General features: G+C 63.4%; 114 protein-coding genes and 1 tRNA gene (2 of these 115 running past the window's edge). 62 read left to right on the plus strand and 53 right to left on the minus strand.

Features of this window, described 5'->3' with window-relative positions:
- From ACM62G_RS16625 to ACM62G_RS16685, 13 genes are all read left to right on the plus strand, one after another.
- Positions 1–368 carry the 3' portion of an ABC transporter ATP-binding protein gene (locus ACM62G_RS16625; protein ID WP_054060617.1) on the plus strand. The gene continues 955 nt to the left of window position 1, outside the view, so the window shows 368 of its 1,323 coding nt (coding positions 956–1,323); its start codon lies off the left edge, out of view; its stop codon occupies positions 366–368.
- Complete coding sequence (locus ACM62G_RS16630) at positions 365–694, plus strand: hypothetical protein (RefSeq protein WP_419735184.1); 330 nt, start codon at positions 365–367, stop codon at positions 692–694. Before ACM62G_RS16625 ends, ACM62G_RS16630 begins: the two co-directional genes overlap by 4 nt.
- Complete coding sequence (locus tag ACM62G_RS16635) at positions 616–1,917, plus strand: hypothetical protein (protein WP_419735185.1); 1,302 nt, start codon at positions 616–618, stop codon at positions 1,915–1,917. Before ACM62G_RS16630 ends, ACM62G_RS16635 begins: the two co-directional genes overlap by 79 nt.
- On the plus strand, positions 1,914–3,668 hold the full coding sequence (locus tag ACM62G_RS16640; protein WP_419735186.1) for a hypothetical protein: 1,755 nt from the start codon (positions 1,914–1,916) through the stop codon (positions 3,666–3,668). The genes ACM62G_RS16635 and ACM62G_RS16640 overlap by 4 nt, the downstream gene beginning before the upstream one ends.
- Entirely contained in the window at positions 3,665–5,602 is a 1,938-nt protein-coding gene (locus ACM62G_RS16645) for a glycosyltransferase (protein ID WP_419735187.1), read from the plus strand. The genes ACM62G_RS16640 and ACM62G_RS16645 overlap by 4 nt, the downstream gene beginning before the upstream one ends.
- Before the next feature lie 2 nt (positions 5,603–5,604).
- Entirely contained in the window at positions 5,605–6,612 is a 1,008-nt protein-coding gene (locus ACM62G_RS16650) for a hypothetical protein (protein ID WP_054060621.1), read from the plus strand.
- Positions 6,613–6,623: 11 nt separating this feature from the next.
- A complete protein-coding gene (locus ACM62G_RS16655) occupies positions 6,624–7,550 on the plus strand; it encodes a glycosyltransferase family 2 protein (protein ID WP_419735188.1) in 927 nt (308 codons plus the stop codon).
- A gap of 67 nt (positions 7,551–7,617) precedes the next feature.
- Positions 7,618–8,268, plus strand: a complete 651-nt coding sequence (gene cysC / locus ACM62G_RS16660) for an adenylyl-sulfate kinase (protein ID WP_273824003.1) — start codon at positions 7,618–7,620, stop codon at positions 8,266–8,268.
- 251 nt (positions 8,269–8,519) lie between these two features.
- Complete coding sequence (locus ACM62G_RS16665) at positions 8,520–9,515, plus strand: 2-dehydro-3-deoxygalactonokinase (RefSeq protein WP_419735189.1); 996 nt, start codon at positions 8,520–8,522, stop codon at positions 9,513–9,515.
- A 14-nt stretch (positions 9,516–9,529) separates the two neighbouring features.
- Positions 9,530–10,150 (plus strand): 2-dehydro-3-deoxy-6-phosphogalactonate aldolase, encoded by a 621-nt coding sequence (locus ACM62G_RS16670; protein WP_054060625.1) that lies wholly within the window; start codon positions 9,530–9,532, stop codon positions 10,148–10,150.
- Between the two features lie 48 nt (positions 10,151–10,198).
- Positions 10,199–11,347, plus strand: coding sequence for a galactonate dehydratase (dgoD, locus tag ACM62G_RS16675; RefSeq protein ID WP_054060626.1), 1,149 nt, complete (start codon positions 10,199–10,201; stop codon positions 11,345–11,347).
- 91 nt (positions 11,348–11,438) lie between these two features.
- Complete coding sequence (locus ACM62G_RS16680; RefSeq protein WP_054060627.1) at positions 11,439–12,749, plus strand: MFS transporter; 1,311 nt, start codon at positions 11,439–11,441, stop codon at positions 12,747–12,749.
- Between the two features lie 63 nt (positions 12,750–12,812).
- On the plus strand, positions 12,813–13,616 hold the full coding sequence (locus ACM62G_RS16685; RefSeq protein ID WP_273823997.1) for an IclR family transcriptional regulator: 804 nt from the start codon (positions 12,813–12,815) through the stop codon (positions 13,614–13,616).
- 3 nt (positions 13,617–13,619) lie between these two features.
- Here the strand turns inward: ACM62G_RS16685 and ACM62G_RS16690 are convergent, their stop codons facing one another.
- The gene (locus ACM62G_RS16690; RefSeq protein ID WP_054060629.1) at positions 13,620–14,357 is read right to left on the minus strand and encodes a FadR/GntR family transcriptional regulator; all 738 of its coding nucleotides are present in this window, start codon (positions 14,355–14,357) and stop codon (positions 13,620–13,622) included.
- 109 nt (positions 14,358–14,466) lie between these two features.
- On the minus strand, positions 14,467–16,203 hold the full coding sequence (locus ACM62G_RS16695) for an IlvD/Edd family dehydratase (RefSeq protein WP_419735190.1): 1,737 nt from the start codon (positions 16,201–16,203) through the stop codon (positions 14,467–14,469).
- Positions 16,204–16,394: 191 nt separating this feature from the next.
- Between ACM62G_RS16695 and araD1 the strand changes: the two genes are divergently transcribed.
- The 5 genes from araD1 (at position 16,395) to araH (ending at position 22,036) form a co-directional block, all read left to right on the plus strand.
- Positions 16,395–17,387, plus strand: a complete 993-nt coding sequence (gene araD1, locus ACM62G_RS16700) for an AraD1 family protein (protein ID WP_419735191.1) — start codon at positions 16,395–16,397, stop codon at positions 17,385–17,387.
- A 110-nt stretch (positions 17,388–17,497) separates the two neighbouring features.
- On the plus strand, positions 17,498–18,373 hold the full coding sequence (locus tag ACM62G_RS16705) for an SMP-30/gluconolactonase/LRE family protein (RefSeq protein WP_419735192.1): 876 nt from the start codon (positions 17,498–17,500) through the stop codon (positions 18,371–18,373).
- A 74-nt stretch (positions 18,374–18,447) separates the two neighbouring features.
- Positions 18,448–19,452, plus strand: coding sequence for a substrate-binding domain-containing protein (locus ACM62G_RS16710; RefSeq protein WP_054060633.1), 1,005 nt, complete (start codon positions 18,448–18,450; stop codon positions 19,450–19,452).
- Positions 19,453–19,513: 61 nt separating this feature from the next.
- Complete coding sequence (gene araG / locus ACM62G_RS16715; RefSeq protein WP_419735193.1) at positions 19,514–21,058, plus strand: L-arabinose ABC transporter ATP-binding protein AraG; 1,545 nt, start codon at positions 19,514–19,516, stop codon at positions 21,056–21,058.
- A gap of 9 nt (positions 21,059–21,067) precedes the next feature.
- Positions 21,068–22,036 carry an L-arabinose ABC transporter permease AraH gene (gene araH / locus ACM62G_RS16720; protein ID WP_054063361.1) on the plus strand — a complete coding sequence of 323 codons (969 nt, stop codon included), beginning with the start codon at positions 21,068–21,070 and terminating at the stop codon, positions 22,034–22,036.
- An 82-nt stretch (positions 22,037–22,118) separates the two neighbouring features.
- Here araH and ACM62G_RS16725 read toward each other — a convergent pair whose 3' ends face one another.
- On the minus strand, positions 22,119–23,267 hold the full coding sequence (locus ACM62G_RS16725) for an aldose epimerase family protein (protein WP_419735194.1): 1,149 nt from the start codon (positions 23,265–23,267) through the stop codon (positions 22,119–22,121).
- A gap of 204 nt (positions 23,268–23,471) precedes the next feature.
- Between ACM62G_RS16725 and ACM62G_RS16730 the strand changes: the two genes are divergently transcribed.
- Positions 23,472–24,242 carry an SDR family NAD(P)-dependent oxidoreductase gene (locus ACM62G_RS16730; protein WP_273823985.1) on the plus strand — a complete coding sequence of 257 codons (771 nt, stop codon included), beginning with the start codon at positions 23,472–23,474 and terminating at the stop codon, positions 24,240–24,242.
- Positions 24,243–24,365: 123 nt separating this feature from the next.
- Here the strand turns inward: ACM62G_RS16730 and ychF are convergent, their stop codons facing one another.
- The 8 genes from ychF to ACM62G_RS16770 all read right to left on the minus strand — a co-directional run bounded on the left by ychF (position 24,366) and on the right by ACM62G_RS16770 (position 31,270).
- Complete coding sequence (ychF, locus tag ACM62G_RS16735; protein WP_054060638.1) at positions 24,366–25,466, minus strand: redox-regulated ATPase YchF; 1,101 nt, start codon at positions 25,464–25,466, stop codon at positions 24,366–24,368.
- A 23-nt stretch (positions 25,467–25,489) separates the two neighbouring features.
- The gene (gene pth / locus ACM62G_RS16740; protein ID WP_054060639.1) at positions 25,490–26,074 is read right to left on the minus strand and encodes an aminoacyl-tRNA hydrolase; all 585 of its coding nucleotides are present in this window, start codon (positions 26,072–26,074) and stop codon (positions 25,490–25,492) included.
- 165 nt (positions 26,075–26,239) lie between these two features.
- Positions 26,240–26,836 (minus strand): 50S ribosomal protein L25/general stress protein Ctc, encoded by a 597-nt coding sequence (locus ACM62G_RS16745; RefSeq protein WP_054060640.1) that lies wholly within the window; start codon positions 26,834–26,836, stop codon positions 26,240–26,242.
- Between the two features lie 136 nt (positions 26,837–26,972).
- On the minus strand, positions 26,973–27,914 hold the full coding sequence (locus ACM62G_RS16750) for a ribose-phosphate pyrophosphokinase (protein WP_003171603.1): 942 nt from the start codon (positions 27,912–27,914) through the stop codon (positions 26,973–26,975).
- A gap of 46 nt (positions 27,915–27,960) precedes the next feature.
- Positions 27,961–28,035: transfer RNA gene (locus ACM62G_RS16755), tRNA-Gln, on the minus strand.
- A 23-nt stretch (positions 28,036–28,058) separates the two neighbouring features.
- Entirely contained in the window at positions 28,059–28,922 is an 864-nt protein-coding gene (gene ispE / locus ACM62G_RS16760; protein ID WP_273823983.1) for a 4-(cytidine 5'-diphospho)-2-C-methyl-D-erythritol kinase, read from the minus strand.
- Position 28,923: 1 nt separating this feature from the next.
- A complete protein-coding gene (gene lolB, locus ACM62G_RS16765; protein WP_054060642.1) occupies positions 28,924–29,541 on the minus strand; it encodes a lipoprotein insertase outer membrane protein LolB in 618 nt (205 codons plus the stop codon).
- A gap of 4 nt (positions 29,542–29,545) precedes the next feature.
- The gene (locus tag ACM62G_RS16770) at positions 29,546–31,270 is read right to left on the minus strand and encodes a tetratricopeptide repeat protein (protein WP_054060643.1); all 1,725 of its coding nucleotides are present in this window, start codon (positions 31,268–31,270) and stop codon (positions 29,546–29,548) included.
- Positions 31,271–31,456: 186 nt separating this feature from the next.
- Between ACM62G_RS16770 and hemA the strand changes: the two genes are divergently transcribed.
- The 6 genes from hemA (at position 31,457) to ACM62G_RS16800 (ending at position 36,816) form a co-directional block, all read left to right on the plus strand.
- Positions 31,457–32,746 (plus strand): glutamyl-tRNA reductase, encoded by a 1,290-nt coding sequence (gene hemA, locus ACM62G_RS16775; RefSeq protein ID WP_054060644.1) that lies wholly within the window; start codon positions 31,457–31,459, stop codon positions 32,744–32,746.
- Entirely contained in the window at positions 32,743–33,825 is a 1,083-nt protein-coding gene (gene prfA / locus ACM62G_RS16780; protein WP_054060645.1) for a peptide chain release factor 1, read from the plus strand. Before hemA ends, prfA begins: the two co-directional genes overlap by 4 nt.
- Complete coding sequence (prmC, locus tag ACM62G_RS16785; RefSeq protein WP_419735195.1) at positions 33,826–34,656, plus strand: peptide chain release factor N(5)-glutamine methyltransferase; 831 nt, start codon at positions 33,826–33,828, stop codon at positions 34,654–34,656.
- Complete coding sequence (locus ACM62G_RS16790) at positions 34,650–35,405, plus strand: molybdopterin-synthase adenylyltransferase MoeB (protein ID WP_419735196.1); 756 nt, start codon at positions 34,650–34,652, stop codon at positions 35,403–35,405. The genes prmC and ACM62G_RS16790 overlap by 7 nt, the downstream gene beginning before the upstream one ends.
- The gene (gene murI / locus ACM62G_RS16795) at positions 35,398–36,189 is read left to right on the plus strand and encodes a glutamate racemase (protein WP_419735197.1); all 792 of its coding nucleotides are present in this window, start codon (positions 35,398–35,400) and stop codon (positions 36,187–36,189) included. Before ACM62G_RS16790 ends, murI begins: the two co-directional genes overlap by 8 nt.
- Positions 36,190–36,297: 108 nt before the next feature.
- The gene (locus tag ACM62G_RS16800) at positions 36,298–36,816 is read left to right on the plus strand and encodes an acyloxyacyl hydrolase (RefSeq protein ID WP_054060979.1); all 519 of its coding nucleotides are present in this window, start codon (positions 36,298–36,300) and stop codon (positions 36,814–36,816) included.
- A gap of 11 nt (positions 36,817–36,827) precedes the next feature.
- Here ACM62G_RS16800 and ACM62G_RS16805 read toward each other — a convergent pair whose 3' ends face one another.
- The 10 genes from ACM62G_RS16805 to ACM62G_RS16850 form a co-directional block, all read right to left on the minus strand.
- The gene (locus ACM62G_RS16805; RefSeq protein ID WP_419735198.1) at positions 36,828–38,099 is read right to left on the minus strand and encodes a class I SAM-dependent methyltransferase; all 1,272 of its coding nucleotides are present in this window, start codon (positions 38,097–38,099) and stop codon (positions 36,828–36,830) included.
- The gene (locus ACM62G_RS16810; protein ID WP_419735199.1) at positions 38,086–38,886 is read right to left on the minus strand and encodes a DUF1365 domain-containing protein; all 801 of its coding nucleotides are present in this window, start codon (positions 38,884–38,886) and stop codon (positions 38,086–38,088) included. The genes ACM62G_RS16805 and ACM62G_RS16810 overlap by 14 nt, the downstream gene beginning before the upstream one ends.
- The gene (locus ACM62G_RS16815; protein WP_054060982.1) at positions 38,883–40,124 is read right to left on the minus strand and encodes an NAD(P)/FAD-dependent oxidoreductase; all 1,242 of its coding nucleotides are present in this window, start codon (positions 40,122–40,124) and stop codon (positions 38,883–38,885) included. The genes ACM62G_RS16810 and ACM62G_RS16815 overlap by 4 nt, the downstream gene beginning before the upstream one ends.
- Complete coding sequence (locus ACM62G_RS16820; protein WP_273823971.1) at positions 40,121–40,903, minus strand: SDR family NAD(P)-dependent oxidoreductase; 783 nt, start codon at positions 40,901–40,903, stop codon at positions 40,121–40,123. Before ACM62G_RS16820 ends, ACM62G_RS16815 begins: the two co-directional genes overlap by 4 nt.
- On the minus strand, positions 40,900–41,322 hold the full coding sequence (locus ACM62G_RS16825) for a nuclear transport factor 2 family protein (protein WP_054060984.1): 423 nt from the start codon (positions 41,320–41,322) through the stop codon (positions 40,900–40,902). Before ACM62G_RS16825 ends, ACM62G_RS16820 begins: the two co-directional genes overlap by 4 nt.
- Complete coding sequence (gene phrB, locus ACM62G_RS16830) at positions 41,315–42,760, minus strand: deoxyribodipyrimidine photo-lyase (RefSeq protein ID WP_419735200.1); 1,446 nt, start codon at positions 42,758–42,760, stop codon at positions 41,315–41,317. The genes ACM62G_RS16825 and phrB overlap by 8 nt, the downstream gene beginning before the upstream one ends.
- Positions 42,761–42,785: 25 nt before the next feature.
- Positions 42,786–43,721 carry a MerR family transcriptional regulator gene (locus tag ACM62G_RS16835; RefSeq protein ID WP_419735201.1) on the minus strand — a complete coding sequence of 312 codons (936 nt, stop codon included), beginning with the start codon at positions 43,719–43,721 and terminating at the stop codon, positions 42,786–42,788.
- 2 nt (positions 43,722–43,723) lie between these two features.
- The gene (locus ACM62G_RS16840) at positions 43,724–44,692 is read right to left on the minus strand and encodes a YbgA family protein (RefSeq protein ID WP_419735202.1); all 969 of its coding nucleotides are present in this window, start codon (positions 44,690–44,692) and stop codon (positions 43,724–43,726) included.
- 113 nt (positions 44,693–44,805) lie between these two features.
- On the minus strand, positions 44,806–45,024 hold the full coding sequence (locus ACM62G_RS16845) for a TIGR02450 family Trp-rich protein (RefSeq protein ID WP_054060988.1): 219 nt from the start codon (positions 45,022–45,024) through the stop codon (positions 44,806–44,808).
- Complete coding sequence (locus tag ACM62G_RS16850; RefSeq protein ID WP_273823964.1) at positions 45,021–46,007, minus strand: NAD(P)/FAD-dependent oxidoreductase; 987 nt, start codon at positions 46,005–46,007, stop codon at positions 45,021–45,023. Before ACM62G_RS16850 ends, ACM62G_RS16845 begins: the two co-directional genes overlap by 4 nt.
- Positions 46,008–46,195: 188 nt before the next feature.
- On the opposite strand from ACM62G_RS16850, the gene ACM62G_RS16855 reads away from it, so the two are divergent.
- On the plus strand, positions 46,196–47,098 hold the full coding sequence (locus tag ACM62G_RS16855) for a TIGR01777 family oxidoreductase (RefSeq protein WP_419735203.1): 903 nt from the start codon (positions 46,196–46,198) through the stop codon (positions 47,096–47,098).
- A 13-nt stretch (positions 47,099–47,111) separates the two neighbouring features.
- A complete protein-coding gene (gene hemH, locus ACM62G_RS16860) occupies positions 47,112–48,137 on the plus strand; it encodes a ferrochelatase (protein ID WP_273823962.1) in 1,026 nt (341 codons plus the stop codon).
- A 68-nt stretch (positions 48,138–48,205) separates the two neighbouring features.
- Here hemH and ACM62G_RS16865 read toward each other — a convergent pair whose 3' ends face one another.
- Together ACM62G_RS16865 and upp are read right to left on the minus strand one after the other, a co-directional pair.
- Positions 48,206–49,480: a uracil-xanthine permease family protein gene (locus ACM62G_RS16865; RefSeq protein ID WP_054060693.1), complete on the minus strand. Its 1,275-nt coding sequence runs from the start codon at positions 49,478–49,480 to the stop codon at positions 48,206–48,208.
- Between the two features lie 2 nt (positions 49,481–49,482).
- The gene (upp, locus tag ACM62G_RS16870) at positions 49,483–50,121 is read right to left on the minus strand and encodes a uracil phosphoribosyltransferase (protein ID WP_054060694.1); all 639 of its coding nucleotides are present in this window, start codon (positions 50,119–50,121) and stop codon (positions 49,483–49,485) included.
- 187 nt (positions 50,122–50,308) lie between these two features.
- Here upp and ACM62G_RS16875 point away from each other — a divergent pair, with 187 nt between their 5' ends.
- The 3 genes from ACM62G_RS16875 to ACM62G_RS16885 all read left to right on the plus strand — a co-directional run bounded on the left by ACM62G_RS16875 (position 50,309) and on the right by ACM62G_RS16885 (position 52,357).
- Positions 50,309–50,866 (plus strand): hypoxanthine-guanine phosphoribosyltransferase, encoded by a 558-nt coding sequence (locus ACM62G_RS16875; protein ID WP_054060695.1) that lies wholly within the window; start codon positions 50,309–50,311, stop codon positions 50,864–50,866.
- A 3-nt stretch (positions 50,867–50,869) separates the two neighbouring features.
- A complete protein-coding gene (locus tag ACM62G_RS16880) occupies positions 50,870–51,343 on the plus strand; it encodes a WbuC family cupin fold metalloprotein (RefSeq protein WP_054060696.1) in 474 nt (157 codons plus the stop codon).
- A 72-nt stretch (positions 51,344–51,415) separates the two neighbouring features.
- Positions 51,416–52,357 carry an AEC family transporter gene (locus ACM62G_RS16885; RefSeq protein WP_273823960.1) on the plus strand — a complete coding sequence of 314 codons (942 nt, stop codon included), beginning with the start codon at positions 51,416–51,418 and terminating at the stop codon, positions 52,355–52,357.
- 16 nt (positions 52,358–52,373) lie between these two features.
- On the opposite strand, the gene ACM62G_RS16890 is transcribed toward ACM62G_RS16885, so the two are convergent.
- The 6 genes from ACM62G_RS16890 to gatC form a co-directional block, all read right to left on the minus strand.
- Positions 52,374–52,754, minus strand: coding sequence for a carboxymuconolactone decarboxylase family protein (locus tag ACM62G_RS16890; RefSeq protein WP_054060698.1), 381 nt, complete (start codon positions 52,752–52,754; stop codon positions 52,374–52,376).
- 11 nt (positions 52,755–52,765) lie between these two features.
- A complete protein-coding gene (locus ACM62G_RS16895) occupies positions 52,766–53,818 on the minus strand; it encodes a calcium/sodium antiporter (protein WP_054061771.1) in 1,053 nt (350 codons plus the stop codon).
- Positions 53,819–53,868: 50 nt separating this feature from the next.
- The gene (locus tag ACM62G_RS16900) at positions 53,869–54,240 is read right to left on the minus strand and encodes a septal ring lytic transglycosylase RlpA family protein (protein ID WP_054060699.1); all 372 of its coding nucleotides are present in this window, start codon (positions 54,238–54,240) and stop codon (positions 53,869–53,871) included.
- Between the two features lie 144 nt (positions 54,241–54,384).
- Positions 54,385–55,830 (minus strand): Asp-tRNA(Asn)/Glu-tRNA(Gln) amidotransferase subunit GatB, encoded by a 1,446-nt coding sequence (gene gatB / locus ACM62G_RS16905; RefSeq protein WP_054060700.1) that lies wholly within the window; start codon positions 55,828–55,830, stop codon positions 54,385–54,387.
- Positions 55,831–55,841: 11 nt separating this feature from the next.
- A complete protein-coding gene (gene gatA, locus ACM62G_RS16910) occupies positions 55,842–57,293 on the minus strand; it encodes an Asp-tRNA(Asn)/Glu-tRNA(Gln) amidotransferase subunit GatA (protein ID WP_273823957.1) in 1,452 nt (483 codons plus the stop codon).
- A gap of 16 nt (positions 57,294–57,309) precedes the next feature.
- Entirely contained in the window at positions 57,310–57,597 is a 288-nt protein-coding gene (gene gatC / locus ACM62G_RS16915; protein ID WP_054061518.1) for an Asp-tRNA(Asn)/Glu-tRNA(Gln) amidotransferase subunit GatC, read from the minus strand.
- Between the two features lie 210 nt (positions 57,598–57,807).
- Between gatC and mreB the strand changes: the two genes are divergently transcribed.
- The 8 genes from mreB (at position 57,808) to tldD (ending at position 69,011) form a co-directional block, all read left to right on the plus strand.
- Entirely contained in the window at positions 57,808–58,845 is a 1,038-nt protein-coding gene (mreB, locus tag ACM62G_RS16920) for a rod shape-determining protein MreB (RefSeq protein WP_002555108.1), read from the plus strand.
- Positions 58,846–58,987: 142 nt separating this feature from the next.
- Entirely contained in the window at positions 58,988–60,091 is a 1,104-nt protein-coding gene (gene mreC / locus ACM62G_RS16925) for a rod shape-determining protein MreC (RefSeq protein WP_273824027.1), read from the plus strand.
- Entirely contained in the window at positions 60,091–60,582 is a 492-nt protein-coding gene (gene mreD / locus ACM62G_RS16930; RefSeq protein ID WP_019361976.1) for a rod shape-determining protein MreD, read from the plus strand. Before mreC ends, mreD begins: the two co-directional genes overlap by 1 nt.
- A gap of 67 nt (positions 60,583–60,649) precedes the next feature.
- On the plus strand, positions 60,650–61,246 hold the full coding sequence (locus ACM62G_RS16935; RefSeq protein WP_273823406.1) for a Maf family protein: 597 nt from the start codon (positions 60,650–60,652) through the stop codon (positions 61,244–61,246).
- A gap of 56 nt (positions 61,247–61,302) precedes the next feature.
- The gene (gene rng / locus ACM62G_RS16940; protein WP_054058956.1) at positions 61,303–62,760 is read left to right on the plus strand and encodes a ribonuclease G; all 1,458 of its coding nucleotides are present in this window, start codon (positions 61,303–61,305) and stop codon (positions 62,758–62,760) included.
- A gap of 78 nt (positions 62,761–62,838) precedes the next feature.
- A complete protein-coding gene (locus tag ACM62G_RS16945; protein WP_419735204.1) occupies positions 62,839–66,657 on the plus strand; it encodes a YhdP family protein in 3,819 nt (1,272 codons plus the stop codon).
- A gap of 45 nt (positions 66,658–66,702) precedes the next feature.
- Positions 66,703–67,548, plus strand: a complete 846-nt coding sequence (locus ACM62G_RS16950; protein WP_054058958.1) for a carbon-nitrogen hydrolase family protein — start codon at positions 66,703–66,705, stop codon at positions 67,546–67,548.
- A gap of 20 nt (positions 67,549–67,568) precedes the next feature.
- The gene (gene tldD / locus ACM62G_RS16955; RefSeq protein WP_273823404.1) at positions 67,569–69,011 is read left to right on the plus strand and encodes a metalloprotease TldD; all 1,443 of its coding nucleotides are present in this window, start codon (positions 67,569–67,571) and stop codon (positions 69,009–69,011) included.
- Between the two features lie 49 nt (positions 69,012–69,060).
- Here tldD and yjgA read toward each other — a convergent pair whose 3' ends face one another.
- Positions 69,061–69,582 (minus strand): ribosome biogenesis factor YjgA, encoded by a 522-nt coding sequence (gene yjgA / locus ACM62G_RS16960; RefSeq protein WP_054058960.1) that lies wholly within the window; start codon positions 69,580–69,582, stop codon positions 69,061–69,063.
- Between the two features lie 122 nt (positions 69,583–69,704).
- Here yjgA and pmbA point away from each other — a divergent pair, with 122 nt between their 5' ends.
- The 5 genes from pmbA to ACM62G_RS16985 all read left to right on the plus strand — a co-directional run bounded on the left by pmbA (position 69,705) and on the right by ACM62G_RS16985 (position 74,074).
- Positions 69,705–71,051, plus strand: a complete 1,347-nt coding sequence (gene pmbA, locus ACM62G_RS16965; protein ID WP_054061745.1) for a metalloprotease PmbA — start codon at positions 69,705–69,707, stop codon at positions 71,049–71,051.
- 178 nt (positions 71,052–71,229) lie between these two features.
- Entirely contained in the window at positions 71,230–71,625 is a 396-nt protein-coding gene (locus ACM62G_RS16970) for a FagA protein (protein WP_273823402.1), read from the plus strand.
- Complete coding sequence (locus ACM62G_RS16975) at positions 71,618–72,994, plus strand: class II fumarate hydratase (RefSeq protein WP_054058963.1); 1,377 nt, start codon at positions 71,618–71,620, stop codon at positions 72,992–72,994. The genes ACM62G_RS16970 and ACM62G_RS16975 overlap by 8 nt, the downstream gene beginning before the upstream one ends.
- A 26-nt stretch (positions 72,995–73,020) precedes the next feature.
- Complete coding sequence (locus tag ACM62G_RS16980) at positions 73,021–73,461, plus strand: hypothetical protein (protein WP_054061744.1); 441 nt, start codon at positions 73,021–73,023, stop codon at positions 73,459–73,461.
- Position 73,462: 1 nt separating this feature from the next.
- Positions 73,463–74,074 carry a superoxide dismutase gene (locus ACM62G_RS16985; RefSeq protein ID WP_054058965.1) on the plus strand — a complete coding sequence of 204 codons (612 nt, stop codon included), beginning with the start codon at positions 73,463–73,465 and terminating at the stop codon, positions 74,072–74,074.
- Positions 74,075–74,312: 238 nt separating this feature from the next.
- Here the strand turns inward: ACM62G_RS16985 and ACM62G_RS16990 are convergent, their stop codons facing one another.
- From ACM62G_RS16990 to ACM62G_RS17035, 10 genes are all read right to left on the minus strand, one after another.
- Positions 74,313–74,585: an HPr family phosphocarrier protein gene (locus ACM62G_RS16990; RefSeq protein ID WP_054058966.1), complete on the minus strand. Its 273-nt coding sequence runs from the start codon at positions 74,583–74,585 to the stop codon at positions 74,313–74,315.
- 16 nt (positions 74,586–74,601) lie between these two features.
- Positions 74,602–75,459 (minus strand): RNase adapter RapZ, encoded by an 858-nt coding sequence (gene rapZ / locus ACM62G_RS16995; RefSeq protein WP_017904305.1) that lies wholly within the window; start codon positions 75,457–75,459, stop codon positions 74,602–74,604.
- Positions 75,460–75,461: 2 nt separating this feature from the next.
- Positions 75,462–75,926, minus strand: coding sequence for a PTS IIA-like nitrogen regulatory protein PtsN (ptsN, locus tag ACM62G_RS17000; protein ID WP_029532608.1), 465 nt, complete (start codon positions 75,924–75,926; stop codon positions 75,462–75,464).
- A gap of 9 nt (positions 75,927–75,935) precedes the next feature.
- Positions 75,936–76,241: a ribosome hibernation-promoting factor, HPF/YfiA family gene (hpf, locus tag ACM62G_RS17005; protein WP_040064265.1), complete on the minus strand. Its 306-nt coding sequence runs from the start codon at positions 76,239–76,241 to the stop codon at positions 75,936–75,938.
- Between the two features lie 79 nt (positions 76,242–76,320).
- On the minus strand, positions 76,321–77,817 hold the full coding sequence (locus tag ACM62G_RS17010; RefSeq protein ID WP_054058967.1) for an RNA polymerase factor sigma-54: 1,497 nt from the start codon (positions 77,815–77,817) through the stop codon (positions 76,321–76,323).
- A gap of 194 nt (positions 77,818–78,011) precedes the next feature.
- Positions 78,012–78,737 carry an LPS export ABC transporter ATP-binding protein gene (gene lptB / locus ACM62G_RS17015; RefSeq protein WP_054058968.1) on the minus strand — a complete coding sequence of 242 codons (726 nt, stop codon included), beginning with the start codon at positions 78,735–78,737 and terminating at the stop codon, positions 78,012–78,014.
- Positions 78,737–79,282: a lipopolysaccharide transport periplasmic protein LptA gene (gene lptA, locus ACM62G_RS17020; protein WP_054058969.1), complete on the minus strand. Its 546-nt coding sequence runs from the start codon at positions 79,280–79,282 to the stop codon at positions 78,737–78,739. The genes lptB and lptA overlap by 1 nt, the downstream gene beginning before the upstream one ends.
- Entirely contained in the window at positions 79,269–79,841 is a 573-nt protein-coding gene (gene lptC, locus ACM62G_RS17025; protein ID WP_054058970.1) for an LPS export ABC transporter periplasmic protein LptC, read from the minus strand. The genes lptA and lptC overlap by 14 nt, the downstream gene beginning before the upstream one ends.
- An 8-nt stretch (positions 79,842–79,849) precedes the next feature.
- Positions 79,850–80,374, minus strand: coding sequence for a KdsC family phosphatase (locus tag ACM62G_RS17030; RefSeq protein ID WP_054058971.1), 525 nt, complete (start codon positions 80,372–80,374; stop codon positions 79,850–79,852).
- Positions 80,375–81,349, minus strand: coding sequence for a KpsF/GutQ family sugar-phosphate isomerase (locus ACM62G_RS17035; RefSeq protein ID WP_054058972.1), 975 nt, complete (start codon positions 81,347–81,349; stop codon positions 80,375–80,377).
- Between the two features lie 290 nt (positions 81,350–81,639).
- On the opposite strand from ACM62G_RS17035, the gene ACM62G_RS17040 reads away from it, so the two are divergent.
- From ACM62G_RS17040 to hisC, 10 genes are all read left to right on the plus strand, one after another.
- Positions 81,640–82,449 carry an ATP-binding cassette domain-containing protein gene (locus tag ACM62G_RS17040; protein WP_017904297.1) on the plus strand — a complete coding sequence of 270 codons (810 nt, stop codon included), beginning with the start codon at positions 81,640–81,642 and terminating at the stop codon, positions 82,447–82,449.
- Positions 82,449–83,246, plus strand: coding sequence for a lipid asymmetry maintenance ABC transporter permease subunit MlaE (mlaE, locus tag ACM62G_RS17045; protein WP_017904296.1), 798 nt, complete (start codon positions 82,449–82,451; stop codon positions 83,244–83,246). Before ACM62G_RS17040 ends, mlaE begins: the two co-directional genes overlap by 1 nt.
- On the plus strand, positions 83,246–83,713 hold the full coding sequence (gene mlaD / locus ACM62G_RS17050; RefSeq protein ID WP_017904295.1) for an outer membrane lipid asymmetry maintenance protein MlaD: 468 nt from the start codon (positions 83,246–83,248) through the stop codon (positions 83,711–83,713). Before mlaE ends, mlaD begins: the two co-directional genes overlap by 1 nt.
- 11 nt (positions 83,714–83,724) lie before the next feature.
- Positions 83,725–84,384, plus strand: coding sequence for an MlaC/ttg2D family ABC transporter substrate-binding protein (locus ACM62G_RS17055; protein WP_054058973.1), 660 nt, complete (start codon positions 83,725–83,727; stop codon positions 84,382–84,384).
- On the plus strand, positions 84,377–84,682 hold the full coding sequence (locus ACM62G_RS17060; protein ID WP_419735205.1) for an STAS domain-containing protein: 306 nt from the start codon (positions 84,377–84,379) through the stop codon (positions 84,680–84,682). The genes ACM62G_RS17055 and ACM62G_RS17060 overlap by 8 nt, the downstream gene beginning before the upstream one ends.
- Positions 84,683–84,797: 115 nt before the next feature.
- Positions 84,798–85,037: a BolA family protein gene (locus ACM62G_RS17065; protein ID WP_017904292.1), complete on the plus strand. Its 240-nt coding sequence runs from the start codon at positions 84,798–84,800 to the stop codon at positions 85,035–85,037.
- A 24-nt stretch (positions 85,038–85,061) separates the two neighbouring features.
- A complete protein-coding gene (murA, locus tag ACM62G_RS17070) occupies positions 85,062–86,327 on the plus strand; it encodes a UDP-N-acetylglucosamine 1-carboxyvinyltransferase (protein ID WP_054061742.1) in 1,266 nt (421 codons plus the stop codon).
- A 166-nt stretch (positions 86,328–86,493) separates the two neighbouring features.
- A complete protein-coding gene (gene hisG / locus ACM62G_RS17075; protein ID WP_054058976.1) occupies positions 86,494–87,129 on the plus strand; it encodes an ATP phosphoribosyltransferase in 636 nt (211 codons plus the stop codon).
- A gap of 175 nt (positions 87,130–87,304) precedes the next feature.
- Positions 87,305–88,627, plus strand: coding sequence for a histidinol dehydrogenase (gene hisD, locus ACM62G_RS17080; protein ID WP_054058977.1), 1,323 nt, complete (start codon positions 87,305–87,307; stop codon positions 88,625–88,627).
- A gap of 12 nt (positions 88,628–88,639) precedes the next feature.
- A complete protein-coding gene (gene hisC, locus ACM62G_RS17085; RefSeq protein ID WP_419735206.1) occupies positions 88,640–89,692 on the plus strand; it encodes a histidinol-phosphate transaminase in 1,053 nt (350 codons plus the stop codon).
- A 173-nt stretch (positions 89,693–89,865) separates the two neighbouring features.
- On the opposite strand, the gene algW is transcribed toward hisC, so the two are convergent.
- Positions 89,866–91,023 carry a Do family serine endopeptidase AlgW gene (gene algW / locus ACM62G_RS17090; RefSeq protein ID WP_054061740.1) on the minus strand — a complete coding sequence of 386 codons (1,158 nt, stop codon included), beginning with the start codon at positions 91,021–91,023 and terminating at the stop codon, positions 89,866–89,868.
- 101 nt (positions 91,024–91,124) lie between these two features.
- On the opposite strand from algW, the gene ACM62G_RS17095 reads away from it, so the two are divergent.
- From ACM62G_RS17095 to cysN, 3 genes are all read left to right on the plus strand, one after another.
- A complete protein-coding gene (locus ACM62G_RS17095; RefSeq protein WP_273823398.1) occupies positions 91,125–91,883 on the plus strand; it encodes a Nif3-like dinuclear metal center hexameric protein in 759 nt (252 codons plus the stop codon).
- A gap of 167 nt (positions 91,884–92,050) precedes the next feature.
- Complete coding sequence (gene cysD / locus ACM62G_RS17100; RefSeq protein WP_017904285.1) at positions 92,051–92,968, plus strand: sulfate adenylyltransferase subunit CysD; 918 nt, start codon at positions 92,051–92,053, stop codon at positions 92,966–92,968.
- A gap of 13 nt (positions 92,969–92,981) precedes the next feature.
- Entirely contained in the window at positions 92,982–94,880 is a 1,899-nt protein-coding gene (cysN, locus tag ACM62G_RS17105; protein WP_054058981.1) for a sulfate adenylyltransferase subunit CysN, read from the plus strand.
- Positions 94,881–95,216: 336 nt separating this feature from the next.
- On the opposite strand, the gene ACM62G_RS17110 is transcribed toward cysN, so the two are convergent.
- The 4 genes from ACM62G_RS17110 to ACM62G_RS17125 all read right to left on the minus strand — a co-directional run bounded on the left by ACM62G_RS17110 (position 95,217) and on the right by ACM62G_RS17125 (position 99,410).
- Complete coding sequence (locus tag ACM62G_RS17110) at positions 95,217–95,675, minus strand: REP-associated tyrosine transposase (protein WP_273825819.1); 459 nt, start codon at positions 95,673–95,675, stop codon at positions 95,217–95,219.
- A gap of 233 nt (positions 95,676–95,908) precedes the next feature.
- The gene (locus tag ACM62G_RS17115; protein WP_419735207.1) at positions 95,909–96,814 is read right to left on the minus strand and encodes an acyltransferase; all 906 of its coding nucleotides are present in this window, start codon (positions 96,812–96,814) and stop codon (positions 95,909–95,911) included.
- 101 nt (positions 96,815–96,915) lie between these two features.
- Positions 96,916–99,015, minus strand: coding sequence for a phosphate acetyltransferase (pta, locus tag ACM62G_RS17120; RefSeq protein ID WP_054061736.1), 2,100 nt, complete (start codon positions 99,013–99,015; stop codon positions 96,916–96,918).
- Positions 99,016–99,071: 56 nt separating this feature from the next.
- Positions 99,072–99,410: a DUF3565 domain-containing protein gene (locus ACM62G_RS17125; RefSeq protein WP_419735208.1), complete on the minus strand. Its 339-nt coding sequence runs from the start codon at positions 99,408–99,410 to the stop codon at positions 99,072–99,074.
- On the opposite strand from ACM62G_RS17125, the gene ACM62G_RS17130 reads away from it, so the two are divergent.
- The 3 genes from ACM62G_RS17130 (at position 99,379) to ACM62G_RS17140 (ending at position 101,841) form a co-directional block, all read left to right on the plus strand.
- Positions 99,379–99,864, plus strand: a complete 486-nt coding sequence (locus tag ACM62G_RS17130; RefSeq protein ID WP_054057319.1) for an FKBP-type peptidyl-prolyl cis-trans isomerase — start codon at positions 99,379–99,381, stop codon at positions 99,862–99,864. The genes ACM62G_RS17125 and ACM62G_RS17130 overlap by 32 nt on opposite strands.
- Before the next feature lie 136 nt (positions 99,865–100,000).
- Positions 100,001–100,483 carry a glutathione peroxidase gene (locus ACM62G_RS17135; RefSeq protein WP_054057318.1) on the plus strand — a complete coding sequence of 161 codons (483 nt, stop codon included), beginning with the start codon at positions 100,001–100,003 and terminating at the stop codon, positions 100,481–100,483.
- Between the two features lie 254 nt (positions 100,484–100,737).
- Positions 100,738–101,841 carry an NADH:flavin oxidoreductase gene (locus ACM62G_RS17140; protein ID WP_273825817.1) on the plus strand — a complete coding sequence of 368 codons (1,104 nt, stop codon included), beginning with the start codon at positions 100,738–100,740 and terminating at the stop codon, positions 101,839–101,841.
- A 3-nt stretch (positions 101,842–101,844) separates the two neighbouring features.
- Here the strand turns inward: ACM62G_RS17140 and ACM62G_RS17145 are convergent, their stop codons facing one another.
- On the minus strand, positions 101,845–103,023 hold the full coding sequence (locus ACM62G_RS17145) for a glycosyltransferase family 4 protein (RefSeq protein ID WP_419735209.1): 1,179 nt from the start codon (positions 103,021–103,023) through the stop codon (positions 101,845–101,847).
- A 147-nt stretch (positions 103,024–103,170) separates the two neighbouring features.
- Here ACM62G_RS17145 and ACM62G_RS17150 point away from each other — a divergent pair, with 147 nt between their 5' ends.
- Entirely contained in the window at positions 103,171–103,749 is a 579-nt protein-coding gene (locus ACM62G_RS17150) for a hypothetical protein (RefSeq protein WP_054061733.1), read from the plus strand.
- Positions 103,750–103,799: 50 nt separating this feature from the next.
- Here ACM62G_RS17150 and cysZ read toward each other — a convergent pair whose 3' ends face one another.
- Positions 103,800–104,555 (minus strand): sulfate transporter CysZ, encoded by a 756-nt coding sequence (cysZ, locus tag ACM62G_RS17155; RefSeq protein WP_419735210.1) that lies wholly within the window; start codon positions 104,553–104,555, stop codon positions 103,800–103,802.
- Positions 104,556–104,857: 302 nt separating this feature from the next.
- Between cysZ and trxB the strand changes: the two genes are divergently transcribed.
- Positions 104,858–105,820: a thioredoxin-disulfide reductase gene (gene trxB / locus ACM62G_RS17160; protein ID WP_054057313.1), complete on the plus strand. Its 963-nt coding sequence runs from the start codon at positions 104,858–104,860 to the stop codon at positions 105,818–105,820.
- 169 nt (positions 105,821–105,989) lie between these two features.
- Here the strand turns inward: trxB and ACM62G_RS17165 are convergent, their stop codons facing one another.
- The 6 genes from ACM62G_RS17165 to ACM62G_RS17190 form a co-directional block, all read right to left on the minus strand.
- Complete coding sequence (locus ACM62G_RS17165) at positions 105,990–106,328, minus strand: HopJ type III effector protein (protein WP_010445219.1); 339 nt, start codon at positions 106,326–106,328, stop codon at positions 105,990–105,992.
- Positions 106,321–106,617, minus strand: coding sequence for a DUF1244 domain-containing protein (locus ACM62G_RS17170; protein WP_054057312.1), 297 nt, complete (start codon positions 106,615–106,617; stop codon positions 106,321–106,323). The genes ACM62G_RS17165 and ACM62G_RS17170 overlap by 8 nt, the downstream gene beginning before the upstream one ends.
- Before the next feature lie 77 nt (positions 106,618–106,694).
- Positions 106,695–107,066, minus strand: coding sequence for a dihydroneopterin triphosphate 2'-epimerase (folX, locus tag ACM62G_RS17175; RefSeq protein ID WP_419735211.1), 372 nt, complete (start codon positions 107,064–107,066; stop codon positions 106,695–106,697).
- Entirely contained in the window at positions 107,067–107,627 is a 561-nt protein-coding gene (gene folE, locus ACM62G_RS17180) for a GTP cyclohydrolase I FolE (protein WP_054057310.1), read from the minus strand.
- Between the two features lie 23 nt (positions 107,628–107,650).
- Positions 107,651–108,361 (minus strand): dihydromonapterin reductase, encoded by a 711-nt coding sequence (folM, locus tag ACM62G_RS17185; protein ID WP_273825811.1) that lies wholly within the window; start codon positions 108,359–108,361, stop codon positions 107,651–107,653.
- Positions 108,362–108,453: 92 nt separating this feature from the next.
- On the minus strand, positions 108,454–109,023 hold the full coding sequence (locus ACM62G_RS17190; RefSeq protein ID WP_273825810.1) for an antibiotic biosynthesis monooxygenase: 570 nt from the start codon (positions 109,021–109,023) through the stop codon (positions 108,454–108,456).
- Positions 109,024–109,235: 212 nt separating this feature from the next.
- Between ACM62G_RS17190 and ACM62G_RS17195 the strand changes: the two genes are divergently transcribed.
- Positions 109,236–109,759, plus strand: the 5' portion of a protein-coding gene (locus ACM62G_RS17195) for a MerR family transcriptional regulator (protein ID WP_419735212.1). 436 nt of this gene lie beyond the right edge of the window; the window shows 524 of its 960 coding nt (coding positions 1–524); the start codon lies at positions 109,236–109,238; the stop codon falls past the right edge of the window.

A 109,759-nucleotide genomic window follows, 5' to 3' on the forward strand; every position in this document is an offset into this window, starting at 1 on the left:
AATTGCTGGTCAAGTTGCTGTTCCATGAAGCGCTGGAAGGGGTTTCGGTCGGCTTTGGCATCGTTTCGCTCGACGGTACCTATGTTTTTGGAACCAACCTGCACATGCAGGGCGCGCCGTTGCTGTCGGCGGGTGCCGGTGAGTGCCTGGTGATCAGGTTCGATTGGCAGGCCCGCCTGGTCGGCGGCGAGTATTTCCTGAATGTCGGCTGCTCGCAGATCACCGCCGAGTCCGACCGTTTCCTGGACGTGCGGCGTTCGGTGAGCCGGCTCACCTTTGCCGACACACCGGGCATTACCGGTTTTGTCGATTTGCAGGTCAAGCACGAAGTCTTGTCGTCGTCCGGCATGGAGGAGGCCCGCTCATGAGTTTGAAGCGACCTCTTGTTCTCGGTTATCCGAGAAGCGGTTTCACATTGTTGCTCAGTGTCATCGCGGAAATACGCCGCGTGACCGGGCTCAGCGATCCCGCACCGGGTGGCGCGTTCCTCCAGGCATTCTGTCAAACGGTGGGGGAGCAGGTCGCGCTGCGCATACAGGACGTTTTCGAGCGGCGGGGATTGGCCCGGGCGCTGATCTACAACAACAACTTCAGGTACCTGCCAGGAGGGCCGAAGTGGGTGAAGGGCGATGCCCCGCGGACCGCCTGTTTTCGCAAGTACATCGGCGTCAGGGGGCGGGGGATTTCACCCTGATCACTTCGCACCCGGTGGAGATCCTGTCCGTCTATGGAACGGCCCACTCCCATGTGGGGCCGGATATCTGGCCGACCCACCCGGCCTTCAGCGAGCACCAGCGCTTTGCATCCATGCGGCACCCTGCCGGAACTGTGTCGTCGGCCTGCTTTTCGTTCAATGCCCTGGCCAGCGAGTACATTCAGCGCTTCATTCCCCCTGAACAGGATAACGACGAGCTGCGCCAGCGCATCGCCCTGTACAAACTCTCCGACCTGAATTTCTTCGAAGCCCTGGCTGGCCCGCTGCAAGCCTATCTGCGGGTTTTCGAGGACTACGCCAGCGCGTATCACATCATGCGCTGGGAGGATCTCATCCAGGCGCCGGTGCCGACCATCCTGGGGCTGGCCGAAGCTCAAGGGGTTTTCCTGGATGCGCAGCAGGCGGCCGAGATCTGGCAACGTATCGACCATGTCAACCTGACCGGTGCGCATCGGCACAACCTGCGGCGAGGGCAGGGAATCGTCGGTGGTTGGCGGAACTGGCTGACCAATACCCACCTGGATATCCTGCGTGACCACGGTCTGGAGCGCATGGGGCAACGTTACGGTTACGGCGTTTTCGAGGCGCTCGACGAGAGCGCCTACACACCGTTCCAGCGCGAGCTGGCAGGGTTGCTGGAGCGGCGCGAGATCTTTCGTGACTATGGCGACGAGGACCTGTTCGGCTTTGCGTTCAACAAGTCGAACCTGGATCTCGAGCGTTTTGCATTCAAGCGTTATGCGTGGAAAAGACATACCCAGATCGAGCGCTCGACCTGTTCGGACGATGAGCTGGTGGCGCAGGTCTCCGCTTGTGCCGAGGAGACTTGCGAGGTCATTAACGCCGCGCTGGCCTGCTGGCTCGACAACGGCCTGCCGCAGGCCGGTGTCAGCGAGCGGGTGGAACGGGTGATCCGTGCGCTCGAGCCGCTGCATCTCGAGACGCAGGTGCTCGATGGCTATCGTGAGCAACTGTTGGCGGCGGGAGACGCTCAGTGCGCGGCCGGGCCCTCGGCCGCCGCGGGCACGCCGGTGTTGCTCGAAAGTTTCGGAACCACAAACATCGTCGCCTATGCCGGTCGCTACTACGGTGTACCGCAGGCATTGGGCGCACTGGATTTCAGCAGCGATATCGGGCATTTGCCGGGTATCCAGGTCGACGAGCGACTGGCGGACCTGCTTGTACGGATTAGACATTCATGAACAACCTGCAATTTTGCGCGCCGCGGCTTGATGCGTTCCTGGAGCTGCTGGAACCGTCATGGTCGAACCAGGACCTGGTCGTCCGGCTGATCGGAGACAATACCCTGGCCCGGGACCTGGCAGAGGCCGCGCAGGCCCGAGGGGTCGGGCTGTTGCGCGAGTTGCCCCGGGAGGATGAGGTATCCGCTGGTGCGCAGTGGATCATCTTCACGGAAGAGGACGGTGCGCGCCTGGCAGACCAACTGCTGGCCTGTGTCGGTTTGAACGACGTTTCACTACTGGCCCCGATCACCGATCATCATTTCAGCCGCCGGCCGCTGTTCCTGGTTTCCATTCCCAAGTCGGGGACTCACCTGCTCTATGAGCTGGCACGGGCCCTGGGTTATCAGGAAGGCGTGGTGCTGCCGGAGTTTCCCAAGCCGCAAACCTGGTACTGCGTCGAATACAGCAACTCGCATACGGTAGCGGCCGATTTCTTTGTCGACAGCGTGCGGCGTTCCAGTTTCGGAAATCGCCATCATGCGTTCCTGTCTTCACCGGCATTGTTCATGTACCGCCACCCGCTGGATATCCTGGTGTCCGAGGCCAACTACTATGAGCGTGAAGGCAAGACCACCTTTGCGGGCTGGCTGAGTGGTCTCGATGTGGCTGGGCGGATCAGCCGCCTGCTGAACGACAACTGGCTGCTGGGTTCCTTGCGGCAGCGCATTGGCGGTTTCCTGCCCTGGCTGGACTTTCCCAATGTCGCTTCGCTGTCCTTCGAGGAACTGATTGGTGCGGCCGGTGGCGGGCGGGAGGCGGATCAACTGCGCCTGATCTGGTCCATCCTGCTCAAGCTCCAGGCTCCGGGCTCGCCGGTGGCCATTGCCGCGAAGCTGTTCAACCGTGACTCCGCCACATTCCGTTCGGGGCAGATCGGTGGCTTCCGGCAGGCAATGGCCGCGGCGGATATCGCCCGTTTCGTCGAGCATAACCAGGACTTGCTGAGCACCCTGGGATACCCCCTCGACGGCAGCATCGATTTGCCGGCCAACCGGCGCGTGCGCCAGGCTTCGCCACTGCGTTATGCGACCGAGACATTCGATGAGACACCCATCCTGCTGGAGGGCGATTTTTTCAGCTGCAATCTGGTGCGTTTCAGGAGGCGCCTGTACGCACTGCCTCTGCAGGTCGGGGCTGTTGACCTGCGTGCCTGCTCCGAAGCGCAACTGGCAGCCTTGCCTTCGGCATCGTCGATCGGCGAACTCAAGGCCCTGCTGCTGCTGGGGAGGAGTGCGGTCGAGGAGCGCCAGGTCGTCCTCCAGGAGGTATCCCGTCTCCTGGTTGGGCGCTCTGCCGAACCGGAGGAGGGGCCTTCGCTGGTGACGACATATAACGGCTTCAATGTGTTCAGGATCCAGCAACGTTTCATAGGGCTACGCCAGGCGGCCGGTCCCATGGATCTTTCCGGCAGCTTGCAAACCCTGCTCAAGCGTTATCCGACCAGCGACCTGCTGATTGCGAGAACACTGGATGAGCTGGCCGAGCATATCGATGGCTTGTCCATGGTGATGCGTGGGTATGACACCCGGAATGAGGACGAATCTGACCTGGACGGACAATTACAGGATGCCAATCGCGAACTGGCGTACCAGTTGGAGCGGGCCAACGCACGTATAGACAGCATGGAACAGATGTTGCACCACTTGAGCCAGTCCTGGTGGCAGCGCCTGTGGAGTCGGATCACCAGCAAGCCAGGAGGGCAATCATGAATCAATTGGCAGTGGCCGTTCCCTGGAATCAGAGCCACTACATTCCCTGGCGTGGGTGCCACCCGTTGTATCGGGCGCTGTTCGAGTCGATGCCTGAGGGAGTGAGCATCAACGCCTGGGATAACGTTGCCTTGCGGCATCTGCTGGAGCGATCCGAGCCTTTGCGTCAGCGGCTGCTGGCGGCGCTGGCGAGTCAGTCCGGCAATCAGTGGCCGGAGCCCTGCTCGAGTTGTTTCGGACCTGAAAACCGCCTGCTGACGCAGGCGTTGCCGGGCGCTATCGAATTCTTTCACTCCATTGCGTTTCCCAGCCTGAGCCGGCCCTTTGTGCTGCATTGCGAGTCCTTGCGTGGCCTGTTTGCACCGTGGACAACAGCGCAAGCCAGCATCGGCGAGCAGTTGCCGCGCATTCGCGAGCATTACCGTGCATTGCTGGGAGGCCCCTGGTGTCTGGGGGTTTTCTCGGCACAGGCGGATACTCTCGTGGCGCTGAACGATTTCCTTGGGTTGCCGCAGTTGCAGTCCCGGTTGTTCACGTCCCGCCTCGGTTTACCGGTATCCGCGGTTCAGGCTCGTGGGCGGCTTCCTGATAAGCCGTCGCTTGCCCATCCACGGTTCCTGTTCGTATCGGTCCCTGACCATGAGAGCGACTTTTTCAGCTGTGGTGGGCATCGTGTCCTGCGCTTCTGGAAGGCATTCTGCGCCGCTGGCCACAATGGCCTGCTCAGCATGGCCTGTGAGCGCCCTGACGCCCAGGCCCTGGTCGCCGCGGGCGTGGACCTGGCCTTTGTCGAGCAGCAGACCGGTCGCAGCATTCTGTGGGCCAGCCCTGCCCAGGCCGATGTCGAAGCCTTGATGGCGGGGTCGCATGTGCTGCTGCAACCGGCCGATGTATTGTGTCCGTTCGAGATTCTCCAGGCCATGAGCCTGGGCTGCGTGCCCGTGGTTTCGGCGCTTCGCGGGGTTGGCACGTACTTGCAGGATGGCCAGGGCGGTCTGATCGTCGGTACCGAGCCCGAGATAACCGATCCCTGGCTGCTTCCGGTGCGCCAGGAGCATGAGCAAGTCTTGCTTGTCGATGAATTGCTGGCGCGTATTCCTGGCTTGCTGCAGCCGCAGACTTACCTGGCGTTGCAGGAGCAGGGCCATCGGAGAGCGGTGACGGAGTTCTCCGGGCAGGCGTTTGCCGGGACGTTCTGGGCACAGGTCCGTCAGCTTCACGTGGACAGTTCCACGCCTGCTCCCTCAGCGAACGGCCCGGGTGTGCCGCTCGTGGACGGGGGACTGCTGGACATGACCGGTTTACGGCGGGCGTTCAGCCAGGATGCCCGCCCGCGGATGCGGATCAATACCGGAGAGCGCAGTGTCTGGTCCGTGGGTGGCTGTTTCATGCTCGTGGAGGGCAACTCTTCCCTGCATGCCCACGATTGCTCGGTATTGGCTCAATACACCCGCACTCAGGCGCGGCCCGCGATATGGGCCAACAGCCTGCTCGAACTGGCGGGAGCCTATCTGCCGCAGGAAGGAAGGGTGGATCAGCCCGAACCGTCGGCGCTGGTGAAACTGTTGTCGAGATGGCTGATGCCTTTTCCCTGGCTGCACAGCCAATGCTCGCAATGGCTGCGTCGCTATCGTCGTGCGCGGCAGCCGCAAGCGAGCCGCACCCCGAGCCCGCCAGTGGGGGCGGCAGAGCAGCCACACCTGGTCGTGGAAGGTTTCCATGGCTACAACATCATCCGCTATGGAAAGCGTTTTTACGCCATCCTGCAAAGCGATGGGGCATTCGAGCCCAAGCATCTGGAGACTTCGCACTCCGGCCGCTACCACAGTGGCGTGGATTTGCAGGCTGTCGAGCAACTGGTCATTGCGAGCCTGGCGGGCGGCGTGGACAACGACACGCTTGCGAATCAATCGTCCGTGGCGCACAGGAGGTGAACATGACGCTATCTCATGCAAGGCCAGCGGTTCATCTCTGGGTCTATAACCATTCGTTCTACGGTATCAGCGACCAGGTCGATTTCCTGGTGATGGCGCTGCAGCAGCAGGGTTACCCGGTCAGTGTGGGCAAGCGTCCGAGTGACAGTCGCTTGAATATCGTCATCGAAAACTTCTCCGAGAGCACCCGGGACACGCTCATCGATTTCTGCGAGTCCCGTGGCAAGCGGGTGGCGGTCATCATGACCGAGCACCTCGACTTCGTGGACGACCAGATACTGATCCACGGCGACCCGCTCTGGAACAACAACGACTACATGCACCCGGCGGTGCAGGTGGCACGCATCCAGCACCTGTTCGAGTGCCTGCCTCATATCTGCGCGTTCCTGATGCTGGGAGACTTGCCGGAATTGATCAACATGGACAAGTTGCTGCCCGGCGTCCCCGTGCGGGCCATCGGTTTCCCCTCGCTGCCGAAAGTCGCTCCCGATCCCGGCGACTCTGCGCAAAGCGATCTGTTGTTCACGGGGGCCGTCACCGAATACCGCGGGCGCATGCTCGACAGATTGCGTGGTGAGGGTTTCTCGATCGCGTGCCCGGAGCGTTTCGTTTCCCGTGGGCAACGCGATGCCTTGAACCGTTCGGCACGGCTGGTGCTCAATATCCCCCAGCGCCTGGATTGGCGCTGGTTGTCGCTGATGCGCATCATTGCCGCCCTCCGGGTGGGGAAGGTGACCGTTTCGCTGGGCACGGCCGACACCTCGCAGATCGCCGCCTGCTGCCCTCAGATCAACCTGGAACACACCGATTGGCTCGACGTATTGCGCGGCCATGTCGAAGGCAAGGATGCCCTGTATGTGCGCATGCATGCGGAGTATGAAGCCATGGCGGCAAGGTTCATGCTGAAACACCCTTTTCCGCATGATCTTTTCGATTACTGGCAAATGATCGATCGCGTGCCTTATTCCGGAAATGGAGGTGAAAGATGGACGCAGAGCTATCCACAATGAGGCGTACCGTCATGCCTGCCAGCGCTAGGTCCTGCGTACCCGACACACAGGAGCAGGAGCCGCTGATTTCCCTGCTGCTGCCGACTCGTGGACGCCCGGAACTGGTCGAACGTTTTTTCGCCAGCGTGGTTGCCACGGCAGAATGCCTGTCCGCCGTGGAGGTGATCCTGTATGTGGACGACGATGACCCCGGTAGCCACGACCTGCATTGCGACGCGGTGCATACCGTGCGGCTCATCGGGCCCAACCAGTCCATGGGGGCCTATAACACCGCCTGCCTGCACGCCTCGCGGGGGCAGATCATCGTGTTGGTCAACGATGACATGGTCATGCGTACGCCCGGTTGGGACCGCGAGCTCAGGGCCCTGGATCGGCGTTTCGCCGACCGGGTGTATCTCGGCTACTGCAACGACCTGCTGAAGAAGGGCGGCCTGGCCACGTTCCCCATCCTGTCACGCAGCACCTGCGAATTGCTGGTCGACCCTTACCCGGCCGCCTATGCCGGCGCGTTCATCGATTTCCATCTGTTCGACATCTTCAAGCGTATCCAGCATGAGGGGTTCGATCGCATCATCTATCTGGACGACGTGGTCTTCGAGCATCTGCATTATCGGACGGGCAAGGCTGACTTCGACGAAACCTACAGCAAGCGTGGGCGTTTCAAGGATGACCCCATTTTCATCACCCTGGGTGACAATCGTCGTGATGCCGCCAGGCGCGTCGTCCGGGCGTTGCGCGGCGAGTCCGTGGGCGAGGCGGTACTCAGTGGCGCCTCGGGTGATGGGCCGGCGAAGGAGCGGGGTGCCTTGTTCTTTTACTTCAGGCGGATCTTTCTTGACCGGCAGCTACCCTTGCGTTGGCGCACCTACCTGTGGATCTGGTTCACCCTGCGCCACTCGGCAGCCCATGGCCTGTTGAAACCCTTTGTCAAAGGGTGAGTCTTTGGAATCCGCCACGAACAGGTGCTGTGTACACCTGTCGTTTTCAACGCTGGAGAAGCAACTGATGAGCAGTGATGAAACCAGGCACCTGCCCGAGCCGGTGGAGCGCGATCTGCACTGGCAGTCGATCGAGATCGACAAGAGCGCACATGCCGCCCTCATGGGGCAGAAACCCGTTGTCCTGTGGTTTACCGGGCTGTCGGCCGCCGGCAAGACCACCGTCGCCAATCTGGTGGAAAAGCGTCTTCACGCGTTGGGGCGCCACAGTTATCTGCTCGATGGCGACAACGTACGGCAGGGGCTGAATGCCGACCTGGGGTTCAGTGATGAGGACCGTGCGGAGAATATCCGCCGTGTTGCGCATGTCGCGAAGCTGATGGTGGATGCCGGGTTGATCACCCTGGTGTCGTTCATCTCGCCTTTTCGGGCCGAGCGGGCGATGGCACGGGGCTTGTTCGAGGAGCACGAGTTCTACGAGATATTCATCGACACACCGTTGGCGGTCGCCGAAGAGCGCGATCCCAAGGGGCTGTACAAGAAGGCGCGCAGTGGCCAGCTCAAGAACTTCACCGGCATCGACTCGGTCTACGAGGTCCCGCAAGCCCCGGACATTCATATTGAAACGGTGCGCATGAGCGCCCAGCAAGCCGCTACTCATGTGGTGGATCATCTGATTCGCCAGGGATGCCTTGCTTCCAGCCACGCTGTTGCCTAGCTGTTGTTTCATACGCCGAATACGAAAACGCCGCGATCAACGCGGCGTTTTCGTTCTGCATGACGTATGGCGGGTCCCACGTATCGGAGAAGGTCTGATATCAGCTCAAATCGATTGATTCAGGCTGTATTTAGATTTTCCCAATATATGGGATGTAAATTTATATATTGAGATTATTGGCGTCTCGGGTTTATAGTCGCCTCCATCAGCTCCACGCACTCACTGTCCAAAAACAACTTTCAGGTGAAGCGATGCAGGCGCAATTGATCGCGCTCGATTGGGGGACGACCTCACTTCGGGCCTACAAACTCGCCGCGGGTGGCCAGGTGCTCGAACAGCGTTCGCTGTCGTCGGGCATCATGCAGTTGCCCAGTGTGCCGCGGATGATCGCCGGCCAACGGTGCGCCGATGGTTTTGAACTGGCTTTCGACGAGGCCTGTGGCGACTGGCTCGATGCCCAACCCGGGCTGGCGGTGATCGCCTGCGGCATGGTCGGCAGCGCCCAGGGCTGGTCCGAGGCCACCTATCGCGACACCCCGGCGAATGTCGCCAGCCTGGGCACCGCTCTCAACACCGTGCGCAGCCTGCGTGGCGTCGATGTGCATATCGTGCCCGGCGTGATCGAGCGTTCCCGCCTGCCGAACGTGATGCGCGGCGAAGAGACACAGGTCCTCGGCGCGCTGCAAGGCCTGCCGGCGGATGCTGGCGGCCCTCTGCTGATCGGCTTGCCGGGCAGCCATTCGAAATGGGTCGAGGTGGCTGACGGCTGCATCGTCCATTTCGACACCTTCATGACCGGCGAGCTGTTCGCCGTACTCAGTGAACACAGCATCCTGGGGCGTACCCAGCAGCGCGGTGCGCCCTTCGACAGCGAGGCGTTCGATCGCGGCGTCCGGGTGGCGCTCTCCTGCGAGGGTGAAAACGGCCCTCTCTCGACCTTGTTCAGCGCACGCACGCTGGGGCTGACGGGCGAACTGAGCCCGGCCGGACAGACCGACTACCTGTCGGGCCTGTTGATTGGCCATGAGCTTGCCGCCCTTGCCAATGCCCAGCGCCGTCGACGCGACAGCGCCGACCTGCCGTCGATCATGCTGATCGGCAATGCCCAACTTTGTGCCCGCTACAGCCGGGCGCTCGAGCGTTGCGGTTTTGCCCGGGCAATCCTGGCCGAACACGCCACCGAGCGTGGTCTGTGGCACCTGGCCGAAGCCGCCGGGCTGCTGGGCCGGACGCCTGCGTTCAATTAGACAAGAGGTCTGACATGCTCAAGCAAGCACTGGCGAAAAACGGCCTGATCGCAATTCTTCGCGGTCTGCGTCCGCAAGAGGCGGCGGCCATCGGCGAGGTGTTGTACCAGGCCGGTTTCCGTGTCATCGAGGTGCCGCTCAACTCTCCCGAACCGTACGAAAGTATCCGCATTCTGCGCAGCCTGTTGCCCGCCGATTGCCTGATCGGTGCCGGCACGGTGCTGACCCCGGAACAGGTCGGGCAGGTGAAGGCCGCAGGGGGGCAGGTGATCGTCATGCCCCACAGTGATCCCCGGGTCCTGCGGGCGGCCAGGACGGCAGGGCTGTACCTGTCGCCAGGTGTCGCCACGCCGACCGAGGCCTTTGCCGCGCTGGCCGAAGGCGCCGATGTGCTGAAGATGTTCCCCGCCGAGCAGATGGGCCCGGCAGTGGTCAAGGCCTGGCTGGCGGTGCTGCCGGCGGGAACGTTGCTGATCCCGGTCGGCGGAATCACTCCGGACAACATGCCAGCGTTCGTCGAGGCGGGCGTCAGTGGTTTCGGCCTGGGCTCCGGGCTGTTCAAGCCGGGGCTGAGTGCCGACGAAACGGCGCTGCGGGCCAAGGCTTACGTGCAGGCCTGGAACGCATTGCGTTAAGACTTCCCGGCGCCGTGTGCGCTGCATCCCGACAAGAGAGACGACACGATGAAAATCACCAAGCTGACGACCTTTATCGTTCCGCCACGCTGGCTGTTCCTCAAGGTCGAAACCGATGAAGGCGTGACCGGTTGGGGCGAGCCGGTGGTCGAGGGCCGGGCCCACACGGTCGCGGCGGCGGTCGATGAGTTGTCGGATTACCTGGTCGGCAAGGACCCGCGCAATATCGAGGACATCTGGACCGTGCTCTATCGCGGCGGCTTCTATCGTGGCGGCGCCGTGCACATGAGCGCCCTGGCCGGGATCGACCAGGCGCTGTGGGACATCAAGGGCAAGGCCCTGGGGGTGTCGGTCAGCGATCTGCTGGGTGGTCAGGTGCGCGAGCGTATCCGCGTGTACTCGTGGATCGGCGGCGACCGTCCGGCCGACACCGCCCGGGCTGCCAGGGAAGCCGTCGGCCGGGGGTTCACCGCGGTGAAGATGAATGGCACCGAAGAGCTGCAATTCGTCGACAGTTTCGAAAAGGTCGACCTGGCCCTGGCCAACGTCGCCGCCGTGCGCGACGCGGTGGGGCCGAACGTCGGCATCGGCGTGGACTTCCATGGCCGGGTGCACAAGCCCATGGCCAAGGTGTTGATGAAGGAACTCGACGCCTACAAGCTGATGTTCATCGAGGAGCCGGTGCTCAGCGAAAACTACGAGGCCCTGAAGGAGCTGGCACCGCTGACCAGCACGCCGATCGCGCTGGGGGAGCGTCTGTTTTCGCGCTGGGATTTCAAGCGGGTGCTCAGCGAAGGTTACGTCGACATCATCCAGCCGGATGCCTCCCATGCCGGCGGAATCACCGAAACCCGCAAGATCGCCAACATGGCCGAAGCCTATGACGTGGCGCTGGCGTTGCATTGTCCGTTGGGCCCGATTGCCCTGGCGGCCTGCCTGCAACTGGATGCGGCTTGCTACAACGCCTTCATCCAGGAGCAGAGCCTGGGCATCCATTACAACGAAAGCAATGACCTGCTGGATTACGTCAGGGACCCTCGGGTGTTCGACTATGACCAGGGGTTCGTGAAGATCCCGAATGGCCCGGGGCTGGGCATCGAGATCAACGAGGCCTACGTGACGGAACGCGCCGCCATCGGTCATCGCTGGCGCAACCCGATCTGGCGCCATGCCGACGGCAGTTTTGCCGAGTGGTGATGGCGGGCTTATCCATCAGGGAGGGGCCGTGAGCGGACCCCGACATCGTTGTGAATGAACGCCCTCAATAACCATAAGAAGAGGCACACCCATGCAACCGGAAGTCCTGACCGGGCAGGCGTCTTTGCTGACGCCGAGCCGCAAGCGCTTTTTCATCATGGTCCTGCTGTTCATCACCGTGGTGATCAACTACCTGGACCGCAGCAACCTGTCGATCGCCGCCCCCGCGTTGACCAGTGAACTGGGGATCGACCCGATTCATGTCGGGCTGATTTTCTCGGCGTTCGGCTGGACCTACGCGGCGATGCAGATCCCCGGTGGCTGGCTGGTGGACCGGGTGCCACCACGCCTGCTCTACAGTCTGGCGCTGTTGTTGTGGTCGGCGGCCACGCTGCTGCTCGGTTTCGCTGCCAGCTTCATCGCGCTGTTCGTCCTGCGCATGGCCGTGGGGGCGCTGGAAGCTCCCGCCTATCCGATCAACAGCCGTGTGGTGACCACCTGGTTTCCCGAGCGCGAGCGCGCGACCGCCATCGGTTTCTACACCTCCGGGCAGTTCGTCGGGCTGGCCTTTCTGACGCCGCTGCTGGCTTGGCTGCAGCATCGATACGGTTGGCACATGGTGTTCATCAGCACTGGGGTGGTGGGCATTCTCTGGGCGTTCGTCTGGTACGCGGTGTATCGCGAGCCGCGGGAGTTCAAGGGGGTCAACCCGGCGGAAATCGACCTGATCCGCGAGGGCGGCGGGCTGGTGGATATCCAGGCCGAGACCGCCCGGCGCAAGGCGCCGTTCAGCTGGACCGACCTGGGTATCGTGTTGAGCCAGCGCAAGTTGTGGGGCATCTACCTCGGGCAGTTCTGCCTCAATTCGACGTTGTGGTTTTTCCTGACCTGGTTTCCGACCTATCTGGTGAAATACCGCGGCATGGATTTCATCAAGTCCGGCCTGCTGGCCTCGGTGCCGTTTCTCGCGGCTTTCGTCGGCGTGCTGTGCTCGGGGCTGTTCTCCGACTGGCTGATCCGCCGTGGCGCGACGCTCGGTCTGGCCCGCAAGTTGCCGATCATCGGCGGCCTGCTGATTTCCACCGTGATCATCGGGGCAAACTTCGTCGAATCGACACCCTGGGTGATCGCCTGCCTGGCGCTGGCGTTTTTCGGCAACGGGATGGCCTCGATCAGTTGGTCGCTGGTCTCGACCCTGGCGCCGGCGCGCCTGTTGGGGCTGACGGGCGGAGTATTCAACTGCATCGGCAACCTGGCGGCGATCGCCACGCCGATCGTGATCGGCTTTCTCGTCAGCGGCGACTCCTTCGCCCCCGGGATCACCTACATCGCCGCGCTGGCATTGATCGGCGCGCTGTCCTATGTGGTGCTGGTGGGCAAGGTGGCGCGGATCGAACTCTAGGCAAGGGCAAGAGCGGGCGACCATAATGCCGCCCGTTCTCTCGCTCATTGTTGAAGGCCGGATATGCAGGAAGACGCCGCGAAAAACGCCAAGGACGCCGCACCGACGGGGACTCAGACGCTGCTGCGCGGTCTGGCGGTGGTCCAGGCCGTTGCCAGCGGGGCCCGAGACCTCAAGGAAATTGCCCGGCTGATCGGCACCACCCGCAGCACCACCCATCGCCTGGCCAGTTGCCTGGTGGAGGAGCGCTATCTGCGGGTCGTGCCGCAAATCGGTTACCTGCTCGGCCCCAGGCTGATAGAGCTGGGTTTCCAGGCGCGCGAGGCCGTACCGCTGGTGACCCTGGCCGGGCCGTATCTGGATGAGTTGTCGGCGTTGACCGGCGATACCATCCACCTGGCGATCCGTGAAGACGATGACGTGCTGTACCTGCACAAGAATCCCGGCCGTAATGGCCCGGAAATGCGTTCGCGGGTCGGGCACCGCATGCCGTTGGCGCGCACCGGGATCGGCAAGGCGTTGCTGCTCGATGACTCGCCAGAAGAGTGGCAGCGCCTGTATCGGATCAGTTTGCCGGTGGGCGGCAGGACCCCGTCATGGCCGTTGCAGCCGGTGTCATCCTGGGAGCAGTTCGAGCAGCGCATGCTGGAATACGTGGCGGGGGGCTACGCCTTCGATCTGGAAGACAACGAGCCGTCGATCCGCTGTGTCGCGGCGCCGATACGCGATGCCAGCCAGCAGATCGTCGCCGGGATCAGCATCGCCAGTACCGTGCCCTATATGCCGTTGGAGAAAATGGCCGAGCTGGTGCCGTTGATCAAACAGGTCGCCGCTCGGCTCTCCGCGGAGTTGGGGGCGAGGGTCTGAGTGCTATAGCGGGGTGAGGATGTTCATCACGGTATCCAGGGCGACCCGGGTATCGTCGAGCTGCACCAGCGAGGCATGTCGCGCACCGAGGGCGTCGCGATTCTGGATGGCGGTGAGGATCGCCTTGTGCCGGGGCAGGCTGAGGCCTTGAATATCGGGGCGGCGGTTGGTGATGCTGATGGATTCGCGCAGGGGCAACGACAACATGTTGCACATGTAGGCGAGCAGATCGTTGCGGGTGGCGTCGGCGATCGCCCGGTGGAAATCCAGGTCCGCCTGCAGCAGCTGCTCGTGGGTCTGCGCCTTCTCCATGGCCAGGTAGGCTTTTTCGATCACCGCGATGTCTTCGTCGGTGGCCGTGGTGGCGGCCATCGCGGCGATTTCCGGTTCCAGGATCCGGCGCACGCCGGCCAGGGTGTTGAAAAACTCGCTGTGGGGCGTCGACTGCATCAGCCAGGTCAGAACGTCGGGATCGAGCAGGTGCCACTTCGGGCGCGGGCGCACCACTGCACCGACCCGCGGCTTGGAGTACACCAGGCCCTTGGCGCTGAGCACCCGGGTGGCTTCGCGCAGCACCGAGCGACTGACCTGGTACTCCTCGCACAGCGTCGACTCCATGGGCAGGCGCTCTTCCGGCTTGAAGCGTCCGGAGACAATCTGCATGCCCAGTTCCTGAACGATCCGGTTATGCATGCTCTTGCGCGGAGTGTTCTTGCGTGGCTTGGAGGGCTGCTGATCCATAGACGGGACGGTGCTCTGGTGAAAAGGGTTGCATCATAACATCGCTCCCGGCTTCATCAGGTGCTCTCGCGTGCCTGAGCCGCCGGGTGACGACGCCATGGCCTGCCGGTCAGTGGGAATGCTGCGGGATCTCGGCGCCACGGCAACCTACCAGGAAGTCGAAGTCGCAGCCCTGGTCGGCTTGCAGCACATGGTCGATGTACAACTGGCGATAGCCGCCCGCGATCGGTGGCTTCGGTGCCTGCAGGTCGGCCATGCGCGCTGCCAGTTCGGCGTCCGGAATGTCCAGGTGCAGGCGGCCATTGGCACAGTCGAGTTCGATCCAGTCGCCCTCCTGCACACAGGCCAGCGGGCCGCCGGCCGCCGCTTCCGGCGCGACGTGCAGCACCACCGTGCCGTAGGCCGTGCCGCTCATGCGTGCGTCGGAGATCCGCACCATGTCGGTGACACCCTGGGCCAGCAGCTTGGCCGGCAGCCCCATGTTGCCCACTTCCGCCATGCCGGGATAACCCTTGGGCCCACAGTTTTTCATCACCAGCACCGAGCTGGCGTCGACCTCCAGTTCCGGGTCGTTGATCCGCGCCTTGTACTGGTCGAAGTTCTCGAACACCACCGCCCGACCGCGATGCTGCATCAGTTCGGGGGTCGCGGCCGAGGGCTTGAGCACGGCCCCCAGAGGAGCCAGGTTGCCACGCAGGACGCAGATGCCGCCGTCCGCCCGCAACGGGTTGGAGAGCGGCCGAATCACTTCGTCCTTACCGTAGATCGGTGCGTCCCGGGTGTTCTCGCCGATCGACCTGCCATTCACGGTGAGGGCGTCGGGGTGGGGAATCAGGTTGGCTTCGCCGAGGCGGCGCAATACCGCCGGCAGGCCACCGGCATAGTAGAACTCTTCCATCAGGAAGCGCCCGGACGGTTGCAGGTCGACGATGGTCGGCATGCCGCGGCCGATGCGGGTCCAGTCGTCCAGATCGAGTTCGACGCCGATGCGCCCGGCGATCGCCTTCAGGTGAATCACCGCATTGGTCGAGCCGCCGATGGCGGCGTTGACGCGGATGGCGTTTTCGAAAGCCTGCCGGGTGAGGATCTTCGACAGTTTCAAGCCTTCCCGGACCATCTCCACCGCCCGCATGCCGGACATGTGCGCCAGCACGTAGCGCCGCGCGTCGACCGCCGGAATCGCCGCGTTGTGGGGCAGGGAGGTGCCCAGCGCCTCGGCCATGCAGGCCATCGTCGAGGCGGTGCCCATGGTGTTGCAGGTGCCGGCCGAACGCGACATGCCGCCCTCGGCCGCGAGGAAGTCGTCGAGGCTGATGGTGCCCGCCTTGACCTGTTCGCTGAGCTGCCAGACCACCGTGCCCGAGCCGATGTCCTGGCCCTTGTGCTTGCCGTTGAGCATCGGCCCGCCAGTGACGACGATGGCCGGCACGTCGCAACTGGCGGCGCCCATCAGCAGCGCCGGGGTGGTCTTGTCGCAACCGGTGAGCAGCACCACGCCGTCGATCGGGTTGCCGCGAATGGCTTCCTCGACGTCCATGCTGGCCAGGTTGCGGGTGAGCATGGCGGTCGGGCGCAGGTTCGATTCACCGTTGGAGAACACCGGGAACTCCACGGGAAAGCCGCCGGCCTCGATCACCCCGCGTTTGACATGCTCGGCGATCTGGCGGAAGTGCGCGTTGCACGGGGTCAGCTCCGACCAGGTGTTGCAGATGCCGATGATGGGCTTGCCATGGAACTGATGGTCGGCGATGCCCTGGTTCTTCATCCAGCTGCGGTACATGAAGCCGTTCTTGTCGGCGGTACCGAACCAGTGGGCGGAACGCAGGTCGAGTTTTTTATCAGACATGGTCAGCTCTCTTATCGTAAGACTATATTGTGCTTCCTGCGGGCTAAAATAAGCTCAAAATCTCATGTTTGGAAGTGTTGTTGAGTAAATAGTAATACTATATAGTCGGTTTCAACTGAGGTAGGGCGTTGCGCTCTGGCGCCGTTGCCCGCGTTACCACTCGTGCTTGGCAGGCAATCAGGAGAAGCTTCATGCGTTTGGTCCAGTTCGAATTGAGCAACGGCGAGCGTCGGGTGGGAGTGGTCGAGGAGGGCCAGGTACGCGAGGTGCGTCTGGCGCGCACGGTGCGCGAGCTGGCACTGGCCGCCATCGAGGCGGGCGTCGATCTGCGGCGTCAGGTGGAGAGCCTAGGCCTGGGTGCCGGCCACGACTACGCCACGTTGCTGGCCGAGCTGAGAGTGCTGCCGCCGCTGGATCACCCGGACCCGGCCCACATGCTGGTCAGCGGCACCGGCCTGACCCATCTGGGCAGTGCGGCGGCGCGGGACAAGATGCACCAGCAGGCCGGTGACGACAGCGCGATGACCGACAGCCTGCGGATCTTCAAATGGGGTGTGGAGGGCGGCAAACCCGCCTCCGGTCAGGCCGGCGTGCAACCTGAGTGGTTCTACAAGGGCGACGGCAGCATCGTCGTGCGCCCGGGCCAGCCCTTTGCATTGCCACCCTTTGCCGAAGACGCCGGCGAAGAGCCGGAAATCGGCGGCCTGTATGTCATCGGCCACGATGGCAAGCCTTATCGCCTGGGCTTCGCCGTGGGCAACGAATTCTCCGACCATGTGATGGAGCGCAAGAACTACCTGTACCTGGCCCACTCCAAGTTGCGCAATTGCAGCTATGGTCCAGAGCTGCGGGTGGGCGAGCTGCCCCGGCACCTGGTGGGCAGCAGCCGCATTTTGCGCAATGGCGAGGTCGTGTGGCAGAGCGAGTTCCTCAGTGGCGAAGCCAACATGTGCCACAGCCTGGAAAATCTCGAGTACCACCACTTCAAGTACAGCCAGTTCCTGCGTCCGGGTGACGTGCACATTCACTTCTTCGGCACCGCGACCCTGTCGTTCGCCGACGGTGTGCGTACGCAGCCGGGAGATGTGTTCGAGATCAGCCAGGCGGAGTTCGGTGCGCCGTTGATCAATGGTGTGGGCGTCGTCGACGCGGTGCTGGTGCCCGGAGCCATAGGGATGCTTTAGGGAAAGCGATACAAGCCCGGCTCCTACAGGGATCGTGTTGCGCCAATGCCCTTGTGCCAGGGCCCACAACCTCATCGGCGTCTGAAAACAAAAGCAAGCCAGGAGGCCTCATGTCGTGGACCGCTGTGACTGAACACCGTGCGCAACTGGGCGAAGGCCCGTTCTGGGACGCGCCCGGTCAGGCCCTGTATTGGGTCGATATCGCCGGCCGGCAGGCGCTGCGCCTGAGCGGCGCCGGCCTGCAGGCCTGGCAGTTGCCGGAGCCGGTGTCGGCCTTCATTCCCTGTGAGAGCGGCGATGCTCTGGTGACCCTGAGCAGTGGCGTGTATCGATTGGATCTCGCCAGTGCGCCACAGGCGCCGCGCCTGACGCTGCTGTGTATCGCCGATCCGCAACCGGGCAACCGGGCCAATGAGGCCCGCTGCGATGCCCAGGGTCGACTCTGGCTGGGCACCATGCAGAACAATATCGGCGAGCGGGGCGAGGATCTTCCTGTACGGCATCGCCGCGGTGGTCTGTTCCGGATCGATGCCGATGCGCGTGCGACGCCTCTGTTACGCGGACTGGGCATCCCCAATACCCTGCTTTGGAGCGAGGACGGCACCCAGCTGTATTTTGGCGACAGCCTGGACGGCACGTTGTATCGCTATCCGGTTGCCAGCAACGGCCAGCTCGGGCCGGCGCAGGAGTGGTTCGGGCCACATCCGCGTGGCGTACCGGACGGCTCGGCGATGGACGCCGAAGGCTATCTATGGAACGCCCGTTGGGACGGCGGTTGCCTGCTCAGGCTGGCGCCCAATGGCGAAGTCGACCGGTTGATCGAATTGCCCGTCAGCCGGCCCACCAGCTGCGTATTCGGTGGCCCGGACCTGCGCACCTTGTACATCACCAGCGCCGCCAGCCCGTTCGAGCACCCCCTGGATGGTGCGGTGCTGGCCATCGAGCTGGACATCCCGGGGACACGCTGTCATCGATTCGCTGGATAGTTTTACCCGCATCAGGTTGCACCGCTTCACAACTCGTTCTCATGAAAGACACAACAAAAACAAGGAGTCACCTCATGAATCGTCATCGCGGTATCCGTTCCCTGTGCTGTGCCGCCCTGGCGGTATCGGCGTTCGGCCTGGGCAGTCTGTTGCAGGCTGCCGAACCGGTGAAGATCGGCTTTCTGGTCAAGCAGGCGGAGGAGCCCTGGTTCCAGACCGAATGGGCTTTCGCCGAAAAGGCCAGCAAGGACAAGGGCTTTACCCTGATCAAGATCGCCGTGCCGGACGGCGAGAAAACCCTCTCGGCCATCGACAGCCTCGCCGCCAACGGTGCCAAGGGCTTCGTGATCTGCCCGCCGGACGTGTCCCTGGGCCCGGCGATCGTGGCGAAGGCCAAGGCCAACGACCTGAAAGTGATCGCCGTGGATGACCGCTTCGTCGACGCCAGCGGCAAGTTCATGGAGGACGTCCCCTACCTGGGCATGGCCGCGTACGAAGTGGGCCAGAAACAGGGCGCCGCGATGGCCGCCGAAGCGAAGAAGCGCGGTTGGGACTGGAAGGACACCTACGCGGTGATCAATACCTACAACGAGCTCGACACCGGCAAGAAGCGCACCGACGGTTCGGTCAAATCCCTCGAGGCCGCCGGCCTGCCGAAAGACCACATCCTGTTTACGCCGCTCAAGACCCTCGACGTGCCGGGCAGCATGGACTCCACCAGCTCGGCACTGGTGAAACTGCCGGCTTCGGCGAAGAACCTGATCATCGGCGGCATGAACGACAACACCGTGCTGGGTGGCGTGCGTGCCACCGAGAGCGCCGGTTTTGCCGCCGCCAATGTCATTGGTGTCGGGATCAATGGCACCGACGCCATCGGCGAACTGAAGAAACCCAGCAGCGGCTTTTTCGGCTCGATGCTGCCCAGCCCGCACCTGGAGGGCTACAACACCGCGAGCATGATGTTCGAATGGGTCACCACCGGCAAGGAACCACCGAAGTACACCGCGATGGATGAGGTGACGCTGATCACGCGCGACAACTTCAAGCAGGAACTGGAAAAGATCGGCCTGTGGAAGTGACGGTCGGTTTTGCTCGGCGGCCCTGGCGACGGGGCCGCCTGGTCGGGGTGACGAGGTGGTTATGCATGCGCAATTGAACAGACAGCAGCACAGTGTTGGCGCCAGTTTGTGTTTCAACGGGATCGGCAAGACCTTCCCCGGGGTCAAGGCGCTGGACGGTATCAGTTTCACTGCCCACCCGGGGCAGGTCCATGCCCTGATGGGGGAGAACGGCGCCGGCAAGTCGACCTTGCTCAAGGTTCTCGGCGGTGCCTACAGCCCCAGCAGCGGCCATCTGCAGATCGGCGGGCAGACGATGGCCTTCAAGTGCGCCGCCGACAGCATCGCCTGCGGCGTGGCCGTCATCCACCAGGAGTTGCACCTGGTGCCGGAAATGACCGTGGCGGAGAACCTGTTCCTCGGGCATTTGCCGAGCCGTTTCGGGGTGATCAACCGCAGCGCGTTGCGCCAGCATGCGCTGGACTGTCTCAAGGGCCTGGCCGACGAGATCGACCCGCAGCAGAAGCTGGGCCGCCTGTCCCTGGGCCAGCGGCAGTTGGTGGAAATCGCCAAGGCCCTGTCCCGTGGCGCCCATGTGATTGCCTTCGACGAACCCACCAGCAGCCTGTCGGCCCGGGAGATCGAACGCCTGATGGCGATCATCGGACGCCTGCGGGACGAGGGCAAGGTGGTGCTCTACGTGTCCCATCGCATGGAGGAAGTGTTCCGTATCTGCGATGCGGTGACCGTATTCAAGGACGGACGCTACGTGCGTACCTTCGAGGACATGAGCACGCTGACCCAAGATCAGCTGGTCACCTGCATGGTCGGTCGCGACATTCAGGACATCTACGATTACCGCCCTCGTCCACGCGGCGCGGTGGCGCTCAAGGTCGATGGCCTGCTGGGGCCGGGGTTGCGCGAGCCGGTGAGTTTCGAGGCGCACAAGGGCGAGATTCTTGGCCTGTTCGGCCTGGTCGGGGCGGGCCGTACCGAGCTGTTGCGCCTGCTGGGTGGCCTTGAGCGGATGACCGCCGGCAGCCTGCAACTGTGCGATGAGGCTCTGCAGTTGCGCTCGCCGCGCGACGCCATTGCCGCCGGTGTCCTGCTGTGCCCCGAGGACCGCAAGAAGGAGGGCATCATGCCGCTCTCCAGTGTGGCCGAGAACATCAACATCAGCGCCCGCCGCGCCCATTCCACCTTTGGCTGGCTGTTGCGTGACGGTTGGGAGAAGGGCAACGCCGACAAGCAGATCAAGGCGCTGAAAGTGAAAACGCCCAATCCGGCGCAGAAAATCCTGTATCTGTCCGGGGGCAATCAGCAGAAGGCCATTCTGGGGCGCTGGCTGTCGATGCCGATGAAAGTCCTGCTGCTCGACGAGCCGACGCGCGGCATCGATGTCGGCGCGAAGGCCGAGATCTACCAGATCATCCATGACCTGGCGGCCAGCGGGATTGCGGTCATCGTCGTGTCCAGCGACCTGATGGAAGTGATGGGCATTTCCGACCGCATCCTGGTGCTGTGCGAAGGCGCGATGCGGGGCGAAAAGAGCCGTGAACAGGCCAATGAATCCAACCTGCTGCAACTGGCCTTGCCGCGCCAACGCGCCGATGGCCTGGAGAACTGAGAGGTGACCATGACAAGCCAAAACAATACATTGCCAGTCGCGCGCAAACCCCTGGACCTGCGCAGCCTGCTGGACAATTGGGCGATGCTGCTGGCCGCGCTGGGGATCTTCGTCCTCTGCACCCTGCTGATCGACAACTTCCTGTCGCCGCTGAACATGCGGGGCCTGGGCCTGGCGATTTCCACCACCGGCATTGCCGCGTGCACCATGTTGTATTGCCTGGCGTCCGGGCATTTCGACCTGTCGGTGGGCTCGGTGATCGCCTGTGCCGGGGTGGTGGCCGCGGTGGTGATGCGCGACACCGACAGCGTGTTTCTCGGTATCGCCGCGGCGCTGCTGATGGGGCTGCTGGTCGGGCTGATCAATGGGATCGTGATTGCCAAGCTGCGGGTCAACGCCCTGATCACCACGCTGGCGACCATGCAGATCGTGCGGGGCCTGGCCTATATCTTTGCCAACGGCAAGGCGGTGGGCGTGTCCCAGGACTCGTTTTTCGTCTACGGCAATGGCCAGTTGTTCGGTGTGCCGGTGCCGATCCTGATCACCATCGCCTGCTTCCTGTTCTTTGGCTGGTTGCTCAACTACACCACCTACGGGCGCAATACCATGGCCATTGGTGGTAACCAGGAGGCGGCGTTGCTGGCCGGGGTCAATGTCGATCGGACCAAGATCGTCATCTTTGCCGTGCACGGAGTCGTGGGTGCCCTGGCCGGGGTGATCCTGGCATCGCGCATGACCTCGGGTCAGCCGATGATCGGCCAGGGCTTCGAGCTGACGGTGATTTCCGCCTGCGTGCTGGGCGGGGTGTCGTTGAGCGGTGGGGTGGGCATGATTCGGCACGTGATTGCCGGGGTGCTGATTCTGGCGATCATCGAGAACGCGATGAACCTGAAGAACATCGACACGTTCTACCAGTACGTGATTCGCGGTTCCATCCTGCTGCTGGCGGTGGTGATCGATCGCCTGAAGCAGCGCTGATCCTTCGGCGCAAGCTATCGCCGTCCCTCCAACCTGCTGGAGCTGCAGAGCCTCGACAAGGCCCGGCAGCTCCAGCAGGTTTTCAGTTGGCCGAGAACTTCAGGATGGTGTTCTGGGTATAGGTCTGGCCCGGATCCAGCCGCGTGGTCGGGAAGCCCGGCTGGTTCGGCGAGTCGGGGTAGTGCTGGGTTTCCAGGGTGAACGCTCCCCAATGTGCATAGACCTTGCCCGCCTTGCCCTTGACCGAGCCGTCGAGGAAGTTGCTGGTGTAGAACTGTACCCCGGGCTCGCTGGTGTAGAGCTGCAGGCGGCGACCGGATTGCGGGTCGTGCACCTCGGCGGCCAGTCGGCTGACGTCGCCCTTGGCATCCAGGACCCAGTTGAAGTCGAAGCCACCCTGCTTCGGCTCGGCGAACTTGAGCTGTGGATGATTATCCCTGATGTGCTGGCCGATGGCGGTCGGCTGACGAAAATCCATCGGCGTACCGGCCACCGGAGCCAGTTCACCGGTGGGAATCAGGCTGCGGGTGACGGGGGTGTAATGGCTGGCGTACAAGGTGGCGAGTTGCCTGAGCACATCACCGTTGCCGGCTCCGGCGAGATTGAAGTAGCTGTGGTTGGTGAGGTTCAATACCGTTGGCTGGTCCGTGGTTGCCTTGTAGTCGATGCGCAGCTCGTTATGGTCGTTGAGGCTGTAGGTGACCTCGACATTCAGGTTGCCGGGAAACCCCATTTCCCCCGCCTTCGACAGGTAGCTCAACTTCACCCCGACCGAGTCCTTGCCGCTGACCGGCTGCGCTTTCCAGACCCGCTTGTCAAAACCCTGTGGGCCGCCGTGCAGCGCGTTGGGGCCATCGTTGAGCGGTACCTGATAACGCTTGCCGTCCAGCTCGAACGCACCGTTGGCCAGGCGATTGCCGTAGCGGCCGATGGTGGCGCCGAAGAACGCGGTACCGCTCTGGTAGCCCTGGACATCGTCGAAGCCCAGTACCACGTCGTCGACCTTGCCGTTCTTATCCGGCACCTTCAATGACTGCAGGATGCCGCCGTAGGTGATGACCGTGGCCTGCAGGCCATGGCTGTTGCGCAACACATACTGCTCGATCGCGGCTCCATCATGGGTCTTGCCAAAGGCCTTGTGTTCGCTGGACAGGCCACTGGCCTGGAGGCCCTGGCTGGCAATCATCAGGGACAAGCCAAGGCCGCAAAGCGGGTGTCGGGAGTGCAACATGGTCGAACCTCCATTTATTGTTTTAAGTTGAATAGTTCTACTAATTTGCGATATTTTGTCGTTAAGGCAGTAGATTTATAGTCTGATCTGTCGATTTTTCAATATAAAATAAGACTAATTGAGTTGGCAGGTGAAAGTGGGGACTCCAGCACGCCCGGGGTCCAGCGGCCTGCATTCAAGTGCCTACCGTGGAGTAACCGTCATATGAGTCATGAAGCAGGCGCCGTGTACACGGATCTGAAAGGCAAGACCGTGCTGATTTCCGGGGGGGCTTCCGGGATCGGCGAGGCCATGGTCTGCGCTTTTGCGCGGCAGGGGGCCAAGGTCGCCTTCGTGGATATGGCCAAGACCCAGGGTGAGCGGCTGGTGGCCCGACTGTCGGCCGAAGGTCACAGGGTCGAGTTCGCTCACTGCGATATCACCGACGAGATCGCCTATAAGGTGGCGATCGAAGGCTTTGCGCAAACCCTGGGGCCAGTGACTGTCCTGGTGAACAATGCCGCCAACGATGTCCGTCACACCCTGGATGAAGTGGACTCGGAGACTTTCGAGAAGCTGATCTCGGTCAACTTGAAGCATGCCTTTTTCGCCAGCCGGGCGGTGGTGCCGATGATGAAGGCCGCCGGGGAGGGCGCGATCATCAATCTGGGCTCCATCGGCTGGATGATGGCCTCCAGCGGGTACCCGGTTTACGCCGCCAGCAAGGCGGCGACCCATGGCATGACCCGGGCCCTGGCACGGGAGCTGGGGCCATGGCGTATCAGGGTCAACACCCTGGTGCCAGGTTGGGTGATGACTGAAAAGCAGCTGGCGCTGTGGGTGGACGATGCCGCCAGGGAACTGATCAGCCGCAGCCAGTGCCTGCCGGGGAGCGTCGAGCCTGTCCATATCGCGAACATGGCGCTGTTCCTCGCTTCCGAGGTGTCGTCCATGTGCTCGGCGCAGAACTTTATTGTCGATGGTGGTTGGGTGTAGGGCTGGTCCCGTTGAAGGCAACGATTGTGGCCTGTGTCACCCTGGAATAAAAAATCCCCGTGTCAGCGAGTGAACACGGGGATTTTTTTGACTATCGAGGTCCGTGTAGACCCACGGTCACACTTACACGTTGAAGCGGAAGTGCATCACGTCACCGTCCTTGACGATGTAGTCCTTGCCTTCCAGGCGCCATTTGCCGGCTTCCTTGGTGCCCGCTTCGCCCTTGTACTGGATGAAGTCGTTGTAGGCGATCACTTCGGCGCGGATGAAGCCTTTTTCGAAGTCGGTGTGGATCACGCCGGCAGCCTGGGGGGCGGTGGCGCCGACACGCACGGTCCAGGCGCGGACTTCCTCGACACCGGCGGTGAAGTAGGTCTGCAGGTTGAGCATTTCGTAACCGGCGCGGATCACGCGGTTCAGGCCAGGCTCTTCGAGGCCCAGGGCTTCGAGGAACATGTCCTTCTCTTCACCGTCTTCCAGTTCGGCGATTTCCGCCTCGATCTTGTTGCACACCGGCACCACCACTGCGCCTTCCTCGTCGGCGATGGCCTTGACCACGTCCAGCAGCGGGTTGTTCTCGAAGCCGTCTTCGGCGACGTTGGCGATGTACATCACCGGCTTGGTGGTCAGCAGGTGGAAGCCGCGGATCACCGCCTTTTCTTCCGCGCTCATGTTCTTCATCAGGCTGCGTGCCGGCTTGCCTTCGGTGAAGTGGGCGATCAGTTGTTCCAGCAGGCCTTTCTGGACCACGGCATCCTTGTCACCGCCCTTGGCGTTGCGCGCGACCTTCTGCAGTTGCTTCTCGCAGCTTTCGAGGTCGGCGAAGATCAGTTCCAGGTCGATGATTTCGATATCGCGTTTCGGGTCGACGCTGTTGGCGACGTGAATCACGTTGTCGTCTTCGAAGCAGCGGACCACGTGGGCGATGGCGTCGGTTTCACGGATGTTGGCCAGGAACTTGTTGCCCAGGCCTTCGCCTTTCGACGCACCGGCCACCAGGCCTGCGATGTCGACGAATTCCATGGTGGTCGGCAGGATACGCTTGGGATTGACGATCTCGGCCAGGGCCGCCAGGCGCGAATCGGGCATCGGTACGATGCCGCTGTTCGGCTCGATGGTGCAGAAGGGGAAGTTCTCTGCCGCGATACCGGATTTGGTCAGGGCGTTGAACAGGGTGGATTTGCCGACGTTGGGCAAGCCGACGATGCCGCAGTTGAATCCCATGGTGTTTCCCCTCGGGTAAAGAGTCAGGCCTTCTGGGTGTGCAGGTTTTTCATCGCACGGTTCCATTCACCGGCGAGAATATCCGGCAGCACGCCGAGGGCAAAATCGATGCTGGCATCGAGTTTTTCCTGTTCGGCGCGTGGCGCACGACCCAGGACAAAGTTTGAAACCATGCTTGCAACGCCGGGGTGGCCAATGCCGAGCCGCAGGCGATGAAAGGTGTTCTGGTTGCCGAGCTGCGCGATGATGTCGCGCAGGCCGTTGTGACCGCCATGCCCGCCGCCCTGCTTGAGCTTGGCAACGCCGGGTGGCAGGTCGAGTTCGTCATGCGCCACGAGGATTTCTTCGGGCTTGATGCGGAAGAATCCAGCCAATGCCGAAACGGCCTGGCCGCTACGGTTCATGTAGGTGGTGGGAATCAGCAGACGAACATCCTGACCTTGGTGACTGAAGCGCCCGGTCAGGCCGAAATACTTGCGATCGGCCACGAGGCTGATGCCTTGTGCCGAGGCGATGCGCTCAACAAAAAGGGCCCCCGCGTTATGCCGGGTCTGTTCGTATTCGGTGCCTGGATTACCCAGGCCAACGATCAGTTTGATGGCAGTCACGACAGGGGCCCTTCTATGGAGTGGTGGATAACAACGCCGTTGGAGACGGCGGCGAAAGTGGACGAAAAGTGCTCATTTACCATGATGTAAACTCCGCATTCTCGCCCGCTTTCTCGCTACGTTCCAGTCCGCGATGTTTCCAATCACTCCGGCGTCAGAGTGAGATTACTCTGCAGCGCCTTCTGCTTCTGGAGCAACACGTGGAGCGTGAACGTTGGCTACTGCCTTGTCGTCGCCGTGTGCCAGAGCTACGAACTCAACGCCTTTTGGCGCCTTCAGGTCGGACAGGTGAATGATCGAACCGACTTCGGCGTTGGCCAGGTCGACTTCGATGAATTCAGGCAGGTCCTTGGCTTCGCAGGAAACTTCGATCTCGTTCACGACGTGGGAGATCTCGCCGCCTTTCTTCACTGGAGCAGCTTCGTTGATGAAGTGCACAGGAACGGTAGCGGTCAGTTTCTTGCCAGCGACAACGCGAACGAAGTCGGCGTGCAGGATGAACTGCTTGGCTGGGTGACGCTGCAGGGCCTTAACGATCACGTTCTGCTTGGTGCCACCCACGTTCAGCTCGATCACGTGGCTGAAGGCAGCCTCGTCTTCGAACAGCTTGGCAATTTCTTTTGCCAGGATGGTGATGGACTCAGGAGCCTTGTCGCCACCGTAGACAACGGCAGGAACCTGGCTGGCGAGACGACGCAGGCGGCGGCTCGCACCTTTCCCCAGGTCGTTACGCGCTTCGGCGTTCAGGATGAAATCAGTCATTTTGTATCTCCAAAATAGCCATCTTCCGAGCACGTCTGCGACCGACGTGAGCGGTATGGGCAAAAAAGCCCCGCCCCAACAGGGGTGTTGGGGCGGGGCGCTTTACGTCAACGGGTGGTCTGCCAGGGCCGGGCCCTTAGCGGAACATCGCGCTGATCGATTCTTCGTTGCTGATGCGGCGAACCGCTTCGGCGACTACCGGTGCGATATCCAGTTGACGGATACGTGCACAGGCTTGTGCTGCGGCGGACAGCGGGATGGTGTTGGTCACCACCAGCTCGTCCAGCACGGAATTTTCAATGTTCTCGATCGCCCGGCCCGACAGCACAGGGTGTGTGCAGTAGGCAAAGACCTTGGCAGCGCCATGTTCCTTGAGGGCTTTCGCCGCGTGGCACAGGGTGCCGGCGGTGTCGACCATGTCGTCGACGAGAATGCAGGTGCGGCCTTCGACGTCACCGATGATGTGCATCACTTCGGAGTGGTTGGCCTTCTCACGACGTTTGTCGATGATGCCCAGATCCACGCCCAGCGACTTGGCAACGGCACGTGCACGCACGACGCCGCCAATGTCCGGAGACACGATCATCAGGTTTTCGAAACGCTGGTCTTCGATGTCGTCCACCAGAACGGGGGAGCCGTAGATGTTATCTACCGGGATATCGAAGAAGCCCTGGATCTGGTCAGCGTGCAGGTCAACCGTGAGGACACGGTCGATGCCTACCACGGTGAGCATGTCAGCCACGACTTTCGCGCTGATAGCCACACGTGCGGAGCGCGGACGGCGATCCTGACGGGCGTAACCAAAGTAGGGGATCACCGCAGTGATTCGGGTGGCTGAGGAACGGCGGAAGGCATCAGCCATCACGACGAGTTCCATCAGGTTATCGTTGGTCGGAGCGCAAGTCGGCTGAATGATGAAGACGTCTTTACCGCGGACGTTTTCATTGATCTCAGCGGTAATTTCGCCGTCGGAGAATTTTCCGACAGAGATGTCACCGAGAGGGATATGCAGCTGACGTACGACACGCCGAGCCAGATCGGGGTTGGCATTCCCCGTAAAGACCATCATCTTGGACACGCGCAGTACCTGAAGGCTGAGGGTAACCTGGATGAGTATTAGAAAATGGCAGGGGCGGCTGGATTCGAACCAACGCATGGCAGGATCAAAACCTGCTGCCTTACCGCTTGGCGACGCCCCTGTATCTGTTGCTACGAGTAGCTGCTACTCGCATTCCTGGAGCAGACTTTGCAACTTTCGGTGCAACATCGAGATGTTGCTGCCTTTGGCTACAAACCCTGTATGGGTCTCTGCAAGAAGGGCCGAGACTTTATCAGCTTCAGCTTTGTTTGGGAAGGCCCCAAACACACAACTTCCAGTTCCGGTCAGTTTCGCTTCGGTAAATTTACCCAGCGAACTCAAGGCATTACGTACTTCCGGATAACGCCTTGAAACAACCGGCAAGCAGTCATTTCGACTGTTTCCCTCGGGAACGGGGCGCACTTTAATGGGCGCGGAGTCACGTGTCAACAGCGGATCCGAAAAAATTTCTGCTGTACTTACAGAGACTTGCGGGACAAGCACGACATACCACGGTTCCTCGGGGTCCACCGGGGTGAGCTTTTCCCCGACACCTTCGGCGAAAGCCGCATGGCCGCGGACGAAAACCGGTACGTCGGCACCCAGGCTCAGGCCCAGGGCCGCCAGGCGGTCCTCGTCCCAGTTCAGTTGCCACAGATGGTTCAGGCCGAGCAGTGTGGTCGCGGCATTCGAGCTGCCGCCGCCGATGCCGCCACCCATGGGCAGGATCTTGTCGATCCAGATGTCCGCGCCGAGCGTCGATCCGGATTGTTCCTGGAGTCTTTTCGCTGCGCGCACGATCAGGTTGCTGTCGTGGGGTACGCCGTCGAACTCGGTGTGCAGGTGGATTACCCCGTCGTCACGCAGGGCAAAGCGCAGCTCGTCACCGTGGTCGAGGAACTGGAACAGCGTCTGCAGCTCGTGATAACCATCGGCCCGGCGGCCGATGATGTGCAGCATCAGGTTCAGCTTGGCCGGCGAGGGCAGGATCAGTTGGCGGGTGCTCATGTCATTGCCCCAGCCGGCGTGGCTGCCAGTCCTTTACGACGAGCGTGACGTCGAGATCCTGGCCGTGCAGCTTCAGGCGCTCGGGCAGCCAGTAGCCGTTCTGTTCGGCATAGCTCTGGTATTCGACCTGCCAGCCGTCCTGCTCCAGGGTGGCGAGCCGGCTGTCGTTGTCCAGGCTCAGGCGGCTCTTGCTGTCGGGTGCGGGCAGGCCGCGGACCCACCAGACCAGATGGGAAACCGGCAGTTTCCAGCCCAGTTGCTCCTCCAGCAGGGCTTCGGGGCTTTGCGCCTCGTAGCGGCCCTGGTTGGCCACTTCCAGCGACACCTGGCCGGGACGCCCGGTCAGGCGCGCGGCACCGCGGCCCAGCGGACCGGACAGGCGAATGTCGTAGTAGTCCTGGCGCTGCAGCCAAAACAGTGTGCCGCTGCCGGAGTCCTTCGGCGCGCGGATGCCGACCTTGCCGTTGATCTGCCAGCCATCGAGGCTGCTCAACTGCTGCTTGTGGCTGGCCCAGCGGGCCGGGTCGCCGTGGCCCTCGACGGACTCACGGGCGCCGAAGCCCGCACAACCGGCGAGCAGGGCGATCAGGCTGAAGACAACGAGGTGGCGCAGGAACATAAGCTTAAAGAGTCTCGGAACCGGTCAGGCGTTTGATGGTGCCACGCAGGATGGGGCTGTCGGGCTGGTCCTTGAGGAACCTGCCCCAGATTTTTCTGGCTTCGCCCTGCTTGCCATTGGCCCACAGGACTTCGCCCAGGTGCGCCGCGACCTCCTGGTCGGGGAAGCGCTCCAGAGCCTGACGCAGCAGGCGCTCGGCCTCGTCAAGGTTGCCCAGGCGGAAATTGACCCAGCCGAGGCTGTCGAGCACGGCGGGATCTTCCGGGTTCAACTGGTGCGCCTTTTCGATCAGTTCCTTGGCTTCGGCATAGCGGGTGGTGCGATCGGACAGGGTGTAGCCGAGGGCATTGAGGGCCATGGCGTTGTCCGGTTCGCGCTTGAGAATCGCCCGCAGGTCCTTTTCCATCTGGGCCAGATCGTTGCGTTTCTCCGCCTGCATGGCGCGGGTGTAGAGCAGGTTGAGGTCGTCCGGATACTGCAGCAGCGCCTGTTGCAGGACTTTCCAGGCCTGCTCGCCCTGATTGTTGGCGGAGAAGATCTCGGCTTCGATCAGGTACAGCTGGATCGCGTAGTCCGGCTGCTCGTCACGGGCCGCGGCGAGCCGCTTCGAGGCCTCGGCGCCACGGCCGCTGGTGACCAGGATGTCGGCCTGGCGCAGTTGGGCCGGCAGGTAGTCGTTGCCCGCACCGACCTGCTCGTATTCTTCCAGGGCGCCCTGCGGGTCGTTTTTCTCCTCGGCGATGCGGCCGAGGTTCAAATGGGCGGAGTCGACGTGGCTGTCACGGGCGATCAGTTCCTCGAGATAGCCCTTGGCCTCGTCCCAGGCCTTGGCTTCCAGGCAGACCAGTGCCAGGGAGAAGCGCAGTTCGTCGTCTTCCGGATACTGCTGGACCAGGTTGGAGAACTGCACCTTGGCGTCGGCCATGCGGTCCTGTTCGACCAGCATGCGCGCATAGGTCAGGCGCAGGCGCTTGTCTTCCGGGTACTTCCTGATGCTTTTTTCCAGCAGCGGAATCGCTTCCTTGCCGCGATTGAGGTTCTGCAGCAGGCGCGCGCGCAACAGCAGCGGCGCGATCTCGCCATCTTCCGGCGGGTTGTTCTCCAGCAGCGTCAGGGCGCCCTGGTTGTCGCCGTCCTGTTGCAGCAGCAGGGCCTTGCCGAAAATCAGCTGGCCGTTCTTCGGATGCCTGACCAGCAGGCGGTCGAAGCTCTTCATCAGGCCGTTGCGGGTGTCCTGGTCGGTGTCGGCGGCCGACAGGGCGAGGAAGTCGAAGTGGGTATCGCCCTTGCCCTGCAGGACCTTCTCCATATAGACCATGGAATCGTCATAACGCCCGCCGCGGGCCAGCTGGATGGCGGCCGCACGCTGTGCTTCGAGATCGTCCGGGGCGTTTTTCGCCCAGATCAGCGAGGTGTCGAGGGCGGCCTGGTCGGCACCCAGGTACTCGGCGATGCGGAAGGCGCGCTCGGAGATGCCCGGGTCCTGGGTGTTGATCGCCTGGGTGACGTAGTTGTCCAGGGCAATATCGAAACGATTTCGCTGTCCGGCCAGTTCCGCGCTCAGCAGGCTGAAGACCGTGTCTTCACTGAAGGAGCCGTAGACCTTGGGCTTTTCCGGGGCCGCCGTGGTTTCCTCGGCCGGCGGTGTATGGACCGGCGACACGGGTGCCAGGGCCTGACAGCCGCTGAGGAAGGCAAAAGCGAGAAGCAACGCGGACGATCTATTCATATAGGAGAAGGGCAACTAACCTGCGGTCGGGCCATCATGACACAAGCGGTGGGCAGAACCATACCCGAGACCGCTCACCGGGGGCATTAATAGCAACGTTCGATTATGACAATAGTCGGCGGTGGTTGTTCTGAACCGGGTGAAGTAGGACAATTGTCGGCTTCTCGACATCATCAGCGACCTTGAATGGCCTTCCTCGCACTCGGCATCAACCACAAGACGGCCTCCGTAGACGTGCGCGAGCGCGTGGCGTTCACTCCCGAGCAGTTGGTGGAGGCGCTGCAGCAGCTCTGCCGTCTGACCGACAGCCGGGAAGCCGCTATCCTCTCCACCTGCAATCGCAGCGAACTGTATGTGGAACAGGATCACCTGGCGGCGGAGACGGTACTGCGCTGGCTGGCCGATTATCACCACCTGAGCCTGGAAGAGCTGCGTGCCAGCGCCTATGTGCACGAGGACGATGCGGCCGTTCGTCACATGATGCGTGTCGCCTCCGGGCTGGATTCGCTGGTGCTCGGCGAGCCGCAGATTCTCGGCCAGATGAAGTCGGCCTATGCCGTGGCACGCGAAGCCGGAACCGTCGGCCCGCTGCTCGGGCGGCTGTTCCAGGCCACCTTCAGCGCCGCCAAGCAGGTGCGCACCGATACCGCCATCGGCGAGAACCCGGTGTCGGTGGCGTTTGCCGCCGTCAGCCTGGCGAAACAGATTTTCAGCGACCTGCAGCGCAGCACCGCGCTGCTGATCGGTGCCGGCGAGACCATCACCCTGGTCGCCCGCCACCTGCACGAGCAGGGCGTCAAGCGTATCGTGGTGGCCAACCGGACCCTGGAGCGGGCCAAGACCCTTGCCGAGGAGTTCGGTGCCCATGCGGTGCTGCTGGCCGACATTCCCCAGGAGCTGGTGCACAGCGACATCGTCATCAGTTCCACCGCCAGCCAGTTGCCGATTCTCGGCAAGGGCGCGGTGGAAAGCGCACTGAAGCTGCGCAAGCACAAGCCGATCTTCATGGTGGACATCGCCGTCCCCCGGGATATCGAGCCGGAAGTCGGCGAGTTGGACGACGTTTACCTCTATACCGTCGACGATCTCCACGAAGTGGTCGCCGAGAACCTCAAGAGCCGCCAGGGCGCCGCGCAGGCGGCCGAGGAACTGGTGAGCAACGGCGTCGACGACTTCATGGCGCGCCTGCGCGAGCTGGCCGCGGTGGATGTGCTGCGTGCCTACCGCCAGCAGAGCGAGCGCCTGCGTGACGAAGAATTGCAAAAGGCCCAGCGTCTGCTGGCCAATGGCAACAGCGCCGAGGACGTGCTGATGCAACTGGCCCGCGGCCTGACCAACAAGTTGATGCATGCGCCCAGTGTGCAACTGAAGAAGTTGTCCGCCGAAGGCCGTCTCGATGCGCTGGCCATGGCGCAGGAACTCTTTGCCCTCCGTGAGGGCTCATCGGATAGCTTTTCGGATAAGAAACCGCAATGAAAGCGTCACTGCTCAAAAAGTTGGACGTCCTCCAGGACCGTTTCGAGGAACTGACCGCCTTGCTTGGCGATGGCGAGGTCATTTCCGACCAGGCCAGGTTCCGCACCTACTCCAAGGAGTACGCCGAGGTCGAGCCGATCGTCGCCGCCTACCAGCAGGTGCTGAAGGTGCAGGCGGACCTCGAGGGCGCCCAGGCGCTGCTCAAGGACAGCGACCCGGACCTGCGCGAAATGGCGGTCGAGGAAGTCCGCGAGGCCAAGGAGCAACTGGTCGAGCTGGAATCCACCCTGCAACGCATGCTGCTGCCCAAGGACCCCAACGACGGTCGCAACGTGTTCCTCGAGATTCGTGCCGGTACCGGCGGTGACGAGGCGGCGATCTTCTCGGGCGATCTGTTCCGCATGTACTCGCGTTACGCCGAAAAACGCGGCTGGCGGGTGGAGATTCTCTCGGAAAGCGAGGGCGAGCATGGCGGCTATAAAGAGGTCATCGCCCGGGTCGAGGGCGAGAATGTCTATGGCAAGCTGAAATTCGAATCGGGTGCCCATCGTGTGCAGCGCGTACCGGCCACCGAGTCCCAGGGGCGTATCCATACCTCGGCCTGCACCGTGGCCGTGTTGCCCGAGCCGGACGAACAGGAAGCCATCGAGATCAATCCGGCCGACCTGCGCATCGACACCTACCGCTCCTCGGGGGCGGGCGGCCAGCACGTGAACAAGACCGATTCGGCGATCCGCATCACCCACATTCCGTCCGGGATCGTGGTCGAGTGCCAGGAAGAGCGTTCCCAGCACAAGAACCGGGCACGGGCCATGGCCTGGCTGTCGGCCAAGCTCAATGACCAGCAGGCCAGCGCCGCCGCCAACGCGATTGCCAGCGAGCGCAAGTTGCTGGTGGGCTCCGGCGACCGCTCCGAGCGTATCCGTACCTACAACTTCCCCCAGGGCCGGGTCACCGATCACCGTGTCAACCTGACCCTGTACTCCCTGGACGAGATCATGGCCGGTGGGGTCGAGGCGGTGATCGAACCGCTGCTGGCCGAATACCAGGCCGACCAACTGGCGGCGCTGGGTGACTGAATGACTATTATTGCCAGCCTGCTGCGCGCCGCTGAACTGCCCGACTCGCCAACCGCGCGCCTGGACGCCGAGTTGCTGCTGGCGGCGGCCCTGGGCAAATCCCGCAGTTACCTGCACACCTGGCCGGAAAAGATCGTCAGCAGCGAGGACGCGCAGACCTTCGGCGATTTCCTCCAGCGCCGCCGCGAAGGTGAGCCGGTGGCCTACATCCTGGGCCAGCAGGGCTTCTGGAAGCTCGACCTGGAGGTCGCGCCGCACACCCTGATTCCGCGCCCGGATACCGAGTTGCTGGTGGAAGCCGCCCTGGAACTGCTGCCGGCCACCCCGGCCAGGGTGCTCGACCTCGGCACCGGCACCGGCGCGATTGCCCTGGCCCTGGCCAGCGAGCGCCCGGCCTGGCAGGTCACGGCGGTGGACCGCGTGCCGGAAGCGGTGGCCCTGGCCGAGCGCAATCGCCAGCGTCTGGGCCTGGATAACGCCACGGTGCTGCACAGTCACTGGTTCAGTGCCCTGCAAGGCCCGCGTTTTCAACTGATCATCAGCAACCCCCCCTACATCGCCGCGGCCGATCCGCACCTGGCCGAGGGTGACGTGCGCTTCGAGCCTGCCAGTGCCCTGGTGGCCGGTGCCGATGGCCTGGATGACCTGCGCACGATCATCGCCCAGGCACCCGCGTACCTGGAGGCCGGTGGCTGGTTGCTGCTCGAGCACGGTTACGACCAGGCCGACGCTGTGCGCGGGCTGCTGGCGGCGCAAGGTTTCAGCGAGGTGCACAGCCGCACCGACCTGGGCGGTCATCAGCGCATCAGCCTGGGACGGCTGCCGTGCTGAACGATCAGGAGCTGTTGCGCTATAGCCGGCAGATCCTGTTGCGACAGGTCGATATCGACGGCCAGTTGCGTCTGAAACACAGCCGGGTGCTGATCGTCGGTCTCGGTGGCCTCGGTGCGCCGGTGGCCCTGTACCTGGCTGCCGCCGGCGTGGGCGAGTTGCACCTGGCGGATTTCGACAGCGTCGACCTGACCAACTTGCAACGCCAGATCATCCACGACACCGACAGCGTCGGTTCGAGCAAGGTCGACTCGGCCGTGCGCCGGCTGACCGCGCTCAACCCCGAGGTGCGCCTGGTCGCCCATCGCCAGGCCCTGGGTGAAGACAGTCTGGGCGTGGCCATCGCCGCTGTCGACCTGGTGCTCGACTGCTGCGACAACTTTGCCACCCGCGAGGCGGTCAACGCCGCGTGCGTGGCGGCAGGCAAGCCGCTGGTCAGCGGGGCGGCTATCCGTCTCGAAGGCCAGTTGTCGGTGTTCGACCCGCGTCGCGCCGACAGCCCGTGCTACCACTGCCTGTACGGCCACGGCAGCGAGGCCGAGTTGACCTGCAGCGAGGCCGGAGTGGTTGGCCCGCTGGTGGGATTGATCGGCAGCCTGCAAGCCCTGGAGGCGCTGAAGCTGCTCGCCGACTTTGGCGACCCGCTGGTTGGCCGGTTGTTGCTGGTCGATGCCTTGAGTACGAAGTTCCGTGAGCTACGGGTCAAGCGCGACCCGCAGTGCAGCGTCTGCGGTAGCCGCCATGCGTGAGGCGCCGATCGGGGTGTTCGACTCGGGTGTCGGCGGCCTGTCGGTACTCAATGAAATCCACCGCCTGCTGCCCAACGAATCGCTGCTGTATATCGCCGACTGTGGGCACATTCCCTACGGTGAAAAAAGTCCGGAGTACATTCGCCAGCGTTGCGAGGTGATTGCCGGCTTCCTGCGCGAGCAGGGGGCCAAGGCACTGGTGATCGCCTGCAATACCGCCACTGTCGCCGGGGTCGCCGACCTGCGCCAGCGTTACTCGGACTGGCCGCTGGTGGGCATGGAGCCGGCGGTCAAGCCGGCCGCTGCTGCCACCCGCAGTGGCGTGGTTGGGGTGCTGGCGACCACCGGTACCTTGCAGAGCGCCAAGTTCGCCGCCTTGCTCGACCGCTTCGCCAACGATGTGCGGGTGGTCACCCAGCCCTGTCCCGGGCTGGTCGAGATGATCGAGGGCGGCGACCTGCACAGCCAGGCCCTGCGCCAGCTGTTGTCCAGCTATGTCGAGCCATTGCTGGCGGCCGGTTGCGACACCATCATTCTCGGCTGCACCCACTATCCGTTCCTCAAGCCGCTGCTGCTGGAGATGGTTCCCGCCTCCATCAGCCTGATCGACACCGGCGCCGCAGTGGCCCGGCAGCTCCAGCGCCTGTTGCAGGCCCGCGACCTGTTGTCCACGGGGCCAGCCCGCGAGGCGCGGTTCTGGACCAGTGCTGATCCGCATCACCTCGGAAAGATCCTGCCCATGCTATGGAATAAGCCAGGCAGCGTGGAAAGCTTCGAACGTTAGGAAAATTCTTGAAAAAGCCCTGGAATTTGCTGAACTTCTGCCTCGCGCCACGCTTCTATTGAAGGTCTTCCTCGCTGTAAAACATCCCTTTGAAATAGGATATTTCTGATGAAGAGATTGTTCTGTCTGGCTGCGTTGACGGCCGCAACCCTGATGTATGGCGTGACGGCACAAGCGGCCGGTGTCGAGTTTTCCCTTGGCCAGACCAGCGATTCGACCCAGACCTACCGCTTGGGCCTGCAATGGGATTGGGATAAAAGCTGGTTGCAAAGCGATGTCGGTCGCCTGACCGGCTACTGGAACGGCGCCTACACCTACTGGGACGGCGATAAGGTCTCCAGCAACCACAGCCTGTCGTTCTCGCCGGTGTTCGTGTACGAGTTTTCCGGGGCTTCGGTCAAACCCTATATCGAGGCGGGGATCGGCGTGGCGCTTTTCGCCCACACGGAAATCGAGGACAACAAGCTCGGCTCGGCCTTCCAGTTCGAGGACCGTCTCGGTTTCGGCCTGCGCTTTGCCGGTGGGCATGAAGTGGGGATTCGCGCCACCCACTATTCCAATGCCGGTATCCGCACGCCGAACGACGGTATCGAAAGCTACGCCCTGCACTACACGATGCCGCTGTAGCGTCCCGTCGTTCAGTCCTCGAAGCGCCCGAGCAACGGCTGCGGCCGTGCCGCCGGTTTGGCCAGCAGCAGTTGCGCGGTGCCCAGGGCGCGTTCGAGGAAACCGCCTTCGCAGTAACACAGGTAGAACTCCCACAGGCGCAGGAAATACACGTCGTAGCCCAGCTCGGCCAGGCGCGGATGGGCCTGCTGGAAATTCTCGTGCCACAGGCGCAGGGTGCGCGCGTAGTGCAGGCCGAAGTCCTCCATGTGCAGCAGGTTCATGTCGGTGTGTTGACCGGCCACCTCAAGCAGCTTCTGCACACTGGGCAGCGCCCCGCCAGGGAAGATGTAGCGCTGGATGAAGTCGACGCTGTTCTTCGCCTGTTCATAACGTTGCTCGCGGATGGTGATGCTCTGCAGCAGCATCAGGCCGTCGCTCTTGAGCAGGCGGGCGCACTGGCGGAAGTAGTCGGGCAGGAAACGATGGCCGACGGCTTCGATCATTTCGATGGAGACCAGCTTGTCGTATTGGCCGGTGAGGTCCCGGTAGTCTTCCAGCAGCAGGGTGATCCGGTCCTGCAGGCCCAGGGCCTCGACGCGTTGGCGGGCATAGGCCAGCTGTTCGCGGGACAGCGTGGTGGTGGTGACCTTGCAGCCGTAGTGCTGGGCGGCGTGGATCGCCATGCTGCCCCAGCCGGTACCGATTTCCAGCAGGTGATCGCCCGGCTTCAGTTCCAGCTTCTGGCAGATGCGTTCCAGCTTGTTCAACTGGGCCTGCTCCAGGCTGTCTTCGGGGCTGAGGAACTGCGCCGCCGAGTACATCATGGTCGGGTCGAGGAACTGCTCGAACAGGTCGTTGCCCAGGTCGTAGTGAGCCGCGATGTTCTTGCGCGAGCCCTGGCGGGTGTTGCGATTGAGCCAGTGCAATCCCTGGATGAAGGGCCTTCCCAGTCGGGCCAGGCCGCCTTCCATGGCATCGAGCACGTCGAGGTTGCTGACGAACACGCGGATCACCGCGGTCAGGTCCGGGCTGGTCCAGTAGCCATGGATGAAGGCCTCGCCGGCGCCGATCGAGCCGTTGCCGGCGACCAGGCCCCAGGCCGCCGGGTCCTGGACATGGATCTCGCCCAGCAGGCCGCTGCCGGGCTGGCCGAACACCTGGCGCTCGCCGTCCTCGACCACCAGCAACTGGCCGTGACGCAGCGCTCTCAACTGGCGCAGCACGCCACGGCGCAGCAGACCGGTGCTGAAGCGGTTGGCGCTCCACAGGTTGTTCCTGGTCACCAGGCTAGGACTTTTCATGACGTTGTTCCTCGGGGTGCGCGGTTGCAATGCTGAAGGCGCCATCGGCGGCCTGGTGGGAGAAGAGGGGTGTCCGTTTGAGCAGCAGGCGCAATGCCTGCCAGTAGATCGACAGGCAGGTCTTGGCGCTCATCCAGGGAAAGCGCCACAGGTGGCGATGCAGGCTGGCCCGGTCCAGGTCCTGGCGTTGCAGGTCGAGGGTGGCATCGAACAGCTTCAGTTCACCCTGCCAGTCGGCCATGTGCACGCCGAGGCGTTCATCGGGCTGGCTGAAACTCATGCGGTATTGCAGGTCGCGGGGCAGGAACGGCGAGACATGGAACGACTTCGCCGCTGTGACATGCTGATGGCCCTCGCCGTTGGCGGCGAGCACGTAGTGGTAGCGCTCGCCCCAGGGCGTGTTGGTCACCTCGCAGAGAATCGCCGCCAGGCGCTCGTCGCTATCGAAGCAGTAGAAGAAACTCACCGGGTTGAACGACAATCCCCAACTGCGTGGTTGCGTCAGCAGGCGCACCGCGCCTTGCGGCGCCTGGCCGAGGGCCATGGCAACCTGCTGGCGTACCGCGTCGATCAACGGCATGCCCTGGCGGGTGAAGGCGCACAGGTGGTCGGTCTCGCGCCAGGCAAAGGGCGCGAAGCGGTGGCGGCCGGCCAGGGGGGAGAGGCCGAGGACGTTGTCCTGCTCGGCGAGGTCCAGGTACAGCAGGCCGATCCGGTAGCGGAAGGCGTGGCGCCGGGGCGCAAAGCGTCGGTGGCTGATCCAGCCGCTGTACAGGGCGCTGTTCACAGCTGCTCCCCGAAGGCACCGGCCACCCGCAGGGCGCTGGTCACGCCGTCTTCGTGGAAACCGTTGGCCCAGTAGGCGCCACAGTAGTAGGTATGGCGATCACCATACAATTCCTCCCAGCGCTGCTGAGCGGCGATGGCGGCCAGGTTGTATTGCGGGTGGGCGTAGGTGTAGCGGGCCAGAACCTTGCGCGGGTCTATGTCGGCTGTCTGGTTGAGGCTGACGCAGAAGGTGGTGTCGCTGACGAGGCCCTGCAGGATGTTCATGTTGTAGGTCACAGCCGCCTGGCGCTGGCCGCCGAGGCGATAGTTCCAGCTGGCCCAGGCCAGTGGACGCTGCGGCAGTAGTCGGGTGTCGGTGTGCAGCACCACCTCGTTGTCGGCGTAGGGCAGGGCGCCGAGGATCTGCCGCTCGGCCTCGCTCGGTTCGGCCAGCAACCGGAGGGCCTGGTCGCTATGACAGGCGAACACCACCTTGTCGAAGCGTTCGCTGCCGGCGGCGCTGTGGATAACCACGCCCTGTTCGTCGCGTTCGACCCGGGTCACCGGGCAGTTGAGGCGGATGTTCTGGCGAAAACCGGCGGTCAAGGGTGCCACGTAGCTGCTTGAACCGCCCTCGATGACCCGCCACTGCGGACGGTCGTTGACCGACAGCAGGCCATGGTTGCTGAAGAAGCGGACGAAGAACTGCAAGGGGAAACCGAGCATGTCCGCCAGTGACATCGACCAGATCGCCGCACCCATCGGCACGATGTAGTGCTGGATGAAGCGTTCGCCGTAGCGGCCATCGCGCAGATAGGCGCCGAGGGTGGTGTCGGCGGCGATGCGCTGCTGTTCGAGGTCGGCGAGGGCCTGGCGGTTGAAGCGCAGGATGTCGCGCAACATGCCCCAGAAGCCGGGCGACAACAGGTTGCTGCGCTGGGCGAACAGGCTGTTGAGGTTGTTGCCGTTGTACTCCAGGCCGCTGGCCGGGTCATGCACCGAAAAACTCATTTCGGTAGGCTTGTGGCCGACCCCGAGCTGGCCGAGCAGGCGGATGAAGTTCGGGTAGGTCCAGTCGTTGAAGACAATGAAGCCGGTGTCGATGGCATGGCGTTGGCCGTTGACCGTGACCTCGACCGTATGGGTGTGGCCGCCGATCCATTCGGCGGCTTCGAACAGCGTGATCGAGTGCTGCCGGTTGAGCAGGTAGGCGCAGGTCAGGCCGGAGATACCGCTGCCGATCAGGGCGATCTTCATGAGCGGTCCTCGGTCTGTTGGCCGTTGCGCGCCATGCGCTTGCCGATCGCCAGTTGCAGGCGCCTGGGCAGGCGTGACAGCGGCCAGAGCCCGGCCATGAACAGGGCCGGAAAGGCGATTTCCAGCGGCCGTCGGGGCAACCTCTCGCAGATGTGCTCGGCGGCCTTGTCGGCAGGCCAGCTCAGCGGCATCGGGAAGTCGTTCTTGCGGGTCAGCGGCGTGTCGACGAAGCCGGGGCTGACGATGGTGACGTCGATTCCCTCGTAGGCCAGGTCGATGCGCAGCGATTCGAACAGGTAGCGCATGCCGGCTTTCGAAGCGCCATAGGCCTCGGCGCGCGGCAGCGGCAGGAAGGTCACGGCGCTGGCGATGCCGACCAGGTGCGGTGTGGTTCCGGCCCGCAGCAGCGGCAGGGCGGTCTCGATGCAATAGCTGCTGGCGAGCAGGTTGGTGCGTACCACCCGTTCGATGACCGAGGCATCGAACTCCCGGGCATCCACATATTCACAGGTGCCGGCATTGAGAATCACCGTGTCGAGGGCGCCCCAGGCCTGGCTGATGCGTTCACCGATCTCGCGCACCTGCTGGCTGTCGGTCAGGTCGCCGGGAACCACCAGCACCTGGCCCGGATAACGCTCGCCGAGCTCCTCCAGGGCCTGTTCATTGCGTGCGCTGACCGCCAGTCGGGCGCCACTCTTGAGCAGCACTTCGGCCACGGCGGCACCGATGCCACTGCTGGCGCCGGTCAGCCAGATGCGGCGTGGGGGTTTGGGACTCATGCCATTCTCCTTTTCAGCCATGCGGTGGCCCAGCCGAGCAACGGCAGATGGTCGTAGAGCAGGGCGCCGGCATCGAAGTAATCGCGATGGCGATAGACCTTTTCGTGCCAGAGCAGATGGGAACAGCCCTCGACATGGATCGGCTTGCCCCCGGCCAGCCTGGGGTGGCGGTAGCTCATGTGCCAGCGCAGGTAGCCTTCGCCGTCGCGAACCGGGTCGAAGCCGTGGAAGTCGAACGCCAGTTCGCTGACGTTGCTGTACAGGTCGGCGAAATAACGGCGCACCGCCGGCAGGCCGTGAACCTCGTGCAGCGGGTCGGTGAAGTGCACGTCCTCGCTGTACAGTTCGTCGAGCAACCCCAGGTTGTGCCTGTCCACGGCGCAAAAGCGCCGGGCGAAGTCGCGCAGGAACTCACTCATGCAGGCCCCCGCCATCCTGGCGCGGCGCCAGGCTCTTGAACGCGGCAAGGGCCCGGTCGCGACTGCTGGCCAGGTCGACGATCGGCTGGGGATAACCGGGCACGCCGAACAGCCCGCCGAGGGCGGCCGGGTTGTGCACGTCCTTTTTGTTCAGCGCCGCCAGTTCCGGCAGCCAGTGCTTGATGAACAGGCCTTCGCTGTCGAATTTCTGCGACTGGCTGATCGGGTTGAAGATGCGGAAGTACGGCGCCGCATCGGTGCCGGTGGAGGAACTCCACTGCCAGCCGCCGTTGTTGGCCGCCAGGTCGCCGTCGATCAGGTGGCGCATGAAGAAGCGCTCGCCCTCGCGCCAGTCGATCAGCAGGTTCTTGGTCAGGAACATCGCCACCACCATGCGCAGGCGGTTGTGCATCCAGCCGGTGTCGAGCAACTGGCGCATGGCGGCGTCGATGATCGGCAGGCCGGTGCGGCCCTGCTGCCAGGCCTCCAGGTCCCGGGGCGCATGGCGCCAGGCCACGGCTTCGGTCTCCGGGCGGAACGCGCGATGCCGCGAGACCCGCGGATAACCGACCAGGATATGTTTGTAGAACTCGCGCCAGAGCAGTTCGTTGATCCAGGTGATGGCGCCGGCGTTGCCGCTGTCGAACTCGCCTTGGTTGCTTTGCAGGGCTGCGTGCAGGCATTGGCGCGGGGACACCACCCCAGCGGCCAGGTAGGCGGAGAGTTGGCTGGTGCCGGGCTTGGCCGGGAAGTCGCGTTCGCTCCGGTAGGCGTCGATCTGCTGGTCGGCGAAGTGCTCCAGACGTCGCCGGGCTTCGCTTTCACCGGCGGGCCAGAGGTCGCGCAAGGCCTGGGAGGGGCTGTCGAAACCGTCGATCGCGGCTGGAACCGGGTCGCTCCCGATCGGCAGGGGCGCCTGGGTCGCAGGGGCCGGGACCAACGCCGGTAAGGCGCCATGCAGGCGGCTGTAGCAGACCTTGCGGAACTGGCTGAAGACCTGGAAGTAGCCGCCGGTACGGGTCAGGACACTGCCCGGGCGGAAGAACAGTTGGTCGAGATGGCTGTGGAAGGCGATGCCGTGGGCCTCGACGGTCTTGCTCACGGCGCGGTCGCGGCGGGTTTCGTGTACGCCATATTCCTCGTTGACGTGCACGGCATCGATGCCCAGCGACTGGCACAGTTCGAGCAGGACGGCGGAGGCCTGGTCCCAGGTATCCGCGTGGCGGATCAGCAGCGGGATGTTCAGCCCGGCCAGCGCCTGGCCCAGTTCGCGCAGGTTACGCAGCCAGAAGTCGACCTTGCACGGTGCATCGTCATGGGCCCGCCATTGCCCGGGAGTGAGCAGGTACACCGCCACCGTTGGGCCGCTGCGGGCCGCGGCGCTGAGTGCGGTGTTGTCATGCAGGCGCAGGTCGGTGCGCAGCCAGAACAATTGCATAGTCATTCCTTGGGGCCGGGGAGCATCAGAGCAGGCCGAGCCGGGTGAGGCTCTGGCAGGCCGCCAACGGATCCTGGGCGAGGCTCAGTCCGGGGTGGTCGTCGGTACAGACGGACAGTTCGGTGGCGTGGATGCACACCGAGGCGCCAGCGATCAGTACGGGTTGTTCGATCCCGCCGATCAGCCTGGGCAGCGCCGCCAGATTCAGGGTCTTGCTGGAATACAGCAGCAACGCGCGGGCCTTGAGCTGTTCGACGGCCAGCGCCAGTTCGCCGGGGGGCACCGGCCAGTCGAAGACTTCCACCGGGCAGTCGGCGCTGCTCGCCAGCCAGGCGGTCAGCCACAGGTGGGGTTCGAGCGGCAGGTCCGACTGGTTGACCAGCAGCAGCGGCTGGCCCCTGAGCTGGCGGTTGTTGTGGTAGATCCGTGCGCCCAGCTTGCTGCGCAGCCAGGAATGGAAGAACACCCGCTCCATCTGTCCGCCGAACTGGCCCTGCCAGCGCTGTTCGAGTTCGGCCAGCAGCGGGATCAGCAACTGTTCGCAGACGGTGCGCGGCGGGTACAGCGACATCGCCTGGTTGAAGCGGTCGTCGACCTGGCGTTCGTCCAGGCGGCCGATGGCCTGGACCAGGTCCTGGTGCAACCGGTGCCAGTCGTTTTCCGGCGCCTCGGCGGGCGGTTGCGGGGCGTCGAGCAGCTGCTTGACCTGGCGCACCGCCACGCCGCGATTCAGCCAGGTCAGGATCGCCTGGATGCGTTGCACGTGGTCGGCGGAGAACAACCGATGACCCTTGGCCGTGCGATGGGGCACGATCAGGCCATAGCGACGTTCCCAGGCACGCAGGGTGACGGCATTGACCCCGGTCTGCCGGGCGACTTCGCGAATCGGCAGCCAGCCGGCGGCCAGGGCGCTGACATAGTCGGGATGGGACTCATCGTCTTCGGGGAGAGGCTTGGACATGATCAGATCGAGTTTCGCAGGCTGAGGTTTTCCGGGTGGGGTTGCAGATAGACCTGCAGGCCCACGTAGGGATCGGGGTATTGGCGGAAGTGGTGCTTGAGCAGGGTCAGCGGCACCACCAGCGGGACGATGCCGAGGCGGTACTGGCCGATGACCTGCTGCATTTCCTGCTTGTCCTCGGCGCTGATGGAATGCTTCAGGTAGCCGCTCAGGTGCTGCAGGACGTTGGTGTGGGTGCGGCGGGTGGCGCATTTCTTCAGGGCGCTCATCAACTGGCTGAAGTAGTGCGGGCCGATCTCGTTCGGGTCGGCCCTGCCCATGCTGCCCAGCAGGTTGCCCAGTACCTTGTACTGCTCCGGGTTGTGGGCCATCAGCAGGTATTTGTGGCGCGAGTGAAATTCGGTCAGGGCGCGTCGGCTCAGGCCAGCGGCGAGCAGTTGCTGCCAGTCGGCGTAGGCGAACACCCGGGTCAGGAAGTTCTCGCGCAGCACCGGGTCGTTCAGGCGGCCCTCTTCCTCCACTGGCAGGTCGGGATGCAGGGCGCAGAAGGCGGCGGCGAACAGGCCACGACCGGCGTGCTCGGCGGGCCGTCCGCGATCCTGGTAGACCTTGACCCGCGCCAGTCCGCAGGACGGGGATTTCTGCATGAAGATGTAGCCGCAGATATCCGTCAGTTCATTCGCCATGCGCGTGCCGTAGTCGGTCAGCGCCCGGCTGACGTCCCGCTCCTCATGGACCGTGCCCACGGCCCTGGGCTGCTGCGGGTCACCGACCAGACGGATCGGCTCGCGCGGAGTGCCCAGGCCGATCGCCACTTCCGGGCAGACCGGGAGGAAATCGAAATGCTCACTGAGGCTCTGGCTGCACAGCCGCGATTCCTTGTGCCCGCCGTTGTAGCGCACTTCGGCGCCCATCAGGCAGGCGCTGATGGCGATCTTCGGTTTGGTGCGGGAGACGCTGGGCGTGAGCATTGCAGAACCTCGACGATTTACTTGTACAAGCGTTAATTCTTGTACAACTAAGTTTCATCATAGGTTCTATCTTGTACAAGTCAAATTCTTTGTACAGGATTGCCCTGGTCCGCTTATCGCCAGCCCATGCGCCAGCGTTCGGCGTTCTGCAACTGTTGCCAGGGGATGCGCTGGTTGCGGCGGGTCAGTACCGCCTGCAGTTCCAGCTCCAGCAATAGCGTGCCGGTTTCATCGTGGAACAGCTCGGTGACCAGGAAATGTCTTTCCCGGTTCTCCGGCCGGGCTGCTGTCCACTTCGACAGCAGCAGTTTGCGTGGGTTGATGCGATTCATGCCTGGTGTTCCAGCAGCCGGCGGGCGGCTTCCTGGCCGCTGAGCCAGGCGCCTTCGACCCGGCCGGACATGCACCAGTCGCCGCACACGTACAGGCCCAGGTCGGCGTCGGCCAGCGCCCCCCATTCGCGGGCACCGGCCGGCCGTGCATAGAGCCAGCGGTGGGCAAGGGTGAAGGCCGGGGCGGGCATGGTGATGTGCAGCAGTTCGGCGAAAGCGCCGTGCAGGTGCTCGATCACCGCTTCCCTGGACAGGTCCAGGTGCTGCTTGCTCCAACTGCTGGTGGCATGCAGGACCCAGGTGTCGAGACGGTTGTCGCGCCCCGGCTTGCTGCGGTTGCGGGCCAGCCAGTCGAGCGGGCTGTCCTGCACGAAGCAGCCTTCCATGGGCGTCTCCAGCGCGCTCTCGAAGGCCAGGGCGACCGCCCAGGTCGGCTCCATCTGGACCCCCGCGGCGGCACCGGCAAGCTTCGGCGCGGCAGCGAGCAGCGCGGTGGCCTGGGGCGCCGGTGTGGCGATGACGACGTGACTGAACGGGCCGTGGGTGACCCCTTCGGCATCCTGCAGGTGCCAGTGCTGTTCACCCCGGAAGACTTCGGTGATCCGACAGCTGAAGTGGCTGTGCAGATCGCCGAGCAGGCCGCGGGTGATGGCGCTCATGCGCGGGGTGCCGACCCAGCGGGTCTGTTCGTCCGGCGATAGATTGAGCTGGCCGTTCTGCCAGGTGTAGAGCTTGGGCGCCCATTCGGCGACCCAGCCCTGGCCTTGCCAGCGCTGCACTTCGTTGACGAAGCGGCGGTCGCGGGCCGTGAAATATTGGGCGCCCATGTCCAGCGACCCGGCGTCGCTGCGTTTGCTCGACATGCGCCCGCCGCTGCCGCGGCTTTTGTCGAACAGCTCGATGGCGTGCCCGGCATCGTGTAACGCGCGAGCGGCTGACAGTCCGGCGATACCGGCACCGATTATTGCGATAGGTACAGTCATAGGGACCTCGTTACCTGTTTGCACAGACTACGCCGTCGGTAAAACCTGTACAATCTTATTTTTAGGTATAAGTCGCGACCATCCTGTCGTCTGAAGCTGTCCTATTGTTAAAACAGTCGAAAAGAAAAGAGCCTTGCCTATAAAAGTAGACTAACGCTCTTGGCAAAACGTTACGCGAGGACGCTCTCATGCACATATTGCTGACAGGCGGTACTGGTTTGATCGGGCGTCGGTTGTGCGAGCACTGGTTGGCGCAAGGTCATCACCTGACGGTGTGGAGTCGCCGGCCCGAGGAGGTTGCCCGCCTGTGCGGAGCGCAGGTGCGTGGCGTGCGGCATCTGGAGGAGTTGGCCGGCGAGCCGCTGGATGCGGTGGTCAATCTGGCCGGAGCGCCGATCGCCGAGCGTCCCTGGACCCATCGGCGCAAGGCGCTGCTGTGGAGCAGTCGGATCCAGCTGACCGAAACCCTGCTGACCTGGCTCGAAGGCCTGGAGCAACGCCCGGCGGTGTTGCTTTCCGGCTCGGCGGTCGGTTGGTATGGCGATGGTGGCGAGCGTGAGCTGAGCGAGGATTCACCACCGGTCAGCGAGGATTTCGCCAGCCAGTTGTGCATTGCCTGGGAGGAGACCGCGCAACGTGCGCAGGTCCTCGGCATGCGCGTGGTGCTGGTGCGAACCGGCCTGGTGCTGGCGGCCGAGGGCGGCTTTTTGTCGCGCCTGCTGTCGCCGTTCAAATGGTGCCTGGGCGGCCCGATCGGCAATGGCCGGCAGTGGATGCCGTGGATTCACCTGCGGGATCAAATCGCCCTGATTGATTTTCTTCTGCACCGCAGCGATGCCAGCGGTCCTTATAATGCCTGCGCGCCCAGGCCGGTGCGCAATCGCGACTTCGCCAGGGCGCTGGGGCGGGTGTTGCACCGTCCGGCGCTGATCCCGCTGCCGGCTCCGCTGCTGCGGGTCGGCCTCGGCGAGTTGTCGCAGTTGTTGCTGGGCGGCCAGCGTGCCGTGCCCAAGCGCCTGCTGGCGGCAGGGTTCGAGTTTCAGTTCACCGATCTGCCCGCGGCCCTCGACGATCTGTCGGGTCGCCTCTGATATAGGACATTGCATGACCGATCACGCGTTGCTACTGGTCAACCTGGGCTCGCCGGCCTCTACTTCGGTGGCGGACGTGCGCAGCTACCTCAATCAGTTTCTGATGGATCCGTACGTGATCGATCTGCCCTGGCCGATCCGGCGCCTGCTGGTGTCGCTGATCCTGATCAAGCGGCCCGAGCAGTCGGCCCATGCCTATGCCTCGATCTGGTGGGAGGAAGGGTCGCCGCTGGTGGTGCTGAGCCGACGTCTGCAGCAGCGCATGACCGAGCAATGGCAGCATGGGCCGGTGGAACTGGCGATGCGTTATGGCGAACCGTCGATCGAGTCGACGCTGACCCGGTTGGCGGCACAGGGCATCCGCCAGGTGACGCTGGCGCCGTTGTATCCGCAGTTTGCCGACAGCACGGTGACCACGGTGATCGAAGAGGCGCGGCGGGTGGTCAGGGAGCGGAGGCTGGATGTGCAGTTTTCCATCCTGCAGCCGTTCTACGACCAGCCGGAATACATCGAGGCGCTGGTCGCCAGCACCCGGCCGCACCTGGAACAGGGCTTCGATCATTTGCTGCTCAGCTTCCACGGTTTGCCGGAGCGCCACCTGACCAAGCTCGATCCCACCGGCAGCCATTGCCTCAAGGATGCGGACTGCTGCCGGAATGCCTCGCCAGCGGTGCTTGCCACCTGTTACCGCGCCCAATGCCTGCGCACGGCGGCGGCGTTTGCCGAGCGCATGGGCTTGGCGGACGGGCAGTGGTCGGTCTCGTTCCAGTCCCGGCTGGGGCGGGCGAAGTGGATCGAGCCCTACACCGAGGCACGCCTGGATGAACTGGCCAAGGCCGGAGTGAAGAAGCTTCTGGTGATGTGCCCGGCGTTCGTCGCCGACTGCATCGAGACCCTGGAGGAGATCGGGGACCGTGGGCGCGAGCAGTTCATCGAGGCGGGTGGCGAGGAGTTGGTGCTGGTACCGTGCCTGAACGATGACCCGCAGTGGGCGATGGCGCTGAACACGCTCTGTGAGCGGGCTCCGCGTTCCCTGTAGGAGCCGGGCTTGCCCTTCCGCCAAGCGCTTCGCGGGCAAGCCCGGCTCCTACAGGGGGCGTGGTGAGGTTATGCCAGCGGCTCGTCGGCCCTGTTCTTCTTCCAGCCGTCATTGCCCGGCAGGATCAGGTTCAGCGCGATCGCGACGACGGCGCACAGGGCGATGCCCTTCAGGCCGAAATCGTCGGGGCCGGTACCACTGCCGACCAGCACACCACCAATGCCGAACACCAGTGTGACCGAGACGATCACCAGGTTGCGCGCTTCGCCCAGGTCGATCCTGTGGCGGATCAGGGTGTTCATGCCCACCGCCGCGATCGAGCCGAACAGCAGGCAGAGGATCCCGCCCATCACCGGTACCGGGATGCTCTGCAGCAGCGCGCCGAACTTGCCGATGAACGCCAGGGCGATGGCGAAGAGCGCCGCCCAGGTCATGATCTTCGGGTTGTAGTTCTTGGTCAGCATCACCGCGCCGGTCACTTCGGCATAGGTGGTGTTGGGCGGGCCACCGAACAGGCCGGCCGCGGTGGTGGCCAGACCGTCACCCAGCAGGGTGCGATGCAGGCCCGGCTTCTTCAGGTAGTCGCGACCGGTCACGCTGCCGACCGCGATCACCCCGCCGATATGCTCGATGGCCGGGGCCAGGGCCACCGGTACGATGAACAGGATCGCCTGCCAGTTGAATTCCGGTGCCGTGAAGTTCGGCAGCGCCAGCCAGGGCGCCGCGGCGATCTTCGCGGTGTCGACCACGCCGAAGTAGAACGACAGGGCGAAGCCCACCAGCACGCCGGAGATGATCGGCACCAGGCGGAAAATCCCCTTGCCGAACACCGCGACGATCAGGGTGGTCAGCAGCGCCGGCATGGAGATCAGCATCGCCGTGCGGTAGGGGATCAGCTCGCTGCCATCGCCGGCCTTGCCCATCGCCATGTTGGCGGCGATCGGCGCCATGGCCAGGCCGATGGAAATCACCACCGGGCCGATCACCACCGGCGGCAGCAGCCGGTCGATGAAGCCGGTGCCCTTGATCTTCACCGCCAGGCCCAGGAAGGTGTAGACGAAGCCCGCCGCCATCACGCCGCCCATGGTCGCAGCGAGGCCGAACTGGCCCTTGGCGAGAATGATCGGGGTGATGAAGGCGAAGCTCGACGCCAGGAACACCGGCACCTGACGGCCGGTGACCAGCTGGAACAGCAGAGTCCCCAGGCCCGCCGTGAACAGCGCGACGTTCGGGTCCAGGCCGGTGATCAGCGGCATCAGCACCAGTGCGCCGAACGCTACGAAGAGCATCTGCGCACCGGACAGCACCGTGCGCCAGAGCGGGTCGTTGAACTCATCCCGCATGTTCAGGCGTCCTTCTGCTTGGTGCCGAAAATCTTGTCGCCGGCATCGCCCAGGCCTGGAATGATGTAGCCGTGTTCGTTGAGTTTCTGGTCGACGGATGCGGTGTAGAGGGTCACGTCGGGGTGGGCCTTCTCGACCGCGGCGATACCTTCCGGCGCGGCGACCAGCACCATGGCGCAGATCTCCTTGCAGCCGGCCTTCTTCAGCAGGTCGATGGTGGCGACCATCGAGCCGCCGGTGGCGAGCATCGGGTCGATGATCATCGCCAGGCGCTCGTCGATTTCCGGCACCAGTTTTTCCAGGTAGGTATGGGCTTCGAGGGTTTCCTCGTTGCGGGCCACGCCCACGGCGCTGACCTTGGCGCCCGGGATCAGGCTGAGTACGCCTTCGAGCATGCCGATACCGGCACGCAGGATCGGTACCACGGTAATTTTCTTACCGGCGATTTTCTCGACTTGTACGGTGCCGCACCAGCCTTCGATGTCATAGGTTTCGAGGGGCAGGTCCTTGGTCGCCTCATAGGTCAGCAACGCTCCGACTTCCTGGGCAAGCTCACGGAAGTTCTTCGTGCTAATGTCTGCGCGGCGCATGAGGCCGAGCTTGTGACGGATCAGCGGGTGGCGGATCTCACGGATGGGCATAGGGAAAGGCTCCGAGGGCGGGCAAAAAAACCGGCCTAGATTAATCTATCCGGGGTTTATGTCCTATAGACCCGTAGTACGTTAGTCCAGAAACGCTTGATCTGACCTGCGCGGGTGCGTACCTTTGCCCGCTTTTCTTGCGCAGCCCCCTGTGCAAGTCCCCTTTGAGCACCCTTTGGAGAGCGCCATGTCCGCTGATCTCGAGCATATCCGTCAAGTCATGCGCGAAGCCGACTGCCTGTACACCAACGCTGAAGTCGAGGCGGCCATCGCCCGTGTCGGCGCCCAGATCAACGCCGACCTGGCCGAGCGCAACCCGGTGGTATTCTGCGTGATGAACGGCGGCCTGATCTTCTCCGGCAAATTGCTGCCCCACCTGGATTTCCCGCTGGAAGCGTCCTACCTGCACGCCACCCGCTACCGTAACGAAACCAGCGGCGGCGAGCTGTTCTGGAAGGCCAAGCCGGAAGTCTCGTTCATCGATCGTGACGTACTGATCATCGACGACATTCTCGACGAGGGTCATACCCTCGGCGCGATCATCGATTTCTGCAAGCACGCCGGTGCCCGCCAGGTGCACACCGCCGTCCTGATCGACAAGGAACACGACCGCAAGGCCCGGCCGGACCTCAAGGCCGACTACGTCGGGCTGCCGTGCATCGACCGCTACATTTTCGGTTATGGCATGGACTACAAGGGCTACTGGCGTAACGCTGCCGGCATCTTTGCCGTCAAGGGCCTGTAACCCATGGCCGGCCCCAGCTTTCTCGACGCTGCGCTGTTCGCCGACCTGGCCGCGAAGGCGGCGGCCAGTCCCCGTGGGCGCACGCACCACAACTTCCATGAGATGGACGAGCCGTGCCACCGCATGGCGGTCGGCCTGCAGCCGGGCACTTATGTGCCGCCCCATCGGCACCTGAGCGCGGACAAGGCGGAAACCCTGCTGGTGCTGCGTGGCAGCCTGGGCCTGCTGGTGTTCGACGAGGACGGTCAGGTCGTTACCCGGCGCGTCCTGCAGGCCGGTGGCGAATGCCCGGCGGTGGACTTGCCGGCCGGCGTGTTCCACGGCCTGGTGGTGCTTGAGCCCGATACCGTGATGTTCGAGTGCAAGGCGGGCCCGTATCGTCCGGTGGGCGAGGGCGAGATGGCCGCCTGGGCCCCGCGTGAGGGCGAGGCCGGAGTCGCTCAGTACCAGGCCTGGATGCGCGCGCAGTTCAACTGAGCCGCTCGGGCAGGATGGCCCGCTTTGCCGTATCATTAGCCTCCTAACGACGGGCAACGGATTCTCAGGGCAATGCTGGCCATCTTTCTCGATACACTGACCATCACCGCTCCGGTCTTCGCCATGTTGTTCCTCGGCGTGGCGCTCAAGCGCGTGGGCTGGATCAACGACAACTTCATCCACACCGCCTCGGCACTGGTATTCAACGTCAACATGCCGGCGCTGCTGTTCCTCGGCATCCTTCACGCCGACCTGCATTCGGCCCTCAAGCCCGGTGTGCTGGGCTACTTCGTCGTCGCCACCCTGGTGACCTTCGCCGGGGCCTGGGGCTGGGCGATCTGGCGTTGCCCCCGGGAAGACCGCGGGATCTACACCCAGGGCGCCTTTCGTGGCAACAACGGGGTGATTGGCCTGGCACTGGCGGCCAGCCTGTATGGCGACTACGGCATTTCCCTCGGGGCGATCCTCGCCGCGTTGGTGATCCTGTTCTACAACACCCTGTCGACCATCGTCCTGGCGGTCTACAGCCCGGTGATCAAGTCCGACCCGTGGAGCATCGGCAAGAGTGTGCTGAGCAACCCGCTGATCATCAGCGTGATCGCGGCGGCGCCCTTTGCCTACTTCCAGATCGGCCTGCCCGGTTGGCTGGAAACGTCCGGCAACTACCTGGCGCAGATGACCCTGCCGCTGGCGCTGATCTGCATCGGCGGCACCCTGTCGCTGGCGGCGTTGCGCAAGAGTGGCGACATGGCGTTGAGCGCCAGCCTGGTGAAGATGGTCGGCATGCCGCTGTTCTCGACTTTGGGTGCCTGGCTCTGCGGCTTCCGTGGGGCGGAACTGGGCATCCTGTTTCTCTACTTCGGCAGCCCGACCGCGGCGGCCAGTTTTGTCATGGCCCGTGCCGCCAATGGCAACCACGAACTGGCGGCCGCGATCATCGTGATCACCACGCTGATGGCGGCGGTCACGACGAACATCGGCATTTTCGTCCTGCAGTGGGGGGGCTGGATCTGAGTCGGCCCTGTCGCGCTCAGTCGGCTTTCTGGTAGGCGTCGATCACTTCCTGCGCGGCGCGGAACGCATCGATCGCCGCCGGTACGCCGGCGTACACCGCGCAGTGCAGCAGTGCCTCGCGAATCTCTTCCACCGTGCAGCCGTTGTTCAGGGCGCCGCGCACGTGGCCCTTGAGCTCCTGCGGGCACTTGAGCGCGGTCAGCGCGGCGAGGGTGATCAGGCTGCGGGTCTTGAGCGGCAGGCCGTCACGGTTCCAGACGCCGCCCCAGGCGTGTTCGTTGACGAAGTCCTGCAGGGGCTGGCTGAACTCGGTGGCATTACCCAGGGCGCGGTCGACGAAGGCATCGCCCATGACCTGACGACGCATTTCGACACCGGTTTTTTTCTGATCGCTCATTGCAGTGGCTCCTAGGGATGTTGGCGACGCCAGGCTCGCAGCGTACTGAACAGCAGATACACCAGCAGCGCCGGCAGGATGAAGAACAGCATCAGGTGTTCCAGCCGCACCGCCATCGGCATGCCGGTGGTGAACCACACCACGTGCAGCCCGTAGGCCAGGTACAGGCCGAGAAACAGCAGGCCCTCGGCACGGGTGATGCGATAGCCGGAGTAGAATACCGGCCAGCACAAGGCCGCGACGGCGAGCATTACCGGCAGGTCGAACGACAACGCGTTGGGCGAGACCGACAGCGGTTGCGGGGCGATCAGCGCGGTCACGCCGAGCACGCCCAGCAGATTGAACAGGTTGCCGCCGATCACGTTGCCGACGGCGATATCGCGCTGGCCGCGGATGGCGGCGATCAGCGACGTGGCCAATTGCGGCAGGGAGGTGCCGACCGCGACCACGGTCAGGCCGATGATCCTTTCCGACAGGCCCAGTTCCGTGGCCACTTCGACGGCGGCATCGAGCAGCAGGTGGCCGGCGAGGGTCAGCAGGGCCAGGCCGAGCAGCATCCAGAACGCACTGCTGAGCCAGGGCGCAGGCCGGCGCTGTGTTTGCAGCACGGGGGCAGGGTGCGGCAGGCCGTGTTGCGAGGTGCGCAGCAGCAACCCCAGGTACAGTGCAAACACCAGCAGCATCAGCACACCGTCGAAGCGGCTCAGCTCTTCGTTGAGGGCCAGGCCGAAGACCATGAGGCTGGCGACGATCATCAGCGGTATGTCCAGGCGCACCAGTTGGCGCGAGACCCGCAGCGGGATGATCAGCGCCGAGAGACCGAGGGTCACCAGGGTGTTGAAGATATTCCCGCCGATCACGCTGCCGACCGCGATGTCGGCGTTTTCCTGGAGGGCGGCCTGCAGGCTGACGGCCATCTGCGGGGCGCTGCTGCCGAAGGCGACGACGGTCAGGCCGATCAGCAGCGGCCGCACCCGCAGGCGGGCGGCCAGGCGCACGGCTGCGCGCACCAGCAGTTCGGCGCCGATGACCAGCAGGAACAGGCCGCCGAGCAGCTGGATCAGGCTCAGGATCGGCAGGTGGGTCAATCCGAAAATGGCGGGGCTCCCCGGGGTCAGTCGCTGAGGCTCTGGACGCGCACGCGCGCGGTACCGCTTTGTAGCATGCCCAGCTCTTCGGCGGCTTGTCGGGAAACATCGATCAGGCGTCCGCGGGTATGCGGGCCGCGATCATTGATACGGACCACGACGCTGCGGTCGTTGGCAAGATTGGTGACTTTTACCCGCGTACCGAACGGCAGTTGGCGATGGGCAGCGGTCAGGCCGTTCTGGTTGAAGGGTTCGCCGCTGGCGGTGCGCTTGCCGTGGTGCTGGCGACCGTAATAGGAGGCCGTGCCGGTTTCGTCGTAGCCGCGCGGGTCGATATCGTGAGTGGCACAACCGGCCAGCAGGCTGAGGAAGGCAAGGGCGGCGAACAGGCGTTTCATCTGGGGGCGCTCCCTACAGAGATCGCATGGGGCGATCGATAGGTGGGAGCGGGCTGGCCCGCGAATGCAATGTGTCGGATACATCGTCTTCGCGGGCCAGCCCGCTCCCACAGTGGGCGGGTGTCAGGGCCTGTTTGGCCCGACTCAGCCTTCGAGCTTGCTTTTCAGCAGTTCGTTCACCTGTTGCGGGTTGGCCTTGCCCTTGGAGGCCTTCATCGCCTGGCCGACGAAGAAGCCGAACATCTTGCCGCGCTTGGCTTCGTCCGCCGCACGGTACTGCTCGACCTGCTCGGCGTTGGCCGCCAGCACTTCGTCCAGCACCTTCTCGATCGCACCGCTGTCGGTGACCTGTTTCAGGCCGCGGGCCTCGATCACCTGGTCGGCATTGCCTTCGCCGTTGGCCATGGCTTCGAACACGGTCTTGGCGATCTTGCCCGAGATAGTGTTGTCCTTGATCCGCAGCAGCATGCCGCCCAGTTGTTCGGCAGTGACCGGCGCCTGGTCGATTTCCACGCCCAGCTTGTTCAGCAGGCTGCCCAGCTCGACCATGACCCAGTTGGCCGCCAGCTTGGCGTCGGCGCTTATGGCGACCACCTGTTCGAAGTACTCCGCCTGCTCGCGGCTCGAAGCCAGGACGCTGGCATCGTACAGCGACAGGCCGTACTGCGACTGGAAGCGCTCGCGTTTCTGCGGTGGCAGTTCCGGCAGCTTGGCGCGCACTTCATCCAGGAACGAGTCCTCGATGATCACCGGCAGCAGGTCCGGGTCGGGGAAGTAACGGTAGTCGTTGGCTTCCTCCTTGCTGCGCATCGCCTTGGTCGTATCGGTGTTCGGGTTGTAAAGGCGAGTCTGCTGGACGACCTTGCCGCCATCCTCGATCAGCTCGATCTGGCGTTGTACTTCGTAGTTGATCGCCTTCTCGATGAAGCGGAACGAGTTGACGTTCTTGATCTCGCAACGTGTGCCGAACTCGGCCTGGCCCTTGGGGCGTACCGAGACGTTGCAGTCGCAACGCAGCGAGCCTTCGGCCATGTTGCCGTCGCAGATGCCCAGGTAGCGTACCAGTGCGTGGATCGCCTTGACGTAGGCCACGGCTTCCTTGGCACTGCGCATGTCCGGCTCGGAAACGATTTCCAGCAGCGGGGTACCGGCGCGGTTCAGGTCGATCCCGGTGGAGCCGCTGAAGTCTTCGTGCAGGCTCTTGCCGGCGTCTTCTTCCAGGTGCGCACGGGTGATGCCGATACGCTTGACCGTACCGTCTTCCAGAGTGATGTCCAGGTGGCCCTTGCCGACGATCGGCAGTTCCATCTGGCTGATCTGGTAGCCCTTGGGCAGGTCCGGGTAGAAGTAGTTCTTGCGGGCGAACACGTTGTGCTGGCCGATCTCGGCGTCGATCGCCAGGCCGAACTGCACCGCCATGTGCACCGCTTCCTGGTTCAGCACCGGCAGCACGCCAGGCATGCCCAGGTCGACCAGGCTGGCCTGGGTGTTGGGTTCGGAGCCGAAGGTGGTCGAGCTGCCGGAGAAAATCTTCGATTGGGTGGCGAGCTGGGTGTGAATCTCCAGCCCGATCACGACTTCCCATTGCATGGTGTTTCTCCTCAGAAGCCGGTTGGGGTGCGGGTGTGCCAGTCAGTGTTCAACTGATACTGGTGCGCAACATTGAGCAAGCGGCCTTCCTGGAAATACGGGGCAAGCAATTGCACGCCGACCGGCAAGCCGTCGACGAAGCCCGCAGGCATGGACAAGCCCGGCAGACCCGCGAGGTTGGCGGTGATGGTATAGAAGTCTTCCAGATACTCGGCGACCGGATCGTTGTTCTTGGCACCGATCTTCCAGGCCGGATTCGGCGTGGTCGGGCCGAGGATCACGTCGACTTCCTTGAAGGCGTTCATGAAGTCGTTCTTGATCAGGCGGCGGATCTTCTGGGCCTTGAGGTAGTAGGCGTCGTAGTAGCCGGCCGACAGGGCGTAGGTACCGACCATGATCCGGCGTTGCACTTCGGCACCGAAGCCTTCGCCACGGGAACGCTTGTACAGGTCGGTGAGGTCGACCGGGTTCTCGCAGCGATAGCCGAAGCGCACGCCGTCGAAACGAGACAGGTTGGAGGAGGCCTCGGCCGGCGCGATCACATAGTAGGCGGGAATCGCGTGCTGGTTGTTCGGCAGGCTGATCTCCTTGATCACCGCACCGAGCTTTTCCAGCGCCTTGACGCTGTCGTGCACCCGCTCGGCGATGCGCGGGTCGAGACCGGCGCTGAAGTATTCCTTCGGCACGCCGATGCGCAGGCCTTGCAGCGAGTCGTTCAGGCTGGCGCTGTAGTCCGGCACCGGCTCATCGATGCTGGTGGAGTCCTGCGGGTCGAAACCGGCCATGCCCTGCAGCAGCAGTGCGCAGTCTTCGGCGGTACGGGCCAGCGGGCCACCCTGGTCGAGGCTGGAGGCGTAGGCGATCATGCCCCAGCGCGAAACGCGACCGTAGGTCGGCTTCAGGCCGGTGAGGTTGGTGAACGCCGCCGGCTGGCGGATCGAGCCGCCGGTGTCGGTCGCCGTGGCGGCTGGCAGCAGGCGCGCGGCAACGGCCGCGGCGGAACCGCCGGACGAACCGCCCGGCACGTGCTCCAGGTTCCACGGGTTCTTCACCTTGCCGTAGTAGCTCGACTCGTTGGCTGAACCCATGGCGAACTCGTCCATGTTGGTCTTGCCCAGGGTCACCGCGCCAGCGGCGGCGAGCTTGGCCACCACGGTGGCATCGTAGGGTGCCTTGAAGTTGTCGAGCATCTTCGAGCCGCAACTGGTGCGCACGCCCTGGGTGCAGAACAGGTCCTTGTGGCCGATCGGCGCGCCGAGCAGGGCACCGCTTTCGCCATTGGCGCGACGCACGTCGGCAGCCTTGGCCTGCTGCAGGGCCAGTTCCTCGGTAAGGCTGATGAAGCTGTTGACCTGCGGGTCGAGCTGGGCAATGCGCGCCAGCAGGGTACGGGTCAGTTCTTCGGCGGAAAACTTCTTGTCGGCGAGTCCACGGGCGATCTCGGCCAGAGTCATTTGATGCATTGCAGGCTCTTTCCCTTTAGTCGATGACTTTCGGAACCAGGTACAGGCCGTTTTCGACCGCTGGTGCGATGGACTGATAGGCCTCGCGGTTATTGCGTTCGGTCACGGCGTCGGCGCGCAGGCGCTGGCTCGCTTCCAGAGGGTGGGCAAGGGGTTCGATACCGTCGGTATCGACAGCCTGCATCTGGTCGACCAGACCCAGAATGCTGTTCAGGGCTTCGGTGGTGCGTGGAATATCGTCTGCGACCAGGTCCAGGCGGGCCAGGTGAGCGATTTTTTCCACGTCGGAGCGGTCAAGCGCCATGGGAATCTCCAGTGGAAAACAAAATGGAAGCTGTCCGGATGTTGGATTGGTGGAACACTACCGCATTTGCACGGTCACATGGCCGCGATTGTATGGGATGGTGCTCGGAAAAACGCCTAATTTAACATATTGGCGCCTTGCCCAAAATCCCCGTCGTTGTTAGAGTTTGCCGCACTTTTTTACCCACGCGTTGCCCAGGGTCCCTTTCCAATGTTCAAGAAACTGCGTGGCATGTTTTCCAGCGATCTTTCCATCGACCTGGGTACAGCCAACACCCTTATTTACGTGCGCGAGCGCGGTATCGTCCTGAATGAGCCATCGGTTGTTGCGATTCGCACCCATGGCAACCAGAAAAGTGTCGTCGCCGTCGGTACCGAAGCCAAGCGCATGCTCGGTCGTACGCCGGGCAACATTGCCGCCATTCGTCCGATGAAGGACGGTGTGATTGCCGATTTCAGCGTCTGCGAGAAGATGCTGCAGTACTTCATCAACAAGGTTCACGAAAACAGCTTCCTGCAGCCCAGCCCACGTGTGCTGATCTGCGTGCCCTGCAAGTCGACCCAGGTCGAGCGTCGCGCCATCCGTGAATCGGCGCTGGGCGCCGGTGCCCGTGAAGTGTTCCTGATCGAGGAGCCGATGGCGGCCGCGATCGGTGCCGGCCTGCCGGTCGAAGAAGCCCGTGGCTCGATGGTCGTCGATATCGGCGGCGGTACCACCGAAATCGCGCTGATCTCCCTGAACGGTGTGGTCTATGCCGAATCCGTACGTGTGGGCGGCGACCGCTTTGACGAAGCGATCATCACCTACGTGCGTCGCAACTACGGCAGCCTGATCGGTGAATCCACCGCCGAGCGCATCAAGCAGGAAATCGGTACCGCCTATCCGGGCGGCGAAGTCCGTGAAGTCGACGTCCGCGGTCGTAACCTGGCCGAAGGCGTACCCCGTGCCTTCACCCTCAACTCCAACGAAGTGCTCGAGGCGCTGCAGGAGTCCCTGGCGACCATCGTCCAGGCGGTCAAGAGCGCTCTGGAGCAGTCGCCTCCGGAACTGGCTTCGGACATCGCCGAGCGCGGCCTGGTGCTGACCGGTGGTGGCGCACTGCTGCGTGACCTCGACAAGCTGCTGGCCCAGGAAACCGGCCTGCCGGTGATCGTTGCCGAAGACCCGCTGACCTGCGTGGCCCGCGGCGGTGGCCGTGCCCTGGAAATGATGGACAAGCACACCATGGACCTGCTCTCCAGCGAGTGAGTTCGCTGGCAGACGCTACGACGGTCCGTTCACAGGCAGCACTTTGCAGTGCTGCCTGTTGCGTTTATCTTCTGTCAATCTGCATCCAGGCCGGTTTGATGCCGTATGAATAAAATGTCTATTTGCCTGGGAGGAGCGGCTCATTAAACCGCTTTTCGCCAAAGGCCCCTCATTGGGCGTGCGCCTGCTGGTGCTGGTCGTGCTGTCGGTTGCGCTGATGGTGGTCGATGCCCGCTTTACGGTGCTCAAGCCGATCCGCAGCCAGGCCTCGCTGGTGCTGATGCAATCGTACTGGATCACCGACCTGCCGCAGCGGCTGTGGCAAGGCGTGGCCAGCCAGTTCGGCAGCCGTACCGAACTGGTCGCCGAGAACGAGAAACTCCAGACCGAGAACCTGCTGTTGCAGGGGCGCCTGCAGAAACTGGCCGCCCTGACCGAGCAGAACGTGCGCCTGCGCGAACTGCTGAACTCCTCGGCACTGGTCAACGAGAAGGTCGAGGTCGCCGAACTGATCGGCATGGACCCCAACCCCTTCACCCATCGCATCATCATCAACAAGGGCGAGCGCGATGGCGTGGTGCTCGGGCAACCGGTGCTCGATGCCCGTGGCCTGATGGGCCAGGTGGTCGAGTTGATGCCGTACACCTCCCGTGTGCTACTGCTGACCGATACCACCCACAGCATTCCGGTACAGGTCAACCGCAACGGTCTGCGGGCGATCGCCAGCGGTACCGGCAACCCCGAGCGCCTGGAGTTGCGTCATGTCGCCGATACCGCGGACATCAAGGAAGGCGACCTGTTGGTCAGTTCCGGCCTGGGCCAGCGGTTCCCGGCCGGCTACCCGGTGGCGACGGTCAAGGAAGTCATCCATGACTCCGGCCAGCCGTTCGCCATTGTTCGCGCCGTGCCGACCGCCGCGTTGAACCGCAGCCGCTACCTGCTGCTGGTGTTCAGCGACAGCCGTACACCGGAAGAGCGGGCCAACGATGCGGCCCAGGCCCAGGAAGCCGACAAGCAGGGTGAAGGCGCGGCTGCGATTCCGGCGACCGTGCCCAAGCCTGCGGCGACCCCGGCCACGCCCGCCGCCACGGCCCCGGTGACCAAGCCGACCGCCCATGGCGCGGCGGCTGCCGCTGCCGCGCAGGGTGCGGCCAACAGCACTCCGGCGCCAAAACCGACCACCGCCAAACCCGCGGCCAAGCCGGCCAGCAGGCCGCCGGCGGCCACTCAACGGCAGGAGGAATGATGGCGGGCGCCACTCTTTCGCGTAACGGCTGGATCGTCTGGCTGACCTTTCTGATCGGCCTGCTGCTCAGTGTCTCGCCGTTGCCGCAGTTCATGGAAATCCTGCGTCCGCTGTGGCTGGCGCTGCTGCTGGCGTTCTGGTCGCTGTACCTGCCGCACAAGATCGGCATGGTCACCGCGTTCCTGCTCGGCCTGGCCGAAGATGTGCTCTATGGCACCCTGCTCGGGCAGAGCGCGCTGATCCTGACGCTGATCACCTTCCTGGTGCTGTCGCTGCAGCAACGGCTGCGCATGTTCCCGATGTGGCAGCAGAGCCTGGTGATCCTGGTGATCTTCGGCCTGGCGCAGTTGGTCCAGCTGTGGCTGAGCGCCCTGACCGGCAACCGTCAGCCCACTCTCGCGCTGGTCCTGCCGGCCCTGGTCAGCGCGCTGCTGTGGCCCTGGGTCAGCTTCGGGCTGCGTGGATTGCGCCGGCGCTACAAGATCAACTGATTGAATCATCGGCCATTTCCCGGTGCCTGATGATCCGCGTGACGAGCCCCGACAAGGAGATGTCCTGATGAACCCGCTCTACCTGGCCTCCGGCTCGCCGCGTCGGCGTGAACTGCTGACCCAGATCGGTGTGCCGTTCACGGCCATCAGTGCCGATATCGATGAAACACCCCTGAGCGACGAATCTCCCGTGGCCTATGTCGAGCGCCTGGCGCGTGGCAAGGCTGCGGCCGGGCGTGCCGCCCTCGGTGCGGATGTCGTGGCCTGTGTGCTGGGCGCCGATACCGCCGTGGTGCTCGATGGGCGTATTCTCGGCAAGCCGCTGGACGAAGCGGATGCGGTCGCCACGCTGCTCGCCCTGTCGGGGCGCGAACATGAAGTGCTGACAGCCATCGCGTTGCTCGACGGCGAGCGCTGCGAGTCGCGGGTAGTTCGCAGTCTCGTGAAATTTCGTACTATCAAAACAGAAGAGGCACACACCTACTGGGCCAGCGGCGAACCCCGCGACAAGGCCGGGAGCTATGCCATTCAAGGCCTGGCGGCGGTTTTCGTGGAGAGCCTGAACGGCAGCTATTCGGGCGTTGTCGGCCTGCCTGTGTGCGAAACCGCAGAACTGCTTGGCCGTTTCGACATACCCTGTTGGCAAAACCTTATCGTGCGCTGATTGCCGCACTCCAGTGAACGGCAATAATTGTGAACACGCCTGAACGAGACGCAGCCATGAGTGAAGAGATCCTGATCAACATCACGCCGATGGAATCGCGCGTGGCGGTGGTAGAGAACGGTGTGTTGCAAGAGGTCCATGTCGAGCGGACGCAGAAGCGCGGTATCGTCGGCAATATCTACAAGGGCAAGGTGGTCCGGGTGCTGCCGGGCATGCAGGCGGCGTTCGTCGATATCGGCCTGGACCGGGCTGCGTTCATCCACGCCTCGGAAATCTCCATGCGCGAAGGCCCGGCGGTGGAAAGCATCAGTGCGCTGGTTCACGAAGGGCAGAGCCTGGTGGTGCAGGTCACCAAGGACCCGATCGGTACCAAGGGCGCCCGCCTGACCACGCAGCTGTCGATTCCGTCGCGCTACCTGGTGTACATGCCACGCACCGCACATGTCGGCATTTCGCTGAAGATCGAAGACGAAGCCGAGCGTGAGCGGCTGAAGAAGGTGGTCAGCGACTGCGTGGCCCAGGAAGGCATCAAGGAGGCCGGCGGCTTCATCCTGCGTACCGCCGCCGAGGGCGCCGGGGCCGACGAGATCATGATGGACATCCGTTACCTGCGGCGCCTCTGGGACCAGATCGGTACGCAGATCAAGACCATCGGTGCGCCCAATGTCATCTACGAGGACCTCGGTCTGGCGCTGCGCACCCTGCGCGACCTGGTCAGCCCGAAGATCGAGAAGATCCGTATCGACTCCCGGGAAACCTTTCAGAAAACCACGCAGTTCGTCGCCGAGCTGATGCCGGAAATCGCCGATCGCCTGGAACACTACCCCGGCGAACGACCGATCTTCGATCTGTACGGCGTCGAGGATGAGATCCAGAAGGCCCTGGAGCGCAAGGTCCCGCTCAAGTCCGGCGGCTACCTGGTGGTCGACCCGGCGGAAGCCATGACCACCATCGACGTCAATACCGGGGCTTTCGTCGGTCATCGCAACCTCGAGGAAACCATCTTCAAGACCAACCTCGAGGCGGCCACCGCGATCGCCCGCCAACTGCGCCTGCGCAACCTGGGCGGGATCATCATCATCGACTTCATAGACATGGAGGACGAGGAGCATCAGCGCCAGGTGCTGCGTACCCTGGAAAAGCAGCTGGAACGCGACCACGCCAAGACCAACATCATCGGCATCACCGAACTGGGCCTGGTGCAGATGACCCGCAAGCGCACCCGCGAAAGCCTGGAGCAGGTGTTGTGCGAGCCGTGCAGCAGTTGCCAGGGGCGCGGCAAGCTGAAGACCCCGGAGACGGTTTGTTACGAGATTTTCCGCGAAATCCTTCGCGAGGCCCGTGCCTATCAGGCCGAAGGCTATAGAGTATTGGCCAACCAGAAAGTCGTCGACCGGCTGCTGGATGAAGAGTCGGGCAATGTCGCGGAACTGGAGGCCTTTATCGGGCGCACCATCCGTTTCCAGGTCGAAACCATGTACTCCCAGGAACAATACGACGTGGTGCTGCTCTGATTCCCTGTTCCGTATACATATTGCCCGCACTGCCTGAAGCCGGCCTTTTCATCGAATTCTGCCTGAGGGGCCACTGACATGGAGCGTTTGTCGCGCTTTGTTGCCGCGTTGACCCGCTGGAGCCTGGGCATCTGTGCGTTGCTGCTGGTATTGCTGGCGTTGTACGTCAGCCTGGGGCGGCAACTCGTGCCGCTGGTGGCCGAATACCGTGCCGATGTCGAAACCAGGGCGCAGGCGGCATTGGGCATGCCATTGGCCATTGGCAGCCTGGAAGGGCACTGGAGCGGGTTGGCACCGGTGCTGTCGGCCCACGATGTAATGATCGGTACGGGGGGCTCGGCCCTGCGCCTGGACCATGTGCAGGTGATCCCGGATATCCGCGCCAGCCTGCTGGCCCGCGAGCTGCGTATCGCCCGCCTCGAACTGCATGGGCTGCAGCTCAACCTCAGGCAGGGCGAGGATGGGCAATGGGCCCTCGAAGGCCTGCCGCGCCCGGCTGATGACCAGCCGCTGGACCCTGAACAGGTGCTCAAGCGCCTGCAGGTGATCGAGCAGTTGTCGGTGCTGGACAGTCAATTGACGCTGGAACCTTATGGCGAGTCGCCGCTGACCCTGACCTATGTCGGCCTGAACCTGCGCGTCGGCCCCGGTCGCCAGCGCCTCGATCTGCGCCTGAACCTGCCCGACGGCCAGCCACTGGCGCTCAACCTGACGACCCGCATGCGCCCCAGCGACTGGCGCCATGCGTCCGCCGAAGCCTACCTGAGCCTGCCGCAGAGCGACTGGGCGCGCTGGCTGCCGGCGAGCCTGGCCGGAAAATGGAAGATCGCCGAACTCAAGGCCGGCGGTGAATTCTGGTTGAAGTGGGCCGATGGCACGGTGCAGAGCGCCGTGGCGCGGCTCAATGCCCCGCAGTTTCGCGGTGGGTACGCCGATCGCCAGCCGGCGAAAATCGACAACCTCGCCCTCAATGCCTATCTGCAACGCAACGACCAGGGCTTTAGCCTGCTGCTCGACTCGCTGGCGATGAACCTGGGGGAGACCCGCTGGGAGTCCCACCTGCAATTGCAGCAGAGTGCCGCGACCGACAAGAGCGGTGAAGTGTGGCACGTGCAGGCCGATCGCCTGGACCTGACGCCGATCACTGCGCTGCTCGACAGCCTGGCGCCGCTGCCGCAAGGGCTGGCCACGGTGATCGACCACCTGAAAGTCACCGGGGCCTTGCGCAATGTGTTGCTCGATTACCGGCCACAGGAAACCGGTGACCGTCGCCTGAGCTTCGAGGCCAACCTCGAGCGGGTCGGTTTCGACGCCTATCACGGTGCGCCGGCGGCGCGCAATGTCACCGGCAGCATCAGCGGCGACCTGGGGCACGGCGAGTTGCGCATGGACAGCAAGGACTTCTCGCTGTTCCTCTATCCGATCTTCAACAAGCCCTGGCAGTACCTGCAGGCCAACGCCCGGCTGACCTGGAAGCTCGATCAGGAGGGCTTTACCCTGATCGCGCCCTATATCAAGGTGCTCGGCGAGGAGGGGCGGATCGCCGCCGACTTCCTGATCCGCCTGCATTTCGCCCCGGAGCAGGAAGACTACATGGATCTGCGGGTCGGTCTGGTCGACGGTGACGGACGTTTCACGCCCAAGTACCTGCCGGCGGTGTTGAGCCCCTCCCTCGACGAATGGTTGCGTACCGCGATTCTCCACGGTGCCGTGGACCAGGGTTTCTTCCAGTACCAGGGTTCGCTGAACCACGATGCCGCCGCCGCCGCACGCAGCATCAGCCTGTTCTTCAAGGTCCATGACGCCGAACTGGCCTTCCAGCCGGGTTGGCCCCATGTCGGCAAGGTCAACGGCGATGTGTTCATCGAGGACAGCGGGGTGCGGATCAAGGCCAGCAAGGGCCAGTTGCTCGATACCCAGGTCAGCGATGTGATGGTCAACATCCCGCACTCGACCGCGGGCAAGGCGCCGCACATGTTCCTCGACGGCAATTTTGCCGGCGGTCTCGGCGATGGCCTGAAGATTCTCCAGGAGGCGCCGATCGGTACCGGCCCGACCTTTGCCGGTTGGCAGGGCGAGGGCAGCCTGCAGGGCAAGGTCAGGCTGGATGTTCCGCTGGAGAAGGGCGACGAGCCCAAGGTGCTGGTGGACTTCGCCACCGACCAGGCGCGGCTGAAGCTGGCTGACCCGAGTCTCGAACTGACCCAGCTCAAGGGCAATTTCCGTTTCGACAGCGACAAGGGCCTCAGTGGCGATGGCATCAGCGCCCAGGCGTTCGACCGGCCGATCACCGCGCAGATCAGTGCCGACGGCAAGCCTGGCAGCCTCAGCACCCGGGTCACGGCCAAGGGCCAGGTGGCCCTCAGGAAACTCACCGATTGGCTGGGCGTCAGCCAGCCGCTGCCGGTATCCGGCGACCTGCCGTACCAGCTGCAGTTGAACCTCGACGGTGCCGACAGCCAACTGATGATCAGTTCCAACCTCAAGGGCGTGGCCGTCGATCTGCCCGCTCCTTTTGGCATGCCGGCCAGCCAGGGGCGCGACAGCGTGTTCCGCATGACCCTGCAAGGTGCCGAACGGCGCTACTGGTTCGACTATGGCGAGCTGGCGAACTTCACCTTTGCCGCCCCGGGCGGCAGGTTCGCCGACGGCCGGGGGGAGTTGTTCCTCGGCGATGGCGATGCACAACTGCCGACGGTCAAGGGCCTGCGGGTACGTGGCGTACTCTCGGAACTGGACATGGAACCGTGGAAGGCGGTGATCGACCGCTATGCCGGCCAGGATCCGGGTGGCAATGCCAAACAGTTGCTCAGCAGCGCGGATTTCAAGGTCGATAAGCTCAGCGGTTTCGGCACCCGGTTCGACCAGGTCAGCCTGCAGATGGCCCGCAGTGGCTCGACCTGGGGATTGTTGATCGACAGCCAGCAGGCCAAGGGTAGTGTGACGCTGCCGGATGCCAAGGGGGCCCCGATCGGCGTCAAGCTGGCCTATGTGCGGTTGCCGGCCCCGGACCCGAGCGTGGTCGCCGATGAAAATGCCCCGGACCCGCTGGCCTCGGTGGACCCACAGCAGATCCCGGCGCTGGATATCGCCATCGACCAGTTGTTCCAGGGCCAGGACCTGGTGGGCGCCTGGTCGCTGAAGGTGCGGCCGACGCCCAAGGGAATCCAGCTCAACGACCTCAATCTCGGCCTCAAGGGGATGCAGTTGCAGGGCAATGGCGGCTGGGAAGGCGCGCCGGGCAGCAGTGGCAGCTGGATCAATGGGCGCCTGGAGGGCAAGAACCTCGCTGATGTGCTCAAGGCCTGGAGCTTCGCGCCGACCGTGACCAGCGACGACTTCCACCTCGATGTCGATGGCCGTTGGCCCGGCTCGCCGGCCTGGGTCGGGCTCAAGCGTTTCTCCGGCAGCCTGGATGCGACCCTGCGCAAGGGCCAGTTCGTCGAAGTCGAGGGCGGTGCCCAGGCCTTGCGGGTGTTCGGTCTGCTGAACTTCAACTCCATCGGTCGCCGCCTGCGCCTGGATTTCTCCGACCTGCTCGGCAAGGGCCTGAGCTATGACCGGGTCAAGGGACTGCTGGTAGCCAGCGATGGCGTATATGTCACCCGCGAACCGATCACGTTGACCGGGCCGTCGAGCAACCTGGAACTCAACGGTACGCTGGACATGGTCAGCGACCGGGTCGATGCCAAGCTGCTGGTGACCTTGCCGGTGACCAACAACCTGCCGATCGCCGCGCTGATCGTCGGAGCGCCGGCCATCGGTGGTGCGCTGTTCCTGATCGACAAGCTGATCGGCGACCGGGTCGCGCGGTTCGCCAGTGTGAAGTACAGCGTCACCGGTCCCTGGAAAGAACCGAAAATCACGTTCGACAAACCTTTTGAAAAGTCCAAGTAGCGCCCCATGGAGTAGCATGGTGGCCAGTCTTCCAAGGAGTGTGCCATGACTTTCTCCGTCATCCAGATGGTCAGCCAGGACGATGTGCTGGCCAACCTGACCCAGGCCCGTCGCCTGCTCGAGCAGGCCGCCGAAGGCGGTGCGCGACTGGCGGTGTTGCCGGAAAACTTCGCCGCCATGGGCCGTCGTGACGTCGCCGCGATCGGCCGGGCCGAGGCGCTGGGCGAGGGGCCGATCCTGCCGTGGTTGAAACAGGTCGCGCGCGACCTCAGGTTATGGATTGTCGCGGGTACCCTGCCGTTGCCGCCGGTCGGCCAGCCGGATGCCAAGTCCAATGCCTGCTCGTTGCTGGTCGATGACCAGGGCGAAACGGTGGCCCGCTACGACAAGCTGCACCTGTTCGATGTGGACGTGGCGGACAATCGGGGTCGTTATCGTGAATCCGATGACTATGCTCATGGTAGCCGGGTAGTGGTGGCCGATACGCCGGTGGGGCGTCTGGGCCTGAGCGTGTGCTATGACCTGCGCTTCCCCGAGCTGTACAGCGAACTGCGGCTGGCCGGTGCGGAACTGATCACCGCGCCCTCGGCCTTCACCGCAGTGACCGGTGCGGCGCATTGGGACGTGCTGATTCGTGCCCGTGCCATCGAGACCCAGTGCTATCTGCTGGCGGCTGCCCAGGGCGGCGTGCATCCGGGGCCGCGCGAGACCTTCGGGCATGCGGCGATCGTCGATCCGTGGGGGCGTGTCCTCGCCCGGCAGGATCAGGGCGAAGCGGTGTTGCTGGCCGAGCGTGACAGTAATGAACAGGCGTCCATCCGGGCGCGGATGCCGGTGGCGAGTCACCGGCGCTTTTTCTCGCAGGGCGCGCAGCGACCTGCATCGCAATGACGAAATAAGGCGCAAAACCTATGAGCGAGTTGTTGTCCTCAGTCAGCGAACACCTGTTGGCGCCGGGTGGCGTGACCATCGAAAACCTTCAATCGGTCCTGGGTGACCTGGCCGGGCCCGGCATCGACGCCGCCGACCTGTATTTCCAGGGGCAGATTTCCGAGTCCTGGGCGCTCGAAGACGGTATCGTCAAGGAAGGCAGCTTCAACCTGGACCAGGGTGTCGGCGTACGCGCGCAATCCGGGGAAAAGACCGGCTTCGCCTATAGCAACGCCATCACCCTCGACGCCCTGGGCGCAGCCGCGCGTGCGGCCCGTTCGATCTCCCGTGCCGGGCAGAACGGCCGGGTGCAGGCGTTCTCCGCCCAGGACGTGGCACAACTCTATGCACCGGACAATCCGCTGGACGTCCTGACCCGCGCCGAGAAAGTCGAACTGCTCAAGCGCATCGACGTCGCCACTCGCGCCCTCGACCCGCGTATCCAGCAGGTTTCGGTGAGCATGGCCGGCGTCTGGGAGCGCATTCTGGTGGCCTCTACCGACGGTGGCCTGGCGGCGGACGTACGACCGCTGGTGCGTTTCAACGTCAGCGTGATCGTCGAGCACAATGGCCGGCGCGAGCGGGGTGGCCACGGTGGTGGCGGGCGTACCGACTACCGTTATTTCCTCAGTGAAGACCGTGCCATGGGGTATGCCCGCGAGGCCTTGCGCCAGGCGCTGGTCAACCTGGAAGCGATCCCCGCTCCGGCCGGTACACTGCCGGTGGTGCTCGGTTCCGGCTGGTCTGGCGTCCTGCTGCACGAGGCGGTCGGCCACGGCCTGGAAGGCGATTTCAATCGCAAGGGCAGTTCGGCCTACAGCGGACGGATGGGCGAAAGGGTCGCTTCGAGCCTGTGCACCATCGTCGATGACGGCACCCTGGCCGGCCGTCGCGGCTCGCTGAGCGTCGATGACGAGGGCACTGCGACCGAATGCACCACGCTGATCGAGAACGGCGTGCTCAAGGGCTACATGCAGGACAAGCTCAATGCCCGCCTGATGGGCGTCGCCCGTACCGGCAACGGCCGCCGCGAATCCTATGCGCACCTGCCGATGCCACGCATGACCAACACCTACATGCTCGGCGGCGAAAGCGACCCGGCGGAAATCATCGCCTCGGTGAAGAAGGGGATCTACTGCGCCAACCTCGGCGGCGGCCAGGTCGATATCACCAGCGGCAAGTTCGTGTTCTCTACCAGCGAGGCCTACCTGATCGAGGACGGCAGGATCACTGCGCCGGTCAAGGGGGCGACGCTGATCGGCAATGGGCCGGAAGCCATGAGCCGGGTGTCGATGGTTGGCAACGACCTGGCACTGGACAGTGGTGTGGGCACGTGTGGCAAGGATGGGCAGTCGGTGCCGGTGGGTGTTGGCCAGCCGACCCTGAAGATCGACGCGATCACCGTGGGCGGCACGGGCGCGTAGGGGCCGGAGCGCTTGGGTGAGCCGCTTGCCGGCCCACCCAGGTCGACACTCAGCGCAGGCCGCGTTGGGTGTCGTCCAGCTCCCGGATGTACTTGAAGACTTTACGGCTGGAAGCCGGTGGCTTGTTGTGTGCCAGTTCGTGCTGGGCCTGGCGGATCAGCGAGCGCAGTTGCTGGCGGTCCGCCTCGGGGTACTCGCTGACGAACTTTTCCAGGACGTCGTCGTTGCCCGTGATCAGGCGATCGCGCCAGCGTTCGAGGTTATGGAAGCGTTCATTGTACTGCTTGGTGGAGGCATCGACCTGGTCGAGCACCACCCGGATGGCGTCGATGTCCTGGTCGCGCATCAGCTTGCCGATGAACAGGATGTGTCGTTTGCGCGCGATATGCGCGGTGTGCTTCGGCGCATCGGCCAGGGCACGGCGCAAGCCGTCGGTCAGTGGCAGTTTTGCCAGCAGGTCAGGCTTGAGTGTGGTCAGTCGCTCACCGAGATCAACCAGAGCATGCAGCTCGCGTTTGACCTGGGATTTGCTTTTCTCCCCATCGAGGGAGTCGTCGTAAGAATCAACCATGGTGGCAGTCCGCAAAGAAACGCCGCCATGATAACCAGTCGGGGGCCGCTTGTCCGGCCCGCTCGTTCGATGAGCGTGACTGAAAGCTGCATTTGAGTGGAGAAAGCTGAGTGGAGAAGACCATGAGCGCAGCACAAAGCGTTGGCCCGCAGGCCTTGCCGGCCCTGCAGGAGCAGGTCGAGCAGATTCTTGCCGAGGCCAGGCGCCAGGGGGCCAGTGCCTGTGAGGTGGCGGTGTCCGTGGAGCAGGGGCTGTCGACGTCGGTGCGCCAGCGGGAAGTGGAAACGGTCGAGTTCAACCGTGACCAGGGCTTCGGTATCACCTTGTACGTGGGGCAGCGCAAGGGCTCGGCCAGCACTTCGGCCAGTGGCGCCGAGGCCATTCGCGAAACCGTCGCGGCGGCGTTGGCCATCGCCAGGCACACCTCCGAGGACGAGTGCTCCGGGCTGGCCGATGCGGCCCTGATGGCCAAGCAAATCAAGGATTTCGACCTGTTCCACGAATGGAACATCACCCCGGAGCAGGCGATCGAGCGGGCGCTGATCTGTGAAGCGGCGGCCTTCGACGCCGACAGTCGGATCCGTAACGCCGACGGCACCACCCTGAGCACGTCCCAGGGGTGCCGGGTGTACGGTAACAGCCACGGTTTCATCGCCGGCTCGGCGTCGACGCGCCATAGCCTCAGCTGTGTGATGATCGCCGAAGGCGATGGGCAGATGCAGCGTGACTACTGGTACGACGTCAATCGCCAGGGCGAGCTGCTGGCCGACGCCGTCAGCATTGGCCGCAAGGCCGCGCAGCGGGCGGCCAGCCGCCTGGGCGCGCGTCCGGTGCCGACCTGCGAAGTGCCGGTGCTGTTTTCGGCGGAACTGGCCGGTGGGTTGTTCGGCAGTTTCCTGTCGGCGATTTCCGGCGGCAACCTGTATCGCAAGTCGTCGTTCCTCGAGGGCGCGTTGGGGCAACGGCTGTTCCCGCAGTGGCTGACCATCGATGAGCGTCCGCACCTGATGCGGGCCATGAGCAGTTCGGCCTTCGACAGCGATGGCCTGGCGACCTATGCCAAGCCGTTCGTCGAGAATGGCACGTTGGTGTCCTATGTGCTGGGCACCTACTCGGGACGCAAGCTCGGCCTGCCGAGCACCGCCAACGCCGGCGGCGTGCACAACCTGTTCGTCACCCATGGGGTCGAGGACCAGGATGCCCTGATTCGCCGAATGGGGCGCGGCCTGTTGGTGACCGAGCTGATGGGGCATGGACTGAATATGGTCACCGGGGACTATTCCCGTGGAGCGGCCGGTTTCTGGGTGGAGAATGGCGAGATCCAGTTCCCGGTTCAGGAAGTGACCATTGCCGGCAACCTGCGCGACATGTTCAAGCAGATCGTCGCCGTGGGCAGCGATCTCGAGCTGCGCAGCAACATCCGCACCGGCTCGGTGCTGATCGAGCGGATGACTGTCGCCGGTAGCTGATCCACCGCCGCAACCCGAACGAAAAGGCGCGTCGCTCAAGCGACGCGCCTTTTTTTGTGCCGACGCCACGCTGAGGAAGCCTGTCCCTCAATGAGGGGGGACAGGCCCGTTTTGCAAGCGTTGTGTTGATTATCAATATCGTATAATAATAAATCTCATTATCGAATGAGCCTGGGTCATGAGTTCTGCCTTGCATGAGCAACCCTATCTGGACAGCTGGCGCTGGATGAGCCGCCAGGTCCGCTGCGCACTGCTGCCGGACGAGCCCCGGCTGATCGACCATTACCTCGCCGAGGGCCGCTACCTGGCCTGTTGCACACCCACTTCACCCTGGACCATCGCTGCAACGTCCTTTCGCCTGCTGCTCGATACGGCCACCGATACCGCGTTGCCCTGGCACTGGCGGTCGTTATGCCTGGACCAGGCCTGGCGGCCGTTGCGCGATCTGGAGCGCCAGGCGCTGTGCAATTGCCGGCTGCGCCGCTGGCAAAGCTTTGCCTGGCAGTTGGCGAACTGCTCGCTGCTGCCTTCCATTCCCCTGACTGAACTGGTGCAAGGATTTCCCGATGAGTAATACCCGTATCGAACGCGACAGCATGGGCGAACTGCAGGTGCCGGCGGAAGCCCTGTATGGCGCCCAGACCCAGCGTGCCGTGGACAACTTCCCCATCAGCCACCAGCGCATGCCGACGCAGTTCATTCGTGCCCTGATCCTGGCCAAGGCGGCTGCGGCTCAGGCCAACGTCGAACTCAGGCAACTGAGCGCAGCCCAGGGCAAGGCCATCGTCGATGCCTGCCAGGGCCTGCTCGAAGGCGATTTCATGCTGCACTTCCCGGTGGATATCTATCAGACCGGCTCCGGCACCAGCTCCAACATGAACGCCAACGAGGTGATCGCGACCCTCGCCAGCCGTCTGCTGGGTGAGCCGGTCAACCCCAATGACCATGTCAACTGCGGCCAAAGCAGCAACGACATCATCCCCACCACCATCCATGTCAGCGCCGCACTGGCCCTGCACGAGCAACTGTTGCCGGCCCTGGCGCACCTGGTGCGGGTCACCGAGGCCAAGGCGGAGCAGGTTCATCCGTTCATCAAGACCGGTCGCACCCACCTGATGGACGCCATGCCGGTGCGTCTGAGCCAGGTGCTCGATGGCTGGGCGGCACAGCTCAAGGCCAACGTCCTGCATCTGCAGAACCTGCTGCCCAGCCTGCAATCCCTGGCCCAGGGCGGTACCGCGGTGGGTACCGGGATCAACGCGCACCCACAGTTCGCCGAACTGTTCAGTCGCCAACTGAGCGCCTTGACCCGTGTACCGTTCACGCCAGGTGGCAACCTGTTCGCCCTGATCGGCTCCCAGGATACCGCGGTCGCCGTTTCCGGCCAGTTGAAGACGACCGCGGTGTCGCTGATGAAGATCGCCAACGACCTGCGCTGGATGAACTCCGGCCCGCTGGCCGGCCTGGCCGAGATCGAGCTGGAGGCCCTGCAGCCCGGTTCGTCGATCATGCCGGGCAAGGTCAATCCGGTGATTCCGGAAGCGACCGCGATGGTCGCCGCCCAGGTGATCGGCAACGACGCGACGATTGCCGTGGCCGGCCAGTCGGGCAACTTCGAACTGAACGTGATGCTGCCGATCATTGCCCACAACCTGCTGGGCAGCATCGAGCTGCTGGCCAATGCCAGTCGTCTGCTGGCCGACAAGGCCATCGCCAGCTTCAAGGTCAACGAGGCCAAGCTCAAGGAGGCGCTGTCGCGCAACCCGATCCTGGTCACCGCGCTGAACCCGATCATCGGTTACCAGAAAGCCGCCGAGATTGCCAAGAAGGCCTATCAGCAAGGTCGGCCGATCATCGAGGTGGCGCTCGAACATACCGATCTGCCCCGTAGCCAACTGGAAACCCTGCTGGATCCGGAAAAGCTCACGGCCGGTGGCGTGTAATCCACTGCATTGTCTGGAGGTTCGTCATGGAACACTGGAGACGCACAATCGAAAGGGCCAATCGCCATTTCAACCTTGGCGAGCTGGTCGATGCCCGCGAGCACTACCTGCAGGCCCTGGCCCTGGCGCAGGTGTTGTTCGAGCGCTGGCCGGATGCCGAGGAGGCGGTGGCCGCCTGCGTGATTTCCCACCACAACCTGGCGGACCTGCACCTGCGCCTCAATCAGCCGGAAGAGAGCGTCGAGTACCTGTGCGCCATTCACCAGCGCCTGTTGCAGGCGATGCAGGACACTCGGCTTCCCGTCGCGCTGCGTGAGGCGGCGCTGCACCAGAGCAGCAAAACCTACGTCGAACTGCTGGCCTTCATCAGCGAGTACGGCGAGTACCCCCGCACCAGCCGCCTGCTGCACAGCCGGACGGCCTCCTCGGGCGCTGTCCCGTCGAGTCATCAACATGGAGTTCATTGAAATGCCCTACGCCTTGCCTGCGCTGCCCTACAGCTACGACGCCCTGGAACCGCATATCGATGCCAAGACCATGGAGATCCACTACACCAGGCACCACCAGACCTACGTCACCAACCTCAATGCGGCTGTCGAGGGGTCGCAGTGGGCCGACTGGCCTGTCGAGGCGCTGGTGGCCGCGGTTGGCCAGTTGCCGGAGAACATGCGTCCGGCCGTGATCAACCATGGTGGCGGCCATGCCAACCACTCGCTGTTCTGGGCGGTGATGAGCCCGCTGGGGGGCGGCGAGCCGGAGGCGGCGCTGGGACGGGCCATCGACGAGCAACTGGGCGGCTTCGAGGCGTTCAAGGAAGCCTTCACCAAGGCCGCGCTGACGCGTTTTGGCAGCGGCTGGGCGTGGCTGAGCGTGACGCCGGAGAAAAAACTGGTGGTCGAGAGCAGTGGCAACCAGGACAGTCCGCTGATGAACGGCAATACGCCGATCCTCGGCCTGGACGTCTGGGAGCATGCCTATTACCTGCTGTACCAGAACCGTCGCCCGGAATACATCAATGCTTTCTACAATGTGATCAACTGGCCGGAAGTCGAACGGCGTTATCTCGCGGCCCTGGCGTAAAACACACTACCCACAAGATCCAGAGCCGATGATGGAGACAGATACCGTGGCAATGAGCAGAGGGCGACGCTTTCGCCAGGGAGTTGGCTGGCTGTTGTTGCTGGCTGGAGTGGTGCTGCTCGTTGCCCGGTTGTTCGGCTGGCTGGCGGGTGCCTGATCAGCGGCAGGTTATCCGCTGCAGGCAGGCCTGCTTACCCACCGCTGATGGGGGAGCGGGCTTGCCCGCTCTGCCGGGGGGTTATTCGCCTTCGTCGAAGTAGTTGTTGATCAACGCCACCAACGCCGCCATGGCCTCGTCTTCCTGTTCGCCTTCGGTCTTTATGTGGATCCGGGTGCCCTTGCCCGCAGCCAGCATCATCATGGCCATGATGCTCTTGCCGTCGACCATGCTTTCGGGCGTGCGCCCGACCCGGATCTGGCAGGGATACTGGCCGGCAACGCCGACGAACTTCGCTGAAGCGCGGGCATGCAGGCCCAGCTTGTTGATGATTTCGATTTCCAGAGCGGGCATCGCGATGGTGATCCTTTCAGCTAAGGTCGCGGTGGCGGACCTGGACGTTCTTCAGGGACTGCTGCAACAACTGACCCAGGCGCTCGGTCAGGTAGACGGAGCGGTGGTGCCCGCCGGTGCAGCCAATGGCAATGGTGACGTAAGCACGGTTGCTGGCGGCGAAGCGTGGCAACCATTTGAGCAGGTAGCTGGAAATGTCCTGGAACATCTCCTCGACGTCCGGCTGTGCGGCGAGGTATTCGGCTACCGGCTGGTCGAGCCCGGACTGCTCGCGCAGTTCCGGTTTCCAATACGGGTTGGGCAGGCAGCGCACGTCGAACACCAGGTCGGCGTCCACCGGCATGCCGCGCTTGAAGCCGAACGATTCTACCAGAAATGCGGTGCCCGGTTCCGGCTGGTTCAGCAGCCGCAGCTTGATGGTATCGCGCAACTGATAGAGGTTGAGATTGGTGGTGTTGACCTTGAGGTCCGCCAGGTCGGCAATCGGCCCCAGCAGGTTGCTCTCGTCGCGGATGGCTTCGGCCAGCGAGCGGTTGGCGCTGCTCAGGGGGTGGCGTCGACGGGTCTCGGAGAAACGCTTGAGCAGGGTTTCCTCATCGGCATCCAGGTACAGCACGTCGCACTGGATATGTCGGCCGCGGACTTCGTCCAGCAGTTCGGGGAAACGTGACAGGTGGCTGGGCAGGTTGCGCGCGTCGATGGACACGGCGACCAGCGGTTGCGCCAGCTCGGTATGGATCAACGCCCGTTCGGCCAGTTCCGGCAGCAACCCGGCCGGCAGGTTGTCGATGCAGTAATAGCCGCTGTCCTCGAGTACGTCGAGGGCGGTGCTTTTACCTGAGCCGGAGCGGCCGCTGACGATGATCAAGCGCATGGTTACTGACCGTTCTGCACGTCCAGGACAACCTGATACAGGGCTTCATTGCTTGGTGCGCTACGCAGGCGGTCGCGCACCTCCTTGCGGTCCAGCATGCTGGCAATCTGCCGGAGCAGTTCCAGGTGCGCATCGGTGGCAGCCTGCGGGACCAGCAGCACGAACAGCAGGTCGACCGGGGCGCCGTCGATGGCGTCGAAATCGATAGGGGCGTCCAGGTGCATCAGGGCACTGATGGGCGCTTCGCAGCCCTTGAGCCGGCAGTGGGGGATGGCGATGCCATTGCCAAAGCCGGTGGAGCCGAGTTTTTCACGGGCGATCAGGCTCTCGTAGACATCCTGCATCTCCAGATCGGGCACTTCGCGGCTGATCAGGTTGGCAATTTGTTCGAGTGCACGCTTTTTACTGCCGCCCGGCACGTTCACCAGGGAACGGCCGGGGGTCAGGATATTTTCAAGTCGAATCATGGGAGGATGTTAACGACCCGTACCTTGGAGCAGGTGCAGGTTCTTTTCCTTGTGCTTTTTCAGTTGGCGGTCGAGCTTGTCGGTCAGCAGGTCGATTGCTGCATACATGTCGTCATGTTCTGCATTGGCAACCACCTCGCCGCCGTGGATATGCAAAGTGGCCTCGATTTTCTGCTTCAGTTTCTCGACGGCCATTGTCACCTGTACGTTGGTGATCTTGTCGAAGTGGCGTTCCAATCGGTCGAGTTTTTCACCGATATAGACACGCAGTGGTTCGGTCACTTCCAGTTGGTGTCCACTGATGTTGACTTGCATACAGCTTCTCCTTCGTTGCCAGTGCATAAAGCGGCAAGCCTGATGGCTTGCCACTGGAACGCTGTGGCACGCCCGGCGGTTACATCAACCGCTTCCGTTCGCTGGAAGGCGCGATTCCGAGGGACTCGCGGTACTTGGCGACGGTACGACGGGCGACCTGAATGCCTTGTGCCTCCAGTAAACCAGCGATCTTGCTGTCACTCAACGGCTTTTTCTGATTTTCCGCCGCCACCAGTTTCTTGATGATTGCGCGGATCGCCGTGGACGAGCATTCGCCGCCTTCGGAAGTGCTGACGTGGCTGGAGAAAAAGTATTTCAGTTCGTAGATACCGCGGGGGGTATGCATGAATTTCTGGGTGGTGACCCGGGAAATGGTCGACTCGTGCATGCCCACCGCTTCGGCGATGTCGTGCAGCACCAGCGGCTTCATCGCCTCGTCGCCGTACTCCAGGAAACCGCGCTGATGCTCGACGATCTGGGTGGCGACCTTCATCAGTGTCTCGTTGCGGCTCTGCAGGCTCTTGATGAACCAGCGCGCCTCCTGCAACTGGTTGCGCATGAAGGTGTTGTCGGCACTGGTGTCGGCACGGCGGACGAAGCCGGCATACTGCGGGTTGACCCGCAGGCGTGGCACCGATTCCTGGTTCAGTTCCACCAGCCAGCGTTCGTTGTCCTTGCGCACGATCACGTCGGGGACCACGTACTCGGCTTCGGTCGACTCGATCTGCGAGCCGGGGCGCGGGTTGAGGCTCTGTACCAGTTCGATGACCTGGCGCAGTTCGTCTTCCTTGAGTTTCATGCGCCGCATCAGCTGACTGTAGTCGCGGCTGCCCAGCAGGTCGATGAAATCGGTGACCAGGCGCTTGGCCTCGTTCAGCCAGGGGGTCTTGGCCGGCAGCTGGCGCAGTTGCAGCAGCAGGCATTCGCCGAGGTTGCGCGCGCCGATGCCGGCGGGCTCGAACTGCTGGATGCGATGCAGGACGGCCTCGATCTCGTCGAGTTCGATGTCCAGCTCCGGGTCGAACGCTTCGAGAATCTCTTCGAGGGTCTCGTCCAGGTAGCCCTGGTTGTTGATGCAGTCGATCAGGGTCACGGCGATCAGGCGATCGGTGTCGGACATCGGAGCCAGGTTCAGTTGCCACAGCAGGTGGCTTTGCAGGCTTTCGCCGGCCGAGGTGCGGGTGGTGAAGTCCCACTCGTCGTCATCGTTGCCGGGCAGGCTGCTGGCGCTGGTCTGGTAGACGTCCTCCCAGGCGGTGTCGACCGGGAGTTCGTTGGGAATGCGTTCGCTCCACTCGCCTTCGTCGATGTTGTCGACGGTGGGGGCGGTTTCCTGCTGGTAGGAGGTTTCCGGGATTTCGGGCGTGGTGTTCTGCTCGGCCTTGTCGGCCATTGGATCGCTGTTATCGAAGTCGTCGCCTTCTTCCTGGCGTTCGAGCATCGGATTGGATTCCAGGGCTTCCTGGATTTCCTGCTGAAGATCCAGGGTCGACAATTGGAGCAGGCGGATGGCCTGTTGCAGCTGCGGCGTCATCGTCAGCTGCTGGCCCATTTTAAGGACTAGCGATGGTTTCATGGCAGGGGCTTAACACCTTATTTGCCGGCGCGCATGCGCCATCCACTACAGGGCGCCGGAGCGCCAAACATAAGCAAATTATATGCCCGAAACCGGAGTGTTTGCCTAGAGCGCTGTAACAATAAAAAGCCGGAAAAAGCGGTGGTTCTTATCGAAAACTCATGCGCTCAGGCGGGTATTGGGTTCCCCGATGCTTACAGGCGGAACTCGTGGCCCAGATAGACTTCCTTGACCAGTTCGTTGGCCAGGATGGTTTGCGAATCGCCTTCGGCGATCAGTTGTCCATCGTTGACGATATAGGCGGTCTCACAGATATCCAGGGTCTCGCGGACGTTGTGGTCGGTGATCAGTACACCGATGCCCTTGGCCTTGAGGTGATGGATGATCTGCTTGATGTCGCCCACGGAAATCGGGTCGACACCGGCGAACGGTTCGTCCAGCAGGATGAACTTCGGCGCGGTGGCCAGGGCACGGGCGATTTCCACGCGGCGTCGTTCACCACCGGACAGGCTCATGCCGAGGTTGTCACGGATGTGGCTGATATGGAATTCCTGCAGCAGGCTTTCCAGCTCCTTGCGACGGGCGGCCTTGTCGAGGTCCTTGCGGGTCTCGAGGATCGCCATGATGTTGTCGGCCACCGACAGCTTGCGGAAAATCGAGGCTTCCTGGGGCAGATAGCCGATCCCGGCGCGGGCGCGGCCGTGCATCGGCTGGTGGCTGACGTCCTGGTCGTCGATCAGCACGCGACCCTGGTCGGCCTGGACCAGGCCGACGATCATGTAGAAACAGGTGGTCTTGCCAGCACCGTTGGGGCCGAGCAGGCCGACGATCTGTCCGCTTTCGATCGACAGGCTGACGTCACGCACGACCTGGCGACTTTTATAGGCCTTGGCCAGATGCTGGGCTTTCAGAATTGCCATTACTGGGCCTTGTGCTCGTCAGTTTTCTTTTTCGGCTGGATAACCATGTCGATGCGCTGGCGCGGCGTGGTGATCGGGCTGCCGTTGGCGCGACCGGCGGTTGCCACCTGTTTCACCGTGTCGTAGACGATCTTCTCGCCTTCGGTGGTGTTGCCTTCGTTGACCACCTTGGCCTGGTCGATCAGGACGATGCGGTTCTGCTGGGCATGGTACTGGATGGTCTTGCCGTAGCCGCGGACCGGCTGCGGGTCGGTGGCTTTCTGCTTCTGCTCGAAGTAGGCCAGGTTGCCCACGGAGGTCACCACGTCGATGGCGCCGTCCTTGGTCCGGGTGAGCGTCACGGTGTTGCCCTTAACGATCATCGAACCCTGAGTGATGATGACGTCGCCCTTGTAGGTGGCGATGCCCTGCTTGTCATCCAGTTGAGCGTCGTCAGCTTGAATGCGGATGGGCTGCTCGCTGTCGTTCGGCAGAGCCCAGGCGCTCACGCTTCCCAGTGCTGCGCCCAGGCTGAGCAAAATAGGGAGGGTTTTAACGAGACTCATACTGTCCTCTTACGTTCGATAGCAGGTGCATCCTGCTTTCTTCCAGATAGGCTTTCATGCCCTTGCCCGTGGTCACGCCGTTGGGGCCGTCGATTCTAACGGCTTGCTCGGTCTGCGCATATTGCTTCTGTGGGAATACTGTCATCCGGGTCGTGGTAATGATGACATGGCGCTGTTTTTCGTCGGTGCGCGCGACCCGCACCGAGTCGATCAGCTCGACCTCGGTGCCGTCCGGGTTGACCTCGGCGCGTTCGCTCTGGACGTGCCAGGGGAACGCGGTGCCGCGGTAGACCTGCAGGTCCGGCTTGGTCACCAGGGTGACGTCGGAAACCTTGAGATGCTCGACCTTGTCACCGGTCATGTCGTACTGCACCTTGCCGTCGGGCATGTACTGGACGCTATGGGCATTGATCGCATAGTAGTCGATGGCATTGTTGTCCACCGGTGCGGCCGTCTGTTCCAGGAAGCGTTCCGGGCTGATGTTCCAGTAGCCAACGGCCGCGAACAGGGCGGCAATGACTCCGAACAGCAGAATGTTGCGAATCTTCTTGTTCAGCATAAAAGGCTCTACAGGTAGGCGGCGTGGGCCGCTTCAAGGCTGTCCTGGGCGCGCAGGATCAGCTCGCAGAATTCGCGCGCGGCGCCCTCGCCGCCACGTGCCTGGGTCACGCCGTGGGCGTGTTCGCGCACGAAGCTCGCGGCATTGGCCACGGCCATGCCCAGGCCGACGCGGCGGATCACCGGCAGGTCAGGCAGGTCGTCGCCCAGATAGGCGACCTGTTCATAGTCTAGGCCGAGTTGGGCGAGCAGGGCGTCAAGCACCACCAGCTTGTCTTCGCGGCCCTGGAACACATGGGGGATGCCCAGGTTCCTGGCGCGTCGCTCGACCAGCACGGTCTTGCGGCCGCTGATGATAGCGGTTTGCACGCCAGCCGCCATCAGCATCTTGATACCCTGGCCGTCCAGGGTGCTGAACGACTTGAACTCGCTGCCATCCTCGAGGAAGTACAGGCGACCGTCGGTAAGGACGCCGTCGACGTCGAATACCGCCAGCTTGATGTTCTTGCCGCGTTGCAGCAGATCAGTGCTCATTTACATTACTCCGGCGCGCAGCAGGTCGTGCATGTTCAAGGCGCCGACCGGGCGATCCTCGTCATCGACCACCACCAGGGCGCTGATTTTATGGTCTTCCATGATCTTCAGGGCCTCGGCGGCGAGCATCTCGGCCCGGGCGGTCTTGCCGTGAGGGGTCATGACCTCTTCGATCAGGGCGCTGTGGATGTCGATGGTGCGATCCAGGGTGCGACGCAGGTCGCCATCGGTGAAGATCCCGGCGAGGCGACCGTCGGCTTCGACGATCACGGTCATGCCCAGGCCCTTGCGAGTCATTTCCATCAGCGCGTTTTTCAGCAGGGTACCGCGCAGTACCTGTGGCAACTCGTCGCCGGCGTGCATGACGTTTTCCACTTTCAGCAGCAGGCGCCGCCCCAGGGCACCGCCCGGATGGGAGAACGCGAAGTCTTCGGCGGTGAAACCACGGGCTTCGAGCAGGGCGACGGCCAGGGCATCGCCCATCACCAGGGCTGCGGTGGTCGACGAGGTGGGTGCCAGGTTCAGCGGGCAGGCCTCGTGTTCGATGCGGGCGTTGAGGTTGACTTCGGCGGCCTTGGCCAGCGGCGAGTCCGGGTTGCCGGTCAGGCTGATCAGCTGGATGCCCAGGCGCTTGATCAGCGGCAGCAGGGTGACTATTTCCGAGGTCGAGCCGGAGTTCGACAGGGCCAGGATGACGTCATCGCGGGTGATCATGCCCATGTCGCCGTGGCTGGCCTCGGCCGGGTGGACGAAGAAGGCCGGGGTGCCGGTGCTCGCCAGGGTCGCGGCGATCTTGTTGCCGATGTGCCCGGACTTGCCCATGCCGAGCACGACCACGCGGCCTTTGCTGGCCAGAATCATCTCGCAAGCGCGTACGAAATCTGCGTCGATGTGGGCCAACAAGCCTTCCACGGCTTCTACTTCGAGGCGGATGGTGCGTTGTGCCGATTGAATCAGGTCGCTGGATTGGCTCATGTCAGAAATCGTATAGCCCGATGAAAAGGCGCGATTATAGCGGTAATGAGCAATTCCCTCACGCTTGATCGTTGCTCTTTACGCCGTGGGTGTAGGAGGCGGCTGTCAGTTTTCGCTCGGGTGTGTGTCAAAACCGACTGTCCCTCGCCTGAACAAGCGCGGCTTCGGCCTTGGGCGGCTCGTATCAGCAGTGATATAGTTCGCGACCAGTTCGGCCCGCTCAGGATGTGCGCACCTCTTTTTACAGGGGCCTGGTGTCCGAGACAGAGGCTGCATCGCAAGGAGTCTAGATGAGCGTCGATAACGCCTACGCGGTCGAGCTGAAGGGGGTTACCTTCAAGCGCGGCGCGCGCAGCATCTTCAATAATGTCGATATTCGCATTCCGCGGGGCAAGGTCACCGGCATCATGGGGCCCTCCGGATGTGGCAAGACCACCCTGTTGCGGTTGATGGGCGCGCAGTTGCGCCCCAACAGCGGCGAGGTCTGGGTCAACGGCCGGAACCTGCCGGCGCTGTCGCGCAGCGACCTGTTCGACTCGCGCAAGCACATGGGTGTGCTGTTCCAGAGCGGGGCGCTGTTCACCGATCTGGATGTCTTCGAGAACGTCGCCTTTCCGCTGCGGGTGCACACCGAGCTGCCGGAGGAGATGATTCGCGACATCGTCCTGCTGAAACTGCAGGCCGTTGGCCTGCGCGGCGCGGTCGACCTGATGCCCGACGAGCTTTCCGGCGGCATGAAGCGGCGCGTGGCCCTGGCACGGGCGATCGCGCTGGATCCGCAGATCCTCATGTACGACGAGCCGTTCGTCGGCCAGGACCCGATCGCCATGGGCGTGCTGGTGCGGCTGATCCGCCTGCTCAACGATGCCCTGGGCATCACCAGCATCGTCGTCTCCCATGACCTGGCGGAAACCGCGAGCATCGCCGACTACCTGTATGTGGTGGGGGACGGGCAGGTGCTGGGCCAGGGCACGCCCGAAGAACTGATGAATGCCGATAACCCGCGCATTCGCCAGTTCATGACCGGCAATCCGGATGGTCCCGTGCCGTTCCATTACCCGGCGCCGGATTACCGCGCAGATCTGTTGGGGAAGCGCTGATGCGCAAGCATTCATTGATCGAGAGAATTCGTCTGTTCGGGCGTTCGGGCATCGACGTGCTCGCGGTACTCGGGCGTTCGACGCTGTTTCTGTTTCACGTGCTGTTCGGCCGTGGCGGCATCGGCGGCGGTTTCGGCCTGCTGGTCAGGCAGTTGCACGCCGTGGGTGTCATGTCGCTGGTGATCATCGTCGTATCCGGGATTTTCATCGGCATGGTGCTGGCGCTGCAGGGCTTCAATATCCTGTCCAGCTACGGTTCCGAGCAGGCGGTGGGGCAGATGGTCGCCCTGACGCTGCTGCGCGAGCTGGGGCCGGTGGTCACCGCCTTGCTGTTCGCCGGCCGTGCCGGCTCGGCCCTGACTGCGGAAATCGGCAACATGAAATCCACCGAGCAGCTTTCCAGCCTGGAAATGATCGGTGTCGATCCGCTCAAGTACATCGTCGCGCCCCGGTTGTGGGCCGGCTTCATTTCCCTGCCGCTGCTGGCGATGATCTTCAGCGTGGTCGGCATCTGGGGCGGTTCGTGGGTGGCGGTGGACTGGCTGGGCGTCTATGACGGCTCCTACTGGGCCAACATGCAGAACAGCGTGACCTTCAACGGCGACGTGCTGAAGGGGATTGTCAAGAGCATCGTGTTCGCCTTCGTGGTGACCTGGATTGCCGTGTTTCAAGGCTACGACTGCGAGCCCACTTCGGAAGGGATCAGCCGTGCCACTACCAAGACCGTGGTCTATGCCTCTCTGGCAGTACTCGGCCTGGACTTTATTCTGACCGCCTTGATGTTTGGAGATTTCTGATGCAAAACCGCACCCTGGAAATCGGTGTCGGCCTTTTCCTGCTGGCCGGCATCCTGGCTTTGCTGTTGCTGGCATTGCGGGTCAGTGGGCTATCCCCTACGGCAAATACTGAAACATATAAACTTTACGCGTACTTCGACAATATCGCCGGTTTGACTGTCAGAGCCAAGGTGACCATGGCCGGTGTGACCATCGGCAAGGTCACGGCGATCGATCTGGACCGCGACAACTTCACGGGGCGGGTGACCATGCAAGTCGACAAGAGCGTGAACAACCTGCCGACTGACTCGACCGCGTCCATCCTCACCGCGGGTTTGCTCGGTGAGAAGTACATCGGTATCAGCGTGGGCGGGGAAGACACCCTGCTCAAGGATGGCGGAACCATCCATGACACCCAGTCGGCGCTGGTACTGGAAGATCTGATCGGTAAATTCCTGCTCAATACCGTTAATAAAGACGCCAAATGAGGAGTTTTTCCATGATCTCTATCTTGCGCCGTAGCCTGCTGGTATTGCTTGCGGCGTTGCCGCTGATGGGCAATGCCGTGGCGGCTCCTTCTGCCCACGACCTGGTGCAGGACACCACCAACAAGATGCTCGCCGATCTCGCGGCGAACCGGGAGAAGTACAAGCAGAACCCGGGTGACTTCTACAATTCGCTGAACGCCATCGTCGGCCCGGTGGTGGACGCCGAAGGCATTTCCAAGAGCATCATGACCGTCAAGTATTCGCGCAAGGCAACGCCCGAGCAGATGGCCCGCTTCCAGGAAAACTTCAAGCGTGGCCTGTTCCAGTTCTATGGCAACGCGCTGCTCGAGTACAACAACCAGGGTATCACCGTCGATGCGCCCAAGGACGAGTCGGGTGACCGCACCAGCGTCGGCATGACTGTCAAGGGCAACAACGGCGCGATCTATCCGGTTTCCTACACCCTTGAGAAGATCAACGGCGAATGGAAACTGCGCAACGTGATCATCAACGGCATCAACATCGGCAAGCTGTTCCGTGACCAGTTCGCCGACGCGATGCAGCGCAACGGCAACAACCTGGACAAGACCATCGACGGCTGGGCGGGTGAGGTGGAGAAGGCCAAGGCCGAATCCGAGAAGAACCCGCAGAAGGATAGCGGCGGTGAGTGAGGCCAGCATTCGCCTGGGCGAGGCGGGTGAACTGCACCTGGCCGGCGTGCTCGACTACAGTACCGGCGCGGCCTTGCGCAAGCAGGGTCAGGCGCTGATCGAGTCGAGCGACGCCGCGGCGCTGGTGGTCGATTGTTCGGCGGTGGAGAAGTCCAGCAGCGTCGGCCTGGCCCTGCTGCTGGCCTTCATGCGCGATGCGGCCAGGCTTGGCAAGTCCTTCAGCATCCGGGGCATGTCCCGGGAAATGCGCGAAATCGCCGAGGTTTCCGAACTGACGGAACTGCTGGGCGTTCAATAATTGGCGCAAGGCTCGAAGCCCCCCGTCAGAGTCCTGCTCATGCGGGGTTCGCAGGCGCGGGGCTTTTTTGTATCATGACCGACCCGCGCGCGTTGGGCGCCGATCGAGGTTGAGCATGCAGGCCACCGAAGTAAAAAGCTTCCTTGAAGAAAAGCTGCCAGGAACCCAGGTTGAAGTTGAGGGCCAGGGCTGCAACTTCCAGTTGAATGTGATCAGTGACGAACTGGCGGCCTTGAGCCCGGTAAAGCGTCAGCAGAGCATCTATGCGCATTTGAACCCATGGATCGCCGATGGCAGCATCCATGCGGTCACCATGAAATTTTTCAGCAGCGCGGCCTGGGCCGAGCGCACCTGAGCCTGAATTGGCGTCGAGATTCCTATGGATAAACTGATTATTACCGGCGGCGTTCGTCTTGATGGCGAAATCCGCATCTCCGGGGCAAAGAACTCCGCCCTGCCGATTCTGGCTGCCACCTTGCTGTGCGATGGCCCGGTCACCGTGGCCAACCTGCCGCACCTGCACGACATCACCACCATGATCGAGTTGTTCGGGCGCATGGGCATCGAGCCTGTGATCGACGAAAAGCTTGCCGTGGAAATCGATCCGCGCACCATCAAGACCCTGGTGGCGCCGTACGAGCTGGTGAAGACCATGCGTGCGTCGATCCTGGTACTGGGCCCGATGGTTGCCCGTTTCGGTCAGGCCGAAGTGGCCCTGCCGGGCGGCTGCGCCATCGGCTCGCGTCCGGTCGACCTGCACATCCGCGGCCTGGAAGCCATGGGCGCGGTGATCGACGTCGAGGGCGGCTACATCAAGGCCAAGGCGCCGGAAGGCGGCCTGCGTGGCGCGAACTTCTTCTTCGATACCGTCTCCGTGACCGGTACCGAGAACATCATGATGGCCGCGGCCCTGGCCCGCGGTCGCAGCGTGCTGCAGAACGCCGCGCGCGAACCGGAAGTGGTCGACCTGGCGAACTTCCTCAATGCCATGGGCGCGAAGATTTCCGGCGCCGGCTCCGACACCATCACCATCGACGGTGTCGAGCGCCTGCATTCGGCGAACTACAAGGTCATGCCTGACCGCATCGAGACCGGCACCTACCTGGTGGCAGCCGCTGTCACCGGTGGCCGGGTCAAGGTCAAGGACACCGATCCGACCATCCTCGAAGCGGTCCTGGAAAAGCTCAAGGAATCCGGCGCGGTCATCACTACCGGCGAGGACTGGATCGAGCTGAACATGCATGGCAAGCGGCCGAAGGCGGTCAACGTGCGCACTGCGCCGTATCCGGCGTTCCCGACCGACATGCAGGCCCAGTTCATCTCCCTCAACGCGATTGCCGAAGGCACTGGCGCGGTGATCGAGACCATCTTCGAAAACCGCTTCATGCACGTGTACGAACTGCACCGCATGGGTGCCAGGATCCAGGTCGAGGGTAACACCGCGATCGTCACCGGTACCGAAGTCCTCAAGGGGGCTCCGGTCATGGCCACCGACCTGCGGGCGTCGGCCAGCCTGGTGATTTCGGCGCTGGCCGCCGAAGGCGACACGCTGATCGACCGGATCTACCACATCGACCGTGGCTACGAGTGCATCGAAGAGAAGCTGCAGATGCTGGGTGCCAAGATCCGTCGCGTTCCGGGCTAGCCATTGCGGGTGACGGTCCGGCTCCGCCCTGGCTGGAGACGGCTTGCTGGCGATCGCGGTGTGTCACTGACCCATCGCGATCGCCAGCAAGCCGGCTCCTACAGGGAATGCGCTTCGGTCTGTTAGAGTGTTGCAATATCCTGAATTGAAGGACCTAGGTTTCCCCATGCTGACCATTGCACTGTCCAAGGGCCGTATCCTCGACGATACCCTGCCGTTGCTCGCCGAGGCGGGTATCGTGCCCACCGAGAATCCGGACAAGAGCCGCAAGCTGATCATTCCGACGACCCAGGAGGATGTCCGCCTGCTGATCGTTCGTGCCACTGACGTGCCGACCTATGTCGAGCATGGTGCAGCCGACCTCGGCGTCGCCGGCAAGGATGTGCTGATGGAGTACGGCGGCCAGGGGCTGTACGAGCCGCTGGACCTGCAGATCGCCCGCTGCAAGCTGATGACCGCTGGCGCCGTCGGTGCGGTCGAGCCCAAGGGCCGGCTGCGGGTGGCGACCAAGTTCGTCAATGTCGCCAAGCGCTACTACGCCGAGCAGGGCCGTCAGGTCGATATCATCAAGCTGTATGGCTCGATGGAGCTGGCGCCGCTGATCGGCCTGGCCGACAAGATCATCGACGTCGTCGACACCGGCAACACCCTGCGGGCCAACGGCCTGGAACCCCAGGAACTGATTGCGACCATCAGCTCCCGCCTGGTGGTGAACAAGGCCTCGATGAAGATGCAGCACGCCCGTATCCAGTCCCTGATCGACACCCTGCGCAAGGCAGTGGAGTCGCGACACCGTAGCTGACACACATGCGCGGCCCTGAGCCGCGCCCATCTATCCGTGTCATAGCCGGAATTCTCAGGTGCCCACGCGGATGGCTTGGTAGTCTGGGGCGCGTGATCGCTATTGAGCGTCAGCGCCCACCGGGCGCCTGAGACTTGCTGTTCCCAAGCATTCGCCAATTATTGAGGCCCTCGCTATGACTACGTCCACCGCCATTCGCCGACTCAACGCTGCCGATCCCGATTTCGCCCATCATCTGGATCATCTGCTGAGCTGGGAAAGCGTGTCCGATGACTCGGTCAACCAGCGGGTGCTGGATATCATCAAGGCGGTGCGCGAGCGCGGCGATGCCGCCGTGGTCGAGTTCACCCAGCGCTTCGATGGCCTGGAGGCGGCCTCGATGGCCGACCTGATCCTGCCGCGCGAGCGCCTGGAACTGGCCCTGACCCGCATCACCCAGGCCCAGCGCGAAGCCCTGGAAAAGGCCGCCGCCCGTGTGCGCAGCTATCACGAACGGCAGAAACAGGACTCCTGGAGCTACACCGAGGCCGATGGCACGGTGCTGGGCCAGAAGGTCACGCCGCTGGATCGCGCCGGCCTGTACGTGCCCGGCGGCAAGGCATCCTACCCATCCTCGGTGTTGATGAACGCGATTCCCGCCAAGGTCGCCGGCGTCGGTGAGGTGGTGATGGTGGTGCCGACCCCGCGTGGCGAGGTCAACGAACTGGTCCTGGCGGCGGCCTGCGTCGCCGGTGTCGACCGGGTGTTCACCATCGGTGGCGCCCAGGCGGTCGCGGCGCTGGCCTACGGTACCGAGAGCGTGCCGCAGGTCGACAAGGTGGTCGGCCCCGGCAACATCTATGTGGCCACCGCCAAGCGTCATGTCTTCGGCCAGGTCGGCATCGACATGATCGCCGGTCCTTCGGAGATCCTGGTGGTCTGCGACGGCCAGACCGATCCGGACTGGATCGCCATGGACCTGTTCTCCCAGGCCGAGCACGACGAAGATGCCCAGGCCATTCTGGTCAGCCCCGATGCGGCGTTCCTCGACCGCGTTGCGGCGAGCATCGACAAGCTGCTGCCGACCATGGACCGTGCACCGATCATCGAGACCTCGATCAATGGTCGCGGCGCGTTGATCCAGGTACGCGACATGCAACAGGCGATCGAGGTCGCCAACCGTATCGCGCCGGAACACCTGGAGCTGTCGGTTGCCGACCCGCAGGCCTGGCTGCCGCAGATCCGCCACGCCGGCGCGATCTTCATGGGCCGTCATACCTCAGAGGCCCTGGGGGACTACTGCGCCGGTCCCAACCACGTGCTGCCGACCTCCGGCACCGCGCGCTTCTCGTCGCCGCTGGGGGTCTACGACTTCCAGAAACGTTCGTCGATCATCTTCTGTTCCGAACAGGGTGCGTCCGAATTGGGCAAGACCGCTTCAGTACTGGCCCGCGGCGAGTCGTTGAGCGCCCATGCCCGCAGCGCGGAATACCGGATCGTCGCCGAAGACCAGGAATAAGGGGAAACAAGCATGAGCAAGTTCTGGAGCAAATTCGTCAAGGACCTGGTGCCCTACGTGCCGGGTGAGCAGCCCAAGCTGACCAGGCTGGTCAAGCTCAATACCAACGAAAACCCCTACGGCCCGTCGCCCAAGGCCCTGGCGGCGATGCAGGCCGAGGTCAACGACAACCTGCGCCTGTATCCCGACCCCAACGGCGACCGACTCAAGCAGGCCGTGGCCGACTACTACGGCGTGCAGACCAGCCAGGTGTTCCTCGGCAATGGTTCCGACGAAGTCCTGGCCCATATCTTCCACGGTCTGTTCCAGCAGGATCGGCCGCTGCTGTTCCCGGACATCAGCTACAGCTTCTATCCGGTCTACTGCGGCCTCTACGGGATCGACTTCGAGGCGCTGGCGCTGGACGAGCAGTTCCAGATCCGCGTGGCCGACTATGCCCGGCCCAACGGCGGGATCATCTTCCCCAACCCGAACGCGCCAACCGGCTGCCTGCTGGCGCTGGACGCGGTGGAGCAGATTCTCCGGAGCAGCCCGGATTCGGTGGTGGTGGTCGATGAGGCCTACATCGACTTCGGTGGCGAGACGGCCATCAGCCTGGTCGATCGTTATCCGAACCTGCTGGTGACCCAGACCCTGTCCAAGTCGCGTTCCCTGGCGGGGCTGCGGGTCGGCCTGGCGGTCGGGCATCCGGACCTGATCGAGGCGCTGGAGCGGGTCAAGAACAGCTTCAACTCCTATCCGCTCGATCGCATGGCGATTGCCGGCGCGGCGGCGGCGTTCGAGGACCGGGCGTATTTCGAGCAGACCTGTCGCCAGGTCATCGAAAGCCGTGAGCGGCTGGTGGCGCAACTGCAGGCCAAGGGGTTCGAGGTGCTGCCGTCGGCGGCGAACTTCATCTTCGCCCGGCACCCGCAGCACGACGCCGCGGCACTGGCAGCGAAGGTACGGGAACAGGGGGTGATCGTGCGTCACTTCAAGCAGGAGCGTATCGCTCAGTTCCTGCGGATCACCATCGGTACACCGGAGCAGAACCAGGCGCTGATCGAGGCTCTGGGCGAGCTTTGATCGCCTGATCCTTTGTAGCCGTATAGAGGGAGCGGCGGCAGGATTTATGGGGGGCGTCGGATTTATCCGCGAAAGGGTCCTTGAGGAACGCTAAAAGGCTTCGCGGATAAATCCGGCTCCCACAGAATGGACTGCCATGGAACGCCGCTCCCTCAGGGGGCAGGCGTCTTTGCCTATTCTTCTTCCTGTGGCGCCGTCTGCTGTGGCGGACGCAAGCCGATCTCTGCCGTCAGCTTGAGCTCCTTGCCATTGCGCAGCACCTGGATCGCCACCTTGTCGGTCGGTTTGATCCGCGCTACCTGGTTCATCGACTTGCGCCCGTCATTGGCCGGTTCGCCGTCGATACTGAGGATCACGTCACCCAGCTGCAGGCCGGCCCGTTGCGCCGGCCCGTCACGGAAAATACCCGCCACGACGATGCCCGGACGTCCACTGAGGCCGAACGACTCCGCCAGTTCCTGGGTCAGCGGCTGCACTTCGATACCCAGCCAGCCACGGATCACCTGGCCGTGCTCGATGATCGCCTTCATCACCTCGACCGCCAGATTGATCGGGATTGCGAAGCCGATGCCCTGGGAGCCGCCGGACTTGGAGAAGATCGCCGTGTTGATCCCGGTCAGGTTGCCGTTGGCATCGATCAGCGCGCCGCCGGAGTTGCCGGGGTTGATCGCCGCGTCGGTCTGGATGAAGTCTTCGTAGTTGTTCAGGCCCAGCTGGTTGCGCCCGGTGGCGCTGATGATGCCCATGGTGGTGGTCTGGCCGACACCGAAGGGGTTGCCGATGGCCAGGGCGATATCGCCGATGCGGATCTTGTCCGAGCGGCCGATGGTGATCGATGGCAGGTCCGGCAGGTCGATCTTGAGCACCGCCAGGTCGGTTTCCGGATCGCTGCCGATCACCCGTGCCAGGGTCTCGCGACCGTCCTTGAGCGCCACGACGATCTGGTCGGCGCCGGCGGTCACGTGGTTATTGGTCAGCAGGTAACCGCTCTTGCTCATGATCACCGCCGAACCCAGGCTGGACTCCATGCGCTTCTGCTTGGGCAGGTTGTCGCCGAAGAAACGCCGGAACTGCGGGTCTTCGAACAGCGGATGGCTGTTCTTGTTGACCATCTTGGTGGTGTACAGGTTGGCCACCGCCGGCGCGGCAAGGTTCACCGCATCGGCATAGGACACCGGACCCTGCTGGATGGTCGCGGTCTGCGGGGCCTGTTGCAGGTTCACATCCAGGTCAGGCAGGCCGACCCACTGGGGGTAACGCTGGATAATCAGCAAAGCGGCCAGCACGCCGACCACCAGCGGCCAGCCGAAAAAACGCAGAGCCTTGAGCATTGAACACGTCCTGGGAGGTTGCAGGCCATCCGGGACGGCCCATAATGTCGCGCATTATACGAGGCTGCGAGCGCCTCTGGATGGGATATTGAGGAGTTTTTATGGCCGTTGCCCTGAGTACCCTGGTCGAGGAGGCGAACCGCTTTCTCGGTATTTCGCGAATCGCCGATTACTGCCCCAACGGCCTGCAGGTGGAGGGTCGGCCGCAGGTCTATCGGATCGTCAGCGGCGTCACCGCCAGCCAGGCGCTGCTCGATGCGGCGGTGGAGGCCGAGGCCGATCTGGTGCTGGTGCATCATGGCTACTTCTGGAAGGGCGAGGACCCTTGTGTCGTAGGGATGAAGCAACGCCGGCTGAAAACCCTGCTCAAGCACGACATCAGTCTGCTGGCCTACCACCTGCCGCTGGATCTGCACCCGGAAGTCGGCAACAACGTGCAGCTTGCCCGCCAGCTGGATATCACCGTCGAGGGGCCTCTGGACCCAGAGAATCCCAAAGTGGTCGGCCTGGTCGGCTCCCTCGGCGAGCCGATGACCCCGCGCGACTTCGCCCACAAGGTCCAGGGCGTGCTGGGGCGTGAGCCGCTGCTGATCGAGGGCAACGAGATGATCCGCCGGGTCGGCTGGTGCACCGGTGGTGGCCAGGGCTATATCGACCAGGCGGTGCTGGCCGGGGTCGACCTGTACCTGAGCGGCGAGGCGTCCGAGCAGACCTTCCACAGCGCCCGGGAGAATGGCATCAGCTTCATCGCCGCCGGCCATCATGCGACCGAGCGTTATGGCGTCCAGGCCCTGGGCGATTACCTGGCGCGGCGCTTCGCCCTGGAACACCTGTTCATCGACTGCCCGAACCCGATATGAGCCCGCCGGGCCGGCCTCCGGAAAAGGGGCGGCAGCCAAACGAGGCGATATATTCTTATATCGTTTCGATCTATCCGGCCTAATCAATAGAATAGGTCGCTGTGCTAGCATGCCTGGCTCGAACACGGCCCGCAGGCCGTCCACAAGAACGCTTTTCGTGAGTAGCCATGGTCGACAAACTGACGCATCTGAAACAGCTGGAGGCGGAAAGCATCCACATCATCCGCGAGGTGGCCGCCGAGTTCGACAACCCGGTGATGCTGTACTCCATCGGCAAAGATTCCGCCGTAATGCTGCACCTGGCCCGCAAGGCGTTTTTCCCCGGCAAGTTGCCGTTTCCGGTGATGCATGTCGACACCCAGTGGAAATTCCAGGAGATGTACAAGTTCCGTGATCGCATGGTCGCGGAAATGGGCCTGGACCTGATCACCCACGTCAACCCGGAAGGGGTGGCGCAGGGCATCAACCCGTTTACCCACGGCAGCTCCAAGCACACCGACATCATGAAGACCCAGGGCCTCAAGCAGGCGCTGGACAAGCATGGCTTCGACGCGGCCTTCGGCGGCGCCCGTCGTGACGAAGAGAAGTCCCGCGCCAAGGAGCGCGTGTATTCCTTCCGCGACAGCAAGCACCGCTGGGATCCGAAGAACCAGCGTCCGGAGCTGTGGAACGTCTACAACGGCAAGGTCAACAAGGGCGAGTCGATCCGTGTCTTCCCGTTGTCGAACTGGACCGAGCTGGACATCTGGCAATACATCTACCTTGAAGGCATCCCGATCGTGCCGCTGTACTTCGCCGCCGAGCGTGAAGTCATCGAGAAGAACGGCACCCTGATCATGATCGACGACGAGCGCATCCTCGAGCACCTCAGCGACGAGGAAAAGGCCCGTATCGTCAAGAAGAAGGTGCGTTTCCGTACCCTTGGCTGCTACCCGTTGACGGGCGCGGTGGAGTCCGAGGCCGAAACCCTCACGGACATCATTCAGGAAATGCTCCTGACGCGTACTTCCGAGCGCCAGGGCCGGGTCATCGACCACGATGGCGCCGGTTCCATGGAAGACAAGAAACGTCAGGGCTATTTCTAATTAGGGTCTAAGCATGTCGCACCAATCCGATCTGATCAGCGAGGACATCCTCGCCTACCTGGGCCAGCACGAACGTAAAGAACTGCTGCGCTTCCTGACCTGCGGCAACGTCGATGACGGCAAGAGCACCCTGATCGGGCGCCTGCTGCACGACTCCAAGATGATCTACGAAGACCATCTGGAAGCCATCACCCGCGATTCGAAGAAAGTCGGCACCACCGGTGAGGACGTCGACCTGGCGCTGCTGGTCGACGGCCTGCAGGCCGAGCGCGAACAGGGCATCACCATCGATGTGGCCTACCGCTATTTCTCCACCGCCAAGCGCAAGTTCATCATCGCCGACACCCCCGGCCATGAGCAGTACACCCGCAACATGGCCACCGGTGCCTCCACCTGTGACCTGGCGATCATCCTGGTCGATGCCCGTTACGGCGTGCAGACCCAGACCCGTCGCCACAGCTTCATCGCCTCCCTGCTGGGCATCAAGCACATCGTCGTCGCCATCAACAAGATGGACCTCAAGGACTTCGACCAGGGCGTGTTCGAGTCGATCAAGGCCGACTACCTGAAGTTCGCCGAAGGCCTGAAGATGAAGCCGTCGAGCATGCACTTCGTGCCGATGTCGGCGCTCAAGGGCGACAACGTGGTGAACCGCAGCGAGCGTTCGCCGTGGTACACCGGCCAGTCGCTGATGGAAATCCTCGAGACCGTGGAAGTGGCGGGCGACCGCAATCTCACCGACCTGCGTTTCCCGGTGCAGTACGTCAACCGGCCGAATCTGAACTTCCGTGGTTTCGCCGGCACCCTGGCCAGCGGCATCGTGAAGAAGGGCGACGAGGTCGTGGTCCTGCCGTCGGGCAAGAGCAGCCGCGTGAAGTCCATCGTCACCTACGAGGGCGAACTGGAGCATGCGGGTCCCGGCCAGGCCATCACCCTGACCATGGAAGACGAGATCGACATCTCCCGTGGCGACCTGCTGGTGCATGCCGACAACGTGCCGCCAGTGACCGACAGCTTCGAGGCCATGCTGGTCTGGATGGCCGAGGAGCCGATGCTGCCGGGCAAGAAATACGACATCAAGCGCGCCACCAGCTACGTGCCGGGCTCGATTGCCAGCATCGTCCACCGGGTCGATGTGAACACCCTGGAAGAAGGCTCGGCCAGTGCCCTGCAACTGAACGAGATCGGCAAGGTCAAGATCGCCCTGGATGCACCGATCGCTCTGGATGGTTACGACAGCAACCGCACCACCGGGGCGTTCATCGTCATCGACCGCCTGACCAACGGCACCGTCGGCGCCGGCATGATCGTCGCCCAGCCGCTGGCCCATGGCAGTGCCACCCACCATGGCAAGCTGGCCCATGTCGCGACCGAAGAGCGTGCCCAGCGTTTCGGCCAGCAACCGGCGACCGTGCTGTTCACCGGCCTTTCCGGCGCGGGCAAGAGCACCCTGGCCTATGCCGTGGAGCGCAAGCTGTTCGACATGGGCCGTGCGGTGTTCGTCCTGGATGGCCAGAACCTGCGCCACGACCTGAACAAGGGGCTGCCGCAGGACCGTGCCGGCCGTACCGAAAATTGGCGCCGTGCCGCCCACGTGGCGCGCCAGTTCAACGAAGCCGGCCTGCTGACCCTGGCCGCTTTCGTCGCGCCGGATGCCGAAGGCCGTGAACAGGCCAAGGCTCTGATCGGCGGCGAGCGCTTGGTCACCGTCTACGTCCAGGCTTCGCCGCTGGTCTGCCGCGAGCGTGATCCACAAGGCCTGTACGCGGCCGGTGGCGACAACATCCCCGGCGAGTCCTTCCCGTACGATGTGCCGCTCAATGCCGACCTGGTGATCGACACCCAGGCCCTGTCGCTGGAAGACAGCGTCAAGCAGGTGCTGGATCTGCTGCGTCAGCGCGGCGCGATCTAAGCCTCGCCGGCAACTGAAAAGCCCGCGACCGAGCGATTGGTCGCGGGCTTTTTCATGGGCCTTCAGATCGCTTTCGCGGGCAAGCCACGCTCCTACAGTGCTTCGTCGTTCACAGGACGGGTGCATGGCACAACCCTGTATGGTCGTTCACAGGACGGGTGCACGGCACAACCCTGTATGGTCGTTCACAGGGCGGGTGCACGGCACAACCCTGTATGGTCGTTCACAGAGCGGGTACACGGCACAACCCTGTATGGTCGTTCACAGGACGGGGCACGACACAATCCTGTAGGAGCCGGGCTTGCCCGCGAATGCGTCCTCAAATCCACTACAAGATTAAAGCCAGACAGCATCCCAAAGCGGATAATCCCCAATCCGCTCCACCAACCCCGCCCGCAACGGATTGGCCACGATATAGCGTGCCGCCGCTCGCAAATCTTCCTCCCGACGCAACGCCCGGTCATGAAAACCTTTCTGCCAGAGCGCTCCGGTTCTCTGCATTCGCCGGTTTACCGCCAACGCCGTGCGGGATTTGGTCTTGCCCATCAGCTCACCGAGACTGGCCTTCTGCAGTTCGACCAGCCAGTGAAAATGGTCCGGCATCACCACCCAGGCCAGGGAAAGGGCCGCGTGTTCTTCCTGCGCGGTCCTGAAGCTCCGTACCAGCAGGCGGCCCAGGTGGAAATTGCTGAACAGCGGTTCGCGGTCGGACAGTACGGCAGTCAGCAGGTAGATCCGACCGGGTTCGGAATAGCGGCCGGTGCGCAGGTTCTTGGCTTTGTAGCGGTGCGTCATCCTCGCGGCTTCCGAGATATTGAGAAGATCTCAAGCTACAGCAGCGGGGACTGGGGATTGGAGGTGTGCAAGGGAACGGGAGGTGTCGGAGAGTTCTGAGGCGTTTTGGGGGATCTTGCGGGCCCATTCGCGGGCAAGCCCGGCTCCTACAGGGTTGTGCCGTACATCTGTTCGATAAACGGCGCGCCCATGTAGGAGCGTGGCTTGCCCGCGAATGCAATGCCACTGACACCTCAGGCCTTGGCGGGGTACTCACTGTGCAGGCGCGCGAGCAAGGCATCCTTGTCCGCCCACAGCTGGTTGATCCAGGCCTGGAACGCCTGGCGGTACTCGGCATCCTGTTCGTAGTTGCGGCCGATGAATGCCGCCGGGATCTGTAGTTCCTCGAAATGCACCACCACCTCACGCACGTTGCCGCACAGCAGGTCCCAGAACCCCGGCCGTCCCGCCGGATAGTGAATGGTCACATTGACGACGGACTCCAGCTGCTCACCCATCGCGTCCAGCACGAAGGCAATACCGCCGGCCTTGGGCCTGAGCAGGTAGCGGAATGGCGATTGCTGCTGCGCATGCTTGTCGGCAGTGAAGCGCGTGCCTTCGGCGAAGTTGAAGATACCCACAGGGTTGTTGCGAAATTTCGCGCAGGTCTTGCGCGTGGTTTCCAGGTCCTTGCCCTTCTTTTCCGGATGCTTTTCCAGGTAGGCCTTCGAATAGCGCTTCATGAAGGGAAAGCCCAGGGCCCACCAGGCCAGGCCGATCACCGGGACCCAGATCAGTTCCTGCTTGAGGAAGAACTTCAGCGGGCGGATCCGCCGGTTGAGCACGTACTGCAACACCAGGATGTCGACCCAGCTCTGGTGATTGCTGGTGACCAGGTAGGAGTGCTGGTAGTCCAGCCCCTCCAGACCGCTGAGGTGCCAGCGGGTCTTGCTGACCAGTTGCATCCAGGCCTTGTTGTTGCTGATCCAGGCCTCATGGGTGTGGTTCATCAGCCAGTGGCTCAAGCGCTGGGTCAGGGCAAAGGGCAGGGCCTTGAACAGTGCCACGCCGAACAGGAACGAGCACAGCAGCAGGGTGTTGAGGGCCAGCAGCAGCGAGGCGAGCAGGCCGCGCAGGGGCGCCGGGAGGAAGTCGAGCATGGTGTCTTTCTCAGGGATACGTTCTTGTTTGAGCGAGCGGCCGCAGCCCTCACGCCTTATGGCATGAGGGTAGCGGACGTCGATGCGATCGTGCAGCCGGTTCAGATATCCACAGGTCGGTTGGCGGCCTGAATGGCCGTCAGGGCGATGGTGTAGACGATGTCATCGACCTGGGCGCCGCGCGGCAGGTCGTTGACCGGCTTGCGCAGGCCTTGCAGCATCGGCCCCAGGCTGACGCAGTCGGCACTGCGTTGCACGGCCTTGTGGGTGGTGTTGCCGGTGTTCAGGTCGGGGAACACGAACACCGTGGCGCGGCCAGCGACCTGACTGTTGGGCGCCAGTTGCCGGGCGACGTTTTCGTTGGCGGCGGCGTCATATTGCAGCGGGCCGTCGATCAGCAGGTCGCGCTGGGCTTCGTGGGCCAGCAGCGTGGCCTCGCGGACCTTCTCCACTTCCTCGCCGCTGGCCGATTCGCCACTGGAATAGCTGATCATCGCCACCCGCGGGGCGATGCCGAACGCCTGGGCCGAGTCGGCGCTCTGCAGGGCGATTTCCGCAAGCTCCGTGGCGGAGGGGTGCGGGTTCATCACGCAGTCGCCGTAGACCAGCACCTGCTCGGGGAACAGCATGAAGAACACCGACGACACCAGGGTGCAGCCCGGCGCGGTCTTGATCAGTTGCAGGGCCGGGCGGATGGTGTTGGCGGTGGAGTGGATCACCCCGGAAACCAGGCCATCGACCTCGTCCAGCGCCAGCATCATGGTGCCGATCACCACCGGGTCTTCCAGTTGCTGCTCGGCCATCGGCGTGTTGAGGCTCTTGTTCTTGCGCAGGGCCACCATCGGCTCGGCATAACGTCCGCGAATCTCGTCCGGGTCGAGAATCTCCAGCCCCGGCGGCAGCTCGAAACCGTGGGCCTTGGCCACCGCCTCGACATCCGCCGGCCTGGCCAGCAGCACGCAACGGGCGATGCCCCGCGCCTGGCATATTGCCGCGGCCTGGACGGTCAGCGGCTCGCTGCCTTCGGGCAGGACGATGCGCTTGTTGGCCTGCTGGGCGCGCTGGATCAGTTGATAGCGGAACACCGCCGGCGTCAGACGCATTTCCCGCGGGGTGCCGCAGCGCTGGTGCAGCCACTGGGCATCGAGGTGGCTGGCGACGAAATCGGTGATGATTTCCGCCCGCTCGCGGTCATCGACCGGGATTTCCTTGTTCAGGCTGTTGAGCTGGTTGGCGGTGTCGTAGGAGCCGGTGCTCACCGACAGCACCGGCAGGCCGGCCTGCAGGGCGCCGCGGCAGAGTTCCATCAGCCGCGGGTCGGGCTTGGTGTCGCTGGTCAGCAGCAGGCCGGCCAGCGGCACGCCGTTGAGTGCCGCCAGGCTGACGGCGAGGATGATGTCGTCGCGGTCGCCGGGGGTCACCACCAGCACGCCCGGCTTGAGCAGTTGCAGGGTGTTGAGGACGGTGCGGGCACAGAGGATGATCTTCGACATGCGCCGGGTTTCGTAGTCGCCGGCATTGAGCACCTGGGCGCCCAGCAGTTCGGCGACGTCGCGGGTCCGCGGTGCGTTGAGTTCCGGCTGGTACGGAATGCAGCCGAGCAGGCGGAAGTCGCCGCTGCGCAACAGCGGCGAGTGTTCCTTGAGACGGGCGGCAAAGGCTTCCATGCTCTCGTCGGTGCGCACCTTGTTGAGGATCACGCCGAGAACCTTGGGGTCCTTCGGGCCGCCAAACAGTTGCGCCTGCAACTCGACCCGGCCGGACAGTTCGGTCAGCACTTCGTTTTCCGGTGCCGAGACCAGGATCACCTCGGCATCCAGGCTTTTCGCCAGGTGCAGGTTGACCCGCGCGGCATAGCTGGCGCTGCGGGTCGGGACCATGCCCTCGACCACCAGCACGTCCTTGCCGATTGCGGCCTGCTGGTAGAGGGTGATGATTTCTTCCAGCAGTTCGTCGAGCTGGCCGTCGCCGAGCATCCGCTCGACATGGGCCAGGCCCAGTGGCTGGGGGGGCTTGAGACCGTGGGTACGGGCCACCAGTTCGGTCGAGCGCTCCGGCCCGGTATCACCCGGATGCGGCTGGGCGATGGGCTTGAAGAAACCGACCTTCAGGCCGGCGCGTTCCAGCGTGCGGACCAGCCCGAGGCTGATCGAGGTCAGGCCCACGCCGAAATCGGTGGGCGCGATAAAGAAAGTTTGCATGCGTAGTCTCTTGTGGAGCGCAACTGCGGGGACCGATGGTTGATCCCCTGCGATGTTCAGACGCCAAGGTTAGCGCTAACCGAGCCCTGTGCGCACCAACCACATTCAAAGGGCTGGCCGATTCGCGCCGAACGCTGCGTCGGTTCCTGCACCCAGGCACGCGACTGCCACGGCGGCTGGTGGCGCAGGTGCTGGGTGTGGCCGCAGGACAGTTCGGCGACCCAGTGGCCGTCCTCGTCCTGATGGAAACCGAGGATGAAAGATGGGGTCGGTTCAACCCGTCCGTCCGGGTTCCGTTCGCTTTCGGACGAATCCTTGTTTAGACTTGTCCGTTCTTCATTCTTCTGCAAAAGGTCTCGCCCCATGCTGATCGCTGCCAATAAGGCTGTGTCCATCGACTATACCCTGACCAACGACGCTGGTGAGGTCATCGACAGCTCTGCCGGCGGCGCGCCGCTGGTGTACCTGCAAGGTGCAGGCAACATCATTCCAGGCCTGGAAAAGGCCCTGGAAGGCAAGGCCGTGGGTGACGAACTGAACGTCACCGTCGAGCCTGAAGATGCCTACGGCGAATACTCCGCTGAACTGGTCAGCACCCTGAGCCGCAGCATGTTCGAAGGCGTCGACGAGCTGGAAGTGGGCATGCAGTTCCACGCTTCCGCTCCGGATGGCCAGATGCAGATCGTCACCATCCGTGACCTGGACGGCGACGACGTCACCGTCGACGGCAACCACCCGCTGGCTGGCCAGCGCCTGAACTTCAAGGTCAAGGTCGTCAACATCCGTGACGCGAGCCAGGAAGAAGTCGCCCATGGTCACATCCATGGCGAAGGCGGCCATCACCACTGAGTTCTGCTGCTAAGCTCTGGTTGTAGGAAGGCGCCCACGGGCGCCTTTTTAGTCCGCCGCGGTTTCGTCGCTGGAAACCGGTCGTGGTGTCGGGCAACAATGTCGGGACGTAACAGGGGATTATCGGGAGTTCGCCATGAGTGCTTTTCACGACCTTACGCTGGTGGCGCTGGACGGCCAGGACCTGCCTCTCGCTCCCTTCAAGGGGCATGTCGTGCTGGTGGTCAATGTCGCCTCCAAATGTGGCCTGACGCCGCAGTACGCGGCACTGGAAAACCTCTACCAGCAGTACAAGGGCCAGGGGTTCACGGTGCTGGGCGTGCCGTGCAACCAGTTCGCCGGCCAGGAGCCGGGTTCCGAAGACGAGATTCGCGAGTTCTGCAGCCTCAACTACGGGGTGACCTTTCCGTTGAGCCGCAAGCTGGAAGTCAACGGCCATGATCGTCATCAGCTCTATCGGCTGCTGGCGGGCGAGGGGGCCGAGTTTCCCGGGGACATCACCTGGAACTTCGAGAAGTTCCTGATGGGCAAGGACGGGCGCGTGCTGGCGCGTTTCTCGCCGCGTACGGCGCCGGATGATCCGGCGGTGATCCAGGCCATCGAGAAGGCGTTGGCCTGATACCGGTCCGTGGCAGCCGGACTGCCTGGGTCGGACCAGTGGGAGCGGGCTTTGGCTTGACCGTGAAGCTTTTGGCGGCCTTGCGGTCCCCTTCGCGGGCAAGCCCGCTCCTGTAGGGTTCAGCGTCTTTCGGGTGCGGCCGGTTTCCTCACACTTTTCGAGCTTGATCACTCAGATCAATAGTGCTGTGCGTGGCGCTGACGGCGGAATATTATCCTGATCATAAATTCCCCTTCAGCCGTGGAGTGCCACCCATGTCGGTCCAAGCCTTGTTCAAACCTTTCCACCTTGGTGCCCTGGAACTGCCGACCCGGGTGGTGATGGCACCAATGACCCGTTCGTTTTCCCCAGGCGGCGTGCCCAATTCGAAAGTCATCGAGTACTACCGCAAGCGGGCGGCGGCGGGTGTCGGCCTGATCGTCACCGAGGGCACCACCGTCGGCCACCCGGCGGCCAACGGGTACCCGAACGTGCCGCATTTCTATGGCGAGGCGGCCCTGGCCGGCTGGAAGAAAGTGGTGGAGGCGGTACACGCCGAAGGCGGCAGGATCGTTCCGCAGCTCTGGCACGTGGGTAACGTGCGGCGCCTGGGTACCGAGCCGGATGCCAGCGTTCCCGGCTACGGCCCGAGCGAAAAACTCAAGGACGGCCAGGTGGTGGTCCACGGCATGACCCACCAGGACATTCAGGACGTGATCGCCGCGTTCGCCCAGGCGGCGAAGGATGCCAAGGCCATCGGCATGGACGGTGTCGAGATCCACGGCGCCCACGGCTACCTGATCGACCAGTTCTTCTGGGAAGGCAGCAACCAGCGCAGCGACGAATACGGCGGCAGCCTGGCCAACCGTTCGCGCTTCGCCATCGAGTTGATCCAGGCCGTACGCGCCGCCGTCGGCCCGGACTTCCCGATCATCTTCCGTTTCTCCCAGTGGAAGCAGCAGGACTACACCGCGCGGCTGGTGCAAACCCCGCAGGCGCTGGGTGAGTTCCTCAAGCCGTTGGCTGATGCCGGCGTGGATATCTTCCACTGCTCCACCCGACGTTTCTGGGAGCCGGAGTTCGAGGGTTCGACACTCAACCTGGCCGGCTGGACCCGCAAGCTGACCGGCAAGCCGACCATCACCGTGGGCAGCGTCGGCCTGGATGGCGAGTTCCTGCAGTTCATGGTCAATACCGACAAGGTGGCCCAGCCGGCCAGCCTGGAAAAGCTGCTGGAGCGCCTGAACAACGATGAGTTCGACCTGGTGGCGGTGGGCCGCGCGCTGCTGGTCGATCCGGACTGGGCGGTGAAAGTGCGCGACGGGCGTGAGCAGGACATCCTGCCGTTCAGCCGCGAGGCCCTGACCAGCCTGGTCTGAGGGCTATCGCGGAACCGGGGGCGCATGGGGCGTCCCCTGTTCCGCTTCGCAGGCGCCGCGCAACTGCATCTCGAACTGCTCGACGATCGCCCCCCAGCTCTGCCGGCTGGCATGCTGGCGCGCGTTCAGGCGCACGTTACGCAGGGTTTCCCTGCCTTCGAGCAGCCAGCAGGCGGCGTCACGAAAGGCTTCCTCATCGCCGGGCATCGCCAGCACGCCGTTGTAGCCATGGCGAATATGCTGGGCCGCCGCTGCCTGGTCATAGGCGACCACCGCCAAACCCGAGGCCAGCGCTTCGAGCACCACATTGCCGAAGGTTTCGGTCAGGCTGGGAAACACGAACAGGTCGCCGCTGGCATAGTGCGCCGCCAGGGTCTCGCCACGCTGGGTGCCGCAGAAAATCGCCCCGGGCAGTTCCTTCTCCAGCGTGGCGCGCAGTGGACCGTCGCCAACCACGATCAGCTTCAGCGTCCGTTGTGGATAAGTCGTCTGCAGGGCCTGGAAGGTACGGCCCAGCAGGCCGAGGTTCTTCTCGGTCGCCAGCCGTCCGACATACATCACGGCGATATCGTCCTGCGCCAACCCCCAACTTTCCCGCAGTGCATGCTGCCGCTTGGCCGGGTGGAACAGTTGGCTGTCGACGCCCCGCGACAGCAGTTCCAGGCGTTCGAAGTGCCGCCGCTCCAGCTCCAGGCGCTGGCTGACACTGGGCACCAGGGTCAGCTTGGAGCGGTTGTGGAACCAGCGCAGGTAATGGGTCAGCAAGCGCGTCAGCATCCCCAGGCCGTACTGGTGGGAGTATTGCTGGAAATTGGTGTGGAAACCGCTGACCACGGAGATTCCCAGGCGGCGTGCCGCGCGCAACGCGGAGAGGCCCAGGGGACCTTCGGTGGCGATGTACAGCACGTCCGGGCGCTGGCGTTTCCAGCGGCGCAACAGCTTGTGCATCGACGACTGACCCCATTGCAGGCCCGGATAGCCCGGCAGTGGCCAGCCGCGACACAGCAACAGTTCGGTGTCACTGGGACGGGTCTGGTCGCAGCTCTGGCGCGGCCGCACCAGCTCGATCTGGTGGCCCCGGGCGCGCAAACCCTCGCACAGGCGGCCAAGGGTATTGGCCACGCCGTTGATTTCGGGTGGGAAGGTTTCGGTGATCAGGGTGATATGCAGAGCTGTCGTCATGGTTGCAGTATTCACCCGGGCCCGTTGCGGGGTTGTGGCATTTGGGTGATGGATTTGTGACGGAGGCTCCAGAGTGCCCTTCGCGTCCTCGATATCCGGGGCACTGGCTCGTTATCATCAGGTGTCCACCACGTTCAAGGAGATCCCGTGACCGACAATATCTATGCGCCGCCCCAGGCGGACCTGAATGCACCGCGCAGCGAGGCCATCGGCCGCTTCTACGTGGTTTCGAAAACCAAGTTCTTCCTGCTGTTCATCTTCAGCCTGGGGATTTACCAGATCTACTGGTCCTACAAGAACTGGAGCCAGTACAAGGCGTCGACCCAACTGGATATCTGGCCGGCTGCCCGCGGGCTGTTCGCGATCTTTTTTGTCCACGCGCTGTATCGCCATGTCGAAAAGAGCATCCTGGCCAGTGGCCGCGGCTATCGCTGGGATGCCTCGCTCTGGGCGACCCTGTTCGTGGTCTTCGCGGTACTCGGCAACGTGCTGGAGATGCTGGTCAGGAAGAATATCGGCGGCTCGCTGCTGGTGGTGCTCAGCACCTTCTGGGTGTTTGCCCAGGTCTTCGTCACCTGGCAGGGCCAGCAGGCGATCAATTTTGCCAGCGGTGATGTCGAGGGTGACAGCAACGCCAGCTTCAGCCCGCTCAATTACCTGGTGATCGTGCTCGGCGGTATCGTCTGGGTGCTCGCCCTGATCGGCATCTTTGCACTCCCGAGCTGAAATGAGCACCGGGCCGATGACTGGCCCGGTGCCATGTGACTGGCCTGGCGTCAGCGTGCAACCGGCGCCAGTGCATCATCCCCGCGTTCCCGTACCCAGAACAGCGTTGCCCCGGCAATCGCCGCCGGCATCATCAGCAGGTTGACCACCGGAATCAGCAGCGCCAGGTAGACGCTGCCACCGAAGCTCATGCTCTGCCAGCGCTTGCTGCGCAGCCAGGCGAGCATGTCCTGCCAGCTCATCTTGTGGTTGTCCGCCGGATAATCGATGTACTGGATCGCCATCATCCATACGCCGAACAGCAACCACAGCGGGGCGGCGACGATATTCACCACCGGGATGAACGACAGGATGAACAGCCCGATGGCCCGTGGCAGGAAATAGCCCAGCTTGCGCATTTCCCGGGCCAGGGTCCGTGGCACCATCGCCAGCAGTTCGCCCCAGCTGAAGGCTGGGAAGTTGTCATTGCCGCGCACCACCACCTCGACCTTTTCCGCAAGAAAACCGTTGAACGGCGAGGCGATGATGTTGGCCAGCATCGTGAAGGTGAAGAACACCATCAGGATCACCAGCACCACGAACAGCGGCCAGAGGATGTAGTTGAGAAAGCTCAGCCAGCCGGGCAGGGTCGGCATCAGGTGATCGACCCAGAGGCTGAACTCATGGCCGGCGAAATAGATCAGCCCGACGAACAGCACCAGGTTGACCAGCAGCGGCAGCAGGACAAACAGGCGTAGCCCCGGGCTCAGGACCAGTTTGAGGCCCTCGCGCAGGTAGTGTGGGCCGGACATCACGGGTGCGGGCATAACGGGCTCCGAAGCAGGTGAAAACGCGCCGACCTTACCGGCTTTGCACAGGCGGTGAAAGCGTCGACATTTAAGGTAACAAAGGGATCGGGCAGAACGTCCCTATGGATAGAGACCTGCTATGAGCTGGATTGTTATTGCGTATTTCCTTAATCTTTGCCCCCTCGTTACGCTGCACAACATTATTTTTCAGGACTGTGTGCTACAAGCCTTCCCCAAGCGCTTTCGCAGTCCTTTTTTATTCCAGCCGGTTCGCCGGCGTTCCGTCCCGGTGCCATACGGGCGGTCGACAGGAGTGAGTCATGTCTGAAGTACGTCATTCGCGAGTGATTATTCTCGGTTCCGGCCCTGCCGGTTACAGTGCGGCGGTCTATGCGGCTCGGGCCAACCTCAAGCCGCTGCTGATCACCGGCATGCAGGCCGGCGGCCAGCTGACCACCACCACCGAAGTCGACAACTGGCCCGGTGACGTGCACGGCCTGACCGGCCCGGCGCTGATGGAGCGCATGCGCGAACACGCCGAGCGTTTCGAAACCGAAATCGTCTTCGACCACATCAACGCGGTGGACTTCGCCAAGAAGCCCTACACCCTGGTCGGCGATAGCGGCACCTTCACCTGCGACGCCCTGATCATCGCCACCGGCGCCAGCGCCCGCTACCTGGGCCTGCCTTCGGAAGAGGCCTTCATGGGCAAGGGCGTTTCGGCCTGCGCGACCTGCGACGGTTTCTTCTACCGCAACAAGCCGGTCGCCGTGGTCGGTGGTGGCAACACCGCCGTGGAAGAGGCGCTGTACCTGGCCAACATCGCCAGCACCGTGACCCTGATCCACCGTCGCGACACCTTCCGCGCCGAGAAGATTCTGATCGACAAGCTGCACGCCCGTGTCGCCGAAGGCAAGATCATCCTCAAGCTGAACGCCACCCTGGACGAAGTGCTCGGCGACAACATGGGCGTGACCGGTGCCCGCCTGAAGAACAACGATGGCAGCTTCGACGAGATCAAGGTCGACGGCGTGTTCATCGCGATCGGCCACACCCCGAACACTTCGCTGTTCGAAGGCCAGCTGGAACTGAAGGATGGCTACCTGGTGGTGCAGGGCGGCCGTGAAGGCAATGCGACCGCCACCAGCGTCGAGGGTATCTTCGCGGCGGGCGACGTGGCTGACCACGTCTACCGCCAGGCGATCACCTCGGCCGGCGCCGGCTGCATGGCGGCACTGGACACCGAGCGTTACCTGGACGGTCTGCAGAACGCATCGTTCTGAGTGAACCTGAAATGAAAAAACCGGCCCTTGGCCGGTTTTTTTGTATCTGTGCCAGGCAATGCTGTTCTGTGGCACTTGTTCGCGGATAAATCCGGCTCCCACAAGAGCCATCTGCCGCACACCACATAGGTGCCTGACGGGACCATTGTGGGATTTATCCGCGAAAGCCTCAGCGCCGGGTCAGCGGCTGCGCGGTGAACTTCACGCCGGCCAGGCCGTGCTTGATCAGCGCACGGATGTTGCCGTGATCGCTGCCTTCAGGGGTCGCCAGGACCGAACGGTAATGCTCGCCAAACGCCAGCAGCGCCTGCTGGTCGCTCAGGCCTTCGAGCAGGGCCAGGCCGAGGGTCTTGCACGAGCCTTCGTTCTGCCCGGCGGCATTTTCCACGCCACCATTGTTGAAGGCCTGTGGCTGGTAGTCGTAGCCGGCGGCGATGAAGGCCAGGGTGTCGGCAAAGACGTGCTCGCCGCTCTCGAGGCTGGCGCGCAGGGTGTTCAGATCAGTCATGGGGTTTTCCTTTGGCGAATGCCGCCTGTTGTTCGGCACTGGCTTCTTTCTGGTATTGGGCTTTCCACTCGGCGTAAGGCATGCCGTAGACCACTTCACGGGCCTCGTCGAGGCTCAGCTCGATCCGGCGCTCGTCGGCTTCGGCCTTGTACCACTTGGACAGGCAGTTGCGGCAGAACCCGGCGAGGTTCATCAGGTCGATGTTCTGCACGTCCTTGCGGTTGTCCAGGTGGGCGACCAGCCGGCGAAAGGCGGCGGCTTCGAGTTCGAGGCGTTCTTGCTCGGTCATGATGGGCTCTGTGCTTGGGGGAACGTAGGGCGCGATGATATGAGCCTGGCGCCGCGAGCGCCAGGCAGCTCAGGTTTTCAGCGGTTTGCCGCCAGGGTGATCGATACCGACTCGGCGAACCGCAGGGCGTGCGGCTTGTCGACTTCGACCTCGGCGTAGAGCACCGCCTGGTTGCTCATCACCAGGTCCAGCAGTTCCTGGGTCATGCGTTCGAGCAGGGCAAAGCGGTTGCCCTCCACGTGCTGGATGATCGACTTGGTGATGGTGCGGTAATTCAGCGCATGATCGATATCGTTGTCACGCACCGCCTCCTGGGCTGCGTACAGGATGGTCAGGTTGATCAGCACATCCTGCTTGTTGAGGATCTCCTCCTCATTGATCCCGATGAAGGTGCGCAGGCGCAGGTCCTTGACCCGGATCCGGGCCATTCCCGCTTGAAGTTGTGGCATTTACTTGCTCCGTCCGATCAGTTGCAGGAACTCCATGCGGGTGGTGTTCGAGTCGCGGAAGGCGCCGAGCATCACCGAGGTGTTCATGGTCGAATTCTGTTTTTCCACGCCGCGCATCATCATGCACATGTGCTGCGCCTCGATCACCACCGCGACCCCGGCAGCGCTGGTTACCTGCCGGATCGCCTCGGCGATTTCCCGGGTCAGGTTCTCCTGGATCTGCAGGCGCCGGGCGAACATGTCGACGATCCGGGCGATCTTCGACAACCCCAGCACCTTGCCGGTCGGTATGTAGGCGACGTGGGCCTTGCCGATGAACGGCAGCAGGTGATGTTCGCACAACGAGTACAGCTCGATGTCCTTGACGATCACCATCTCGTCGTTGTCCGAGGCGAACAGCGCCCCGTTGACCACCTCGTCGAGGGTTTCGGCATAGCCGTGACACAGGTACTGCATGGCCTTGGCCGCCCGTTTCGGGGTATCCAGCAGACCCTCGCGATCAGGGTCTTCACCCAGGCCGAGGAGGATCTCGCGGTAATGCTCGGGCAGTGATGCGCTCATTGCGTGGTTTCCTCGCGGGCGGCCTACTTGAGGTGCCGGCCGCCATTGACGGTCAAGGTTGTGCCGGTGACATAGGGATTGTCCAGCAGATAGCGCAGGCTCTGGTAGATCACCTCGGCACCGGGCTCGATGCCCATGGCCGACTTGGCCAGGGTCTTGGCGCGGTACGCCGCGTCGTCGTCGGGGTTGAACATCAGCAGGGCCGGGGCGATGCCGTTGACCTTGATCCGCGGGGCGTATTTGGCCGCGAAGGACAGCGTCAGGCTGTCGAGCCCGGCCTTGCTGGCGCAGTAGGCGATGTGCTTGCTGCTGCCCTTGCGGGTCACGTCATCGCTGATATGAATGATGTCGGCCTGTGGCGAACGGCGCAGCAGCTCGGCGCAATGCAGGTTGATCAGGTACGGCGCGAGCATGTGGATGCCGAACATCCGGGTGAAGGCTTCGCTTTCGTCTCCCGGGGTCTCGGCCAGCCACGCCGAAGCATTGTGGACGATCGCCCGCAGGCTGTCGGCGTGCTGCTTGAGGCTGTCGATGAAGGCCAGGATGCCGGCTTCGCTGGCGAAGTCGGCGAACAGCGTGATCGCGCCCTGTTCCCGCAGGCTCTGCACGCCCGGGCGCTCGCTGCGGTAGCTGACGATCACCGGGCAGCCGTCGGCCAACAGCCGCTCTGCGCAATGCAGGCCGACGCGCTGGCTGGCGCCAGTGATCAGGATCGGGGCGGAGGACGATGGCATCGAAGGCTCGCGGCAGGCTGTGAAGGGGTGACCGGAGTCAAACTATACCAGCCACACGCCTTCCACAACCATGCCGCGAGCCCGCGCCAGCCTCAGCGGCTGCGGGTGGGTGCCGTGCCCGGCAGCGTCCGCGGCGGGGTGCCGTGCAGCCAGCCGGCGAGCAGTCGGGTCGACAGGGGAATGAAGCAGTACACCATCATCGGTGTCAGCATCAGGGTGCTGACGAGAATCCGCGGCACCAGTTCCAGCTCGGCCAGCAGGGGCCCCAGCACGAAGTTGAACAGTAGCGACACCGGAAAGAACGCCAGCCAGATCGCCACGCTCTGCTTCCAGCGTGGAGGACGCTGGTCGGTGTTGCCGAACCAGCCTTCCAGGCCGCTGACACGATGTTCGGAAGGCCGTGCGAACAGGTCGCCGCCGCGTTCCAGCCAGGCCTTGCGCGAGGCGGAGTGCTCCCAGGCGTGCAGGGTGTCGGCGTCGCTGAAGCGGAAAATCATCTGGAATTCGTTGTCGCCGGGAGGTGGCGCGAGTACACCGGAACCCAGGTAGCCGGGAAAGTCGGTAGCCAATTGTTCGCCTTGCTGAAGCCAGGCGAGCATGTCGTGATAACGGCCGTCGGCGACGCGACGGGCCACCATCATGGTGACGGGTGAGGTAGACATCATGTATCTCCACAAGACGGGCAGGCTGTCCGGGTAGGACCACTGCGAAATGCAGCACCGGGGTGATGGGCTGCACCTAGAGGTAATGCAAGAATCATTCCCTGTTACGGGAAAAGCACAGGTTGTATTAAACGTAGTGTTTCATGTTTGAAGAAAGTGGTGCGGTATAGGCTAGAATGTCTGGAAAATTTTACACATTGATGTGAAAAAACATGTCTGCCATCAGCGAACGTGACGCGATCGAGCTGCCATTGCCGGCTCTCAAGCAGGAAGAGCTGTTTCCCATCCGCGAGGTTTCGCGCCTGACCGGTGTGAACCCGGTGACCCTGCGTGCCTGGGAGCGGCGCTATGGCCTGATCCAGCCGACCCGCACCGAAAGTGGGCATCGTCTCTATGCCATGAGCGATATCGAGACGGTGCGCAGCATTCTCGGCTGGATCGAGCGTGGGGTGGCCGTCAGCAAGGTGGGCAAGCTGCTGGCGAAGCAGGCGGCGGTGCGGGTGCCCGAGACTGAACGGTTGTTGCCGTTGCCGCTCGAGGACTGGCAAAACTGCCAACTGCAACTGGGCGGCGCCATCAGCCGCTTCGACGAACTGGCGTTGGAGCGCCTGTACGGGCAGATTTTTTCCAGCTATCCGCTGACGGTGGTCTTCCAGAATATCCTGATGCCGCTCTGGCAGGAGTTGCGTGCCCAGCGCGACGCCTACGGCCAGACCAGCGAATGGCTGTTTCTCGA

It is taken from the genome of Pseudomonas sp. COR18 (assembly GCF_048568395.1).
GTDB lineage: Bacteria > Pseudomonadota > Gammaproteobacteria > Pseudomonadales > Pseudomonadaceae > Aquipseudomonas > Aquipseudomonas fuscovaginae_B.

Bases quoted from the DNA above. Each gene is read 5' to 3' on its own strand.
- lptB (WP_054058968.1), bottom strand. From the start codon at position 78,737: ATGGCAATTCTGAAAGCCCAGCATCTGGCCAAGGCCTATAAAAGTCGC.
- ACM62G_RS16945 (WP_419735204.1), top strand. From the start codon at position 62,839: ATGGAGCGTTTGTCGCGCTTTGTTGCCGCGTTGACCCGCTGGAGCCTG.
- pmbA (WP_054061745.1), top strand. From the start codon at position 69,705: ATGAGCGCAGCACAAAGCGTTGGCCCGCAGGCCTTGCCGGCCCTGCAG.
- folE (WP_054057310.1), bottom strand. From the start codon at position 107,627: ATGAGCGCATCACTGCCCGAGCATTACCGCGAGATCCTCCTCGGCCTG.
- ACM62G_RS16725 (WP_419735194.1), bottom strand. From the start codon at position 23,267: ATGTTGCACTCCCGACACCCGCTTTGCGGCCTTGGCTTGTCCCTGATG.
- ACM62G_RS16855 (WP_419735203.1), top strand. From the start codon at position 46,196: ATGCACATATTGCTGACAGGCGGTACTGGTTTGATCGGGCGTCGGTTG.
- cysD (WP_017904285.1), top strand. From the start codon at position 92,051: ATGGTCGACAAACTGACGCATCTGAAACAGCTGGAGGCGGAAAGCATC.
- hisD (WP_054058977.1), top strand. From the start codon at position 87,305: ATGACTACGTCCACCGCCATTCGCCGACTCAACGCTGCCGATCCCGAT.
- ACM62G_RS16690 (WP_054060629.1), bottom strand. From the start codon at position 14,357: ATGGATCAGCAGCCCTCCAAGCCACGCAAGAACACTCCGCGCAAGAGC.
- ACM62G_RS16890 (WP_054060698.1), bottom strand. From the start codon at position 52,754: ATGAGCGATCAGAAAAAAACCGGTGTCGAAATGCGTCGTCAGGTCATG.
- ACM62G_RS16710 (WP_054060633.1), top strand. From the start codon at position 18,448: ATGAATCGTCATCGCGGTATCCGTTCCCTGTGCTGTGCCGCCCTGGCG.
- ACM62G_RS16845 (WP_054060988.1), bottom strand. From the start codon at position 45,024: ATGAATCGCATCAACCCACGCAAACTGCTGCTGTCGAAGTGGACAGCA.
- trxB (WP_054057313.1), top strand. From the start codon at position 104,858: ATGTCTGAAGTACGTCATTCGCGAGTGATTATTCTCGGTTCCGGCCCT.
- gatB (WP_054060700.1), bottom strand. From the start codon at position 55,830: ATGCAATGGGAAGTCGTGATCGGGCTGGAGATTCACACCCAGCTCGCC.
- ACM62G_RS16805 (WP_419735198.1), bottom strand. From the start codon at position 38,099: ATGAAAAGTCCTAGCCTGGTGACCAGGAACAACCTGTGGAGCGCCAAC.
- ACM62G_RS17055 (WP_054058973.1), top strand. From the start codon at position 83,725: ATGATCTCTATCTTGCGCCGTAGCCTGCTGGTATTGCTTGCGGCGTTG.
- ACM62G_RS16820 (WP_273823971.1), bottom strand. From the start codon at position 40,903: ATGAGTCCCAAACCCCCACGCCGCATCTGGCTGACCGGCGCCAGCAGT.
- ACM62G_RS16705 (WP_419735192.1), top strand. From the start codon at position 17,498: ATGTCGTGGACCGCTGTGACTGAACACCGTGCGCAACTGGGCGAAGGC.
- ACM62G_RS17095 (WP_273823398.1), top strand. From the start codon at position 91,125: ATGGCCGTTGCCCTGAGTACCCTGGTCGAGGAGGCGAACCGCTTTCTC.
- ACM62G_RS16655 (WP_419735188.1), top strand. From the start codon at position 6,624: ATGCCTGCCAGCGCTAGGTCCTGCGTACCCGACACACAGGAGCAGGAG.
- ACM62G_RS17065 (WP_017904292.1), top strand. From the start codon at position 84,798: ATGCAGGCCACCGAAGTAAAAAGCTTCCTTGAAGAAAAGCTGCCAGGA.
- ACM62G_RS16885 (WP_273823960.1), top strand. From the start codon at position 51,416: ATGCTGGCCATCTTTCTCGATACACTGACCATCACCGCTCCGGTCTTC.
- ACM62G_RS17190 (WP_273825810.1), bottom strand. From the start codon at position 109,023: ATGTCTACCTCACCCGTCACCATGATGGTGGCCCGTCGCGTCGCCGAC.
- ACM62G_RS16665 (WP_419735189.1), top strand. From the start codon at position 8,520: ATGCAGGCGCAATTGATCGCGCTCGATTGGGGGACGACCTCACTTCGG.
- cysC (WP_273824003.1), top strand. From the start codon at position 7,618: ATGAGCAGTGATGAAACCAGGCACCTGCCCGAGCCGGTGGAGCGCGAT.
- lptA (WP_054058969.1), bottom strand. From the start codon at position 79,282: ATGAGTCTCGTTAAAACCCTCCCTATTTTGCTCAGCCTGGGCGCAGCA.
- cysN (WP_054058981.1), top strand. From the start codon at position 92,982: ATGTCGCACCAATCCGATCTGATCAGCGAGGACATCCTCGCCTACCTG.
- ACM62G_RS16745 (WP_054060640.1), bottom strand. From the start codon at position 26,836: ATGACTGATTTCATCCTGAACGCCGAAGCGCGTAACGACCTGGGGAAA.
- tldD (WP_273823404.1), top strand. From the start codon at position 67,569: ATGAGCGAGTTGTTGTCCTCAGTCAGCGAACACCTGTTGGCGCCGGGT.
- prfA (WP_054060645.1), top strand. From the start codon at position 32,743: ATGAAAGCGTCACTGCTCAAAAAGTTGGACGTCCTCCAGGACCGTTTC.
- ACM62G_RS16850 (WP_273823964.1), bottom strand. From the start codon at position 46,007: ATGACTGTACCTATCGCAATAATCGGTGCCGGTATCGCCGGACTGTCA.
- ACM62G_RS16865 (WP_054060693.1), bottom strand. From the start codon at position 49,480: ATGCGGGATGAGTTCAACGACCCGCTCTGGCGCACGGTGCTGTCCGGT.
- ACM62G_RS16650 (WP_054060621.1), top strand. From the start codon at position 5,605: ATGACGCTATCTCATGCAAGGCCAGCGGTTCATCTCTGGGTCTATAAC.
- folX (WP_419735211.1), bottom strand. From the start codon at position 107,066: ATGCCACAACTTCAAGCGGGAATGGCCCGGATCCGGGTCAAGGACCTG.
- ACM62G_RS16640 (WP_419735186.1), top strand. From the start codon at position 1,914: ATGAACAACCTGCAATTTTGCGCGCCGCGGCTTGATGCGTTCCTGGAG.
- ACM62G_RS17040 (WP_017904297.1), top strand. From the start codon at position 81,640: ATGAGCGTCGATAACGCCTACGCGGTCGAGCTGAAGGGGGTTACCTTC.
- ACM62G_RS16670 (WP_054060625.1), top strand. From the start codon at position 9,530: ATGCTCAAGCAAGCACTGGCGAAAAACGGCCTGATCGCAATTCTTCGC.
- lolB (WP_054060642.1), bottom strand. From the start codon at position 29,541: ATGTTCCTGCGCCACCTCGTTGTCTTCAGCCTGATCGCCCTGCTCGCC.
- dgoD (WP_054060626.1), top strand. From the start codon at position 10,199: ATGAAAATCACCAAGCTGACGACCTTTATCGTTCCGCCACGCTGGCTG.
- ACM62G_RS16985 (WP_054058965.1), top strand. From the start codon at position 73,463: ATGCCCTACGCCTTGCCTGCGCTGCCCTACAGCTACGACGCCCTGGAA.
- ACM62G_RS16630 (WP_419735184.1), top strand. From the start codon at position 365: ATGAGTTTGAAGCGACCTCTTGTTCTCGGTTATCCGAGAAGCGGTTTC.
- ACM62G_RS16935 (WP_273823406.1), top strand. From the start codon at position 60,650: ATGAACCCGCTCTACCTGGCCTCCGGCTCGCCGCGTCGGCGTGAACTG.
- ptsN (WP_029532608.1), bottom strand. From the start codon at position 75,926: ATGATTCGACTTGAAAATATCCTGACCCCCGGCCGTTCCCTGGTGAAC.
- yjgA (WP_054058960.1), bottom strand. From the start codon at position 69,582: ATGGTTGATTCTTACGACGACTCCCTCGATGGGGAGAAAAGCAAATCC.
- ACM62G_RS16980 (WP_054061744.1), top strand. From the start codon at position 73,021: ATGGAACACTGGAGACGCACAATCGAAAGGGCCAATCGCCATTTCAAC.
- ACM62G_RS17035 (WP_054058972.1), bottom strand. From the start codon at position 81,349: ATGAGCCAATCCAGCGACCTGATTCAATCGGCACAACGCACCATCCGC.
- ACM62G_RS16770 (WP_054060643.1), bottom strand. From the start codon at position 31,270: ATGAATAGATCGTCCGCGTTGCTTCTCGCTTTTGCCTTCCTCAGCGGC.
- mlaD (WP_017904295.1), top strand. From the start codon at position 83,246: ATGCAAAACCGCACCCTGGAAATCGGTGTCGGCCTTTTCCTGCTGGCC.
- ACM62G_RS16875 (WP_054060695.1), top strand. From the start codon at position 50,309: ATGTCCGCTGATCTCGAGCATATCCGTCAAGTCATGCGCGAAGCCGAC.
- ACM62G_RS16695 (WP_419735190.1), bottom strand. From the start codon at position 16,203: ATGTCTGATAAAAAACTCGACCTGCGTTCCGCCCACTGGTTCGGTACC.
- ACM62G_RS17165 (WP_010445219.1), bottom strand. From the start codon at position 106,328: ATGACTGATCTGAACACCCTGCGCGCCAGCCTCGAGAGCGGCGAGCAC.
- ACM62G_RS17125 (WP_419735208.1), bottom strand. From the start codon at position 99,410: ATGGACACAGCCTTATTGGCAGCGATCAGCATGGGGCGAGACCTTTTG.
- prmC (WP_419735195.1), top strand. From the start codon at position 33,826: ATGACTATTATTGCCAGCCTGCTGCGCGCCGCTGAACTGCCCGACTCG.
- araH (WP_054063361.1), top strand. From the start codon at position 21,068: ATGACAAGCCAAAACAATACATTGCCAGTCGCGCGCAAACCCCTGGAC.
- murA (WP_054061742.1), top strand. From the start codon at position 85,062: ATGGATAAACTGATTATTACCGGCGGCGTTCGTCTTGATGGCGAAATC.
- ACM62G_RS16825 (WP_054060984.1), bottom strand. From the start codon at position 41,322: ATGAGTGAGTTCCTGCGCGACTTCGCCCGGCGCTTTTGCGCCGTGGAC.
- ACM62G_RS16990 (WP_054058966.1), bottom strand. From the start codon at position 74,585: ATGCCCGCTCTGGAAATCGAAATCATCAACAAGCTGGGCCTGCATGCC.
- araD1 (WP_419735191.1), top strand. From the start codon at position 16,395: ATGCGTTTGGTCCAGTTCGAATTGAGCAACGGCGAGCGTCGGGTGGGA.
- ACM62G_RS16685 (WP_273823997.1), top strand. From the start codon at position 12,813: ATGCAGGAAGACGCCGCGAAAAACGCCAAGGACGCCGCACCGACGGGG.
- araG (WP_419735193.1), top strand. From the start codon at position 19,514: ATGCATGCGCAATTGAACAGACAGCAGCACAGTGTTGGCGCCAGTTTG.
- rng (WP_054058956.1), top strand. From the start codon at position 61,303: ATGAGTGAAGAGATCCTGATCAACATCACGCCGATGGAATCGCGCGTG.
- ACM62G_RS17030 (WP_054058971.1), bottom strand. From the start codon at position 80,374: ATGAGCACTGATCTGCTGCAACGCGGCAAGAACATCAAGCTGGCGGTA.
- hpf (WP_040064265.1), bottom strand. From the start codon at position 76,241: ATGCAAGTCAACATCAGTGGACACCAACTGGAAGTGACCGAACCACTG.
- pta (WP_054061736.1), bottom strand. From the start codon at position 99,015: ATGCAAACTTTCTTTATCGCGCCCACCGATTTCGGCGTGGGCCTGACC.
- ACM62G_RS16975 (WP_054058963.1), top strand. From the start codon at position 71,618: ATGAGTAATACCCGTATCGAACGCGACAGCATGGGCGAACTGCAGGTG.
- ACM62G_RS16680 (WP_054060627.1), top strand. From the start codon at position 11,439: ATGCAACCGGAAGTCCTGACCGGGCAGGCGTCTTTGCTGACGCCGAGC.
- hisG (WP_054058976.1), top strand. From the start codon at position 86,494: ATGCTGACCATTGCACTGTCCAAGGGCCGTATCCTCGACGATACCCTG.
- ACM62G_RS17170 (WP_054057312.1), bottom strand. From the start codon at position 106,617: ATGACCGAGCAAGAACGCCTCGAACTCGAAGCCGCCGCCTTTCGCCGG.
- ACM62G_RS17145 (WP_419735209.1), bottom strand. From the start codon at position 103,023: ATGACGACAGCTCTGCATATCACCCTGATCACCGAAACCTTCCCACCC.
- ACM62G_RS16900 (WP_054060699.1), bottom strand. From the start codon at position 54,240: ATGAAACGCCTGTTCGCCGCCCTTGCCTTCCTCAGCCTGCTGGCCGGT.
- ACM62G_RS17130 (WP_054057319.1), top strand. From the start codon at position 99,379: ATGCTGATCGCTGCCAATAAGGCTGTGTCCATCGACTATACCCTGACC.
- lptC (WP_054058970.1), bottom strand. From the start codon at position 79,841: ATGCTGAACAAGAAGATTCGCAACATTCTGCTGTTCGGAGTCATTGCC.
- hisC (WP_419735206.1), top strand. From the start codon at position 88,640: ATGAGCAAGTTCTGGAGCAAATTCGTCAAGGACCTGGTGCCCTACGTG.
- hemA (WP_054060644.1), top strand. From the start codon at position 31,457: ATGGCCTTCCTCGCACTCGGCATCAACCACAAGACGGCCTCCGTAGAC.
- mreB (WP_002555108.1), top strand. From the start codon at position 57,808: ATGTTCAAGAAACTGCGTGGCATGTTTTCCAGCGATCTTTCCATCGAC.
- ACM62G_RS16730 (WP_273823985.1), top strand. From the start codon at position 23,472: ATGAGTCATGAAGCAGGCGCCGTGTACACGGATCTGAAAGGCAAGACC.
- ACM62G_RS16815 (WP_054060982.1), bottom strand. From the start codon at position 40,124: ATGAAGATCGCCCTGATCGGCAGCGGTATCTCCGGCCTGACCTGCGCC.
- gatC (WP_054061518.1), bottom strand. From the start codon at position 57,597: ATGGCGCTTGACCGCTCCGACGTGGAAAAAATCGCTCACCTGGCCCGC.
- phrB (WP_419735200.1), bottom strand. From the start codon at position 42,760: ATGCAATTGTTCTGGCTGCGCACCGACCTGCGCCTGCATGACAACACC.
- ispE (WP_273823983.1), bottom strand. From the start codon at position 28,922: ATGAGCACCCGCCAACTGATCCTGCCCTCGCCGGCCAAGCTGAACCTG.
- cysZ (WP_419735210.1), bottom strand. From the start codon at position 104,555: ATGCCCGCACCCGTGATGTCCGGCCCACACTACCTGCGCGAGGGCCTC.
- ACM62G_RS17110 (WP_273825819.1), bottom strand. From the start codon at position 95,675: ATGACGCACCGCTACAAAGCCAAGAACCTGCGCACCGGCCGCTATTCC.
- mlaE (WP_017904296.1), top strand. From the start codon at position 82,449: ATGCGCAAGCATTCATTGATCGAGAGAATTCGTCTGTTCGGGCGTTCG.
- ACM62G_RS17135 (WP_054057318.1), top strand. From the start codon at position 100,001: ATGAGTGCTTTTCACGACCTTACGCTGGTGGCGCTGGACGGCCAGGAC.
- mreD (WP_019361976.1), top strand. From the start codon at position 60,091: ATGGCGGGCGCCACTCTTTCGCGTAACGGCTGGATCGTCTGGCTGACC.
- gatA (WP_273823957.1), bottom strand. From the start codon at position 57,293: ATGCATCAAATGACTCTGGCCGAGATCGCCCGTGGACTCGCCGACAAG.
- ACM62G_RS16800 (WP_054060979.1), top strand. From the start codon at position 36,298: ATGAAGAGATTGTTCTGTCTGGCTGCGTTGACGGCCGCAACCCTGATG.
- ACM62G_RS17010 (WP_054058967.1), bottom strand. From the start codon at position 77,817: ATGAAACCATCGCTAGTCCTTAAAATGGGCCAGCAGCTGACGATGACG.
- ACM62G_RS16835 (WP_419735201.1), bottom strand. From the start codon at position 43,721: ATGTCCAAGCCTCTCCCCGAAGACGATGAGTCCCATCCCGACTATGTC.
- hemH (WP_273823962.1), top strand. From the start codon at position 47,112: ATGACCGATCACGCGTTGCTACTGGTCAACCTGGGCTCGCCGGCCTCT.
- ACM62G_RS16950 (WP_054058958.1), top strand. From the start codon at position 66,703: ATGACTTTCTCCGTCATCCAGATGGTCAGCCAGGACGATGTGCTGGCC.
- folM (WP_273825811.1), bottom strand. From the start codon at position 108,361: ATGCCATCGTCCTCCGCCCCGATCCTGATCACTGGCGCCAGCCAGCGC.
- ACM62G_RS16645 (WP_419735187.1), top strand. From the start codon at position 3,665: ATGAATCAATTGGCAGTGGCCGTTCCCTGGAATCAGAGCCACTACATT.
- murI (WP_419735197.1), top strand. From the start codon at position 35,398: ATGCGTGAGGCGCCGATCGGGGTGTTCGACTCGGGTGTCGGCGGCCTG.
- ACM62G_RS16840 (WP_419735202.1), bottom strand. From the start codon at position 44,692: ATGCTCACGCCCAGCGTCTCCCGCACCAAACCGAAGATCGCCATCAGC.
- ACM62G_RS17140 (WP_273825817.1), top strand. From the start codon at position 100,738: ATGTCGGTCCAAGCCTTGTTCAAACCTTTCCACCTTGGTGCCCTGGAA.
- ACM62G_RS16880 (WP_054060696.1), top strand. From the start codon at position 50,870: ATGGCCGGCCCCAGCTTTCTCGACGCTGCGCTGTTCGCCGACCTGGCC.
- ACM62G_RS17115 (WP_419735207.1), bottom strand. From the start codon at position 96,814: ATGCTCGACTTCCTCCCGGCGCCCCTGCGCGGCCTGCTCGCCTCGCTG.
- algW (WP_054061740.1), bottom strand. From the start codon at position 91,023: ATGCTCAAGGCTCTGCGTTTTTTCGGCTGGCCGCTGGTGGTCGGCGTG.
- ACM62G_RS16970 (WP_273823402.1), top strand. From the start codon at position 71,230: ATGAGTTCTGCCTTGCATGAGCAACCCTATCTGGACAGCTGGCGCTGG.
- upp (WP_054060694.1), bottom strand. From the start codon at position 50,121: ATGCCCATCCGTGAGATCCGCCACCCGCTGATCCGTCACAAGCTCGGC.
- ychF (WP_054060638.1), bottom strand. From the start codon at position 25,466: ATGGGATTCAACTGCGGCATCGTCGGCTTGCCCAACGTCGGCAAATCC.
- rapZ (WP_017904305.1), bottom strand. From the start codon at position 75,459: ATGCGCTTGATCATCGTCAGCGGCCGCTCCGGCTCAGGTAAAAGCACC.